General features: G+C 35.2%; 111 protein-coding genes, 3 tRNA genes, 2 other RNA genes and 11 pseudogenes (1 of these 127 cut by a window edge). 56 read left to right on the forward strand and 71 right to left on the reverse strand.

The window, feature by feature from the left end; translation table 11 throughout:
* Nucleotides 1-65 precede the first annotated feature (65 nt).
* The 5 genes from ACFELZ_RS01285 to ACFELZ_RS01305 all read left to right on the forward strand — a co-directional run bounded on the left by ACFELZ_RS01285 (nucleotide 66) and on the right by ACFELZ_RS01305 (nucleotide 1,754).
* A complete protein-coding gene (locus ACFELZ_RS01285; protein ID WP_375316329.1) occupies nucleotides 66-746 on the forward strand; it encodes a hypothetical protein in 681 nt (226 codons plus the stop codon).
* 106 nt (nucleotides 747-852) lie between these two features.
* Nucleotides 853-1,050: a transposase gene (locus ACFELZ_RS01290; protein ID WP_375315805.1), complete on the forward strand. Its 198-nt coding sequence runs from the start codon at nucleotides 853-855 to the stop codon at nucleotides 1,048-1,050.
* Between the two features lie 3 nt (nucleotides 1,051-1,053).
* The gene (locus ACFELZ_RS01295) at nucleotides 1,054-1,218 is read left to right on the forward strand and encodes a hypothetical protein (RefSeq protein ID WP_375315781.1); all 165 of its coding nucleotides are present in this window, start codon (nucleotides 1,054-1,056) and stop codon (nucleotides 1,216-1,218) included.
* A gap of 17 nt (nucleotides 1,219-1,235) precedes the next feature.
* Complete coding sequence (locus tag ACFELZ_RS01300; protein ID WP_375316619.1) at nucleotides 1,236-1,619, forward strand: transposase; 384 nt, start codon at nucleotides 1,236-1,238, stop codon at nucleotides 1,617-1,619.
* A gap of 33 nt (nucleotides 1,620-1,652) precedes the next feature.
* Complete coding sequence (locus ACFELZ_RS01305; protein WP_375316330.1) at nucleotides 1,653-1,754, forward strand: hypothetical protein; 102 nt, start codon at nucleotides 1,653-1,655, stop codon at nucleotides 1,752-1,754.
* Here the strand turns inward: ACFELZ_RS01305 and ACFELZ_RS01310 are convergent.
* From ACFELZ_RS01310 to lipB, 7 genes are all read right to left on the reverse strand, one after another.
* Nucleotides 1,708-2,277 (reverse strand): IS630 family transposase, encoded by a 570-nt coding sequence (locus ACFELZ_RS01310; RefSeq protein WP_375316737.1) that lies wholly within the window; start codon nucleotides 2,275-2,277, stop codon nucleotides 1,708-1,710. The two genes, ACFELZ_RS01305 and ACFELZ_RS01310, sit on opposite strands and share 47 nt — an antisense overlap.
* Nucleotides 2,237-2,551: an IS630 transposase-related protein gene (locus ACFELZ_RS01315; protein ID WP_375316331.1), complete on the reverse strand. Its 315-nt coding sequence runs from the start codon at nucleotides 2,549-2,551 to the stop codon at nucleotides 2,237-2,239. The genes ACFELZ_RS01310 and ACFELZ_RS01315 overlap by 41 nt, the downstream gene beginning before the upstream one ends.
* Nucleotides 2,552-2,587: 36 nt before the next feature.
* A complete protein-coding gene (locus ACFELZ_RS01320) occupies nucleotides 2,588-3,046 on the reverse strand; it encodes a transposase (protein ID WP_375316623.1) in 459 nt (152 codons plus the stop codon).
* The gene (locus tag ACFELZ_RS01325; protein WP_375315781.1) at nucleotides 2,989-3,153 is read right to left on the reverse strand and encodes a hypothetical protein; all 165 of its coding nucleotides are present in this window, start codon (nucleotides 3,151-3,153) and stop codon (nucleotides 2,989-2,991) included. The genes ACFELZ_RS01320 and ACFELZ_RS01325 overlap by 58 nt, the downstream gene beginning before the upstream one ends.
* 3 nt (nucleotides 3,154-3,156) lie before the next feature.
* Nucleotides 3,157-3,354, reverse strand: coding sequence for a transposase (locus tag ACFELZ_RS01330; protein WP_375315805.1), 198 nt, complete (start codon nucleotides 3,352-3,354; stop codon nucleotides 3,157-3,159).
* A gap of 379 nt (nucleotides 3,355-3,733) precedes the next feature.
* Complete coding sequence (locus ACFELZ_RS01335; RefSeq protein WP_375316332.1) at nucleotides 3,734-4,711, reverse strand: LD-carboxypeptidase; 978 nt, start codon at nucleotides 4,709-4,711, stop codon at nucleotides 3,734-3,736.
* Nucleotides 4,711-5,328, reverse strand: a complete 618-nt coding sequence (gene lipB / locus ACFELZ_RS01340) for a lipoyl(octanoyl) transferase LipB (RefSeq protein WP_375316738.1) — start codon at nucleotides 5,326-5,328, stop codon at nucleotides 4,711-4,713. Before lipB ends, ACFELZ_RS01335 begins: the two co-directional genes overlap by 1 nt.
* 158 nt (nucleotides 5,329-5,486) lie before the next feature.
* On the opposite strand from lipB, the pseudogene ACFELZ_RS01345 reads away from it, so the two are divergent.
* The 7 genes and pseudogenes from ACFELZ_RS01345 to ACFELZ_RS01375 form a co-directional block, all read left to right on the forward strand.
* Nucleotides 5,487-5,915: pseudogene (locus ACFELZ_RS01345) on the forward strand (phage portal protein); the annotation flags it as partial.
* Nucleotides 5,916-5,977: 62 nt separating this feature from the next.
* A complete protein-coding gene (locus tag ACFELZ_RS01350) occupies nucleotides 5,978-6,175 on the forward strand; it encodes a transposase (RefSeq protein WP_375315805.1) in 198 nt (65 codons plus the stop codon).
* Nucleotides 6,176-6,178: 3 nt separating this feature from the next.
* On the forward strand, nucleotides 6,179-6,343 hold the full coding sequence (locus ACFELZ_RS01355) for a hypothetical protein (RefSeq protein ID WP_375315781.1): 165 nt from the start codon (nucleotides 6,179-6,181) through the stop codon (nucleotides 6,341-6,343).
* 17 nt (nucleotides 6,344-6,360) lie between these two features.
* Entirely contained in the window at nucleotides 6,361-6,744 is a 384-nt protein-coding gene (locus ACFELZ_RS01360) for a transposase (RefSeq protein WP_375316621.1), read from the forward strand.
* A gap of 17 nt (nucleotides 6,745-6,761) precedes the next feature.
* Nucleotides 6,762-7,253: pseudogene (locus ACFELZ_RS01365) on the forward strand (phage portal protein); the annotation flags it as partial.
* An 83-nt stretch (nucleotides 7,254-7,336) separates the two neighbouring features.
* Nucleotides 7,337-8,197, forward strand: coding sequence for an IS982 family transposase (locus ACFELZ_RS01370; protein WP_375315786.1), 861 nt, complete (start codon nucleotides 7,337-7,339; stop codon nucleotides 8,195-8,197).
* Nucleotides 8,198-8,215: 18 nt separating this feature from the next.
* Nucleotides 8,216-8,482: pseudogene (locus ACFELZ_RS01375) on the forward strand (phage portal protein); the annotation flags it as partial.
* 310 nt (nucleotides 8,483-8,792) lie between these two features.
* On the opposite strand, the gene ACFELZ_RS01380 reads toward ACFELZ_RS01375, so the two are convergent.
* The 3 genes from ACFELZ_RS01380 to murJ form a co-directional block, all read right to left on the reverse strand.
* Nucleotides 8,793-9,269, reverse strand: a complete 477-nt coding sequence (locus ACFELZ_RS01380) for a hypothetical protein (RefSeq protein ID WP_375316333.1) — start codon at nucleotides 9,267-9,269, stop codon at nucleotides 8,793-8,795.
* 294 nt (nucleotides 9,270-9,563) lie between these two features.
* Entirely contained in the window at nucleotides 9,564-12,116 is a 2,553-nt protein-coding gene (locus tag ACFELZ_RS01385) for an AsmA-like C-terminal region-containing protein (protein WP_375316334.1), read from the reverse strand.
* 3 nt (nucleotides 12,117-12,119) lie between these two features.
* Nucleotides 12,120-13,616: a murein biosynthesis integral membrane protein MurJ gene (gene murJ / locus ACFELZ_RS01390; protein ID WP_375316335.1), complete on the reverse strand. Its 1,497-nt coding sequence runs from the start codon at nucleotides 13,614-13,616 to the stop codon at nucleotides 12,120-12,122.
* A gap of 150 nt (nucleotides 13,617-13,766) precedes the next feature.
* On the opposite strand from murJ, the gene ACFELZ_RS01395 reads away from it, so the two are divergent.
* Both ACFELZ_RS01395 and ACFELZ_RS01400 read left to right on the forward strand, forming a co-directional pair.
* A tRNA-His gene (locus ACFELZ_RS01395) sits at nucleotides 13,767-13,842 on the forward strand.
* A 188-nt stretch (nucleotides 13,843-14,030) separates the two neighbouring features.
* Nucleotides 14,031-14,417 (forward strand): hypothetical protein, encoded by a 387-nt coding sequence (locus tag ACFELZ_RS01400; protein ID WP_375316336.1) that lies wholly within the window; start codon nucleotides 14,031-14,033, stop codon nucleotides 14,415-14,417.
* A 679-nt stretch (nucleotides 14,418-15,096) separates the two neighbouring features.
* Here the strand turns inward: ACFELZ_RS01400 and ACFELZ_RS01405 are convergent.
* Nucleotides 15,097-16,425: an IS4 family transposase gene (locus ACFELZ_RS01405; protein WP_375315862.1), complete on the reverse strand. Its 1,329-nt coding sequence runs from the start codon at nucleotides 16,423-16,425 to the stop codon at nucleotides 15,097-15,099.
* A gap of 158 nt (nucleotides 16,426-16,583) precedes the next feature.
* Between ACFELZ_RS01405 and ACFELZ_RS01410 the strand changes: the two are divergent.
* Nucleotides 16,584-17,822, forward strand: a pseudogene (locus tag ACFELZ_RS01410) (IS256 family transposase).
* Here the strand turns inward: ACFELZ_RS01410 and ACFELZ_RS01415 are convergent.
* From ACFELZ_RS01415 to ACFELZ_RS01440, 6 genes are all read right to left on the reverse strand, one after another.
* On the reverse strand, nucleotides 17,763-17,975 hold the full coding sequence (locus ACFELZ_RS01415) for a hypothetical protein (protein WP_375316337.1): 213 nt from the start codon (nucleotides 17,973-17,975) through the stop codon (nucleotides 17,763-17,765). The pseudogene ACFELZ_RS01410 and the gene ACFELZ_RS01415 sit on opposite strands and share 60 nt — an antisense overlap.
* A 3-nt stretch (nucleotides 17,976-17,978) precedes the next feature.
* Nucleotides 17,979-18,176 carry a transposase gene (locus ACFELZ_RS01420; protein WP_375315805.1) on the reverse strand — a complete coding sequence of 66 codons (198 nt, stop codon included), beginning with the start codon at nucleotides 18,174-18,176 and terminating at the stop codon, nucleotides 17,979-17,981.
* Nucleotides 18,177-18,308: 132 nt separating this feature from the next.
* Complete coding sequence (locus ACFELZ_RS01425; protein WP_341812254.1) at nucleotides 18,309-18,482, reverse strand: hypothetical protein; 174 nt, start codon at nucleotides 18,480-18,482, stop codon at nucleotides 18,309-18,311.
* On the reverse strand, nucleotides 18,449-18,685 hold the full coding sequence (locus ACFELZ_RS01430) for a hypothetical protein (RefSeq protein WP_375316338.1): 237 nt from the start codon (nucleotides 18,683-18,685) through the stop codon (nucleotides 18,449-18,451). Before ACFELZ_RS01430 ends, ACFELZ_RS01425 begins: the two co-directional genes overlap by 34 nt.
* A 37-nt stretch (nucleotides 18,686-18,722) precedes the next feature.
* Nucleotides 18,723-18,860, reverse strand: coding sequence for a hypothetical protein (locus ACFELZ_RS01435; protein WP_375316339.1), 138 nt, complete (start codon nucleotides 18,858-18,860; stop codon nucleotides 18,723-18,725).
* Nucleotides 18,861-18,890: 30 nt separating this feature from the next.
* Nucleotides 18,891-19,016: a hypothetical protein gene (locus tag ACFELZ_RS01440; RefSeq protein WP_375316340.1), complete on the reverse strand. Its 126-nt coding sequence runs from the start codon at nucleotides 19,014-19,016 to the stop codon at nucleotides 18,891-18,893.
* A 675-nt stretch (nucleotides 19,017-19,691) separates the two neighbouring features.
* On the opposite strand from ACFELZ_RS01440, the gene ACFELZ_RS01445 reads away from it, so the two are divergent.
* Together ACFELZ_RS01445 and ACFELZ_RS01450 are read left to right on the forward strand one after the other, a co-directional pair.
* Entirely contained in the window at nucleotides 19,692-21,047 is a 1,356-nt protein-coding gene (locus ACFELZ_RS01445; protein WP_375316341.1) for an ankyrin repeat domain-containing protein, read from the forward strand.
* A 124-nt stretch (nucleotides 21,048-21,171) separates the two neighbouring features.
* The gene (locus ACFELZ_RS01450) at nucleotides 21,172-22,632 is read left to right on the forward strand and encodes a type II secretion system protein GspD (RefSeq protein WP_375316342.1); all 1,461 of its coding nucleotides are present in this window, start codon (nucleotides 21,172-21,174) and stop codon (nucleotides 22,630-22,632) included.
* Nucleotides 22,633-22,639: 7 nt separating this feature from the next.
* Here ACFELZ_RS01450 and ACFELZ_RS01455 read toward each other — a convergent pair whose 3' ends face one another.
* From ACFELZ_RS01455 to ffs, 7 genes are all read right to left on the reverse strand, one after another.
* The gene (locus ACFELZ_RS01455; protein ID WP_375316343.1) at nucleotides 22,640-23,581 is read right to left on the reverse strand and encodes an outer membrane protein; all 942 of its coding nucleotides are present in this window, start codon (nucleotides 23,579-23,581) and stop codon (nucleotides 22,640-22,642) included.
* A 66-nt stretch (nucleotides 23,582-23,647) separates the two neighbouring features.
* A complete protein-coding gene (gene mtaB, locus ACFELZ_RS01460) occupies nucleotides 23,648-24,883 on the reverse strand; it encodes a tRNA (N(6)-L-threonylcarbamoyladenosine(37)-C(2))-methylthiotransferase MtaB (protein WP_375316344.1) in 1,236 nt (411 codons plus the stop codon).
* A 209-nt stretch (nucleotides 24,884-25,092) separates the two neighbouring features.
* Nucleotides 25,093-25,320, reverse strand: a complete 228-nt coding sequence (locus tag ACFELZ_RS01465; RefSeq protein WP_375316345.1) for a transposase — start codon at nucleotides 25,318-25,320, stop codon at nucleotides 25,093-25,095.
* Nucleotides 25,321-25,460: 140 nt separating this feature from the next.
* Nucleotides 25,461-26,150: an acyloxyacyl hydrolase gene (locus ACFELZ_RS01470; RefSeq protein ID WP_375316346.1), complete on the reverse strand. Its 690-nt coding sequence runs from the start codon at nucleotides 26,148-26,150 to the stop codon at nucleotides 25,461-25,463.
* Between the two features lie 371 nt (nucleotides 26,151-26,521).
* The gene (locus tag ACFELZ_RS01475; protein ID WP_064125278.1) at nucleotides 26,522-26,836 is read right to left on the reverse strand and encodes a YbaB/EbfC family nucleoid-associated protein; all 315 of its coding nucleotides are present in this window, start codon (nucleotides 26,834-26,836) and stop codon (nucleotides 26,522-26,524) included.
* A 21-nt stretch (nucleotides 26,837-26,857) separates the two neighbouring features.
* Nucleotides 26,858-28,342 carry a DNA polymerase III subunit gamma/tau gene (gene dnaX / locus ACFELZ_RS01480; protein ID WP_375316347.1) on the reverse strand — a complete coding sequence of 495 codons (1,485 nt, stop codon included), beginning with the start codon at nucleotides 28,340-28,342 and terminating at the stop codon, nucleotides 26,858-26,860.
* A gap of 15 nt (nucleotides 28,343-28,357) precedes the next feature.
* Nucleotides 28,358-28,457: signal recognition particle sRNA small type (gene ffs, locus ACFELZ_RS01485), an RNA gene on the reverse strand.
* A 219-nt stretch (nucleotides 28,458-28,676) separates the two neighbouring features.
* Here ffs and ACFELZ_RS01490 point away from each other — a divergent pair.
* Nucleotides 28,677-29,330, forward strand: a complete 654-nt coding sequence (locus ACFELZ_RS01490; protein WP_064125276.1) for a glutathione S-transferase family protein — start codon at nucleotides 28,677-28,679, stop codon at nucleotides 29,328-29,330.
* Between the two features lies 1 nt (nucleotide 29,331).
* Here the strand turns inward: ACFELZ_RS01490 and ACFELZ_RS01495 are convergent, their stop codons facing one another.
* Entirely contained in the window at nucleotides 29,332-29,979 is a 648-nt protein-coding gene (locus ACFELZ_RS01495; RefSeq protein ID WP_375316348.1) for an O-methyltransferase, read from the reverse strand.
* Nucleotides 29,980-30,237: 258 nt separating this feature from the next.
* Here ACFELZ_RS01495 and ACFELZ_RS01500 point away from each other — a divergent pair, with 258 nt between their 5' ends.
* Nucleotides 30,238-30,516 carry a DUF2671 domain-containing protein gene (locus tag ACFELZ_RS01500; RefSeq protein WP_253309235.1) on the forward strand — a complete coding sequence of 93 codons (279 nt, stop codon included), beginning with the start codon at nucleotides 30,238-30,240 and terminating at the stop codon, nucleotides 30,514-30,516.
* 29 nt (nucleotides 30,517-30,545) lie between these two features.
* Here the strand turns inward: ACFELZ_RS01500 and ACFELZ_RS01505 are convergent, their stop codons facing one another.
* The 3 genes from ACFELZ_RS01505 to ssrS all read right to left on the reverse strand — a co-directional run bounded on the left by ACFELZ_RS01505 (nucleotide 30,546) and on the right by ssrS (nucleotide 31,937).
* Entirely contained in the window at nucleotides 30,546-31,241 is a 696-nt protein-coding gene (locus tag ACFELZ_RS01505) for a DsbA family protein (protein WP_375316349.1), read from the reverse strand.
* Between the two features lie 53 nt (nucleotides 31,242-31,294).
* Nucleotides 31,295-31,774: a type II toxin-antitoxin system RatA family toxin gene (locus tag ACFELZ_RS01510; RefSeq protein WP_341812245.1), complete on the reverse strand. Its 480-nt coding sequence runs from the start codon at nucleotides 31,772-31,774 to the stop codon at nucleotides 31,295-31,297.
* Between the two features lies 1 nt (nucleotide 31,775).
* Nucleotides 31,776-31,937, reverse strand: a non-coding RNA gene (gene ssrS / locus ACFELZ_RS01515) — 6S RNA.
* A gap of 116 nt (nucleotides 31,938-32,053) precedes the next feature.
* Between ssrS and ACFELZ_RS01520 the strand changes: the two genes are divergently transcribed.
* Both ACFELZ_RS01520 and ACFELZ_RS01525 read left to right on the forward strand, forming a co-directional pair.
* On the forward strand, nucleotides 32,054-32,644 hold the full coding sequence (locus ACFELZ_RS01520; RefSeq protein WP_265033057.1) for a phospholipid-binding protein MlaC: 591 nt from the start codon (nucleotides 32,054-32,056) through the stop codon (nucleotides 32,642-32,644).
* On the forward strand, nucleotides 32,641-33,984 hold the full coding sequence (locus tag ACFELZ_RS01525; protein ID WP_375316350.1) for a bifunctional folylpolyglutamate synthase/dihydrofolate synthase: 1,344 nt from the start codon (nucleotides 32,641-32,643) through the stop codon (nucleotides 33,982-33,984). The genes ACFELZ_RS01520 and ACFELZ_RS01525 overlap by 4 nt, the downstream gene beginning before the upstream one ends.
* Before the next feature lie 71 nt (nucleotides 33,985-34,055).
* Here ACFELZ_RS01525 and ACFELZ_RS01530 read toward each other — a convergent pair.
* From ACFELZ_RS01530 to ACFELZ_RS01545, 4 genes and pseudogenes are all read right to left on the reverse strand, one after another.
* Nucleotides 34,056-34,601: pseudogene (locus ACFELZ_RS01530) on the reverse strand (IS982 family transposase); the annotation flags it as partial.
* Nucleotides 34,602-34,624: 23 nt separating this feature from the next.
* Nucleotides 34,625-35,953, reverse strand: a complete 1,329-nt coding sequence (locus tag ACFELZ_RS01535) for an IS4 family transposase (protein WP_375315862.1) — start codon at nucleotides 35,951-35,953, stop codon at nucleotides 34,625-34,627.
* A gap of 136 nt (nucleotides 35,954-36,089) precedes the next feature.
* A complete protein-coding gene (gene dapF / locus ACFELZ_RS01540) occupies nucleotides 36,090-36,881 on the reverse strand; it encodes a diaminopimelate epimerase (RefSeq protein WP_375316351.1) in 792 nt (263 codons plus the stop codon).
* Nucleotides 36,859-37,446: a nitroreductase family protein gene (locus ACFELZ_RS01545; RefSeq protein WP_375316616.1), complete on the reverse strand. Its 588-nt coding sequence runs from the start codon at nucleotides 37,444-37,446 to the stop codon at nucleotides 36,859-36,861. The genes dapF and ACFELZ_RS01545 overlap by 23 nt, the downstream gene beginning before the upstream one ends.
* A gap of 85 nt (nucleotides 37,447-37,531) precedes the next feature.
* Between ACFELZ_RS01545 and ACFELZ_RS01550 the strand changes: the two genes are divergently transcribed.
* Together ACFELZ_RS01550 and ACFELZ_RS01555 are read left to right on the forward strand one after the other, a co-directional pair.
* Entirely contained in the window at nucleotides 37,532-38,059 is a 528-nt protein-coding gene (locus ACFELZ_RS01550; RefSeq protein ID WP_250296035.1) for a biotin transporter BioY, read from the forward strand.
* On the forward strand, nucleotides 38,056-38,466 hold the full coding sequence (locus ACFELZ_RS01555; RefSeq protein ID WP_375316352.1) for a DUF1284 domain-containing protein: 411 nt from the start codon (nucleotides 38,056-38,058) through the stop codon (nucleotides 38,464-38,466). Before ACFELZ_RS01550 ends, ACFELZ_RS01555 begins: the two co-directional genes overlap by 4 nt.
* A 351-nt stretch (nucleotides 38,467-38,817) precedes the next feature.
* On the opposite strand, the gene ACFELZ_RS01560 is transcribed toward ACFELZ_RS01555, so the two are convergent.
* Both ACFELZ_RS01560 and ACFELZ_RS01565 read right to left on the reverse strand, forming a co-directional pair.
* Nucleotides 38,818-38,994, reverse strand: coding sequence for a hypothetical protein (locus tag ACFELZ_RS01560; RefSeq protein ID WP_375316353.1), 177 nt, complete (start codon nucleotides 38,992-38,994; stop codon nucleotides 38,818-38,820).
* A gap of 432 nt (nucleotides 38,995-39,426) precedes the next feature.
* Nucleotides 39,427-40,225: pseudogene (locus ACFELZ_RS01565) on the reverse strand (IS982 family transposase).
* Nucleotides 40,226-40,692: 467 nt separating this feature from the next.
* Between ACFELZ_RS01565 and ACFELZ_RS01570 the strand changes: the two are divergent.
* The 3 genes and pseudogenes from ACFELZ_RS01570 to ACFELZ_RS01580 all read left to right on the forward strand — a co-directional run bounded on the left by ACFELZ_RS01570 (nucleotide 40,693) and on the right by ACFELZ_RS01580 (nucleotide 41,994).
* A pseudogene (locus ACFELZ_RS01570) lies at nucleotides 40,693-41,491 on the forward strand (IS982 family transposase).
* Between the two features lie 35 nt (nucleotides 41,492-41,526).
* Entirely contained in the window at nucleotides 41,527-41,721 is a 195-nt protein-coding gene (locus ACFELZ_RS01575) for a transposase (protein ID WP_375315798.1), read from the forward strand.
* Nucleotides 41,722-41,793: 72 nt separating this feature from the next.
* Complete coding sequence (locus ACFELZ_RS01580; protein ID WP_375316354.1) at nucleotides 41,794-41,994, forward strand: hypothetical protein; 201 nt, start codon at nucleotides 41,794-41,796, stop codon at nucleotides 41,992-41,994.
* A gap of 417 nt (nucleotides 41,995-42,411) precedes the next feature.
* On the opposite strand, the gene ACFELZ_RS01590 is transcribed toward ACFELZ_RS01580, so the two are convergent.
* From ACFELZ_RS01590 to ACFELZ_RS01600, 3 genes and pseudogenes are all read right to left on the reverse strand, one after another.
* On the reverse strand, nucleotides 42,412-42,981 hold the full coding sequence (locus ACFELZ_RS01590; protein ID WP_375316618.1) for an IS630 family transposase: 570 nt from the start codon (nucleotides 42,979-42,981) through the stop codon (nucleotides 42,412-42,414).
* Complete coding sequence (locus tag ACFELZ_RS01595; RefSeq protein ID WP_375315796.1) at nucleotides 42,941-43,303, reverse strand: helix-turn-helix domain-containing protein; 363 nt, start codon at nucleotides 43,301-43,303, stop codon at nucleotides 42,941-42,943. The genes ACFELZ_RS01590 and ACFELZ_RS01595 overlap by 41 nt, the downstream gene beginning before the upstream one ends.
* Nucleotides 43,304-43,372: 69 nt before the next feature.
* Nucleotides 43,373-44,572, reverse strand: a pseudogene (locus tag ACFELZ_RS01600) (IS4 family transposase); the annotation flags it as partial.
* Nucleotides 44,573-45,492: 920 nt separating this feature from the next.
* Here ACFELZ_RS01600 and ACFELZ_RS01605 point away from each other — a divergent pair.
* The 7 genes from ACFELZ_RS01605 to ACFELZ_RS01635 all read left to right on the forward strand — a co-directional run bounded on the left by ACFELZ_RS01605 (nucleotide 45,493) and on the right by ACFELZ_RS01635 (nucleotide 50,131).
* Nucleotides 45,493-46,602, forward strand: coding sequence for a PQQ-binding-like beta-propeller repeat protein (locus ACFELZ_RS01605; RefSeq protein ID WP_375316355.1), 1,110 nt, complete (start codon nucleotides 45,493-45,495; stop codon nucleotides 46,600-46,602).
* Nucleotides 46,595-47,983, forward strand: coding sequence for a dihydrolipoyl dehydrogenase (lpdA, locus tag ACFELZ_RS01610; RefSeq protein WP_264735912.1), 1,389 nt, complete (start codon nucleotides 46,595-46,597; stop codon nucleotides 47,981-47,983). The genes ACFELZ_RS01605 and lpdA (ACFELZ_RS01610) overlap by 8 nt, the downstream gene beginning before the upstream one ends.
* 2 nt (nucleotides 47,984-47,985) lie before the next feature.
* On the forward strand, nucleotides 47,986-48,918 hold the full coding sequence (locus tag ACFELZ_RS01615; RefSeq protein ID WP_375316356.1) for a tyrosine recombinase XerC: 933 nt from the start codon (nucleotides 47,986-47,988) through the stop codon (nucleotides 48,916-48,918).
* Between the two features lie 179 nt (nucleotides 48,919-49,097).
* Complete coding sequence (locus tag ACFELZ_RS01620) at nucleotides 49,098-49,304, forward strand: IS630 transposase-related protein (RefSeq protein WP_375316357.1); 207 nt, start codon at nucleotides 49,098-49,100, stop codon at nucleotides 49,302-49,304.
* Nucleotides 49,305-49,364: 60 nt separating this feature from the next.
* A complete protein-coding gene (locus ACFELZ_RS01625; protein WP_375315805.1) occupies nucleotides 49,365-49,562 on the forward strand; it encodes a transposase in 198 nt (65 codons plus the stop codon).
* Nucleotides 49,563-49,565: 3 nt separating this feature from the next.
* Nucleotides 49,566-49,730: a hypothetical protein gene (locus ACFELZ_RS01630; RefSeq protein ID WP_375315781.1), complete on the forward strand. Its 165-nt coding sequence runs from the start codon at nucleotides 49,566-49,568 to the stop codon at nucleotides 49,728-49,730.
* Nucleotides 49,731-49,747: 17 nt separating this feature from the next.
* Nucleotides 49,748-50,131 (forward strand): transposase, encoded by a 384-nt coding sequence (locus ACFELZ_RS01635; RefSeq protein WP_375316619.1) that lies wholly within the window; start codon nucleotides 49,748-49,750, stop codon nucleotides 50,129-50,131.
* 202 nt (nucleotides 50,132-50,333) lie between these two features.
* Here the strand turns inward: ACFELZ_RS01635 and trxB are convergent, their stop codons facing one another.
* From trxB to serS, 5 genes are all read right to left on the reverse strand, one after another.
* Nucleotides 50,334-51,272, reverse strand: a complete 939-nt coding sequence (trxB, locus tag ACFELZ_RS01640; RefSeq protein WP_375316358.1) for a thioredoxin-disulfide reductase — start codon at nucleotides 51,270-51,272, stop codon at nucleotides 50,334-50,336.
* Nucleotides 51,259-51,858, reverse strand: coding sequence for a peroxiredoxin (locus ACFELZ_RS01645; RefSeq protein ID WP_375316359.1), 600 nt, complete (start codon nucleotides 51,856-51,858; stop codon nucleotides 51,259-51,261). Before ACFELZ_RS01645 ends, trxB begins: the two co-directional genes overlap by 14 nt.
* A 344-nt stretch (nucleotides 51,859-52,202) precedes the next feature.
* Nucleotides 52,203-53,063 carry an IS982 family transposase gene (locus tag ACFELZ_RS01650; protein ID WP_375315786.1) on the reverse strand — a complete coding sequence of 287 codons (861 nt, stop codon included), beginning with the start codon at nucleotides 53,061-53,063 and terminating at the stop codon, nucleotides 52,203-52,205.
* A gap of 493 nt (nucleotides 53,064-53,556) precedes the next feature.
* Nucleotides 53,557-54,828: a phosphoribosylamine--glycine ligase gene (gene purD / locus ACFELZ_RS01655; RefSeq protein ID WP_375316360.1), complete on the reverse strand. Its 1,272-nt coding sequence runs from the start codon at nucleotides 54,826-54,828 to the stop codon at nucleotides 53,557-53,559.
* 34 nt (nucleotides 54,829-54,862) lie between these two features.
* The gene (serS, locus tag ACFELZ_RS01660; RefSeq protein ID WP_375316361.1) at nucleotides 54,863-56,140 is read right to left on the reverse strand and encodes a serine--tRNA ligase; all 1,278 of its coding nucleotides are present in this window, start codon (nucleotides 56,138-56,140) and stop codon (nucleotides 54,863-54,865) included.
* A 143-nt stretch (nucleotides 56,141-56,283) separates the two neighbouring features.
* Here serS and ACFELZ_RS01665 point away from each other — a divergent pair, with 143 nt between their 5' ends.
* Nucleotides 56,284-57,558, forward strand: a complete 1,275-nt coding sequence (locus tag ACFELZ_RS01665) for a hypothetical protein (RefSeq protein ID WP_375316362.1) — start codon at nucleotides 56,284-56,286, stop codon at nucleotides 57,556-57,558.
* Between the two features lie 28 nt (nucleotides 57,559-57,586).
* Complete coding sequence (dusB, locus tag ACFELZ_RS01670) at nucleotides 57,587-58,549, forward strand: tRNA dihydrouridine synthase DusB (RefSeq protein ID WP_375316363.1); 963 nt, start codon at nucleotides 57,587-57,589, stop codon at nucleotides 58,547-58,549.
* Nucleotides 58,550-58,555: 6 nt separating this feature from the next.
* Here the strand turns inward: dusB and ACFELZ_RS01675 are convergent, their stop codons facing one another.
* The 13 genes from ACFELZ_RS01675 to ACFELZ_RS01735 form a co-directional block, all read right to left on the reverse strand.
* Nucleotides 58,556-67,075, reverse strand: coding sequence for a DNA-directed RNA polymerase subunit beta/beta' (locus tag ACFELZ_RS01675; protein WP_375316364.1), 8,520 nt, complete (start codon nucleotides 67,073-67,075; stop codon nucleotides 58,556-58,558).
* A gap of 58 nt (nucleotides 67,076-67,133) precedes the next feature.
* Complete coding sequence (gene rplL / locus ACFELZ_RS01680) at nucleotides 67,134-67,535, reverse strand: 50S ribosomal protein L7/L12 (RefSeq protein WP_253307301.1); 402 nt, start codon at nucleotides 67,533-67,535, stop codon at nucleotides 67,134-67,136.
* 26 nt (nucleotides 67,536-67,561) lie between these two features.
* The gene (gene rplJ, locus ACFELZ_RS01685) at nucleotides 67,562-68,080 is read right to left on the reverse strand and encodes a 50S ribosomal protein L10 (RefSeq protein WP_253307300.1); all 519 of its coding nucleotides are present in this window, start codon (nucleotides 68,078-68,080) and stop codon (nucleotides 67,562-67,564) included.
* Between the two features lie 12 nt (nucleotides 68,081-68,092).
* Nucleotides 68,093-68,746 carry a 50S ribosomal protein L1 gene (gene rplA, locus ACFELZ_RS01690; RefSeq protein WP_375316365.1) on the reverse strand — a complete coding sequence of 218 codons (654 nt, stop codon included), beginning with the start codon at nucleotides 68,744-68,746 and terminating at the stop codon, nucleotides 68,093-68,095.
* A 4-nt stretch (nucleotides 68,747-68,750) separates the two neighbouring features.
* The gene (locus tag ACFELZ_RS01695; protein ID WP_375316366.1) at nucleotides 68,751-69,191 is read right to left on the reverse strand and encodes a 50S ribosomal protein L11; all 441 of its coding nucleotides are present in this window, start codon (nucleotides 69,189-69,191) and stop codon (nucleotides 68,751-68,753) included.
* Between the two features lie 2 nt (nucleotides 69,192-69,193).
* Nucleotides 69,194-70,030 (reverse strand): transcription termination/antitermination protein NusG, encoded by an 837-nt coding sequence (gene nusG / locus ACFELZ_RS01700; RefSeq protein ID WP_375316620.1) that lies wholly within the window; start codon nucleotides 70,028-70,030, stop codon nucleotides 69,194-69,196.
* A complete protein-coding gene (gene secE / locus ACFELZ_RS01705) occupies nucleotides 70,020-70,220 on the reverse strand; it encodes a preprotein translocase subunit SecE (protein WP_375316367.1) in 201 nt (66 codons plus the stop codon). Before secE ends, nusG begins: the two co-directional genes overlap by 11 nt.
* 19 nt (nucleotides 70,221-70,239) lie before the next feature.
* Nucleotides 70,240-70,312 (reverse strand) — tRNA-Trp (locus tag ACFELZ_RS01710).
* A gap of 13 nt (nucleotides 70,313-70,325) precedes the next feature.
* A complete protein-coding gene (gene tuf / locus ACFELZ_RS01715; RefSeq protein WP_264329094.1) occupies nucleotides 70,326-71,498 on the reverse strand; it encodes an elongation factor Tu in 1,173 nt (390 codons plus the stop codon).
* Between the two features lie 10 nt (nucleotides 71,499-71,508).
* Complete coding sequence (fusA, locus tag ACFELZ_RS01720) at nucleotides 71,509-73,575, reverse strand: elongation factor G (protein ID WP_375316368.1); 2,067 nt, start codon at nucleotides 73,573-73,575, stop codon at nucleotides 71,509-71,511.
* A 21-nt stretch (nucleotides 73,576-73,596) separates the two neighbouring features.
* Nucleotides 73,597-74,076, reverse strand: coding sequence for a 30S ribosomal protein S7 (gene rpsG / locus ACFELZ_RS01725; protein WP_375316369.1), 480 nt, complete (start codon nucleotides 74,074-74,076; stop codon nucleotides 73,597-73,599).
* A gap of 5 nt (nucleotides 74,077-74,081) precedes the next feature.
* Complete coding sequence (rpsL, locus tag ACFELZ_RS01730) at nucleotides 74,082-74,456, reverse strand: 30S ribosomal protein S12 (protein ID WP_006279787.1); 375 nt, start codon at nucleotides 74,454-74,456, stop codon at nucleotides 74,082-74,084.
* Nucleotides 74,457-74,986: 530 nt separating this feature from the next.
* Entirely contained in the window at nucleotides 74,987-75,847 is an 861-nt protein-coding gene (locus tag ACFELZ_RS01735) for an IS982 family transposase (RefSeq protein ID WP_375315786.1), read from the reverse strand.
* Between the two features lie 86 nt (nucleotides 75,848-75,933).
* Here ACFELZ_RS01735 and ACFELZ_RS01740 point away from each other — a divergent pair.
* The 5 genes and pseudogenes from ACFELZ_RS01740 to ACFELZ_RS01760 form a co-directional block, all read left to right on the forward strand.
* Nucleotides 75,934-76,092 (forward strand): annotated as a pseudogene (locus ACFELZ_RS01740) (IS4 family transposase); the annotation flags it as partial.
* A 308-nt stretch (nucleotides 76,093-76,400) separates the two neighbouring features.
* A complete protein-coding gene (locus ACFELZ_RS01745; protein WP_375315805.1) occupies nucleotides 76,401-76,598 on the forward strand; it encodes a transposase in 198 nt (65 codons plus the stop codon).
* 3 nt (nucleotides 76,599-76,601) lie between these two features.
* The gene (locus ACFELZ_RS01750; protein ID WP_375315781.1) at nucleotides 76,602-76,766 is read left to right on the forward strand and encodes a hypothetical protein; all 165 of its coding nucleotides are present in this window, start codon (nucleotides 76,602-76,604) and stop codon (nucleotides 76,764-76,766) included.
* Between the two features lie 17 nt (nucleotides 76,767-76,783).
* Nucleotides 76,784-77,167, forward strand: coding sequence for a transposase (locus ACFELZ_RS01755; protein ID WP_375316621.1), 384 nt, complete (start codon nucleotides 76,784-76,786; stop codon nucleotides 77,165-77,167).
* An 18-nt stretch (nucleotides 77,168-77,185) separates the two neighbouring features.
* Nucleotides 77,186-77,794 (forward strand): annotated as a pseudogene (locus ACFELZ_RS01760) (ABC transporter ATP-binding protein); the annotation flags it as partial.
* Nucleotides 77,795-77,806: 12 nt separating this feature from the next.
* Here the strand turns inward: ACFELZ_RS01760 and lon are convergent.
* From lon to ACFELZ_RS01785, 5 genes are all read right to left on the reverse strand, one after another.
* Nucleotides 77,807-80,260 carry an endopeptidase La gene (lon, locus tag ACFELZ_RS01765; protein WP_375316370.1) on the reverse strand — a complete coding sequence of 818 codons (2,454 nt, stop codon included), beginning with the start codon at nucleotides 80,258-80,260 and terminating at the stop codon, nucleotides 77,807-77,809.
* Between the two features lie 15 nt (nucleotides 80,261-80,275).
* Nucleotides 80,276-81,553 (reverse strand): ATP-dependent Clp protease ATP-binding subunit ClpX, encoded by a 1,278-nt coding sequence (clpX, locus tag ACFELZ_RS01770; protein WP_375316371.1) that lies wholly within the window; start codon nucleotides 81,551-81,553, stop codon nucleotides 80,276-80,278.
* Complete coding sequence (clpP, locus tag ACFELZ_RS01775; RefSeq protein WP_164225183.1) at nucleotides 81,553-82,179, reverse strand: ATP-dependent Clp endopeptidase proteolytic subunit ClpP; 627 nt, start codon at nucleotides 82,177-82,179, stop codon at nucleotides 81,553-81,555. The genes clpX and clpP overlap by 1 nt, the downstream gene beginning before the upstream one ends.
* A gap of 11 nt (nucleotides 82,180-82,190) precedes the next feature.
* Entirely contained in the window at nucleotides 82,191-83,525 is a 1,335-nt protein-coding gene (gene tig / locus ACFELZ_RS01780; protein WP_375316372.1) for a trigger factor, read from the reverse strand.
* A gap of 158 nt (nucleotides 83,526-83,683) precedes the next feature.
* Nucleotides 83,684-83,765, reverse strand: a tRNA-Leu gene (locus tag ACFELZ_RS01785).
* Nucleotides 83,766-83,905: 140 nt separating this feature from the next.
* On the opposite strand from ACFELZ_RS01785, the gene ACFELZ_RS01790 reads away from it, so the two are divergent.
* Both ACFELZ_RS01790 and gshB read left to right on the forward strand, forming a co-directional pair.
* Nucleotides 83,906-84,496: a BON domain-containing protein gene (locus tag ACFELZ_RS01790; RefSeq protein WP_375316373.1), complete on the forward strand. Its 591-nt coding sequence runs from the start codon at nucleotides 83,906-83,908 to the stop codon at nucleotides 84,494-84,496.
* A gap of 60 nt (nucleotides 84,497-84,556) precedes the next feature.
* Complete coding sequence (gshB, locus tag ACFELZ_RS01795) at nucleotides 84,557-85,486, forward strand: glutathione synthase (RefSeq protein WP_375316374.1); 930 nt, start codon at nucleotides 84,557-84,559, stop codon at nucleotides 85,484-85,486.
* Here the strand turns inward: gshB and murG are convergent.
* Nucleotides 85,471-86,502, reverse strand: coding sequence for an undecaprenyldiphospho-muramoylpentapeptide beta-N-acetylglucosaminyltransferase (gene murG / locus ACFELZ_RS01800; protein WP_375316375.1), 1,032 nt, complete (start codon nucleotides 86,500-86,502; stop codon nucleotides 85,471-85,473). The two genes, gshB and murG, sit on opposite strands and share 16 nt — an antisense overlap.
* Nucleotides 86,503-86,571: 69 nt before the next feature.
* Between murG and ACFELZ_RS01805 the strand changes: the two genes are divergently transcribed.
* Nucleotides 86,572-86,964, forward strand: coding sequence for a hypothetical protein (locus ACFELZ_RS01805; protein WP_265032844.1), 393 nt, complete (start codon nucleotides 86,572-86,574; stop codon nucleotides 86,962-86,964).
* A gap of 1 nt (nucleotide 86,965) precedes the next feature.
* On the opposite strand, the gene lpdA (ACFELZ_RS01810) is transcribed toward ACFELZ_RS01805, so the two are convergent.
* The 5 genes from lpdA (ACFELZ_RS01810) to ACFELZ_RS01830 all read right to left on the reverse strand — a co-directional run bounded on the left by lpdA (ACFELZ_RS01810) (nucleotide 86,966) and on the right by ACFELZ_RS01830 (nucleotide 93,648).
* Nucleotides 86,966-88,351 (reverse strand): dihydrolipoyl dehydrogenase, encoded by a 1,386-nt coding sequence (gene lpdA, locus ACFELZ_RS01810; RefSeq protein WP_375316376.1) that lies wholly within the window; start codon nucleotides 88,349-88,351, stop codon nucleotides 86,966-86,968.
* Between the two features lie 669 nt (nucleotides 88,352-89,020).
* The gene (gene gyrB / locus ACFELZ_RS01815; RefSeq protein ID WP_375316377.1) at nucleotides 89,021-91,408 is read right to left on the reverse strand and encodes a DNA topoisomerase (ATP-hydrolyzing) subunit B; all 2,388 of its coding nucleotides are present in this window, start codon (nucleotides 91,406-91,408) and stop codon (nucleotides 89,021-89,023) included.
* A gap of 216 nt (nucleotides 91,409-91,624) precedes the next feature.
* Nucleotides 91,625-92,233: an SCO family protein gene (locus ACFELZ_RS01820; protein WP_375316378.1), complete on the reverse strand. Its 609-nt coding sequence runs from the start codon at nucleotides 92,231-92,233 to the stop codon at nucleotides 91,625-91,627.
* A 44-nt stretch (nucleotides 92,234-92,277) separates the two neighbouring features.
* Nucleotides 92,278-92,973 (reverse strand): DNA polymerase III subunit epsilon, encoded by a 696-nt coding sequence (gene dnaQ / locus ACFELZ_RS01825; protein ID WP_375316379.1) that lies wholly within the window; start codon nucleotides 92,971-92,973, stop codon nucleotides 92,278-92,280.
* Nucleotides 92,974-92,997: 24 nt separating this feature from the next.
* Nucleotides 92,998-93,648 carry a Tim44/TimA family putative adaptor protein gene (locus tag ACFELZ_RS01830; protein WP_375316380.1) on the reverse strand — a complete coding sequence of 217 codons (651 nt, stop codon included), beginning with the start codon at nucleotides 93,646-93,648 and terminating at the stop codon, nucleotides 92,998-93,000.
* Nucleotides 93,649-93,811: 163 nt separating this feature from the next.
* Between ACFELZ_RS01830 and secB the strand changes: the two genes are divergently transcribed.
* The 3 genes from secB (at nucleotide 93,812) to putA (ending at nucleotide 100,187) form a co-directional block, all read left to right on the forward strand.
* Complete coding sequence (secB, locus tag ACFELZ_RS01835; protein ID WP_253309505.1) at nucleotides 93,812-94,315, forward strand: protein-export chaperone SecB; 504 nt, start codon at nucleotides 93,812-93,814, stop codon at nucleotides 94,313-94,315.
* Nucleotides 94,316-94,329: 14 nt separating this feature from the next.
* Nucleotides 94,330-96,921, forward strand: coding sequence for an aconitate hydratase AcnA (gene acnA, locus ACFELZ_RS01840; RefSeq protein ID WP_375316381.1), 2,592 nt, complete (start codon nucleotides 94,330-94,332; stop codon nucleotides 96,919-96,921).
* A gap of 125 nt (nucleotides 96,922-97,046) precedes the next feature.
* Complete coding sequence (gene putA / locus ACFELZ_RS01845; protein ID WP_375316382.1) at nucleotides 97,047-100,187, forward strand: bifunctional proline dehydrogenase/L-glutamate gamma-semialdehyde dehydrogenase PutA; 3,141 nt, start codon at nucleotides 97,047-97,049, stop codon at nucleotides 100,185-100,187.
* Nucleotides 100,188-100,224: 37 nt separating this feature from the next.
* On the opposite strand, the gene ACFELZ_RS01850 is transcribed toward putA, so the two are convergent.
* The 5 genes and pseudogenes from ACFELZ_RS01850 to ACFELZ_RS01870 form a co-directional block, all read right to left on the reverse strand.
* Nucleotides 100,225-101,229, reverse strand: coding sequence for an IS110 family transposase (locus ACFELZ_RS01850; RefSeq protein ID WP_375316622.1), 1,005 nt, complete (start codon nucleotides 101,227-101,229; stop codon nucleotides 100,225-100,227).
* Nucleotides 101,230-101,457: 228 nt separating this feature from the next.
* Nucleotides 101,458-101,916 (reverse strand): transposase, encoded by a 459-nt coding sequence (locus ACFELZ_RS01855; RefSeq protein ID WP_375316623.1) that lies wholly within the window; start codon nucleotides 101,914-101,916, stop codon nucleotides 101,458-101,460.
* Nucleotides 101,859-102,023 carry a hypothetical protein gene (locus ACFELZ_RS01860; RefSeq protein WP_375315781.1) on the reverse strand — a complete coding sequence of 55 codons (165 nt, stop codon included), beginning with the start codon at nucleotides 102,021-102,023 and terminating at the stop codon, nucleotides 101,859-101,861. Before ACFELZ_RS01860 ends, ACFELZ_RS01855 begins: the two co-directional genes overlap by 58 nt.
* Before the next feature lie 3 nt (nucleotides 102,024-102,026).
* Nucleotides 102,027-102,224: a transposase gene (locus tag ACFELZ_RS01865; protein WP_375315805.1), complete on the reverse strand. Its 198-nt coding sequence runs from the start codon at nucleotides 102,222-102,224 to the stop codon at nucleotides 102,027-102,029.
* Between the two features lie 82 nt (nucleotides 102,225-102,306).
* Nucleotides 102,307-103,065: pseudogene (locus ACFELZ_RS01870) on the reverse strand (IS5 family transposase).
* A gap of 639 nt (nucleotides 103,066-103,704) precedes the next feature.
* Between ACFELZ_RS01870 and ACFELZ_RS01875 the strand changes: the two are divergent.
* From ACFELZ_RS01875 to uvrC, 10 genes are all read left to right on the forward strand, one after another.
* Nucleotides 103,705-104,355, forward strand: coding sequence for a protocatechuate 3,4-dioxygenase (locus tag ACFELZ_RS01875; protein WP_375316383.1), 651 nt, complete (start codon nucleotides 103,705-103,707; stop codon nucleotides 104,353-104,355).
* Between the two features lie 124 nt (nucleotides 104,356-104,479).
* Nucleotides 104,480-105,943, forward strand: coding sequence for a leucyl aminopeptidase (locus ACFELZ_RS01880; RefSeq protein WP_375316624.1), 1,464 nt, complete (start codon nucleotides 104,480-104,482; stop codon nucleotides 105,941-105,943).
* 253 nt (nucleotides 105,944-106,196) lie between these two features.
* On the forward strand, nucleotides 106,197-106,409 hold the full coding sequence (locus ACFELZ_RS01885; protein WP_006279675.1) for a hypothetical protein: 213 nt from the start codon (nucleotides 106,197-106,199) through the stop codon (nucleotides 106,407-106,409).
* 5 nt (nucleotides 106,410-106,414) lie between these two features.
* Nucleotides 106,415-108,463, forward strand: coding sequence for an NADH-quinone oxidoreductase subunit NuoG (gene nuoG / locus ACFELZ_RS01890; RefSeq protein WP_375316384.1), 2,049 nt, complete (start codon nucleotides 106,415-106,417; stop codon nucleotides 108,461-108,463).
* Entirely contained in the window at nucleotides 108,447-109,472 is a 1,026-nt protein-coding gene (gene nuoH, locus ACFELZ_RS01895) for an NADH-quinone oxidoreductase subunit NuoH (RefSeq protein ID WP_375316385.1), read from the forward strand. Before nuoG ends, nuoH begins: the two co-directional genes overlap by 17 nt.
* Nucleotides 109,465-110,469: a porphobilinogen synthase gene (gene hemB / locus ACFELZ_RS01900; RefSeq protein WP_375316386.1), complete on the forward strand. Its 1,005-nt coding sequence runs from the start codon at nucleotides 109,465-109,467 to the stop codon at nucleotides 110,467-110,469. Before nuoH ends, hemB begins: the two co-directional genes overlap by 8 nt.
* 137 nt (nucleotides 110,470-110,606) lie before the next feature.
* Nucleotides 110,607-111,365, forward strand: coding sequence for a phosphatidylglycerophosphatase (locus ACFELZ_RS01905; RefSeq protein WP_375316387.1), 759 nt, complete (start codon nucleotides 110,607-110,609; stop codon nucleotides 111,363-111,365).
* A 44-nt stretch (nucleotides 111,366-111,409) separates the two neighbouring features.
* Complete coding sequence (locus ACFELZ_RS01910; protein WP_375316388.1) at nucleotides 111,410-112,249, forward strand: glycine--tRNA ligase subunit alpha; 840 nt, start codon at nucleotides 111,410-111,412, stop codon at nucleotides 112,247-112,249.
* Between the two features lie 3 nt (nucleotides 112,250-112,252).
* Nucleotides 112,253-114,361 (forward strand): glycine--tRNA ligase subunit beta, encoded by a 2,109-nt coding sequence (gene glyS / locus ACFELZ_RS01915; protein WP_375316389.1) that lies wholly within the window; start codon nucleotides 112,253-112,255, stop codon nucleotides 114,359-114,361.
* Nucleotides 114,346-115,343: the 5' portion of an excinuclease ABC subunit UvrC gene (gene uvrC, locus ACFELZ_RS01920; protein ID WP_375316390.1), read on the forward strand. It continues 838 nt past the right edge of the window; only the first 998 of its 1,836 coding nucleotides appear in the window; it begins with the start codon at nucleotides 114,346-114,348; its stop codon lies off the right edge, out of view. The genes glyS and uvrC overlap by 16 nt, the downstream gene beginning before the upstream one ends.

Raw genomic sequence — 115,343 nt, forward strand, 5'->3', positions numbered from 1 at the left:
TATATACCAGTTTAACAATAAATTAATCAATAAATGTTAGAATACTAACATTTAATTTATTGGTAATGCCTATGAGTGGAAAAAAGCATGTTTTTAAGATGGTGCCTGGGAAACCTGTTAGTGATACTAACGGTGTTCCTATTTTTGAAGGCACTCCAAGATTATTTCCCGGCGATAGAGGGTATAGAAAACATTCTGAATATAAGCTTACCAAAGTGAATTTTGAAGCACTGGATGATGAAAGTAAAATAGAACTAAGTTTACCTTTACAGCTGTGCCAAATTAAACAAGTTGTAGTGTATGGTAATAATAAGTTTACTAAAGAAATGTTGTGTCTGAAAGAAGATGGAGAAAAACTAAACCTCTGTACAATCAAGCGGGAAAAATATGCTAATACTAGTGATAAAGATTATGCTAAAGTGGAATTAGAGGAAGTACCATCTCTGATAAAAGGCAAAAGTTACTCATTAAGTATACTCGATAAAGAGTCAGGTGAATGTTGCATAAAATCTAAAATTAGAACTGACTCTAGCTTTGATTTTGAATCAGCAAAAAAAAGCCTTAACGATACAAACAACTTCTCTATTTTATCTGATCCTGCACGTGAAGAAATTCTTGCCGTTATACCAGAGTCCAAGGGAGGGATAATGTCTTATTATCCTTTCACTAGTGTATATGACCAAGCAAATAATAGAATTGCTTCAATACCAGGCCTTGTATCTTGTAAAAAGCATTTAATGTTTTAAGCTTAAGCATTAAATGGAGAAGGGGAGAACTCTGTTACTGGCCTTAGAGCCTGTCTTCAAACTAAGTAGAAAGGAGTTAAGAAGTGTGTTATAAGATATATTTTAAATGTACCCAAGCGATATAAGTGACAAAGAATGGAAGATAATAGAGCTATATTTTGAACCTAAAAAGACCGGTAGACCAAGAAAACATAGTATTAGAACAATTATTAACGCAATCCGCTATATGATGAGAACAGGATGTCAATGGAGACAACTGCCTAAAGATTTTCCACCATGGAAAACAGTGTATAGTTGTAATTAGCGATTGAAAAAAAGTGGAATATGGCAAGAGATTCATGATTTTCTAGTTAAAAAAGTAAGAGAGATAATTGGTAAGAATGAAACTCCATCAGTGGGAATAATAGATAGCCAATCAGTAAAAACTACTCAAAAAGGGGATCCAGAGGATATGATGCTGGCAAGAAAGTAAAGGGTAGAAAGCGCCACATCGTTGTAGATACTGTAGGTCTTGTAATTGCTGCTGAAGTACAAAGTGCAAGCATTCAGGATCGTGATGGTGCACTAAATCTTTTTGTTCAAGCCAAATGCAAAGCTCCAACATTACATAAGTTTTTTGCTGATCAAGGATACACAGGTAAATTGCAAAACCTCTGCTTATTGGAAACTGGATGTTTATTGACGATTACCAAGAAAATAGTTGATACAGGATTTCAGGTTATTCCCAAACGTTGGATTGTTGAGAGAACCTTTGCTTGGCTCTCCAATTTTAGACGTATGAGTAAGGATTATGAGCATTCTCCTCTCACTTCAAAAAACAACATCTTCTTTAATATGATCACTATTATGCTTCACAAATTAGCTCATTCTTGAGTTTGAAGACAGGCTCTTAGAGATGCCAGACAATTGGCAGCATATGCTGGAACTATACCACGAAATATAACGTCAGGTTCATCTATAGCTAATAGAAGTAAGATTTCCCCGAGAGCTGAAAGACAAAATCAATAGCCGAATTAATATTGGGCCAAAAGCTTGGCAGCACTTTTCTTATGGCATGCTTAATGGCAAACCAGAACTTCTCAATCGGATTTAAATCCGGTGAGTATGGCGGCAAGAACAAAATTTTACACCCAACATTTTCTATCAAATTTTTCGTTCTTGCAGATTTATGAAAGCTTGCATTATCGAGAACAATAGTCTGTCCAGGTTTTAATATAGGAACAAGTATATTTTCTACATAAGCATCAAAAATCTCGCTGTTGCAGTAGCCCTCAATTACCCAGGAAGCTTTAACTTTTCCCTCATTTAGTGCTCCTATTATGCTTACCTTCTTTCTTTTAAACCCTGGTTTATCGGCAAATAACCTCTTGCCTTTTTGAGACCACCCATATTCATAAAATCTGTTGTCTTCTACTCCAGAGTCATCTATGAATATCAAGTTTTCTTTTTCTATTCCTTCTATTTTTTTTATGAACTCCTTGCGTTTCTCTTCATTCCTTTCCTGATAAAGAAAAGTTTTTTTTATATGTATAGTTTACTTTTTTAAGATAATTGTAGACTGTGTCTTTGCACATGTTGCCAAATTTTTCAATTATTTTTTCAACCGTAATATCTCGGTTTTCATCCAGAAATTTGACAAAGCCATCTAAGTATTTAATTTTATGACTATGTCCCTTTTGGTAGCCTGAAGACGGTTTTATACTTCCTGTTTCTTCTCTTCTTTTCCTCCACCAGTATATAGTTTTTCTATCAATTTTGAACATCTTGCTTACTTCTTCCATAGTCATTTTTTTCTCGTCAACCACTTTTAAAACTCGTTCCCTCAGAGCCTGTCTTCAAACTCAAGAATGAGCTAATTTGTGAAGCATAATAGTGATCATATTAAAGAAGATGTTGTTTTTTGAAGTGAGAGGAGAATGCTCATAATCCTTACTCATACGTCTAAAATTGGAGAGCCAAGCAAAGGTTCTCTCAACAATCCAACGTTTGGGAATAACCTGAAATCCTGTATCAACTATTTTCTTGGTAATCGTCAATAAACATCCAGTTTCCAATAAGCAGAGGTTTTGCAATTTACCTGTGTATCCTTGATCAGCAAAAAACTTATGTAATGTTGGAGCTTTGCATTTGGCTTGAACAAAAAGATTTAGTGCACCATCACGATCCTGAATGCTTGCACTTTGTACTTCAGCAGCAATTACAAGACCTACAGTATCTACAACGATGTGGCGCTTTCTACCCTTTACTTTCTTGCCAGCATCATATCCTCTGGATCCCCTTTTTGAGTAGTTTTTACTGATTGGCTATCTATTATTCCCACTGATGGAGTTTCATTCTTACCAATTATCTCTCTTACTTTTTTAACTAGAAAATCATGAATCTCTTGCCATATTCCACTTTTTTTCAATCGCTAATTACAACTATACACTGTTTTCCATGGTGGAAAATCTTTAGGCAGTTGTCTCCATTGACATCCTGTTCTCATCATATAGCGGATTGCGTTAATAATTGTTCTAATACTATGTTTTCTTGGTCTACCGGTCTTTTTAGGTTCAAAATATAGCTCTATTATCTTCCATTCTTTGTCACTTATATCGCTTGGGTACATTTAAAATATATCTTATAACACACTTCTTAACTCCTTTCTACTTAGTTTGAAGACAGGCTCTCAGGTCCTCACTATATGGCTTGCCATCATTCTACCTTAATTAAAGCAGTATTATACCTTTTTACACTCCTTTGAGGAAACCTTATTTTGGTTAGCTATAGAACCAGGCCCTATAGCTTTGTGGAAGGGATGGAAACGTCTCTTTGATTTAGCAGAAGGATGGAGACTTGCTCATGCATTCTATACTTGTGGGTAATAGTAAGGTTAGCGGATGAGATACCGCGAATGAATCGCGGTATGACGGTTAAATATCCCGCTACGTGTTAGCGGCTAAGAGATACCGCGGCGGCATGACGTAGAGCTCGCATTAGCTATAAGATTAGCTAACATTCTGCACATCCATAAAAAACAAACCTTCTTTTTCGTCTTGAACGCTAATAATAGCGTGAGTGTTAAGAGGTAAAGGGTCATTTGTATGTCCATGGCCTACCCCTTTCATTGTAAATACAGGAAAGTTAACACTTTTTGCAAACCTTTCTTTTACAACTTCAACAAGATTATCATTATAACAGTTAACGAAATCCCCAAAGATTACTGCATGCACTCCATCAAAAATGTGAGCTTGTTTTAGGTGATCTAAACTGCGCTCTATTGCGTATGGGTAAACTCTTATGTCCTCTAAAAATAGAATTTTACCTTTCGCATTTATTTGCCAAGCGGTTCCTATGCTATTTTCAACTAAAGTCATATTACCACCGATGACTTTAGACTCTAATCTGCCATCTTTTAGTCTAATGCCATTGTTTATCATCTTTAGGTTATCAAATCTGATAGAACCCCGCTTGTTAAGAATTAACTCTTTCAATTTTTCAACAGAGCTTTCAGAAACGGAGCTATTTAATATCATTTCCAACATGGTGCCGTGAAGAGTTTGCCAATCATATTTAGCTTGTAGATAGATGTGCAAGGCAGTTATATCGCTATAGCCTATGAGGATTTTTTTGTTTTGAGCAATCCTTTCTTTTTTATCATTGGGTAACTTTTCTAGATAGGGAATTAACCGAGAAGCCCCTTCTCCTCCTCTGATACACCAAATTATTTTACTATCATTAGTTAGTGCACTAACCAAATCATTTGCTCTGAATTCGTCAGAGTTGGAATAAAATGGATTGTCATTACTATATATTTTTTCCGAAATATGGGGATTAAAATCCGAAGCTTCTACATATTCTTTTATAGTAGTCAGATCTGATTCTTTTCCCTTGGAAGAAGGAGCAATAATATCAACTCGGTCGATTGCATGAATACCTGTGTTAGCACATAAAGTGAAAATAAAATATAAAAGGTAAATGATCATTAAAATATCTTATAAAACTCTTTTTTTAGTATATCATCCAATTCAGAGAGTGGAACTTTCACTCCTAGTTCTTCCATTGATGTGACGCCATAACCTTGCAGTCCACAAGGAATAATACCCTTATAGTGAGAGAGATCTGGAAAGACGTTAAGCGCTATGCCATGATAAGTTACCCATTTTCTTAAGCGAATACCAAAAGCTGCAATTTTTCTTTCTACTCCATTGTTATTCACCCAAACACCTATTCTATCCTCTTTAAATTCTCCAAGTATATTAAATTGCTTTAAAACATTTATTATCCACTTACTTAGGTCTCTAATATATAGCTTTATGTCGCATTTATTTCTTTTTTTAAGGTTTAACATTAAATATATGATGCGCTGTCCTGGACCATGATATGTGTGTTTACCACCCCTTCCTGTTTTATATATAGGAAATAGTTTTTCAACAATATCATCATCTGTTGCACTGATTCCTGCAGTATAAAGTGGAGGGTGCTGGAGTAGCCATACCAATTCGTCTGCTGAATTATTGTAAATTTGTTGAATTTTTTCTTCCATAGATTTTACGGCACAGTTATAATCAATAAGCTGATTAGATATTAGCCATTCTGTCATGTTCAATTTCTTTTCTTTTAGTATAGCAGTGCATTCTTTTCCTGTCATCCAAGTGCCCTCTTCTTGTCATTCCAGTGCGTGACACTGGGATCTATGTCTTAGTTTAACTACAGAATCTAAAACACTTTTAACTTTTAAACATCTTTCATGAGGCACATATGAATTTCAACATTTTTCAAAGAAAGAAAAGCAGTGAATATTCTGCTTTGCAGCTAATGATGGAACCAAGTTGGAGTAAGCGTGATTATGTAAGTTTTGCTGAGGAAGGTTACATAAAAAATGTTATTGCCTTTCGAGCAATTAATATGATTGCAAGTGCTGCATCTTCGGTACCTTTTACTCTCTGCCAGCTTACTGAACAGGGAAAATCGCAACTAAAAGCCCATCCATTACTGAAATTACTTTATTCTCCTAATCCAATGACATCAAAATCGGAATTTATTGAGGGGATTGTAACTTATCGGTTAGTTAACGGCAATTCTTATATATTGATGGTTGAGTCGCAGAACAATAGAAAACCACCAACAGAGCTTTATCTTCTGCGCCCTGATAGGGTTGAAATTGTTCCAGGGAGAAATAACGTTCCTTAGAGCCTGTCTTCAAACTAAGTAGAAAGGAGTTAAGAAGTGTGTTATAAGATATATTTTAAATGTACCCAAGCGATATAAGTGACAAAGAATGGAAGATAATAGAGCTATATTTTGAACCTAAAAAGACCGGTAGACCAAGAAAACATAGTATTAGAACAATTATTAACGCAATCCGCTATATGATGAGAACAGGATGTCAATGGAGACAACTGCCTAAAGATTTTCCACCATGGAAAACAGTGTATAGTTGTAATTAGCGATTGAAAAAAAGTGGAATATGGCAAGAGATTCATGATTTTCTAGTTAAAAAAGTAAGAGAGATAATTGGTAAGAATGAAACTCCATCAGTGGGAATAATAGATAGCCAATCAGTAAAAACTACTCAAAAAGGGGATCCAGAGGATATGATGCTGGCAAGAAAGTAAAGGGTAGAAAGCGCCACATCGTTGTAGATACTGTAGGTCTTGTAATTGCTGCTGAAGTACAAAGTGCAAGCATTCAGGATCTTGATGGTGCACTAAATCTTTTTGTTCAAGCCAAATGCAAAGCTCCAACATTACATAAGTTTTTTGCTGATCAAGGATACACAGGTAAATTGCAAAACCTCTGCTTATTGGAAACTGGATGTTTATTGACGATTACCAAGAAAATAGTTGATACAGGATTTCAGGTTATTCCCAAACGTTGGATTGTTGAGAGAACCTTTGCTTGGCTCTCCAATTTTAGACGTATGAGTAAGGATTATGAGCATTCTCCTCTCACTTCAAAAAACAACATCTTCTTTAATATGATCACTATTATGCTTCACAAATTAGCTCATTCTTGAGTTTGAAGACAGGCTCTTATATCTATCGTTATACCATAAATAACAACGGTTATGACTTTAAAGTTGATAAACTAACCGGACGTTCAGCAGTGTTGCACCTAAAGACCTTTAACCCTTTGAATGATTGGTATGGATTATCACCAATTGAGGCAGCTGCATACAGTATAGATCAGCATAATCAGGCGGGTGCTTGGAATCAAGCGATGTTGCAAAATGGGGCAAGACCAAGTGGTGCAATAGTTGTGAAATCAGCGAAGGACGGGAGTGGTGGAAGTTTAAGTCAAGAGCAGTACCAACGCTTAAAAGAGCAAATAAATGATCATTATTCAGGTTCTGTCAATGCTGGAAGACCGATATTGCTTGAAGGAGGCTTGGAGTGGAAAGAAATGAGCTTATCACCAAGGGATATGGATTTTATTGAGTCCAAACACAGTTCAGCTCGTGATATTGCCCTGGCTTTTGGCGTCCCGCCGCAGTTGCTTGGCATACCAGGTGATAACACTTATAACGTGAATTCTGGATTAAAGGAGAATAGAAGAGGCAAGAAAACAGGGTAAACTCAGCAGTGATAAAAAAATAGATGAGGTTACCCATGGAAGATATAACAAAACTGTTTTGTTTGGTCGATGATTTTTGCAGAGATATAGAGAAAAATTTTGCAGATAAACTACTGCCAAATGGTAAAAACCCCACAAGAACAACGGAAATTGAGCACTCCGAAATCATGACAATAATCCTGCTATATCAACAATCTCCGTGTAAAACTTTCTATCTACATTACCTAACGTTGCTCTACAAATCAGAGTTTCCAAAGTTACCTTCATATACCAGGTTTGTTGCTCTAAAGCCTAGGGTTTTGTGGCATTTAGCAATGTTGTTGCATTGGCTTTGTGGACAGTCAGAAAACACTGGAATTTCATATATAGACACAACTCCCATTGCAGTTTGTCATGCAAAAAGAATATCCAAAAACAAAGTTTTTGCTGGAATTGCAAAATTAAGCAAGAGCACTTACGGCTGGTTTTTTGGTTTCAAATTACATATGGTAATCAATGAAAATGTTGAAATTCATGCACTTACGCTAACAAAAGGCAATGTTGATGATAGGATACCTGTGCCAAATCTGACGGAAAAATTAATCGGTCTTTTGTTTGGTGACAAAGGTTATATTGCAAAAGAGCTTTTTCAGAAGCTGTTTGACCGAGGTTTGAAACTTGTTACCAAGGTGAAAAAAGGTATGAAAAATACATTGATTTCGCTAAATGAGAAGATTTTACTGAGAAAAAGGTCTATCATTGAGACTGTTTTTGGTTACCTAAAAAATAGACTAGAAATTGAACACACTCGCCATAGATCCCCTGTTAATTTTTTGGTTCATATCTTTTCTACTCTCATTTCCTATTCCATCAAATCCACAAAGCCTTCTATTTCCTATACTTTCTTCCTTCCTTAATCCAGAATTCGCGTTTAGAGCAATTTAGTCGAAGCACGCTTATCCCTCTGGGAACAGACGGTTTTACCAACGCTAGAAAATATTATCTGTCACCTGAACTCTTGGCTAACACCAAAATTTGGCGAGGATCTGTGCTTGTCGTACGACAAAGATGCAATAGAAATTCTCATGGAAAAGAGGCAAAAGTTGTGGAAATACGTAGAAAACGCAAGCTTTATGACACTCAATGAAAAAAGGGAAGCATTTGGCTTGCCACCACTGCCAGGTGGTGATGAGTTAGGTTAAGTTTGATCCGTTCAGTTGTGCGGCTAAAAGACAACTTAAAAGAGTTTAAGTTTTTGCTTTGTACTTTGTAAAATATTAAAAAAATCAGCCAAATTACACCATATTTAGTCTATTTTATCCTATAGTTTTGGGTTTACCGAGGGTTCATCATTCTGCTACATGTTAGCGGAATCTATCCGCGGCGGTATGACGTAGGGTTGCACTAGCTATAGCAACTTTGTCTGCGCAACCATTTTCTACCGCACCATTGAACAGATATGCTTGAAGATATCCGTTCAGATGAGTTTATTGTCTCCTAAACCGTACACGCCTAACAAGCTACCGCTAGAGCTTGTGAAAAATTCTCTATTTTTATTCCCTTTAATTTACTGGATAAGTGGTCTACAAACAAATCTGATTTAGTGCAGATCTGCTCTATTTTTTCAGGAGATAAAGAGGAATCTAATTGATTCGCTATACCAGACACTCCATTTAAAACTACTCCAGCACCATATGGTACATATGACACAGTATATATAGCACCTGACGTAAGATCTAGCAAATTCTGAGAAGCAGTGATCATCTTGTATTCTACTGTATTTTTATCTTTTTCTTTAATCTCCTCAAGTATCTTTGATGCACTATAGGGAATATAAGACATACCAGCTATACCATATGAAGCCCCATTTAAGGCGTACGATACAACTACCGTTGTTGCTGATAGTGCTTTGGCTCCATATTTTGCAGTATAAAGCAATGGCTTAAGGGCATAAGAAATAGTTTTACCTTGTGATTCAGATTCAAGCAACGAATTTAGTTCTTCTTGTGTTGCTGTACATTCGAAAAATCCTTTCTCATCGATTTCTGCAAGATCAATCTCTTCAAAACCCTAATCAATATCTACAGGAGTCACTGTTTCTTTTATAGGGCTAACTTCTACATCACTTCCAATAATACTTGGATTATTAGAATTTCTGCCAAAAAGATTCAAAAACATGCTAAACATTTTTTTTACCTACAACTTAACGCTCATATCAATATATTAACCTAATATTAGCCAGGTGTCAAGCACATATGACTCTTATAAACAGATGTTAGTAAATTAACTATTCCTCTTGCCAACCAGAGCGATGAAGATTTGGTCTACATCAAAACTCATCTTAGGACGCCAAATAGGGCCATCCAAATGCATATCGATATAGATTGGATTACTATAGTTTGGTGGTATGAAAAAGAACCTGAATATAGAAGCTAAAGCGAAGTTAGATAAGGTTAAATTAGAAGAGATCGACCCTGATGCTTGATCAATCCCGAATTGTAAACTAGTTGAACATATACCACTCTTAATACTTGCTTTTCCGCTAATATTTTCAAAAAATGTACTGCCATTATATATATCAACATAAGCAAATGTGGAAATTTCAGATTTATTCTTACTGCTTAATAAATTAGTGATAAATGAATTAAAATCTACATTAGTAACTTCTATTCCCTGCGCTTGTAAATTTACATCTCCTGATAAGTTACTAGCCCAATCATGAAAACTTTTTCCTTGAGTTTTGATTTCACCATTTAAGCTTACCTGACCATTTACATTGTCAATTCCTATAACCTTACCAATCTTTTTAGTGTCCAAATTTACAATAGAAAATCTTGTATTCATTGAGTCTGATCTTAAATAACCCTGAAAAAACACTTGCCCGTGTTCTAATACGTAACTTGCCTGCCTGATAGTGATAACGTTGTTTCTCATTACCGCATCCAAATTAAAATCTTTCAAAACATTCTGCTCGGTTTTAAATTCTGCAGTATTGATTTGCACATTTGCATCAAAGCCTTCTTTGTCATCCAAAAAATCAAGCTGCTTTGTTGACCATTGAATTTGATCTATCTCATTTCTTGAATTTCTTTTTACCTCTACTAAATTCGGTAATTTAAAGATATTTCCATTAAATTTATTGCCCGTAAGGTTCACATCTAATAAAGGTTTGGCGTATTTTTGATCTACTAATATTTTTGCATTACCGGTAATATCGAAATCTTCTCCAGATAGTTTTATTTTATCTGCAACTAGCTTACCTTTTTCCATTTTCAGCAAAAAATCCAAATTTTTAATTTTCGTATCATTCAATGTAAGGTTATTAACACTGGCCTTTATATTTGCATCATACTGAAAATTTTTCAGCCGTTGCATTTTAGATAAACTGCTAAATAATGAATGATCATATTTATCTGCATCAAGATTATGCATGCTAAATTCACCATCAATCACACTGCGTTTTTTTGTGTGGCTTACTCTAATTGACCCTTGCAAGGATTCCTTATTATTTAGCAGTCTAATGTCTGAGATAGATAATATTCTTGGTGCAAGGTGCAGTTTAGAACTTAGTGTAAATTGATTTTTCTGGTTTTCTTTCATCTTTATAGAAGGAAAAAAACATGAAATGAATGACTCAAAATCATTTCCTTCTACTAACAAATCACCGTCGAATTCAGATAGGGCATTATTATTTGAGATCTCTCCTGATAAGTAGGATATATTATTGATTCCAGGGAATTTAAGAAGCGTATTAACTTTTACTTTGCCATCAGTGGATTTTAGTACAGCACGAAAATTGTCCAATATTTTGTTTTGATATTGAATGTTAGAAGCTTCCATATTAAAATTTAAGCTCAAGTTCTTTGGCACAACTGCTCTAAAGCATTCCAGAAGGTCTTTCATATTCGTTGTTCTTTGTGAATCATTTTGTATGGAATCTAAGTCAACTTTGCTGAAGCTAATATTGAGATTAGTGTGATCGCCTTTTCTATCATTTTGTATTGTACCACTGGCTTGCATGCTTTTGGAATCAATTTTCAAGTTAGTTACCGTAAACTCATTTTCATCGAGGTTGATATTAGATGATATCTCAATATTTTCGCTAGGAATAACACAAGAGAGAAAGCTAAGATTAATGATTTTTGCTAAATCACTCACAGAACCGGAACTATTATTAATCGTTAGTGTTAAATTACCCTGGAGTTCTTCTTGATTTCTATTACCTGTAAATAGCAAATTTACAAAATTTGATTCAACACTAATGTATGCATTCTTTTTTGTGATATTAACCTTTCCTGAAAAATCGTAATTATTATCACCTACCTTTACTTTACCAGAGAATTGCCTATTTTTTTTTACAGCAACTTCCTTTATATTAACAATGCTGCTATAATTAGCGAAATCATTCTTAAAACTTACTTGGCTGTCTTTTATTACTATATCGACTGTGTTACCACTGGCTTTTGTATTTATAATATTAATTAAATTTTCTTTATTGCTTTTCATGCCAAACAATGTGATTGACTTTGGTTGCAACGAGAATAAAAGCAACGATAGGAACGATGGCCTTATTTCAATTTTTCTTACACTAATTAAATCTGATAGCTTTTGCTCTTTATTTTCGTTGTATTGTATATATACATTATGAATAGTGAGCTTTGGAGTAATGAGTGAAACTTCAACTTTCTCTCCAATATGCACTTTAGCATCATACTTCTCCTCTAACTCTTTTATGATATATTCCCTGTAGTTACTCCAATCCTTAAAAGTTGCAGCAACGTGCATGAGAATTAATAGCAGCGAGATTGATAATATGGCATATATCGAGAGCTTCATAGTTTATACATGTTTTAAATTATCCAAACTTCCTCTAAAAGTTAGGTAAAGAATACCAAAATAAACAATAACACTCAAAGCTATTAAAGTCGTTAAATAAACAATACGAGCCAATATTTTATCAAAAAATAATCCTGCCAACAAAGAATTAAAAATATAAAGGGCTATTGACATGACTACCGTTGCTACAAAAATTTTCATGATATTTAACAATAACGCTTGGCTAACCTTATACATTTTATTTATTGTTAAATAACTAATTAATAGAATGGAATTTATCCAAGTGGAAATGGAAGTAGCGATAGCAATCCCCGTGTGCTGATACTCGTTCATTAACAAAAGGTTTAGCACTACATTAATTCCAAGGCACATTAGTGAGAACATAGTTGGTATTTTTAGATTGCCTTTAGCAAAAAACGTGGGTAGCAATACTTTATTTATAATAAATGCAGGTAAAGAAAGAGAAAATGCTATTAACGTGGGAGCAGTTTGCTGCACTGCATAATGATCAAACCGGCCGTAAGAAAAAAGCGTAAGTAAAATTATGTCGGGAATAATAATAAAGGCAGCAGTTGTTGGCATAATTAACATTAATCCTATGTTGAGAGTCTTGTTCTGTATTTTGACTATATTTTCAGTGTCATTCATTTGTTTTGAAATTAAAGGAAGAAGCACTGTACCGATTGCAGTACCGATTATTCCCTGCGGTAGTTGATTTAGTCTATCGGCATAATATATATAGGACACCGCATTTAGTATAAAACTCGCCATGATTGTGTCAATCCATACACTTATTTGAGTTACACAATTGTTGATAATTGCAGGTATCACACGCTTAAAAAACAACCTTACTTCATTGCTTAATTCAAGGCTAAAAGAAAAAGCTGCCTTTAACTTGTATGCACTAAATAGTATCAAAAGTAGCTGGAAAATTCCTCCTATAAGGACAGCTATAGAAAGGTTGTGCGCTGGAGTTTTTACGTAAGGTACAAACAAACTGATGATTAAACAGAGATTCAAAACGATTGGTGCAATAGCTATTGAAGCAAAATGCTGCTTTACTTGCAGCATTCCACCAATAAGTGATGCAATTGACACAAAGATTATGTAGGGCATCATAATTCTTGATAAAGTAACAGTAAGGGTAAACTTACTTTGGTCAAATCCAGGAGCAAAAATTTGAATCATATAAGGGGAGAAAGTTTGCATGATAAGGCAAAAAATTACTAAGATAATAAACGTAATGGATATTACACTACTTGCAAAATTAAATGCCTTTTTATTATCATATGGTTCTGCAGAGTATAACGGTATGAATGAGGTAGTGAACGCTCCTTCTGCAAAAAATGCTCGAAATAGATTGGCAAAGCGAAACGAAGAAAAAAATATGTCTGCAAGAGAGTTTGCACCAATAACCGTAGCAATCAATACATCTCTTATTAACCCTGAGATCCTTGAAATAGCCGTAAAAAAACTAAATGTGAAAATACTTTTAAACATACCACTACTTCATTAGTATCAATACAATTAACTATAATAGTAAAAGTATCAATGAAAATATTTATTGGCTAAACTTAAAACCCTCTGCAAAAGGAGAGTTAAATAATCAATTGACTATTTGCGCTCGTATGTTAGATATTTTATATCTTGGCGGGCGTAGCTCAGTTGGTAGAGCGTCAGTTTGTGGTACTGAATGTCGCCAGTTCAATCCTGGTCGCTCGCCCCACTAAAATTTTCTGCTTTACAGAAATATGAACAAATGGTAATGTTATTATTTATCAATTAATTAAGGGGGTTATATGGCTAAATGTGTAAAGAATTTTATATTTTTGGCAGGGTTAGGTGCTGTACTAGGAGGACTTGCAGGGTTAGGATTAAGTTTTACAACTTTATCACCTTTGGTAATGGGAGGAATTGTTGGTTCTATACTTTTCAGTATTGCCTGCAGTTTGTTTGATAGGAATGAGTGCATTTATGTCGTCTAAAAGTTTAAGTGATAATAGAGATAAAGAGGAAGAGGAAGTTACTTCGTGTGCAATGTACTTCGGAACACTAACAGCTCTAAGTGTTGGGATTGGAGTTGGCCTTGCTGCAGCTGCGACTGCTATTTTTCCTGGCGCAATGCTTGGGATGCTGCCAGCAGCTTTAACAGGTGCGGCAATAGGAGCCATAGTACCAATTGTAGCGAGTCTTACAATGAACTATATTATAGAACCAATAGCTAAAAAAGTGAATGAATATATCATCTCTCCTACAGTTGAGCACTTTTCTTCAAAAGGGAAGGGGTATGAGCCAGTTTAAGCTAATCAAGTAAGGTTTCTGCTTTCTGTTATTCTAGTGTGCAGCATATAGCTGTACGAACATTTCTTTGCAAAGGCAGTGTGTTAAGTGTTATAGCAGGTTTTGCCTCAAACACAAAGGCAGTGCCTGGACTTTTGCTTCAATGTTAAACAAAATACCATAGAGTTCAAAATGCAAAAAAAATGTTCAACATTGTATCAGGAGTCTAGAAATATATGTATCCGTTCAGAGGTGTAGCTTAAGAGACAATAGATAGAAGGTTTTGAAAGGGATTAAGATTCTTTTGTTTCCAAGTCAGGTATAACGAGATTATCGGGAGTGTTAAATAAACCATACGCGTCAAGTTAAGGGAAAGTAGCATAAGGAAAAAGAAAAGTGGTAAAGATTGTTTTAGATATTAAGTAATAAAGCTAGTAATTTATAGACTCTTCTAAAAGAATTATCTTATTTTAGATCAAAATTTCCCAAAAAATAAATGTAACAAACAAGATACCCACTTTAAATGGTGCTATATTGGGCATTAACTTGACGCGTATGGTTTATTTAACACTCCCACTATGGCTATACCTAATTGGGCTTTAACTATATCTCAACTTGATATTTTCTTTCCTGGTAGATTGAAAATTGAGTTGAGTTAAAAATGTGGTTTGACACACTTTTTTGAACCATACGCGTCAAATTAAGGAAAAATGAGCAAATTTAGTGCACTCAAAGTTGATATTCTTGTTTTTCTATATTTGTCTTTTAAGGAGAATTTTGACCAGGTTGAGATGAGTTTTTTGAGGAAAATTTGTACTTTACTGACTACACAATTTAATGTTAAGAATAGCTCTCTAACTCGCCTTTTAAGCTCAATAAATGCCTTTGTTAAACTAAGTTCTGTGCCCTTTTTTAGTTCTGTACAACCAACTATTCCATGAAATATAAGAATTGCACACAATTTAGCATATAATTCACATAATACCCTATATGGTTTTCCTTTTAGTTTATCAAGTCCTATATGGCTCTTATATAATTTAAATAATAATTCAATTTGCCATCTTACTCGGTAAATTGTTAATACTTGTTCAGCACTAATTTTACTTTTTGGAACATTAGTTATAAATATTGACCAATTCAATAACTTTTGATTCCTTTTGGAAGATGTATATCCATGTGATTTTGCTAATCTATTAGCCTTCCTTCTCCTGGCTATAGACTGTTCTTCAGTTAGCTTTTGACATATAATTCTTACTCTAATCTTTGCTTCTTTTCCCAATAATACCTCAGTTTCTAAAAATAGCTTACCCTCTAAACATTCCAGTAACTCCATTTTTTGATTTGTTTCTATATCATATATATTGGTATCAGATTTATAACGACTAATAAAATAAGCTCCTATTTCCTTAATCTGTTTAAAAGAACTTGGCACAAAATAACCAAGATCAGATATTAGCAAATCGTTACTTGATATATTACTCAAATGTTTCCTATACCCTTGATCTGACCTTATTCCCTCCGTTATATTTAATTGATCAAATGTCTGATTTAAGTAGTCGAAAACTAATTGCAACTTTATCCCGGACTTGGTATTACTTTCATAGCCGCTGTAGCTGGTACCATATCCTTTATACATATTCTCCATACTGTTAGGCAGGCTAATATAGCTACTATCCAATAACTTAACGCTTTTAAATTGCTGCAAGATTCTACAATCAATTTGCAGGGTATTTTTAAATAAAGCCATAGATTCATTATACATCCTTTTCATAAATTCCACTGCCTCTTCAGTAAACCTCAAATCTAGACTCTGTTTTGTTATTATTACAGATGCTTCGTTTAATAATTGGCACATTGTATCTATGCTGCAGTTTGCAACTCCTATATTACCCAAAATTATAGCTTTTATGAATGATGAACCACTCAATTTTCTCTTCCTTTTTATAAATCCTGTTTCAATTGATACTTCATTTGCTCTTTCATTGAAAAATTTGTTTAGGTAATTTGATAAGCAAGTTATTTTATTCATCATTAGTTCTCTCACTAAAATATATCCGAGAGAACTTATATCTTCTTATCCTATCTTCTTCATACCTTTATTTTCTTAACTTGACGCGTATGGTTCAAAAAAGTGTGTCAAACCGAAAAAAAAGTAATAAATTGATATAAAAAAATGGAGGTTTGACAATGAGTCAGAAAGTAGTAAACAGAACTAACGGATTGGTAGATTATAAAGAGTTGGAAACAAATATCCTGTCGTCTATACGAGAAGGAAGACCGTTGACAGGAAGGGAGGGAGCATTAACACCATTTATAAAAAAGCTGCTGGAGGCAAGTTTGGAAGGTGAAATAGAAAACCACTTATTAGCTGAAAGTGAAGAGAATAATCGAAGAAATGGGAGAAATGGAAAGACTTTACGGACAAGTGCCGGTTCATTTGAACTTTTGACGCCAAGGGATAGAGAAGGAAGTTTTGAGCCGCAAATAGTCAAAAAAAGGCAAACAAGCTTACATCCAGAGCTTGAAACGAAGATTTTGAGCACATTTGCCAGTGGTATGAGCTATAGAGATATAGCGTCACACGTTGAGGAAATTTATGATCACAAAATATCGGCGGCAGAGATATAAAGTATTACCGACAAATTACTGCCTATAATCAATGAATGGCGTAGTCGTCCACTGCAATCAGTATACCCGATAGTATTTATGGATGGGATGTTCTTTAAGGTCAAAGAGAATGGACATTGCGTAAGTAAATGTATGTACAATATATTGGGCATAGACCAAAATGGCAGAAAAGAAGTCCTGGGCTTTTATTTGGCTGAAAGTGAAGGAGCTAACTTTTGGTTGGGAGTGCTAAATGACCTCAAAGAAAGAGGAGTAGAAGATATTCTGATTGCATGTGTAGATGGGCTAAAAAGCTTTCCTGCAGCTATAAATAGTGCGTTTCCTAAAGCAGAAGTACAGCTATGTATAGTGCATCAGATAAGAAATTCACTAAAATATGTATCCAGCAAAGATGTGAAAGTTTTCATGAATGATTTGAAAAAAATATATCGTGCTACAAGTAAAGAAATTGCTGAAAATTACTTACTTGAGCTGGAAGAAAAATGGGGAGAAAAGTATCCTTTAGTTATAAAATCGTGGCAGAACAATTGGGAAAATTTATCTGGTTATTTCAAGTATTCTAGCCCAGTTAGAAGGCTAATTTACACCACAAATCCAATTGAGGGGCTGCACAGACAGATCAGAAAATTCACTAAAACCAAGGGCTCATTTACCAGCACAAATGCCTTGTATAAACAGGTATATTGTGCTATAAAGAAGGTAGAGCAAAAATGGACTATGGCTCTGCCTAATTGGGCTTTAACTATGTCTCAACTTGATATTTTCTTTCCAGATAGATTGAAAATTGAGTTGAACTAAAAATGCGGTTTGACACACTTTTTTGAACATTCCCGTTTTTACTGATTGGCTATCTATTATTCCCACTGATGGAGTTTCATTCTTACCAATTATCTCTCTTACTTTTTTAACTAGAAAATCATGAATCTCTTGCCATATTCCACTTTTTTTCAATCGCTAATTACAACTATACACTGTTTTCCATGGTGGAAAATCTTTAGGCAGTTGTCTCCATTGACATCCTGTTCTCATCATATAGCGGATTGCGTTAATAATTGTTCTAATACTATGTTTTCTTGGTCTACCGGTCTTTTTAGGTTCAAAATATAGCTCTATTATCTTCCATTCTTTGTCACTTATATCGCTTGGGTACATTTAAAATATATCTTATAACACACTTCTTAACTCCTTTCTACTTAGTTTGAAGACAGGCTCTAAGATCTTTTTCCGTAGTTTGTTTGCCTTTTCCACCTCTTCATTCCATCTTCGCTGTATGACTTTATTAGTCTAATTGCAGCATTTCTCTCTGCCATACTTTGGATGCTCTGCTGCATCGTTTTTTGGAGGAATTTTTGTCTTTATGCCGCATTCATCACACAATTTATAGAGTTTATGTCTGTCATATGCTCTGTCTGCATATAGTGCTTTTATGGCATGCTGAAAATTAACTTCTTTAAGCAAATCGCAAGCTCCATAGTGATCAGACCGTTACTGTATTTTGCAGCTATGGCTTTTTTGCTGTTTATATTCAACATTACGTGTAGTTTCTTTACTTGTTCATAGCTGCGATACTTTCTATTTTCGCTATTTTCCTTGCTGTGGCCAGAAGTGTTGTTATAAATGCTGATGCTTGTGCTATCTATGGCAATTTCGATATCTTCCATATTATTTTTATCAACTCTGCAATCATTGATCTTAATATCAAGTTTCTTTTGATGCTTGTGAATAGCTGATAACTGCCAAATCTCTTCCTATTTGTTGCAAATATCCTTTTATAAACCCGACTGTTTGTCTTAAGCCAATTCTAAAAAGATTAACGATTATATGCACCAAAATCACAACTTTATCACTATAAATATAGTTGCCGCCCTACATTTTTGGACTATTTTCATACCAATTTTCGATAGCTTCATCGATGTAACGAAAAATATTTCCCCCTTTTTCAAGGAATTTGTTATATTCGTTTTGGTTACTGACTTTCATTTTCTGTGGCATATTTTTTCTTCAAAGGTTAAATGGCTATTTTATAATGAATTTTGTCAGTAGCCACCAGATTTTTTCAGTCGCTATGCAACAAAGCCCACTGGGATCCAGAAAACTTAACTCTACACCAAGTAAATGTACAATAAGAACTAGATTCCAGACTGGAATGACATCATAGGGGCACTAGGATGACAAAAAAAGGAGCGCTGACCATTTTCGGTCTCTTAAATTGCTTTAGCTACAAACATTAAGAAATTTACCAAGCGGAAAAAAAGGCAAAAGAAGCCCCGTGGTGCGAGTTTTGACTCTATATTACTGTAAGTGGCGCTGTAATAATGTGCTAACGCTTAAAATAAGCGCGATTTGGCTGAATGTAGAAAAAATAAAAAAGACATGCAGCCGCTATAATTTTATGTAATCCGCCAAAAAATACCCTAAGTTTTTTACTGAATTTTGTCATTGAGCCTGCAGGTCAAAAACAAGTTTTGAGTCATAAACACCCTTACTGTCATAATAAGGGGGCTGGCGGAGTTTGTCAAGTGGTTTTTTTGTTTCATCCAACGCGCTGCCAAAAGTTTGTTATGCAAGAATGCATAGTATCCTAGCCATTTCTCACAGATTCATTTAAACTTAATCAAGTAGGAGTATTATTAACGCGAAAAGGGTTCAATTAGAGACTTAAGTGATATGGCGCGTGAGGAAGATATAAACCAATTAGTAGAAAATGGATTTGATATTAACTCAAAAGATGCAAGTGGAATCACTCTCTTGCATAAGTTCACAAAAGAAGGCGATTTAGTTGGAGTAAAGTCATTACTAGAGCACGAAGCTGATTTTAATGTCGTAGACAACGAAAATAGAAACCCTCTGCATTACGCCATTATGCATAGACACAAGAAAGTTGCTAAACTTTTTGTTAACCAGCTGACAATTAATTCCAAGGATAAAAATGGATTCACTCCACTGCACCTTGCTGCACTACAAGATGACACGGAATTAATAGATTTTTTGATAACAAAAGGCGCAAAAATTAATGAAAAAGACGCTAAAGAGGGCTATACTCCTCTTCATATAGCTTCACTATATGGTTCTAAAAAAAGCGTCCAGATTTTAATTGATAGCGGAGCAAATCTTGAATGTGAAGATAACAACTTTTGTACTCCTTTATTTTTGACCATTTATCAATGTACTACACATTATGAAAGTAGAGCAGAGATTATAGAATATCTGATAAAGAAAGGTGCAAACATAGAAGCAAAAGATGCAGAAAATAATACTACGCTTTTTCTAGCAGCATATAACAACAAAATGCAAATAGTAAAGCTTATTGCAAAAAAACAGCAAGCAAGTAACGATAAAATTAAACTTAAAGAGTTTATTTGCACAAAAAACAAACATGGCTTTGATGCACTGGATTGCGCTATTGAGCATAATAATAGGAAGATGGTAACATTTCTTGTTTCAAAGGGAATAGAAGCAGATGACCAAGATTGTAACGGTAACACCAGGTTACATAAAGCTAGCTATAATGGTAATACTAAAGCAGTTAAGTTCTTATTGGAGCTTAAGGTAAACGTTAATGCCGTCACTAGATGCAACAGAACTCCTCTGCTACTTGCAGCTAAAAAAGGCCATGTAGAAATTGTAAGAATGTTGTTAGCAGTAAAAGCCAATATGAATATTTGTGATCAACAAGGTTTTTCACCTCTGCATCTTACTATTCAAAAGGATTATTTTGATATAGCTCAGCTGTTAATAGAAAAAGGAGCAATTAATTGTAGTAATGATTATACTGCAATAGATATGTTTATTGACAAGGCTCATAGAAAAAAAAATATTGAAGAAAATTACAAAAAATTCTGTAGATTTTTGATGCTTTACTTGAAAGAGCTACATAGTAAACACAAAGCCTGTTGTATACTTTCAACCCTAGCTCTAAGCTTAACAATTATAGGTTTACCATTTATTTTCAAGCCTATTATGAAATATAGAGAAAGAAGTAAAATATATAAAAAAATTAGGGATATGCTGATCTACATTTAAATACAAGATAGAGCGTGCAAAAAAAACATATATAGCTATACCGTCGAGGTAAATGAAAATGAAATTAAATACATTTTTAACATTTTTATAGAAAACTATTAGTATAGACTTGTATGCTGCCCTCATGGTTATTTTTAGATGTTTAATACTCCTTTTTATTATTTCTTGTACACATCTACCTACCAAGCAATATCCTATTAACATAGACAATTATAAGCACAATTACTCGTTGCAACAATACAATGCCCCTTTGGAGAATAATGAACCAGCAATACCAGAAATGATACCTTTACCGGTAGAGTTTCCCGATCTTACAACCGGTAATCAGTTTCTTTCTATTAATGTTGATGAAAAAGTACCAGTAAAGGATTTACTGATTGAGATAGGAAAACTTTCTGACGTTAACTTAGACATAGATCCCCAAATATCAGGTAATATTATTTTAAAGCTAAAGGATAAGAATATAAATGAAGTAATTCAGAGTATAGCCAACAGCGCCAAATTGCGTTACTCAATGAATAATGGTGTAATTAGAATTGAACAGGATTTGCCATACGCACAAAATTATTACGTAGACTTCATCAATATTCAACACTCTGCTCAAAGCAATTTTGTCGTTAGTGGCAATGTTACAAGCAGCGATGCTGACAGGAATGTTAGAAAGTCTCAATATAGCAGTGACTTATGGAGTTCATTAGAAAAAGGCTTAAATGCAATAATGGATGTTAATGGAGTGGATGATGGTGAATTTCTTTCATCCAACAGAGAAGCTGGTGTCATTATTCTGAATGCCAGGAAGGATATTCATAAAGCTGTTGAAGAATATATTAATAAAGTTAAGAGACTGGCGTCTTCTCAAGTAATGATAGAGGCCAAAATAGTTGAAGTTGTATTAGACGATAAATACCTTTCTGGTATCAACTTAAATGATTTGCATAATGAAACAAAATCTATAACAAATCAAGATAATTCCATTACTAGCCTGGTAATGAATTCTGATTTAGGAAATTTAGTAAAAACTTTAGACAAGTTTGGCACTTCAAATGTAATTTCAAGCCCTAGAGTACATGCTATAAATAATCAGCAAGCAATGATTTCATTTACTAAAAACCATATCTATTTTACTTCCGATATACAGAAAGATACCGGAAACTCCTATCATGCCTTAATTACCAAGATGAATAGCACTCCAGTAGGTGTGGTGTTAATAATCCACCCAAGCATTAACATTGATACTAACGAAATATTTATGGATATACACCCAACCTTATCAAGAATTAACAATTACACTAAAGACCCAAATATAGAATATGTTGCACAGCAGAATAAAATGAAATTAAATAGTGACATTCCAATTGTTGAAATCAGAGAAATGCACTCTATGTTAAAAATTAAGAGCGGCGAAGTTATGGTAATTGGTGGGCTTATAGAGCACAGAAAAGATAACCAAAACTTATTGCGTCAAAAGTCAAAAAAACTGGCTAACAACTTCAAGACAGTAGAAACCGTCATCTTCTTGAAAGCAACAATCGTACCAACATTTGGTTTGTTAGATAGAAAAGATAAGAATTTATATATATATTAAATCACTACTAAAAATTAAATATCAAACCAACTTCAATATTATGAGTGGATATGTCGTCTGCAATAGGTGTTGGGACATTAAAGTAACGATAGCCGAGAAAGGTTTTAACTTCTGGAATTATTGAATAGTCAACACCAAGCTTTATTTGATAAGCAAACCAAGGAACATTCAGTGGCATTGAATTTTGGGGTGACCCATTAATCTTTTTTAATCTAAAAACTGTTGGTCCTATACCAAGACCAATGTACGGAGCAAATTGCGTATTTTGAATGTTGGGGTTATAATAAAGGTTTAATAAAAATGCAAACACGCTTGCTGATTTATCAAATATCGGAGGAGAATTACTATCTTCAATATTGGCTATAGAATACATGGCTTCAAAATCAACTCGGCCATTTTTCCCAGCATAGTAACCTAAAGACACACTTCCAAGCCACTGAAAATCAATTTCACCCTTAAACTTCAGTATATTCTCAATTTTATCTACTAATCCCGCTTTGACAAGTATTAATCCTAATTTGTATTCCCAAGAAAGATCAGGATCAACTGTATCAATTAAATCAATAAACCATTGCCCTATTTCTTTAATGCCCTTTACAAATGTTTTTGAATTATCATTATATATCTTACCGCCGTTAGCATTAAAATAGAAATCAAGTTTTTTTGATTTTTCTTTTGTAGGCTCAGCTTGATCTGGAATGCGTGGCCACATATTTTTCTGATCATCTGCTTGGAAAACAGAAGGTGGACTACTTTCAAGTTCTTGATATTTTATTGGTATTTCTTTTGCAGTAACCTCCTCAGAACGTATCACACTTTTATTATTGTCTGTTTCTAATTTTAAGGGTTGTACTTGCTCAATGTGTGTATCATTACTAATATAAGTAATAAAAAAATAGACACATGAAATGAAAATCAAAAATAAAGTAACAGATACTCTAGTTATCATAAATGAATTCACAATTATCATTTACAGTATAATTACTATATCGTATATTTCTTCAATGTACAAAAATTAAGAAAAAATATTTCCAATTAGATAATTATTTTCCACTCCTTTAACATTAACTTTCACAATACTCTTGGCTTGAGCTTTTGATTCAAGCTTTACTAATGCAAAATTTTCTGTTCTACCGACATTATTTTGCTCAACCAGAACACTTTGTTCAGTGCCTATCAAAGATTGATAAAAGCTACTCATCATTTCTCTATTCATTTCTCTTAAATTTTTTACTCGTTCTTTACGCACATTCTCTGGTACTTGCGGCATCCGTGCAGCAGGTGTATTTTTCCGCTCTGAATATGGAAAAGCATGTAGGTAAACTATATTTGTTTCCTTCAGAAGATCAACTGTATCCTGAAACATTTCGTCAGTTTCTGTTGGAAATCCAGCAATAATATCAGCACCAAATGCTATATTAGGCCTCAAGTTCTTCATTTTATGACAAAATTCTATCACTTGTTCTCTGTTGTGACGACGTTTCATTCTCTTTAGTATCAAATTATTGCCAGATTGTAGACTCAAGTGTAAATGAGGCATAAGTTTTGACTCATTAGCTATTAAATCCATTAATTCGTCGTCAACTTCAGCAACATCGATAGAGGAAAGTCTTAGCCTCTTCAACTCTGGTATATCTTTTAAAACTCTCCTAATCATTGAACCAAGTGATGGCTTAGCAAACAAATCTGTACCAAAGTCAGTAATATCAACACCTGTAAACACTACTTCTTGATATCCATTTTCTACAAAGATCCTAATTTGCTCTATAATACTGTTTATTGGCACAGATTGATTATTCCCTCTTGCCTCAGTGATTGAGCAAAATGTGCAGCTATGATTACAACCATTTTGAATTTCAATAAATGCCCTTGATTTATCTTCAAATCCATTAATTAGAACAGGTTCTGATTTGTTTACTTGGTTATCACTGACTAAGATTTTATCGTCATTTAGTAAGTAATTTTCAGCTTTTAGCTTATCTTGATTACCGAGCACTTTACTTACACCAGGAATGCTACTGTAAACTTCTGGATCCAACTGAACAGCACAACCAACTACGATAATTTCTTTACTTGGGTCGTTTTTATAGATCCTACGTATTTTTTGCTTTACCTGACGTTCTGCTTCGTTTGTCACTGCACAGCTATGTACCACAACAACATTTTTTCTTTCTGCTTTTTTTAATGCTTCTTTGATTAACTCACTCTCGTAAAAATTTAGACGACAACCAAATGTTATCACTTCATTCATGCTAGTATTTTTTAGACCTTACAATTTAAATTATATCACACATCCAAGCAAAGTCATTAAGCCTCTTGCATGACCATTGTTTGGTAGATAAATGCTATGCAAGCAGCAGACACTGGGATGGCTTTGTTGCATAGCAACGTAAGTTTTTTCCAGAGTAAATAATTTTATGCGACTATTTCAAATTTAGGCACACCAATGCGTTGCAAATATCATTTTATAAACCCGACTGTTTGTCTTAAGCCAATTCTAAAAAGATTAACGATTATATGCACCAAAATCACAACTTTATCACTATAAATATAGTTGCTACCCTGCATTTTTGGCCCAATTTCATACCAATTTTCTATGGCTTCGTTGATATAATGAAAAATATTTCCTCTTTTTTCTAGAAATTTGTTATACCCTCTATGGTTACTGACTCTCATTTTTTGTGGCATACTTATCCTTAAATCGTCACTTTATAATGAATTTAGTCAGTAATCACTAGTTTTTCTGCTGCTATGCAACAAAGCCACCCCAGTGTCATGCTACTTGAATGACAAGAAAAAACCCACTGGGATAACAAGACTGAGATAGACTAGAAATTAAACGCTACTCCAGCTTCTGCACCAACAGTGCTGTAAAGAACTGTATGTCCTCCTTTGTCTTTCTCACCAGTGCTTGTATCGAAATTAGCACCATAAGAACCAAAATAACGAGCTCCAGCATAAAGTTTGACTTCTGGAGTTACATCATAACTAACACCAGCTTTTACTTGACCAGCAAAACCAAATTTACTGTTTTGACCATTCACAGCGGTTTTCAAAGGAGTGCTAAGATACGCTGCACCAACACCAGCACCAATGTATGGAGTGATAGGCATATCTTCAGTTGCTATATCGTAATAAACATTAACTAGCCCTGAAATTGCTGTTAAACTGTCTGCAATAGTATCTGCTGGCGTAAATTGTGCACCTGTAACATCATTTTTGTTTAGGTATGAATAAACTCCTTCAACATCAACCCTGATGTCGTCCATTTTGTAACCAAATGCACCACCACCAGCTATAAAAGACGCTTTTAATGGAATGTAATCACTATTGTCTTTCTTATAGGTAATACCTCCAATGTCTGTGAAAAGAGGTAAAATTTCACCGTTGTATTGCAAACGAACGTAGTAGCTAGTTTCTTCATCACTTATTGGACCAACAGGATCTGAAAAAGCAGAGTTTGATAAACTTAGCAACGTTGCTAAAGCAGCTGCTGAAAAAAACTTTTTATAATGCATAATTGTCCTCGTAAAAAAATTAAAATTCCACCTTAGCAGTCTAAGTAACAACTAAAGTTAAGTCAAGTGCTAACTTAATAACACAAAATATTCTACATTTTAACTAATTTTTGGGAAAAGACAAAGATTTTATTAATGAATAAATAGAGTTACACGACTTTTTTACTCTTGATTTTTTGGTATAGCTAACACAGGTAAGATTTACTATCGAAAGATCTCGTCATTCCGCTACGTGTTAGCGGGATCTATCCGCGACGATATGACGTAGGGTTGTGCTAGCTATAGGTGCATTATATAAAGGAGTACTAGTATTAGAAATATTAGAAAAAAAATACTTAGCTATTACACTAAAAGAAACTTCAGTAGTAAATTCAAAAAGGAAGTTTGAACCCAGGTGGTAAACCCATCATACCTGCAAGATCAGAAGTTGCATTTGCCATATCTTCTTCTGCTTTTTTAACGGCATCATTAAACGCTGCTGTTACTAAATCCTCTACTATATCTTTTTCCTCATTTCTCATAAGTTCTAAGTCTATGTTCACCTTTTTAGCTTTATAGCTACCTATTTTTATGACTTCCACTAATACAGAAACTTTGCCACCACCAGAAATACCTTGAAACTCTTTCCCAACATATTTTTCTTGAGCTTCTGCAAGCTTTTTTTGCATCTCTTGCGCTTGTTTCATTATTTGACTAAAATCCACAACTTACTCCTTATTTTCTATATTAACTACTTTTGCACCTTTAAATGTATCAAGTATATCCTTAACTGCAGGTGCATAATTTAAATTACTCACTTCCCTATTTATATAACCCGTATCAACTGTAATAACCCACTCCTGCTGAGTCACCTGGTTTAAGTAATTTTTTAAATCATTGCAAAAATTACTATCCAACTTAGATACAGCTTTTAATTTTAAATATCCAGGTTTACAATCTATTAATTGTAGATTATTACACAGTTGTTTGTAAAGATAAATTTGGTTACTCCGCCTTAATAGTTGCAAAACTTTGTCAAAATCATAATTTTGTTGCTGTTCATTTCCTATACTATGCGTATTTCCCTGCTGTGCACTCTGCGAAAGAATTTTTTTGACCACTTGTTCCGGAGAAGGCAGATCAGAAAGATAACAGAGGCTAATTAACATCATTTCAGCAGCAACATCGTTGCATGTTGAAGTTTTTATATCTTGAATACCTTTAAGCAACACCTTCCACAATCTCGAAAAAAATATTAAAGACTTCTTTATACTTAAATCTTTTATCCTATTCTTTTCATACTCTGTAACTGCATTATCAATTTCTTTTGTAATCAAAAAACGGCATACTAACTGAATTGTTTGCAATAGACCTTCAAAAATACTAAGTGGGTTTGCTGTTTTTATCGCCTTGTCAAACACTGATAGAGCTTTCTGTAAATCATCTTCTAATATTGCTCCTAATAGATCGAATATAATATCTTTATCCACTAGGCCAAGTATGTCTATCACATTTTTAGTGGATATTGCACCATCTTTGCTATATAGCACTGCTTGATTCATCAAAAACAAGGCGTTACGCATTGAATTTCCAGAATGTCGTGCAATTAACTCTAATGCTCCCTTTTCAATGGAATAACTCTCTTTTTGTGCAACATCATTTAAACGTTCTACTATTTTAGCTACAGGAATGTTGTGTAAATCAAATCTTTGACAACGTGCAATAATAGTTATTGGTATCTTTTTTATTTCTGTAGTTGCTAAAATGAATTTTACACTAGATGGTGGCTCTTCTAGGGTTTTAAGTAATGCGTTAAATGCACTGCTGGATAACATGTGTACTTCATCTATAATGTAGACTTTGAATTTAGAGCTTATAGGTGAATAGCAAATATCTCCCAGGATTACTTTAACATCGTCAATGCTAGTGTGACTTGCTGCATCGATTTCAATTACATCTGGATGGCTTGAATTTTTTATTGCTAGACAATTTTCACATGATCCGCAAGGTTCAAAAATTGGCCCCAGGGAACAATTCAAACATAAAGCTATTATCCTTGCAGTGGTGGTTTTACCAACTCCACTACTACCAGAGAGCAGTATAGATTGTGGGATTTTGTTTAAAATAAAAGCATTTTCTAATACACGCACTAATATATCTTGACCTACTAGATCTTTGAAGCTACTAGGACGATGTTTTAATGCTATATTCATAGCCTCGGATAAAACAAATAATGAAATAGGTATGCAACCCAAAAAGGTTCTGATATGGCTGCTTCATTTCTGATCTGACCAAATTACAGAGTTTTTGCCTGCATACCTTACAAAATATTATACTTTTTTTTTTATTTAGCAAGGTATATCCTATATTAACCTTAATAATTTATATGTTAGATCTCTTGCAACATTACTTTGGAGTAAACAACTGTTACCTAAAATACTCTTCTCTTGTCATTACAACTTGGATCCAGAGAAAAAAGATGTGGATTTCAGTGTCACACACTGGAATAACAACCTATAGGTACTGGGATAACAAAAGAGGAATATTATGATTTTATATCATTTTCCTCTTTGTCCATTTTCACGAAAAGTTAGAACTTTTCTAAAAGAAAAAAAATTAGGCTGCGATCTAGTGTATGAAAATCCGTGGGAAAAACGGAATGAATTTATGGAGATCAATCCAACTGGGCAAGTACCAGTATTAATAGATAATAACTTTGTAATAGCGGATAGTAATGCCATTTGTGAATATATAGAAGAGACTTACAATAGCGACGTCAAATTACTTGGTTCATCCACTATTATTAAGTCTAAAATACGCGCTCTAATCAATTGGTTCGACAACAAATTTTACAATGAAGTTACTAAGTATATTATGAATGAAAAAGTAATTACCAACCGCAGCCCTGACTCTAGATTTCTTCATGCAGCTCAGCATAACCTGCCTTGCCATATGGAATACATCGAACACTTAATTAACAAGAACGTTTGGCTTGCAACTGATAAGTTTACTTTAGCTGATATTGCTTTAGCATCGCATATTTCCGTAATGGATTATGTAAGTAGTTTTCCATGGGAAAAAAGTAAAATTTTAAAAGAATGGTACTCCATTGTTAAATCAAAGCCTTGTTTTCGTGAGATATTATTAGAGAGAGTTTCCGGTTTAACCCCTCCTAAACATTACGCTGACCTTGATTTTTAACTTATGTTAGCTTTAAAGCTACAGTCATTCCTTCATCAGTTGGAATCAATATAGAAAAATATTTCTTTTCATCTGATAATCTATTATTAAACTCCCTCATAGCATGCCATGATTTTTCTGATACTTCTTTTGGAGGCGATTCTAAAAATACTGTATTAAACAATAGAGTGTTATCTGCAACGATTAGCCCATCTTGTTTAATGTATGACTCTGCCCAATCTAAATACTTAGGATAACTACTTTTGTCAGCATCGATGAATATCATGTCAAATGGTGCCTTTGCTGATAATTCATTAATTTTTTCCAGTGCATCGCCTTCTATTAGAGTAATTTTATCACTTAGATTAAAAGCACTAAAATTTTTTTTTGCTATTCTTGAGTGTTGAGGATTATTTTCTATTGTATATATATGACCGTCTTCTAGTAGAGCTTTTGCCATGCAAATCGACGAATAACCGTATAATGTGCCAACCTCAACAATACTTTTGATTTTATGGATTTTTATAAATAAACTTAATAGCTTTCCTTCTTCAGGGCCAATATGAATATGTTGCTTTTTTTCAAGAATACAATATTCTTCTATTTTTTTATATTCTTTTGCAAATAGATTTCTTATATATGACAATTTTATACTAGAATTATTACGCATTACGTTTTATATTATAAATTAGGGAGGCTTAATTCATACACAATTTATAAACATAATAATATAGTTTAAAATAATAAAAACATTTATTTTAAGTTATTATTTCATAGTATAAAATTTTAAGTGACAAAAATTATTATATATCGTACCATGGTTAACTAGCATAATAAGCAATCGATTATTATACTAGAATTAAAGGGATTGTTTATGCGCATTTCTCTTTTTAAAATATAATTTTTATAATCAATTAGAGGGGGTTATATGTCTTATACTATTGCTAGTGAAGTTGAAACGCTAAACAAAAAATCTAACAAGAATGAAGGGGTTATGTTACTACATAATCCAGCTTATCGTGAAAAGTATAAAGAACGTTTTAATGAAGCTCAGAGAAAAGTTATGGATATGGTTCAGTTTTATGATGGGACAATAGTATTAATAGAGAATAAAATCGCTATGTATTACTACACTTGGCACAGTAAAAAAAGAGAGTTTGAGCGTAAAAAACAACAAACAGTAGTGAAAAACAATGACTCAGCATAGAGTCTTTTATATGGTAAGCTACAGTGGTATTACTTCACTATAGCTTTTCCATATAATTTATCTATCACATCAGTGAGATATTTCAGCTCTTTATACCCTTCATGTTTAACTTTATTATGCTCTATATATGACTTACCATCGTTAAGCTTGATAAAAAATATTGGAGTGGCTGTGATACCAAGTTTATTGATTGCCAGTGATTTATCATTTACGATTTTATCCATAATTTTCTTATCATTAATGCATTGGTTAAATGCATCTTGCTTTAAGTTGCTTAGTGCAGCAATTCTTTGTAGTAAAGTCAAATCACTTAAATTGTAGTAATTCCACAAATCTATTGAGTTAAAAACAGCTTTGTTAAAATTAAAGTAGTCTTCTTGTTTTTCGTAGCAATGACTTAGCATTGCAGCCTTTAGCCCTCTGTAATCCAAAGGAAAATGACGAAATATATATAACATCTTACCTGTGTCTATATATTTCTCTTTAATTTTAGGAAAAACATTCTTATGAAAAAGAGAGCAGTGATAGCAAGTTAATGAAGCATATTCTATCATTAGAATTGGTGCTTTTGGATCTCCTAATAATTTATCATCAGGTAATAGTGATAGTAACTCCTTTGATGTTATTTCATTAGTTTCTTTTTGAATATGTTGGTTACTGGATTTAACAACTGCATAAGAATTAACACTCATAAGAATTAGTAAAAACAATAGTCTGAAAATCATTACAATACAAACACTTAACTTACTAAAAAAATTACATATTTATATTAATAATGTCAAGATAACTTTTGTTTAGCAAGGCTTTCAGCCCTATCTTTAAATGCAGCAATTATTTTACTCTGTGTATATTTATATACTGAGTTTAATAAAGTGGAAAATGAGTTGGACTTAAACTTAAACTCTATATAAAACTTTACCATAGTTTTATTTTCATCTATGGGAATGAATTGCCATTCATTGTATAGATGTTTAAATATTCCATTTGATGATACAGCTTTTATCCAACCTTCATTTGTTCCACTTGGAGAAAGAAAGGTTACTTCTGATGTGTACTTTCCTTTAATTCCATGAAAAGCTGCGAGAAGATCCACAACCATTTGGTTGTCAATTTTTTCTTTTATATAAACGGCTTTGCACCAAGGAACAAAATCAGGATACCTTTCAACATCAATTACAATTTGGAATACTTCATTAGGCGAACATAGGAAGGTACCTTGTTCTCTGCATTGATGAAGCATAAATGTTAAACCAATCAAAAAAGGATCCGTATCTACCGTCAGCCTTAGTAGATTCCTGAGACCTGAAGTTAAGGTGGGCATCGCATATTAGTTTCAACGAAACCAGCAGAGGCAATTCCCCTCTCTAGAAATTATCGCTCGGGAAATTTAACTTAACTCATAACGCATAGCACAGACCCCTACTTGAATTATAGATGATTTACACAGGGCATGTCTATAGGTATATTAAAGTCAGCGATTATTATTTAATCTTTATTAAATTTGCATTCTAAGTATCATAGTTAATAAATATATCTTATGAATATTACTAAAGTTTTAATCATTGTTGTTTTTATTGTAATTTCTTCAAGTGCTTATACTAATTGTACAGATCACAAAATTTTTGTGCATACTATGAAGCAACAAGTGGATGGTATATCTACAAAAGGAAATAGAAAAAACCTAGGGCATGTACACGAAAAGCTTCAGGAGGTCATTCAGAATAATGTTAACCTCAAAGGAATATCGCAATTCGTTATAGGAAAACATTGGGCTTTAGTTAAACAAAAAGAAAAAGAAGATTTTTTAAGAGAGTATGAAGTGTATCTTACGCGTTTGTGCGTTAAAATTTTATATAAATACATGCATGATAGTGAAATGATCATAATGAGTACAAAAGCAGTTGACGATGAAACTTGCTTAATTGGTACAAGATTTTCTTACGGTGATGAAGAATTTACAAATATTGATTTTAAAGTTACTAAAAATAACAGTTCTTTCTTGATAAGTGATGTTGTAATGAGTGGAATAAGTATTGCTATTAATCAACGTTCTCAATTTAGTGAAAAAATCGACACGCATGGCATAGCAAGCGTTATAGCTGAATTAAAATGCAATAACAATCCATGATATATATGCCTCATTGGCCTAAACCGCTTGGTAGTAGACCAAAGGATTTTTCTCTTGATCGCATAAAAAGCTTTCTAAATAAATTGGACAATCCTGAGAAAAAAATGCCTCCCGTAATTCATATAGCTGGTACTAACGGGAAAGGCTCAACACTAGCATTTATAAGATATATAATGCAAGCAGCAGGGTATAAGGTCCATACATACACTTCTCCACATTTGGTGAATTTTAATGAAAGAATAGTTATTGCAGGCAGTTATATCGACGATAATGAATTATATAGCTTATTAGAAGAATGCCGTGCCGTAATTGCAGAACAACCTATCACTCTGTTTGAAGCTGCAACTATTGCAGCTTTTTTAGCTTTTTCTCGTCATAAAGCCGATATAACTTTAGTTGAAGTAGGTATGGGTGGAAGACTTGATGCAACAAATGTTATAGATAGTCCGATTTTAACAATCATTACTTCCTTTGCCCTTGATCATACAGAATATCTTGGCCCTACTATAGAAATTATAGCAGGTGAAAAGGCTGGAATAATGAAACCTAATGTTCCTTGCGTAATAGCACCACAAGAAAAATCTATAATGAACACGCTAGAACACCACGCAATAAATAAGAAATCTCCTCTGTATAGAGGAGGCCTTGAATGGAATTGCAAAAAACGACTATCTGTCATCCAAACTGGGATCCAGAAACAAAAAAATGAGAGGTCACGTGCTGGAGCTCAAATGATTTTTCAATCAGCTATTCAATCAATAGAATTTTCTTTGCCATCTTTAAAGGGTGATCATCAGGTGATTAATGCAGGCAATGCTATTGCAGCATGTAGTATTTTAAGTGGAAAATATGGATTTGATATTGGAGAAGAGGATATCACTTCAGGTTTACAGCGTACCTACTGGCCTGCACGACTAGAGCTCATAAAAGAGGGTAATTTAATTTCCCTACTACCGAAAGATTGGCAATTATTTTTAGATGGTGCACACAATAATGACGGTGCTAGAGTGCTATCTCAGTGGGTAAAAGATAATTTTGCTGAAGGTATCTATATAATTTTTGGTGTTACTCGTAACAGAAATGTGGAAGAGTTCTTAGAGCACTTAAAGCCATATATCAAGCTACTATGTGCGGTTTGTGTTAAGTCTGAACCTAAAGCAACAAATACAAATTTGATTAGGGAAAAAGCCAATAACATAGGAATAAAAACAGTTGAATGTGAATCAATTGGCGATGCAATATCAAATCACATATTAAAAGCCTCTATCCAAAACATCAAAACCATACTAATCTGTGGCTCATTGTTCCTAGCTAGAGACTTCGCTATGGAGAATAGCTAACTTTGATGATATGTGAGCATTAACTGACCGATGGGGAAATAACTTTGATTATTTATAACGCGAATTCTGGATTAAGGAAGGAAGAAAGTATAGGAAATAGAAGGCTTTGTGGATTTGATGGAATAGGAAATGAGAGTAGAAAAGATATGAACCAAAAAATTAACAGGGGATCTATGGCGAGTGTGTTCAATTTCTAGTCTATTTTTTAGGTAACCAAAAACAGTCTCAATGATAGACCTTTTTCTCAGTAAAATCTTCTCATTTAGCGAAATCAATGTATTTTTCATACCTTTTTTCACCTTGGTAACAAGTTTCAAACCTCGGTCAAACAGCTTCTGAAAAAGCTCTTTTGCAATATAACCTTTGTCACCAAACAAAAGACCGATTAATTTTTCCGTCAGATTTGGCACAGGTATCCTATCATCAACATTGCCTTTTGTTAGCGTAAGTGCATGAATTTCAACATTTTCATTGATTACCATATGTAATTTGAAACCAAAAAACCAGCCGTAAGTGCTCTTGCTTAATTTTGCAATTCCAGCAAAAACTTTGTTTTTGGATATTCTTTTTGCATGACAAACTGCAATGGGAGTTGTGTCTATATATGAAATTCCAGTGTTTTCTGACCATACGCGTCAAGTTAAGGAAAAATGAGCAAATTTAGTGCACTCAAAGTTGATATTCTTGTTTTTCTATATTTGTCTTTTAAGGAGAATTTTGACCAGGTTGAGATGAGTTTTTTGAGGAAAATTTGTACTTTACTGACTACACAATTTAATGTTAAGAATAGCTCTCTAACTCGCCTTTTAAGCTCAATAAATGCCTTTGTTAAACTAAGTTCTGTGCCCTTTTTTAGTTCTGTACAACCAACTATTCCATGAAATATAAGAATTGCACACAATTTAGCATATAATTCACATAATACCCTATATGGTTTTCCTTTTAGTTTATCAAGTCCTATATGGCTCTTATATAATTTAAATAATAATTCAATTTGCCATCTTACTCGGTAAATTGTTAATACTTGTTCAGCACTAATTTTACTTTTTGGAACATTAGTTATAAATATTGACCAATTCAATAACTTTTGATTCCTTTTGGAAGATGTATATCCATGTGATTTTGCTAATCTATTAGCCTTCCTTCTCCTGGCTATAGACTGTTCTTCAGTTAGCTTTTGACATATAATTCTTACTCTAATCTTTGCTTCTTTTCCCAATAATACCTCAGTTTCTAAAAATAGCTTACCCTCTAAACATTCCAGTAACTCCATTTTTTGATTTGTTTCTATATCATATATATTGGTATCAGATTTATAACGACTAATAAAATAAGCTCCTATTTCCTTAATCTGTTTAAAAGAACTTGGCACAAAATAACCAAGATCAGATATTAGCAAATCGTTACTTGATATATTACTCAAATGTTTCCTATACCCTTGATCTGACCTTATTCCCTCCGTTATATTTAATTGATCAAATGTCTGATTTAAGTAGTCGAAAACTAATTGCAACTTTATCCCGGACTTGGTATTACTTTCATAGCCGCTGTAGCTGGTACCATATCCTTTATACATATTCTCCATACTGTTAGGCAGGCTAATATAGCTACTATCCAATAACTTAACGCTTTTAAATTGCTGCAAGATTCTACAATCAATTTGCAGGGTATTTTTAAATAAAGCCATAGATTCATTATACATCCTTTTCATAAATTCCACTGCCTCTTCAGTAAACCTCAAATCTAGACTCTGTTTTGTTATTATTACAGATGCTTCGTTTAATAATTGGCACATTGTATCTATGCTGCAGTTTGCAACTCCTATATTACCCAAAATTATAGCTTTTATGAATGATGAACCACTCAATTTTCTCTTCCTTTTTATAAATCCTGTTTCAATTGATACTTCATTTGCTCTTTCATTGAAAAATTTGTTTAGGTAATTTGATAAGCAAGTTATTTTATTCATCATTAGTTCTCTCACTAAAATATATCCGAGAGAACTTATATCTTCTTATCCTATCTTCTTCATACCTTTATTTTCTTAACTTGACGCGTATGGCTGGCAGAGGGTGTCAAGTAGTTTTGCATTGTGAAAACAATTATCACAAAAATCCTATATCACCGGTCATGAATACGTTATTTGCCCATTCGATTAATAACTTACCTCCTGGTAAATCTACTGAAGTCTGTTGGGCAGTCAGATATCCACGTAGTGTGGATGCAACAAGTGCTGCACAGGCTGCACTACCGCATGATGCAGTAATGCCTGTACCTCTTTCCCAAACTCTTAAAGCTATTTCTCCAGACTTTTCAACTTGTGCAATACTAATATTAATTTTCTGAGGAAATAGTACGTGATTTTCTAGCTTTGGTCCTAAATTTCGCAATGGTATTTCACTTATGTTATCAACAAAAAAAACTATATGAGGGTTACCAATATTTACTGCAACAGGATCTTTTAGCATTTCAAGCTCTATAGGTAAGTGAAGAGTGTCACAATCAGTAGACAAGGGAATTTCATGCCATTTTAGCAAAGGTTTACCCATGTTAACCTTTATGGATTTATCACCAACTTTAAAACACTCTAAAATGCGTTTGTTTACCAGCTCAATAGTGATATACTCAGTACCTTTTTCCGACATTATCAAATATCCAACACAGCGTGCTGCGTTTCCGCACATTTCAGCTCGACTACCATCAGCATTATAGATATGTATAAAGCAGTCTGCAGCATTAGACATTGTTATAATTATCACTTGATCACAACTGCTTTGATCAGCAATTTGTCTATAGTTCCAGTCTAAATTGTTTGTTGAACGTGAGTCTATGATAACAAAATTATTGCCAGTACCGTGCATCTTGATAAAATTTTTAGGACCTTGACCACTCGTCATAAAAAAATATTTCTTCTATTGGTCTTCTTTTTTTCTTACTTGTTTCAGCGCCCTCTTCTTCGTAACCAACCGCTATCACTGACATTACATTAAAATCATCGGATATGTTGAATCTTTCTACTATTTTATCTCTATCAAATCCACCCATTTGATGAGCCATTAAGTTCACAGATGCAGCCTGTAGCATAAGTGCATAATTTGCTGCACCAGTATCATGACTAGCCCAAAGATTTTCTCCTTTACCTCGTTTACGGAAGTTTTTAGCACTTAAAGATATGATTAACACTTGTGCATCTTTTGCCCATTTTTGATTAGATTCATCAAGACAATTTAGCAGCTTTTCCCATGCGCTTTGATTGTTCTGTTTGTTGCATATCACATATCTCCAAGGTTCATCACCAAAACATGAGGGAGTCAGCCTTACAGCTTCCATTAAAATATCCATGTCTTCCTGAGATATTGCTCTTGTAGTATCGTATGAACGTCCGCTGTGTCTTGCTTTCATCAACGATAATAGATCTTGTTTACTCATCATTTTTAATTTAATAGTGCATAAATAATTCATTGTAGCACAATATAAGCAAAATTTAAATTGCAAAACCTCTTATACACATATATTACATTTAATAAGTTATTTTTATTGGGAAGGTATGTTTATAACACAATCTAGCAGCAGATCAACACTGGCTGAAATATTGTCTTGCGTTTTACTTTTATTCTTGATGGCTCAAATAAGCGTACCATTGCAGCCTGTGCCTATCACATTGCAAACTTTAGGAGTAATGCTTATTGGGCTTAAATTTAACCGCAGAACAGCATTCTATTCTGTGCTTACATATCTATCACTTGGTGCAGCAGGATTTCCTGTTTTTGCGAATTTTTCTGGTGGTTATCACATTTTTCTCGGACCAACAGGTGGATATTTAATTGGCTGTTTAGCTGCTGTTATGGTAATGAGCAAAGTAAATGAATTACTGAACTCTAAATATAAGTCATTTGTGTGTAATTCTTTAAGTTGTCTGGCTGGTACAGTTGTAATCTTTATTTGTGGTGTTAGTTGGCTTGCTGTTTACTTGGGTCTGGGACAAGCAATAATGGTGGGTGTTTTACCATTTATCCTTCCTGGTTTGGTAAAAATTTTTCTACTTGTAGCAGCTTTGCAATATTTGAAAAAATGATAAAATTCCGCCCTCATCATTTCATGTGCACCCTCGCGTTTCGGGGATATGGGTATTCTCAGGGTTTTGTAGAAAATTATAAAAAGATAGCAAGCAAAGTAATGAGTGATCCTAACACTCAAATCGAAGTAGTCGGCAATCTTGATAGTATTTGTAGTGCTTGCCCAAACCAGATTAAACAAGGTAAATGCACCACACAAGCTAAAGTTTTAGAGCTAGATAGAAGGCATATGGGAATTTTAGGAATAAAAATTGGCGAGACTTTAATTTGGAATGAGGCGGTAAAAAAGATTAGAGAGAAAATGTCTTTAAAGAAATTTGATTACGCATGTGAGGGGTGCGACTGGCAGCCATATGGAATATGTAAAAATGCCCTTTTAAATTGTCATTCCTATAAAGGTAGTTGACAAAATGTTAAGATAAATTGAAGCATTTTTGTGGAAATAGACTTCTTGCACTACCTCCCAAGCCACAACTGTCATTCAGTAGAAACAAAAACTTGCTTGACAAACTCCGTCAGCCCCCTTATCATGACAGTGAAGCTATTGTATTTGCTTTCGCCAATCTGCAGATTAAAAGGTAAGGATTACTTAATGTATCGGCGTCTTATGTTCAATTTTTTGCAGTATATAGATACTGTATGTCTTTACAAAACTTCATCTACATCTAGATTTTTATCTAAGTAAGCTGAACGCGCTTACAAAGCGTTACAAGACATCAAAAAATGCCAATACTCGACAAAGATAGTAAAAGACTAGCTAACTCGGGGATTCTTTGTCTTTTTTTCTGCTTGGTAAATTTCTTAAACATTTGCAGCGTAGGTTAGTTGCAATTAAAAGCAGCTTAATCTCGCTTGTCAAGCGTTTAAAACATAAAAAACGCCAATATTTTAAAGCGGATAATAACCACGGTGCTTCTTTTGCCTTTTTTTCCACTTGGTAAATTTATTAATGTTTGTAGCTAAAGCAATTTAAGAGACCGAAAATGGCGTCATTCCAGCGCGTGACGCTGGAATCTAGTCTTTATTATGCAGCCACTTATTTAAAGTTAAGTTTTCTGGATCCAAGTAGTCAAGCTACTCGGATGACACCTTGACAATCGTCATCCCGCTACGTGTTAGCGCCGCGGCGGTATGACGTAGGGGTTGCCGAGAACTTGTCATTCCAGTCTGGAATCCAGTTTTCTTTACAAATTCACCAAAAGTGCTTCATTCTATAACGCAAAACCCATACTTACCAAACCCAATGCATTACTTGCAATTAAGTTTCCTGGATTCCAGACTAGAATGACACCGTCATAAAAGAACCAGTGTCAGCTACTTGCATGACACCTTCCTGATAGACAATGTTCGTAACGCGAATTCTGGATTAAGGAAGGAAGAAAGTATAGGAAATAGAAGGCTTTGTGGATTTGATGGAATAGGAAATGAGAGTAGAAAAGATATGAACCAAAAAATTAACAGGGGATCTATGGCGAGTGTGTTCAATTTCTAGTCTATTTTTTAGGTAACCAAAAACAGTCTCCTTTTTTCACGTTGGTAACAAGTTTCAAACCTCGGTCAAACAGCTTCTGAAAAAGCTCTTTTGCAATATAACCTTTGTCACCAAACAAAAGACCGATTAATTTTTCCGTCAGATTTGGCACAGGTATCCTATCATCAACATTGCCTTTTGTTAGCGTAAGTGCATGAATTTCAACATTTTCATTGATTACCATATGTAATTTGAAACCAAAAAACCAGCCGTAAGTGCTCTTGCTTAATTTTGCAATTCCAGCAAAAACTTTGTTTTTGGATATTCTTTTTGCATGACAAACTGCAATGGGAGTTGTGTCTATATATGAAATTCCAGTGTTTTCTGACTGTCCACAAAGCCAATGCAACAACATTGCTAAATGCCACAAAACCCTAGGCTTTAGAGCAACAAACCTGGTATATGAAGGTAACTTTGGAAACTCTGATTTGTAGAGCAACGTTAGGTAATGTAGATAGAAAGTTTTACACGGAGATTGTTGATATAGCAGGATTATTGTCATGATTTCGGAGTGCTCAATTTCCGTTGTTCTTGTGGGGTTTTTACCATTTGGCAGTAGTTTATCTGCAAAATTTTTCTCTATATCTCTGCAAAAATCATCGACCAAACAAAACAGTTTTGTTATATCTTCCATGGGTAACCTCATCTATTTTTTTATCACTGCTGAGTTTACCCTGTTTTCTTGCCTTTTCTATTCTCCTTTAATCCATAATTCACGTCAAAAGGAGGAGGTATGAATAGTTATTGCTTGGTTGGAAGCATGAGAAGATAATACCTTCTCAGAGTGGATAGGTGGCAGATTGAAAATTTTTGTGAGGCCCTTTCTGCTTTTTGCAGTATAGGAAAAAGACCTCGTAAAGGAGATTAATCGCCCCTGCCACCGAAAACCATCGTGCGGCCTATAAAATTTAGTGACCGCGTATAGGAGAATGGACCAACCGGTACTCTGATATGTTAGAGTATTCAATAAGAGGAAAATTTTATGCGTTATATAGGTGTTGATTTACATACTAATAACGTGAATTCTGGATTAAAGGAGAATAGAAGAGGCAAGAAAACAGGGTAAACTCAGCAGTGATAAAAAAATAGATGAGGTTACCCATGGAAGATATAACAAAACTGTTTTGTTTGGTCGATGATTTTTGCAGAGATATAGAGAAAAATTTTGCAGATAAACTACTGCCAAATGGTAAAAACCCCACAAGAACAACGGAAATTGAGCACTCCGAAATCATGACAATAATCCTGCTATATCAACAATCTCCGTGTAAAACTTTCTATCTACATTACCTAACGTTGCTCTACAAATCAGAGTTTCCAAAGTTACCTTCATATACCAGGTTTGTTGCTCTAAAGCCTAGGGTTTTGTGGCATTTAGCAATGTTGTTGCATTGGCTTTGTGGACAGTCAGAAAACACTGGAATTTCATATATAGACACAACTCCCATTGCAGTTTGTCATGCAAAAAGAATATCCAAAAACAAAGTTTTTGCTGGAATTGCAAAATTAAGCAAGAGCACTTACGGCTGGTTTTTTGGTTTCAAATTACATATGGTAATCAATGAAAATGTTGAAATTCATGCACTTACGCTAACAAAAGGCAATGTTGATGATAGGATACCTGTGCCAAATCTGACGGAAAAATTAATCGGCCTTTTGTTTGGTGACAAAGGTTATATTGCAAAAGAGCTTTTTCAGAAGCTGTTTGACCGAGGTTTGAAACTTGTTACCAACGTGAAAAAAGGAGACTGTTTTTGGTTACCTAAAAAATAGACTAGAAATTGAACACACTCGCCATAGATCCCCTGTTAATTTTTTGGTTCATATCTTTTCTACTCTCATTTCCTATTCCATCAAATCCACAAAGCCTTCTATTTCCTATACTTTCTTCCTTCCTTAATCCAGAATTCGCGTTTATTGGAAACTGGATGTTTATTGACGATTACCAAGAAAATAGTTGATACAGGATTTCAGGTTATTCCCAAACGTTGGATTGTTGAGAGAACCTTTGCTTGGCTCTCCAATTTTAGACGTATGAGTAAGGATTATGAGCATTCTCCTCTCACTTCAAAAAACAACATCTTCTTTAATATGATCACTATTATGCTTCACAAATTAGCTCATTCTTGAGTTTGAAGACAGGCTCTGAAGCGCTTTGTTAAGAAAATATTAGAAAAACTTTTAGGTGAGGATGAAAAGAGTGTGGAAAATGCTCGTGGCATAAAAGAAGATGCTCAAAGAGATACGTCAAATAACGAAGAGGAACAAAAGAGTAAGCACTTTGATAAAATTTTAAATCAGGACCAAAGTGTAAGCGAGGGTTTGAAGCAGGCAACAAAGCTTGAGAACCCGGCGATAACGCCTGTTAATACTCCTCAAGTAAATACAGGTCGTGAAAGGTGACCCGCTTTCAAGCTTCATTAGTTTAAAAAAGTATTTAATTATACAATAATCCTACAACTGTGTGAACATTGTGATTTGAATCCACAAGGGAGAATGTCATCCGAGTAGCTGACACTGGGATCCAGAAGACTTAATTCTAACCAAGTGGCTGCATAATAAAGACTGGATGCCAGTGTCAAGCACTGCCTTTGTGTTTGCATAACTGTACGAACATTGAGATATAAGAGTCAAAAAAAAAGATGTCATCCCAGTGCCCAAGCAACAAGGACAACATTGCAAATTTAGAGTTCAAAAGGGTTATTCCTCGAGAACTACTGCGTCAGAAAGCTGGCGTTGAATTTGTATATAATGTTGATCTTGGAGGTTTTTATGAATAATAGTGAGAGAAGAGAGAAATAGGAAACTCGTGTTCTATAGCTAACCGAAGTAAGATTTCCCCGAGAGCTGAAAGACAAAATCAATAGCCGAATTAATATTGGGCCAAAAGCTTGGCAGCACTTTTCTTATGGCATGCTTAATGGCAAACCAGAACTTCTCAATCGGATTTAAATCCGGTGAGTATGGCGGCAAGAACAAAATTTTACACCCAACATTTTCTATCAAATTTTTCGTTCTTGCAGATTTATGAAAGCTTGCATTATCGAGAACAATAGTCTGTCCAGGTTTTAATATAGGAACAAGTATATTTTCTACATAAGCATCAAAAATCTCGCTGTTGCAGTAGCCCTCAATTACCCAGGAAGCTTTAACTTTTCCCTCATTTAGTGCTCCTATTATGCTTACCCTCTTTCTTTTAAACCCTGGTTTATCGGCAAATAACCTCTTGCCTTTTTGAGACCACCCATATTCATAAAATCTGTTGTCTTCTACTCCAGAGTCATCTATGAATATCAAGTTTTCTTTTTCTATTCCTTCTATTTTTTTTATGAACTCCTTGCGTTTCTCTTCATTCCTTTCCTGATAAAGAAAAGTTTTTTTTATATGTATAGTTTACTTTTTTAAGATAATTGTAGACTGTGCCTTTGCACATGTTGCCAAATTTTTCAATTATTTTTTCAACCGTAATATCTCGGTTTTCATCCAGAAATTTGACAAAGCCATCTAAGTACTTAATTTTATGACTATGTCCCTTTTGGTAGCCTGAAGACGGTTTTATACTTCCTGTTTCTTCTCTTCTTTTCCTCCACCAGTATATAGTTTTTCTATCAATTTTGAACATCTTGCTTACTTCTTCCATAGTCATTTTTTTCTCGTCAACCACTTTTAAAACTCGTTCCCTCAGGTCCTCACTATATGGCTTTGCCATCATTCTACCTTAATTAAAGCAGTATTATACCTTTTTACACTCCTTTGAGGAAACCTTATTTCGGTTAGCTATAGCTACCAATGTGATAAAAAATATTCTCCATGCAATTATACTCATAATTGTAAGAAAGCGGATCAATCTATCTGCTGTTTGGAGCCTACATTCTTCAACTTTAAGACCGGATTTCAAAATTTTATGAAAAACCTCTATTCTCCATCTTAAGCAATACCATTGTATTTTTTCTACTGCTTCTTCAAAATTATTAATATTTATATTTGTTAACAAAATCCAGTTCATGGGCTCTTCGCCAAATGGGGGATATTTTTCTATAACATAGACAGCATTTAAATTTAAATTAGGAAGTTTTTGCGTTTTACGTCTAGCGTTGTTTTTTGATGCATTCATCACAAAGTTACTAAACTTTACTTCTAAAACTGTTGTTCTTTGAGGTTTGTTATCGCAAGCAGGAATACTCACTTGTATTTCTCCTTGGCAAGACATGCGATTCATCAAATCCCACAATCTTTCACCACCTTTTTCAGAATAAGTCGACTTCTTGTTTACTGTTCTGTTTTGATTTCCTCTTACTACAAAAAGAGATTGATTAGTGGAAGCAACTTCAAATAAATCATAAATATCTGCTTCTCTATCACAAACGGTAACTACCTTAACATCCTTTAATCCAGGATGTTTAGTAGAGTCTTTAAGTGATGCTATCCACCGTATGCTTTCTTTCTCTTCTATGGGAAGAGCAGTATTATGGCTTCTTCTTTTCAACTCCTTTAGGTCTTCAGCTAAGGGAGGTCTAGTACTAATTTTTTGATCCAATAATCCTATAGGTAGTCCTTCTGTTGTAACTGCAAACGTTGTATGCATCACTAATCCATGGGTTTTAAAATTAGTTGTTTTAGATGTTAATCTTGCTGCTATAATCCCTAATCCTTCGGTCTTTTTATGATTTTTATATGAAATATAACTCGTGTCCTGGATAGCTAAGATAGTTGAGTATTCTTTAGCTCTTTCAATATTTTTAATTATATGACTGTCTAATATCTTTCTTTCAGAAATGGCATCTTTTTGGAAAAATCTATAAGCTGCTTTACTTTGATGCCAATCTTCACAAGCTTGATTTATTGAACACTCAGGCGATTCAGCAAAACTATTAACTATTTTTAGAAGCCTTTTACTTAATCTTATATCACCAAAATTAACAATTCCAAATTCACTTTCTGCCCATTCGCCAGTTGAGGTATTTATAGTTCTTTTCATCATATATTCCATTTTTAGACCATAGATCTATTTATAATAGAAAGTTGAATTAGTAAGATAGCAGCTTTTTCTCCTTTTAGATTTATGGGTAATAGTAAGCTTATTATGACAGTAGGGGTATTTATGACTCAAAACTTGTTTTTGACCTGCAGGCTCAATGACAAAATTCAGTAAAAAACTCAGGGTATTTTTTGGCGGATTACATAAAATTATAGCGGCTGCATGTCTTTTTTATTTTTTCTACATTCAGCTAAATCGCGCTTATTTTAAGCGTTAGCACATTATTACAGCGCCACTTACAGTAATATAGAGTCAAAACTCGCACCACGGGGCTTCTTTTGCCTTTTTTTTCGTTTGGTAAATTTCTTAATGTTTGTAGCTAAAGCAATTTAAGAGACCGAAAATGGTGTCATTCCAGCGCGTGACGCTGGAATCTAGTCTTTATTATGCAGCCACTTATTTAAAGTTAAGTTTTCTGGATCCAAGTAGTCAAGCTACTCGGATGACACCTTGACAATCGTCATCCCGCTACTTGTTAGCGCTGCGGCGGTATGACGTGAGATTGCTGTCATCCCGCTATGTGTTAGCGGCTGAGATACCGCGAATGAATCACGGTATGACGCAGAGCTCGCGTTAGCTATACTTTTATACTCACCAACTCAGTATCCAATCTGGATCCAAGTAGTCAAGCTACTTGGATGACATCTTTCTTCTTGGTATAAATTACTTTTATATCTCAATGTTCATACAGCTATGCACGTTGCCGCATAGTGGATGAGGTGTATTACCTCTAAGAGTATGGTTTTTACATAATAATATAATATTCTGTTCATAAATCAATGTTTCAACGTACAACAAGAACATTTTCATTGTGATTAAGATTTCTAGTATGTATATTAATAAATCTTGTTCTCAACTAAGTAATGAAAGTAATAATTGTTATAATAATGTTATTGTGTAGCAGTTACACAATGGCAAGCGAGCGAATAAGTCTAGTGGATAAAAAACTATCTCAAGGATATGTAGCTCCAGTGCTTACAGAAGATAGCGTTATTTTATCAGACAAGCACGGCGCTTTATATTCCTTTGATATTGATAACTCAAAGGCTATGAATTGGAAATTACACCTCTCACATAGGAAAAAAATTGGTAACATGAGCCTATCGCATTATGAAAAAAATGTTTTCTTTATAGTGGATAACACTTTACACGCAATAGATGCAAAAACTGGCAAGATTGAGTGGGAAAAAGAATTGAGAGCTCCAGTAAGAGGGAAAGCAGCAGTAATAAATAATAAATTGGTAGTATTGACTATTGATAATTATCTGTACGTGTTTGATATAAAAGATGGCAGCTCCGTTTGGGCTTATCAAAACGGTATCAATGGGGTTCGAGGTTTGTATTCCATATCGCCAACAATTTCTAACGATAAAATAATAGCACCATTTTCAAATGGTGAGTTAATAGCTTTTAATGAAGACGGTAAAAAATTGTGGAGCCAAAAATTGGCTACAAACCTTTTGGATACACAGCTCACAGATGTAACTACTACACCGAGAGTGCTTGGCGATACTTTAATAGCTACAAACAATTCTTATATTTATGGTATTGACGTGAAATCAGGAAATATTTTGTGGTCAAAGTCACTGCAAGTAAAAAGTGTATCAGACATTGAGTCATATTATAGTCCTCTTATTCCTGCAGAGAAACAAAAAGAAGGCGGAAGAATTTTTATAGTAACTAAAGATAATAAAATAATCGGCCTGGATATAAAAAATGGAGAAACAGTCTGGGCATCTGATTTAATAGAAAATACGCAATTGTTTGCTCCAATTGTGCATGCCCATACACTGTGGGTGACAAGCAATAAAGGTTCAATGCTTGCTTTTCCTGGATCTGAAAGTGCAGGAAAGTTAGTCAAAGTACCTGGTAATGTGTTTCACACTCCAGTGTTTACTCACGATAAAATATATGTAACAACTGAGGGAAATGGTGTTTATTCTTTAGAAAATAGGTTTGTTCTTTATGATTGATTATGACCTGATTGTTATAGGTGGTGGTCCAGGCGGTTATAAGTGTGCTATCGCTGCTGCAAAACTTGGATTGAAAGTTGCCTGCATAGATAAAAATAGCATTTTTGGTGGTACATGCTTGCGAGTTGGGTGCATACCTTCCAAAGCACTACTTCATTCTTCCTATCAGTATGCTCACACGAAAAATGATCTGTCGAAGCTTGGCATAAAAATTAAGGATGCAAGTTTCGATTTAAAAGAAATGCTAGGCTATAAGGACGCCAGAGTTCAGGAACTTGGAAAAGGTATAGAATATCTGTTTAACCTTCACAAAATCACTAAAATCAATGGACTTGGGAAAATTACTTCTTTTGACCAAGGTAATCTTGAAGTTTCAGTTGAAGATAAGGTGCTGAAGACAAAAAATATAGTAATTGCAACCGGTTCTGACGTTATTTCTTTGCCAGGAATTAATATCGATGAGAAAAGTATTATTTCATCAACTGGTGCATTGTCTTTAACTGAAGTACCAAAAAAACTTGTCGTAATCGGAGCCGGGGCAATAGGGCTTGAAATGTCTTCTGTATGGAGGAGGCTAGGTTCTGAAGTCACTGTAGTAGAATTTTTTGACAGAATCGCTGCAGCAATGGATGGAGAATTAAGTAAGTCTCTACTTTCTAGTCTACAAAAACAAGGAATAAAATTTTTACTTAGCACTAAAGTTGAGGGAATAAAACAAAGTAGTAACTCTTTGAGTGTGAAAGTTTGCTCTGTAAAAGATAATCAAACAAACACTATAGAGGCGGATAAGGTATTGGTGGCAGCAGGACGCAAACCATGTACTGATGGTCTTGGTATTGATGAAAAAATAGAAAAAGATAATCGCGGTTTCGTTCAAGTTAACAACAGATATGAAACTAATGTGAAAGGAATATTTGCTATTGGTGATGTGATTGGTGGAGCAATGCTTGCTCATAAAGCAGAGGAAGAAGGAGTGGCAGTTGCAGAGATAATAGCAGGACAGTCACCTCACGTTGATTATGAAATTATACCATCTGTCATTTACACTCACCCTGCGGTTTCTTCGATCGGTAAAGCCGAAGAGGAGCTCAAAAATGCTGGCTATAAGTACAAAGTTGGTAAATGTCAATTTGCTGCAAACGGCAGAGCAAAAATCACTGATGATGCTGAAGGATTCGTGAAAGTGCTGACTTGTAGCAGAGCAGATACAATACTAGGTGTGCATATCATAGGAGCATACGCTGATACGCTAATCAACGAAGCAGCGGTTGCAATGGCATATGGCGCAGCAGCAGAGGATATATACAGAATTTGTCACTCTCATCCTGATATAAATGAAGCCTTTCGAGATGCGTGCATCGATGCTTTCTTTAAAAAATAATTATGGACCTCGGTTCAATCATTGAAAAATGGTATGAGTGGCTGAGGTGCAACAGATCTTATTCACCAAACACTTTAGAGTCATACATGAGGGACTTGAAGGATCTTATAAGTTTCCTAAATACTCACATTGGTGGAGAAGTAAATGTCGGCACTTTGGAAAAATTGAGCGTACCTGAGTTAAGAAGTTGGCTTACCTCTCGTTACGCAAGAGGTGTGAATGCAAGATCTAACGCTCGTGCATTGTCAGTAATCAGAAATTTTTTCAAGTACATAAAAAACAACTACAATATAGACAATGAAGCTGTATTTTCCTTATCAAGGCCAATTCAGAGAAGAACTCTGCCCAAAGCATTATCAATACCTGATATAAAAACTTTGGTGAAAGAAATGAAATTATCTGACTTGAGCGAACCTTGGGTGGTAAAAAGAGAAATTGCAATTATCGTCCTGCTATATGGTACAGGCTTAAGAATCAGTGAAGCGTTGAACCTTAGGGTTAGTGATATTAACAATGAAAGTTTAATAGTAACAGGTAAGGGAGATAAACAAAGGCAGGTATTCATTCTTCCGGTAGTAAAAAAATGTATACAGGAATATGTAAAAGCCTGTCCTTATCTTGGCATTAATAATGAAACACAATATCTTTTTTGGGGAGTAAGAGGAAAAAAATTGGGAAGAACTTATGTGGCTAATCGTTTGCAGAAAATAAGGAGAATGTTAAATTTACCAGAAATTTTATCTCCACATGCATTTCGTCATAGTTTTGCTACTCATTTGCTTCAGGAAGATATTGACATAAGATCAATACAACAACTGCTTGGCCACTCAAGCCTGGAAACTACTCAAGTTTACACTCACCTCAATTATCAAGATGTTTTTAACATGTACAAAAATTTTCAGCAGGGCCTGGAGAAGAAATCAAAACCCTTGTAACTTGAGGATTATCGGTGGTACCACCAGGTCCTATATTTCGTTCATCTGCTTTACATAAATAATATCCTACTAAAAAAAGAACCAGTGCAACTGCTGTAAGACAAGCACCTATAGCTAACCGAAATAAGGTTTCCTCAAAGGAGTGTAAAAAGGTATAATACTGCTTTAATTAAGGTAGAATGATGGCAAAGCCATATGGTGAGGACCTGAGGGAACGAGTTTTAAAAGTGGTTGACGAGAAAAAAATGACTATGGAAGAAGTAAGCAAGATGTTCAAAATTGATAGAAAAACTATATACTGGTGGAGGAAAAGAAGAGAAGAAACAGGAAGTATAAAACCGTCTTCAGGCTACCAAAAGGGACATAGTCATAAAATTAAATACTAAGAGCCTGTCTTCAAACTAAGTAGAAAGGAGTTAAGAAGTGTGTTATAAGATATATTTTAAATGTACCCAAGCGATATAAGTGACAAAGAATGGAAGATAATAGAGCTATATTTTGAACCTAAAAAGACCGGCAGACCAAGAAAACATAGTATTAGAACAATTATTAACGCAATCCGCTATATGATGAGAACAGGATGTCAATGGAGACAACTGCCTAAAGATTTTCCACCATGGAAAACAGTGTATAGTTGTAATTAGCGATTGAAAAAAAGTGGAATATGGCAAGAGATTCATGATTTTCTAGTTAAAAAAGTAAGAGAGATAATTGGTAAGAATGAAACTCCATCAGTGGGAATAATAGATAGCCAATCAGTAAAAACTACTCAAAAAGGGGATCCAGAGGATATGATGCTGGCAAGAAAGTAAAGGGTAGAAAGCGCCACATCGTTGTAGATACTGTAGGTCTTGTAATTGCTGCTGAAGTACAAAGTGCAAGCATTCAGGATCGTGATGGTGCACTAAATCTTTTTGTTCAAGCCAAATGCAAAGCTCCAACATTACATAAGTTTTTTGCTGATCAAGGATACACAGGTAAATTGCAAAACCTCTGCTTATTGGAAACTGGATGTTTATTGACGATTACCAAGAAAATAGTTGATACAGGATTTCAGGTTATTCCCAAACGTTGGATTGTTGAGAGAACCTTTGCTTGGCTCTCCAATTTTAGACGTATGAGTAAGGATTATGAGCATTCTCCTCTCACTTCAAAAAACAACATCTTCTTTAATATGATCACTATTATGCTTCACAAATTAGCTCATTCTTGAGTTTGAAGATAGGCTCTTAGCTGTCTTGAAGTTGTCGGATTTCGAGTTTGCGATGCCGTGTTATCACCACCTCCATAAGCTCCATAATATGCTACACCGTTTCCATAATGTATACTGAACCCTCTTTATTAATGATTTACTAACATAATTATGAAAAAGAAAAGGAAAATTGCAAGCGATTTATTCAAAATCCTAGAATTAACTACGACTCTAAAAACTTCTCTGCATCAAGTGCAGCCATGCACCCTGTTCCTGCTGCAACTACTGCCTGGCGATACACCTTATCTTGAACATCACCTGCAGCAAATACTCCTGCTTTACTAGTTAAAGTTGTTCCAGGTTTTGTAATTATGTAACCCTGTTCATCCATTTCAACAAAGCCTTTAAAAATACCTGTATTTGGTGCATGCCCAATTGCAATGAACACTCCATCGACTTCTAACTCTTGAGCTTCCGTTGATTTAACTATAATACCAGTAACTTTCTTCGGATTTTCTTCTCCAAGAATCTGCTCTACAGTATGGTTCCACATTATTTTTATCCTATCATTTTTAAAGAGTCTATCTTGCATTACTTTTTCCGCTCTCAATTTATCACGCCTGTGTATTAGTATAACTTCTTTGGCAAATCGAGTTAAAAATATCGCCTCTTCAACAGCAGTGTTTCCACCACCAACCACAGCTACAACTTTATTCCTAAAAAATGCACCATCACAAGTTGCACAAGCTGAAACTCCGTAACCTTGAAATTCCTTTTCACTCTCCAAACCAAGCCACTTCGCTTGCGCACCAGATGCAATTATAATTGCATCTGAATAGTAGTCATTAGTATTACCAGAAGATCTAAACCTATACTCATTAGAATCCTCAAGTTGTTCAACGCTTTTTATCTCATCATCTATTATTTTTGCTTCAACCTGTTCTGCATGCAACCTCATTTGCTCCATTAGTTCTGGACCCTGTATTGAAACAAAACCAGGATAGTTTTCAACATCTGTAGTAATTGTAAGCTGACCACCAGGCTGCATTCCCGTTACTACAATTGGCTCTAAGTTTGCACGTGCTGCATATATAGCAGCAGCATAACCCGCTGCTCCAGATCCAATAATAAGAACTTTTGTACTAAATCTATAATTCTTCACTGTATGAGTTTAGATAATCAACTACTCCTTCATCGCTTGCCTGCATTGCTGGCTTACCTTTTTTCCACCCTGCTGGACATACTTCACCATGCTCTTCATTATGTTTAATTGCATCAACGATTCTAATGAATTCATCGATATTACGCCCTAAAGGCAAATCATTTATCAATTGATGACGTACAATAAATTTATCATCAATAACGAAAGTTGCTCTCAGCGCAATTGAGTCATCATATAAGACCCCATAGTCTCTTGATATAGACTTTTTGATATCAGACACTAAAGTGTAGCTAACCTCTCCAATACCACCATCATTAACTGGAGTGTTTCGCCATTTATAATGTGAAAATTTTGAATCTACACTTATTCCTATCACTTCAATACCACGCTTTGCAAACTCATTTATTCTATTATTGAGCGATATCAATTCAGTTGGGCAAACAAAAGTAAAATCAAGTGGATAGAAGAAAAGGACAGCATACTTATTTTTTATGTGCTTACTCAGACAGAAATCATCAACAATTTCTCCGTCAGAGAGAACAGCTGAAGCAGTAAAATCGATAGCAGATTTTGTTACAAGATTCATAATTGACCTATTCTTTTAAAACAACTCTAATTTTACACTTGATGAACTTATATGCAAGTTTTCTTTAGTTTTAGCCCTATAAAAACTTCCTAAAATAGCTCTTCTTTTTTACCGATAAGATACAATCTAGTTTCACTTTATGACGGTGTCATCCCAGCGCCCCTATGATGTCATTCCAGTCTGGGATCCAGGAAAGTTTGCTTGCTCACAAGCAAACTAGCATAGAAAGTGGTTACAACATTTCCGATGGATTATATGGAAAACTGGATTCCAGACTGGAATGACACCCTACTTAACCGTCATACCGCGATTCATTCGCGGTATCTCTTAACGCGAATTCTGGATTAAGGAAGGAAGAAAGTATAGGAAATAGAAGGCTTTGTGGATTTGATGGAATAGGAAATGAGAGTAGAAAAGATATGAACCAAAAAATTAACAGGGGATCTATGGCGAGTGTGTTCAATTTCTAGTCTATTTTTTAGGTAACCAAAAACAGTCTCAATGATAGACCTTTTTCTCAGTAAAATCTTCTCATTTAGCGAAATCAATGTATTTTTCATACCTTTTTTCACCTTGGTAACAAGTTTCAAACCTCGGTCAAACAGCTTCTGAAAAAGCTCTTTTGCAATATAACCTTTGTCACCAAACAAAAGACCGATTAATTTTTCCGTCAGATTTGGCACAGGTATCCTATCATCAACATTGCCTTTTGTTAGCGTAAGTGCATGAATTTCAACATTTTCATTGATTACCATATGTAATTTGAAACCAAAAAACCAGCCGTAAGTGCTCTTGCTTAATTTTGCAATTCCAGCAAAAACTTTGTTTTTGGATATTCTTTTTGCATGACAAACTGCAATGGGAGTTGTGTCTATATATGAAATTCCAGTGTTTTCTGACTGTCCACAAAGCCAATGCAACAACATTGCTAAATGCCACAAAACCCTAGGCTTTAGAGCAACAAACCTGGTATATGAAGGTAACTTTGGAAACTCTGATTTGTAGAGCAACGTTAGGTAATGTAGATAGAAAGTTTTACACGGAGATTGTTGATATAGCAGGATTATTGTCATGATTTCGGAGTGCTCAATTTCCGTTGTTCTTGTGGGGTTTTTACCATTTGGCAGTAGTTTATCTGCAAAATTTTTCTCTATATCTCTGCAAAAATCATCGACCAAACAAAACAGTTTTGTTATATCTTCCATGGGTAACCTCATCTATTTTTTTATCACTGCTGAGTTTACCCTGTTTTCTTGCCTTTTCTATTCTCCTTTAATCCAGAATTCACGTTCTTAGCCGCTAACACGTAGCGGGATACTTGACCTTTACAGGGATGACGGTTGTCGTTTAGTTATAAATATTTAAGAAATTTACCAAATAAAAAAAAGGCAAAAGAAGCCCCGAGTAGCGAGTTTTGACTCTATATTACTGTAAGTGGCGCTGTAATAATGTGCTAACGCTTAAAATAAGCGCGATTTGGCTGAATGTAGAAAAAATAAAAAAGACATGCAGCCGCTATAATTTTATGTAATCCGCCAATAAATACCCTGAGTTTTTTACTGAATTTTGTCATTGAGCCTGCAGGTCAAAAACAAGTTTTGAGTCATAAACACCCTTATTGTCATAATAAGGGGCCTGGCGGAGTTTGTCAAGGAAGTTTTGCATTTCTGTGAGCTACCTGCTAACCGACAGCTAACATTAACTACCAATATCGTATCTGAAGAAGCCCCCTGGCCATTCTAAAAAATTTAATGCTGAGTACACCTTACTTTTGGCTTCCTCTATAGTGCTCCCTTCTGCTACTATATTTAGCACTCTTCCGCCATCTGAAACCCAATTATCACTCTCATCTAATTTAGTACCAGCGTGAAATACCAATATACCAGGAATGCTTTCAATTTTATCTAATCCCTTAATTACTTCTCCCTTTTGATAATCACCCGGATAGCCTTTACTTGCAACAACTACACAAACTGTAGATTTGTTATTAAGTTCCACCATTTTGACATTTAACTTTCCTTCTGCAACTGACAACATCAATTTTAACAAATCGCAATTTGAATCAAATCTAGGTAATATAGATTGCGTTTCTGGATCACCGAATCTAACGTTATACTCGAGAAGTTTTGGTCCATCTCTGCAAATCATTAAACCAGCAAAGAGTACTCCCTTATAAGGAGTACCCATGTTAACCAATGCTTGAGCTGTAGGGTATATTATTTTTTGGATGATTTTTTGCTCCATGTCCTTACTTATAATTGAAGGTGATGAGTACGATCCCATACCTCCAGTATTTTGGCCTTCATTATTTTCATTCACTCTCTTATAATCTTTTGCGCACCCAAGAGTTACTACTTTCAACCCATCAACAAGAGCAAAAAAGCTTACTTCTTCTCCAATTAAAAATTCTTCTATGATTATTTCTTCACCTGATTCACCAAATTCTTTCTCCACTAGCATTGAATCTATTGCTGAAAAAGCTTCGTTTTCTGCGCAACATATCATCACGCCTTTCCCTGCCGCAATTCCATTTGCTTTCACTACAAGTGGAAACTTTATTTTATTGCTACGTACAAAATCTTTAGCTAATCCTTCATCAACAAAACACTCGTACTTGGCAGTTGGTATGCCATATCGCTTGCATAGTCCTTTGGTGAAAGACTTTGATCCCTCAAGTTTTGCAGTTGCTTGACTCGGAGCAAAAACATTTATTCCCTCTGCAACTAAATCATCAGCAAGCCCATCAATTATTGGTTGTTCTGGACCAATAACAACCAACTCTATATTTTCTCTCTTGCAAAATTGTGTAACATCCACTGAATTTTGAATATTTACATCCACAAGAGTCCCAAGATCTTTCATAGCTTGGCGACCAGGAGTTACATATAACTCAGTCAAGATAGGAGATTTTTTTAGAGCCCAAAGTAGAGCGTGCTCACGTCCACCAGAACCTATAACCAGAACCTTCATCTTTATTTCCTCGCTTTTCTATATGTCAAAATTATTATTTGCTTATAACAGTATCATTACTCATGTATTTTTGCAACACGTTTGGTATTGCAATCGACCCGTCAGAATTTTGATAATTCTCCATTATGGCAATAATCGTTCTTCCTATAGCTAAAGCTGAGCCGTTTAAAGTGTGAACATATTTTTTTATCTTTTTATCAGTTTCTGAAGAGTATTTAGCGTTCATCCTTCTTGCTTGAAATGCACCACAATTTGAGCAGCTTGATATTTCTCTATATTTCTTTTGCTCAGGTAACCACACCTCTATGTCATAAGTCTTTTGCGCAGCAAAGCCCATATCACCACTACACAGTAGCATTACTCTATACGGTAATTCTAGTTTTTTTAATATCGCTTCAACAACACTCGTCATGCGTTCAAGTTCATCATTTGATTGGTCTTCAGTTGTAATACTCACCAATTCCACTTTACCAAATTGGTGTTGCCTTATCATGCCTCTCGTGTCTCGCCCTGCGCTGCCTGCTTCTTTACGAAAACACTCTGAATAAGCAGTAAAACGAATAGGCAGTTCTTTTTCCTCTACTATTTTATCAGCAACCAAATTTGTTAAAAACACTTCACTTGTGGGAATCAACCTCAATTCGTCGGTAGTTAAATACGAATCGTCAGAAAATTTCGGTAGCTGACCAACATTATACATAGCTTCGTTTTTCACCAAAGCTGGGTGGTACACCTCAGTATAGCCAAATTCATTAACATGCATTTCAAGCATAAAATTTATTAGCGCTCGTCCAAGCTTAGCTAACTGTCCTTTTAATATCGCAAATCTTGATCCGGAAATTTTCGCCGCTTGTTCGAAGTCCATTAAACCTAATTTTTCTCCGAGTTCATAATGAGATTCTGGTACAAAATCAAACTGTCTTTTTCCTCCATATCTTCTCACCTCTAAATTAGAGTTCTCATCTGCTCCTATTGGCACATCTTGCGCAGAAATATTCGGCAAGTTAGATAAAACATTCACTAACTTATCCTTTTCTGCTTGCTCTTTTAAGCTGATTGCCTCTATCTCATTCGTGATGTTTTTTGATGATTTTATTTGCTCTTCACAGGGGCTCTTGCTCATTTTAAGCTTCTTTATTTCCTCTGTGATTTCATTGCGCTGCTTATTTAAATCTTGCAATTTAGTGGTTAATGACCTTTTCTCGTGATCAATTTCTAATATCTCTTTTGCAGTAAACTCTCTTATCCCCCTGCTTTTCATTGCCTTTTCAAATCCTTCAGGGTTTTTGCGTATATATTCTATATCGTGCATATATTGTGCTACTACTAACATTGTTACTGTACTTTAAAAGCTCTTAATATTCAATATTTTCTCATACTACTAAAATTATTATGGTTGATTTTTTTGTTAGAATTTGTTAAAATTTAATTAACTTAGCATTCATAGGATGTAGTATGTTGGACATCACAAAAAAATATAATCAATTTAAAAAGAGCACTTACTTTGCTGGTGGGAAATTCGTTATCTACGCTACTTGTGTATGCCTAGCAGCCACATTTGCTGTTGGCTGTTTGGGGTTGATAATAGGATTTCCTCTATTGACCTTTCCACTTGCTATGCTCATCTCTAACCCCGTAGTTTGGGTTTTAATGGGAATAGTTGTTACAGCAGCATACAAAATGGTTGTTGAACCTTTATTTCACTTAGCAAAGAACTATATTAATGGAAAAAGAGCAGGTCAAGGTGAGCAAAAAACTCAAGATGGAGATAGTGGTATTGTACCAGGCAGTGAACCCGATTCAAGGAACAGTAGTCGTAGAAGCTCTTTGGATAGTGGTTTGGGTGGTAAAGAGTTTCATGAAAATTTGGACACTCTTGTGCATCAGACAAATAGAAAGAATTACGCTTACTGGTTGCAGCAACATGATATTGCTCATATTGCAAGAATTAAATATAAGTATTCAGAAGGTTTTACGGATGGTGTATTCTTCTGTATTCCTGGTAATCTTGAAACCTTGAGTGAAAGGTTGAGGGAATATAAAAATAAAGCAGAACGAGAGAGTTCGAAAAGGATATTTACTTCAGTTATTAATTTGGGTGGTAATCATTGGGTAACGCTAGTTGTTGCATACAGCTTAGATAATAAACAATTTAGAGCTTATTATTGTGATTCTTTTAGTGCTGATTTACCAAGTCCTGGTAGTCAACGTAAGAAAATAGAACTTGCAAATGAAATTAAAGAATTGGTTACACCTCTTACTGATCAAGCTAGTGAGTTGAATGCGCAAGGAAAAAAAGAAATGAGTAAAGATGTCAAAGAGACAGCACAAACGTGTCGGAACAAGAAAAATGAATTAATTAATGTCCCAATAAATACTGATAATATAGTGAGCGCACTGGAAGCAGTTTTGGAAATAGAGAACTGTAATATAAGAAGCTCCGGAGCCAAACAACAAAGCGATGGACATAATTGTGGAATATTTGCATTGGAAAACGCTCATAGGATTACGCAAATGCTCAACGAAGGTAAATCATTTGATGAAATTGACAAAGAGTTATCAGAATATAAATTTGATTTGAATGGGAAAAGAAGAGAGTTTACAAAAGCGCTTATGGAAGATGAAAAATGGAAGGAAGATCTAGAAAACGAGCTTTTATGCGATCTTCCACCAGGAACGGACACCTCTCTTACCTCAAGGGTGCAGAATACAGCTCAGGTTGCTATATAGTTTACAATGAAGGATTACCATTAACCTCATGCCCCTGCAAATAGGAAATTTGACGATTGATTCTCCGGTAATCTTAGCCCCGATGTCTGGTGTAACTGATTATCCATTTAGAAGTGTTGTTAAGAAGCTTGGTGCAAGTTTGTTAGTTTCAGAGATGATTGCAAGCAGAGCTATGATTATGCAAACTCGTCAGAGTCTGCAAAAAGCAAAAGTCGATGAATTGACTGCTGTGCAGCTTGCTGGATGCGAGCCGGATGTAATGGCAGAAGCTGCAAAACTAAATGAGGATATGGGTGCAAAAATTATAGACATAAACTTTGGTTGCCCTGTTAAAAAAGTTGTAAATGGTTATGCAGGATCAGCGCTAATGCGTGATGAAAAAAAGGCTGCTGAAATAATTGAAGCTGTGGTCAAAGCAGTGAATGTGCCAGTTACGGTGAAAATGCGCACTGGATGGAACGATGAAAATCGCAATGCCCCGAGGCTTGCGAAAATTGCCGAAGACTTAGGAGCAAAAATGATCACTGTGCATGGAAGAACGAGGGCACAGCTCTATAACGGCCAAGCAGATTGGAAATTCGTTAGAAATGTTAAAGAGCAAGTGAAAATTCCAGTTATAGTAAATGGCGATATTAAAAATTTAAATGATATTCAGAATGCTCTCAAAGAATCTGGAGCAGACGGAGTGATGATAGGTCGTGGTGCCTACGGTAAACCTTGGTTGATTAATCAAGCAATGAACTTTCTCAGTGGAAGTGAAACTTCTGAGCCAACAGCTTCAGAGAGATTAAGCATCATACTCGAGCATTACGACAATATTCTTGAGTACTATGGAAATGACACAGGAATAAAGATGGCCCGCAAACACATAGGTTGGTACAGTAGCGGGCTTCAAAGCTCATCTGAATTTCGCATGAGAGTAAATAACATGACAGATAGCACAGAAGTGAAAGAAAATATTATTGGCTTTTTTGGTCAAGAGACACACTAGCTGTACTCAATTCGACTGATCATAATGTGATGCTACCACGCTCTCTTCCTCACTAGAGTGTAAATGACAACCATTATCCATCAACCATTTTTCGTCATAAGTTTCAATATCAAAATATTTTTCATATTTATCTACATTATCACAAAGTGAAAGTGCTCTGATCTCATTCATAATCAAACCTGTACCAGCAGGAATTAATCTTCCTACTATAACATTTTCTTTTAATCCACTTAAAGGATCACTCTTCCCGCAGAATGCTGCTTCTGTAAGTACTTTTGTTGTCTCTTGGAAAGAGGCAGCAGAAATAAAGGAGCTAGTTTCAAGACTTGCCCTAGTAATCCCCTGCAGAATAGGAAGATAATGAGCAGGCCGTTTGCCAGAGTTACTCATAGCATCATTTTCCCTATCAATTTCCAGCTTGTCAATGCTTTCGCCAACCAAGTACATAGTATCACCAGGATCAGTAATTTCCACTTTTTGTAGCATTTGTTTTAAGATCACCTCTAAATGCTTGTTGTCTATACGAACACCCTGCAATCTATAAACTTGCTGTATTTCAGAAATCATATAGTGCGCTAAAGCTTCTAACCCAAGCACACGTAAAATATCATGGAGATCAGGGTCACCATCCATCAATAGATCACCTTTACGTACAAAATCACCTTCATTGACTATTACATGCTTACTTCTTGATACCAAATATTCAACTGGAGAAATTTGTTCATCTACAGGTTTAATTAATATACTGCGTTTTCCTCTACGGTCTTTTTCAGAAAACGCTACATAGCCATCTATCTCACTAACAATAGCATGCTCTTTAGGACGACGTGCTTCAAATAACTCTATAACCCTCGGTAAACCACCAGTAATATCACGAGTTTTAACTGACTCTCTTGGTGTTCTTGTAATAACATCACCTGCATGAACCTTCTGGCCATTTTGTACATTGAGCACTGCACCAATTGGTATAAAATAACATGCTTCAACGCCACTTGCGAGTGTCATTACTTCACCATTATCGTCAAGCAGCACAATACGAGGACGTAAACTAGCTCCACCAGAATGCAATTTCCAGTCTTTTACTACTTTGCTTGATATTCCTGTAGATTCATCCATCACTTCAGTGATCGAAATTCCATCTTTTAAGTCCTGATAAGACACTGTACCAGTCTTCTCCGTGATAATAGGCAATGTATAAGGATCCCATTCCGCAACTTTATCGCCAATTTTTACTGACCCACCCTCATCCACATAAAGTTTAGCACCGTAAGGTACACTATGCTTCAACTTCTCACTACCAAGGCTATCAACCAACACGACTTCACAGGAACGGCTTATCACAATTTTATTTCCGTTTCTATCTATAATTATATTACTATTGTTTAACTTTATTTTAGCACTAATAGAAGCTATAATATTTGAGGATTCAACGCCTCTAGTCATTACCCCACCTATATGGAAAGTACGCATCGTTAACTGAGTACCTGGCTCTCCAACAGATTGAGCAGCTATAACACCAACTGCTTCACCTATTGAAACAATTTTACCAGTTGCAAGGTCTCTTCCATAACACAAAGAACACACACCAGGACTTATTTCACAAGTTAAAGGCGATCTAATTTTTACAGCATCAAGACCTGCAATGCCGATTTGCTTTACTTTATCCTCATCAATTAATTCCCCTGCTTTTACTAATAATTCTTTTGTAACTGGGTTATATATACCATTTGCAGATGTTCTACCCAGTACAACACTCTCTAGAGATGCAACTATAGTACTTCCTTCAACTGTAGCTCTCACAACAAGGCCATTTTTTGTTTTACAGTCATGCTTTGTAACTATGCAATTTTGAGACACATCAACTAAACGACGAGTTAAGTATCCAGAGTTTGCAGTTTTAAGCGCAGTGTCAGCTAAACCTTTACGCGCACCGTGAGTAGAATTAAAGTATTCAAATACGTTCAATCCTTCACGGAAATTAGAAATTATAGGCGTTTCTATAATCTCACCAGAAGGTTTGGTCATGAGCCCTCGCATTCCTGCTAGCTGTTTCATCTGTGAAGTAGAACCCCTTGCACCAGAGTTAACCATCATATACACTGAGTTGTACTTACTATTTCCATCATATATAGATATTGCTTTTAACATATCATTAGCTATCATATCCGTACACTTAGACCATTCATCTATAACCTTGTTATACCTCTCACTTCTAGTTATTAGCCCATCTTGATATTGCATAGAGAATTTCTTAATTTCACCCCTCGCGTGATCAACATGTGTAGCTTTAGTTTCAGGTATAACCATATCACAACGACCAAAAGAAACACCAGAAAATGTAGCATACTCAAAGCCAAGTACCATTAATTTATCAGAAAATGCCACTGTAGCACTTTGACCACAGTTACGATATACTAAATCAACTATACCAGTTATTTCCTTGACTGTTAATATCTGATTTATTAGATCGAAGCCTAGATTCTCATGCTTAGGAAAAATTTGCCATAATATTAAACGGCCAGGAGTTGTACAAACAGTTTTATAGTGAGTTTCACCGCTGCTATTAATATATTCCATCCTATACTTTATACTAGAATGAATATGTAAAGTACCATCACTCAAAGAATGCTCAACTTCACGAAAAGCACCAAAAGATGGTAAATTATCTTCCTTAGGTTCTTGTAAAGTCAGGTAATATATACCAAGTACTATATCTTTACTAGGAACTATAATCGGTCTGCCATTAGAAGGACTTAAAACGTTATTAGTGGACATCATCAACACCCTAGCTTCAAGCTGAGCTTCCAATGAAATTGGCACATGCACTGCCATTTGGTCACCATCAAAATCAGCATTAAACGCCGTACAGACAAGCGGATGAAGCTGTATTGCTTTGCCTTCAATAAGGATTGGCTCAAAAGCCTGAATACCAAGTCTATGTAGCGTAGGCGCTCTATTCAACAAAACAGGATGCTCTTTTATTACCTCTTCAAGCATATCCCAAACTTCTGGTTTTTCTGCTCTTATCAACTTACTAGCAAACTTAATAGTTGGAGCCATACCATACATCTTAAGCTTTGAGTAAACAAAAGGTTTGAATAGTTCAAGAGCCATTCTTTTTGGTAATCCACACTGATTTAGTTTCAAAGTTGGACCAACAACTATTACAGAACGTCCAGAGTAGTCTACCCTTTTTCCTAAGAGGTTCTGGCGAAAACGACCCTGTTTTCCTTTTAACATATCACTAATGGACTTTTTATATCCAACAGCACCAGCTTTGTTTACCAAAGTATTACGACGACTATTATCAAAAAGAGAATCAACTGCTTCTTGTAACATCCTTTTTTCATTACGAATCATAATCTCAGGAGGATTTAAGCTCAACAATTTCCTCAACCTGTTATTTCTATTAATAATAGTCCTATAATGATGATTCAGATCAGAAACTGCAGGACGACCACTTTCAAGCGATACCAAAGGACGCAAATCAGGTGGTAAAATAGGTATAGTTGTAAGTATCATCCACTCAGGCCTATTTCCAGATTTAATGAAGTTTTCAATAATACGCAATCTCTTTATAATTTTCTTTCTTCTTATCTCAGAAGCAACAGACTCTAATTCTAGTCTTAAATCCTTCCTAATTTCATGTAAATCAAGGCGCGTTAGCAACTCTCTTATAGCTTCAACACCTTGCATAGCTACAAAACTATCGATCCCATAGCTATCTTTAGCTTCATTATAAGCTTTTTCACTAATAATCTCACCTTTTTCAAAAGGCGAAACAAGAGGATCTATCACGATATAATTATCGCTATATAAAATATTCTCAATATCTCTGAGAGACATATCCAATAATGCTCCAATTCTTGAAGGAAGCGATTTCAAAAACCATATATGAGCAACAGGAGATGCAAGCTCTATATGACCCATCCTTTCTCTTCTTACTTTAGAAGATGTAACTTCTACTCCGCATTTTTCACATATGCGACCTCTGTGTCTTCTTTTTTTGTATTTTCCACATAAACATTCATCGTCATTGACAGGGCCAAAAACCTTAGGGCAAAATAATCCACCTTTCTCAACTTTGAACGTACGATAATTTGCAGTTGAAACATCTTCTATCTCACCACAAGATATACGCTTAATACTTTCAGGGCTAGCAATCGATATGCTAACCTCATTAAAAGGTTGTGCAATGTTAGTGTGAGATATATCTTCAATCACTACATCATTTTGCTTTAAATCTACATTTAAACATAAAGAACGTAGTTCTTTTATCATCACATTAAAGGATTCAGGAATTCCACATTCAAAATTACTGTCACCTTTTATTATCGATTCGTAAATCTTAACTCTACCATTAATATCATCAGACTTCACAGTTAACATTTCCTGCAAAGTATAAGCAGCACCATAGGCTTGTAATGCCCAACATTCCATTTCACCAAAACGCTGACCACCAAAATGAGATTTTCCTCCTAGAGGTTGTTGAGTAACCAAACTATAAGGCCCTACTGAACGCGCATGAATTTTACCATCAACCAAGTGGTGCAACTTAAGCATGTACATGTAACCAACTGTAACCTTGCGGTCGAATTTTTCACCACTGCAACCGTCATATAATACAGCTTGTCCAGAGTTATCCAAACCAGCAAGTTCAAATAATTTTGCTATTTGTTCATCTTTTGGACCCTCAAATACAGGTGCAGCAACAGGAACGCCATCACGTAATTTACGTGCAAATTCAATGAGATTATTATCACTAATATTACGAATATCATTACAGATAGATACGTTACTACCATAGCTATAAACCTCAATCAGGAAATTACGTAAATTGCTGTATGAACTTTTACAAGAGTTCAAATAGTTCTCTACTAACGCATTCAACTCGTCATTTAGTGCATTCTTATTAGGTGTATTTAAAACAGAAGCCATTATTTCATCATCATCAATATTTTCAATTTTTTTATTGTCAAGGTATGCTACTGCAAATTGTGTAAAATTATCATCGTTAAGGGACCTAATTCCCTTGCAAAAAGCACTTTTGATTTTATTGATCTCATCGAGAATATTACTTACCCTTTCCCCTAATTTTCTACAAGCCCAACCTACATGCGTTTCCAGTATTTGCCCTACATTCATTCGTGAAGGAACACCAAGAGGGTTAAGAATAATATCAACAGGAGTACCATCTTCCAAATAAGGCATATCTTCCACTGGCACAACTCGAGAGATCACACCTTTATTTCCATGTCTACCAGCCATTTTATCCCCTGGTTGCAGACTATGTTTCACAGCAATGAAAACTTTTACTGACATCGACACACCTTGAGGCAGGTCATAACCTTCATGTAATTTTTCTACTTTTCGCTTAAACTGTGCTATTGCATGTGATACTTTTTCATCAAAATCTTTTTTTAAGCTCTTAACTTGCTCAGAAATGGATTGGTTTTTTAATCCTATACCCCACCATTGCTCACGTTCAATAGAGTCAAATTTTTCTCGATCTTGAGAACCAGAATTAATAAGAAGTTTCTTCAGTTCATCATAGAAATATTCACTAGTAACATTGATTATATAATCTCGCTCTTCCTCAAAGTCATTTACCTCTTTTTGTTTGATGAGTAATGCCCTTTCATTTTCTTCAACCCCCCTGCGTGTAAAGACTTGTACATCAATTACTGTCCCTTCAACATCTGGAGATGTATATAAGGAGGAATCCGCACAATCGAATGACTTTTCACCAAAAATTGTCATTAATAACTTCGTTTCAGGAGGCAATGAAAGAGAAGGTTTAGGTGTAACTTTACCTACCAGAATATAGCCTGGACCAACTCTCGTACCAATTTTCACTATACCACTATCATCCAAGTGATATAGATTTTCTTCATTAACACCAGGTATAGCACGAGTTATTTTTTCTGATCCTAAAGGGGTATCATGTACAACACAGTCAAATTCTTCTATATGAATAGAAGTAAAGAGATCTTTTTTAACAACTTCACTAGAAATAATAATAGAGTCTTCAAAATTATAACCTTGCCAAGACATAAAAGCGACTAGCAAATTTTTACCAAGCGCCAACTCACCACTGTTAATTGCAGGACCATCAGCTATTACATCACCCTTTTTAACATAATCACCTACGCACACTAGCGGTCTTTGATTAATACAAGTATTATGGTTAGAACGCTGAAATTTCCTTAGATGATAAATATCTACGTCCAAGTAGTTAACCCTTTCTTTATCAAAAGCACGTATAACTATAGAGTTACTATCAGAACTATCAACTATGCCATCGCGTTTTGCTAAAACTACAGCACCAGAGCCAGAAGCTACAAAAGACTCCATACCAGTAGCAACCAGAGGAGCAGTAGGCTTCAATAAAGGTACGGCCTGACGTTGCATATTTGAGCCCATTAATGCTCTATTAGCATCATCATTTTCTAAAAATGGAATCAAGGAAGCCGCAACTGATATTACCTGCTTAGGAGATAAGTCAATGTAACTCACCTGATCACTACTTACCATAATGAAACTACTAGCATATCTACAGTATAGCATATCATCAACAAAGCAATTATTTTCATCGAGCTTTGCGCTGGTATCAGCTATATAATATAAACCTTCATCTATGGCAGACAGATACTCAATTTGATCAGTAACAACCCTATTAACTACTTTTCTATAAGGACTTTCAATGAAACCATATTTATTAATACGCGCGTATATAGCTAAACTGTTGATTAACCCTATATTTTGCCCTTCAGGAGTCTCAATAGGGCAAATTCTCCCATAATGAGTTGGATGAACATCACGCACTTCAAATCCTGCCCGTTCTCTTGTTAAACCGCCAGGACCTAACGCGGACAACCTTCTTTTATGTGTTATTTCAGATAACGGATTAGTCTGATCCATAAATTGAGATAATTGAGAAGAATTGAAGAAATCTCTTAAGACATTAGTTAACACTTTTGGATTAATAAAATCAGATGGAGAAACTTTATCTAAACTAGAAGTGGACATAGAATCAACTATTGCGCGTTCCAATTTCAACAACCCAGTTCTAAATTGATTTTCTATAAACTCTCCAACTGATCTTACTCTTCTGTTTCCTAAATGATCAATATCATCTACAGATCCTTGACCGTCACGTAACAATACTATTTTTTTTACAATTTCAATAATATCTTCATACGTTAAAACAGTTAAATCCTCATCATAATTTAATCCAAGGTAAGAGTTAAGCTTCAACCTACCAATGTTAGACAAATCATAATATTCCGGACTGAAGAAAAGATTACGGAAAAACTCCTCTACTATCTCTAAAACAGGAACTTCACCAGGACGCAAAACTCTATATATTTCATATAGCGCATCCTGATAAGACATGTTTTCGTCTAAGAAAAGCGTATTTAATATATAAGGTCCAACAGATACATTATCTATGTTCAATACTGATATTTCATCCACAGACAATAACTCAAGCTTCTTTATGTCTTCCAGCTTTATAGATTCACCAGCAGATAAAATTTTCGTAGAGCTAGCACTATCCATTAAATCTTCTGCGAGGAATAAACCACATATAGAATTAAAAGGAACCAGATACTCTTTCAATTCATTATCATATAGCTTTTTAGCTAGTCTTGAGGTAATACGAACGTTAGCTTTAAGCAGCACATTACCTTCAATATCCATTAAGTCGAAAGGCAACCTCACTCCTTTAAATTTATCAGGAGCAAAAGGCACTTTCCAACCATCTTTATGTTTTACATACTTTATTTTCTCATAAAATCTATCGAGTATATCATTATTTGATAGACCTAACGCCTTTAACAAAACTGAGATTGGCAATTTTCTTTTTCTATCAACACGAAAATACAAATGGTCTTTAACATCAAATTCAATATCAAGCCAAGAACCCCTATAAGGAATAATTCTAGCAGAATAGATCAATTTACCAGAATTGTAAGTTTTTCCCTTATCGCTATCAAAAAATACACCAGGAGACCTATGCATTTGTGAGACAATAACTTTTTCTACACCATTAATGATGAAAGTGCCCTTATCAGTCATCATAGGCAACCCACAAAAGTGGACTTCCTGCTCTTCTATAGATTTTACAACGGTTGCAAGTTTAGAATGATTTCCACTCTCTTTAATCGATTTATATTCATCAAGAGAAATACCATCCTGCATAACAACAAGACGTATAGAAGCAATAACCTGAGCAGAAAAAGTTACACCACGCTTTATACACTCAGATTCATCATACTTAGGATCATCTACCCTACAACTTATAAACTCAATAGTAGCCCTACGCAAAGGATCATTTATTGGAAAGATTGTATGAAAGATAACCTCAAGCCTTTCATTACCCTTATTCTTAGGAGCAAATGAATCATACGATTCTTTTTGAACCTTAACCAAATCCAATAAAGAATCTTTTAAATCAATCGACCTAGAATAAGAAACTCTAGGAACAAAAGCACCAGAAGCGTACATATAAGAAGAATCAACCATTAAAATACCCCAAACTAATTAAAAGAGCTATATCAATATAAAATTAATACATTAAATATTATTCAAGCTCCACTTTAGTTGCTCCTGCTTCAATAAGTTTTTGCTTGATTTTTTCTGCTTCGTCTTTAGGAACATTAGCAGTTAAATCTTTAGGTAAAGATTCAACCAACTCTTTTGCTTCTTTTAAACCCAATGTAGAATTAACTTCTCTTACAGCTTTAATAACTCCTATTTTTTTACTCGCATCAATTTCTTTAATCACAACTTTATACTCAGCTTTTTCTTGAGCAGCAGGAGCAGCAGCATTATCACTAATAGGCGCCCCAGCACCAACAGCCCCACCAAGAAAAGAACCAGCAGGCAACCCTATTTTCTCTTCTAGAACTTTTACAAGTTCAGAAGCCTCTAATAGGTTTAAAGATAATATTTTATCAACCAAATCACTTGTTACATTACTCATAATTACCACCTTACTTAACAACAAATTTATTTTTTAGAACTATAATAATCCAAAACTCTCATAAGCCTCATCGAAGATGAATTAATAGACAACGCCAATCGAGCAGGAATATCATAAGATATTAAACGCATAATTTTAACACGCAATTCATCCAGAGAAGGCAACTTAGCCAGTTTATTAACATCTTCCACTGTTAACAATTCATTTATGTGAGCCGCGCAAATCACAGACATTTTTTCTTTGTTAGCATTAATAAAATCAACTATTAACTTTGCAGCTTCTACTATGCCACTAGAGTATATAATAGCAACAGAACCAGAAAATTTGCCTGATAAATAAGAAAATTTACCAGTCCTTTCCAAAGCCAAGCGCGCTAGAGTGTTTTTAACTACTAATACCCCACCTGCTATAGACTTCAGGCTATTCCTCAGAGTTAATGAATCATTAGCATTTATAGATTTAAAATTTACTAATATCAAGAAATCATTATTTACAAATACGTTTATTGTGCTCTGTATAAATTCATCCTTATTTTTACGCTTCACGGTATCACTCCCTTAAATTATATCTTCCACTTTGCTTATCTTATAAGCTTCACCCATAGTTGAATTTAAAAAAACACCCTTAAAGTAAATTCCTTTCGCAGAAATAGGTTTATTATCTTTAATTACTTTAAGAAAGGCTTTTAAATTTTCTAGCAAGTCATCAATATCAAATTTAATATTTCCTAATTTACCATGAATAACACCATTTTTATCTGTTCTAAATTTTATCTGACCAGACTTAATGGTTTTAATAGCTTCTGCAATGTTAGAAGTCACAGTACCAAATTTAGGGTTAGGCATCAGCCCTTTAGCACCCAATACTTTTGCAATAGGAGTGATTTTTGCCATAAAATCAGGAGTAGTAATGCACCAATCAACATCTAATTTTCTACATTTTTTTATTTCTTCAACTAAATCCTCTCCTCCTGCAATATCAGCACCAGCTTTTTCAGCTTCTAATAAATGTTTATCTTGAGCGAAAACAGCTACTTTAATATTCTTCCCGATACCTTTAGGCAAAACTACTGTACCACGCACCTGCTCTTCAGATTTACGTGAATCTACGCCTAAATTGACTGCAATATCAACTGATTCATTAAATTTTGCTGAAGCAGACTCAATAATCTTCTTCAAACACTGCTTAGGATTATCATTATATGTATTCATTTACCTAACCTTCCACAACTTCTATACCCATAGATTTTGCAGTGCCTACAACCATTTTCACTGCTGAATCTTCATTATCCACTTTCATATCAACCATCTTGCACTTTGCCACTTTAATTATAGCAGACATAGGTAATTTAGCCACTAATTCTTTACCAGGATTACCAGAACTTTTACTTAATTTAGCCTCCTGCTTAAGTAAATAAGCCACAGGTGGACCGCTGACAGTAAAATCATGAGAGCGATCATCCTTTATGAAAATTCGCACTGTTACTAAATCGCCTACTTTATAATTAGCGTTAGCAGCGCTAGTAACTTTATTAAAAGCTTCACAAAACTTAGGAACAGGTATACCACGTGGACCAAGTACTGAAGCAATTTTCGGTCCTGGAATTGCTTTCCCAGCTTCCATAAGTAAGTTAATCTTAGCAACTATAACACTCATAATTAATCCTCTATTTTCTCTACTTGAGCCAGATCAAACTCTATTATTGTCGGCTTACCTAAAATTGATACTTCCACATTAATAATTTTTTTCTCATCGTTTACCATATTTACCTTACCAGTAAAATTTTGAAAAAGACCATCATTAATTTTCACTTTTTCACCTTTTTCATAACCATAACCTAACTTCTTTGTCTCTTGAGCATTATAAAGTGCATTACACATTGAGTGAATCTCATCGTCCAAAATCACCTTTGGAATATTACCATTTTTCAAAAACCCATAAACCTTAAGAGATTTTGGTATATTATTGATAAAATTCAATACTTCATCGCATAAATTCACGTATAAAAAGACATAACCAGGAAAGCATTTCCTTCGTGTAGCAATTTTCTTAGATTTCAACTCTACTTCACTTAGCTCTTCATATGGAATAAAAACTTCCTTAAAGTAACCATTAACACTCAATCTCATAGAATTTTCCAATATATGTTGGCGCACTTTCTCTTCACAATTGGAAGCAACCCTCAAGATATACCATTTATATCTATTAAATTCTTTACACTTTAAACTTATCTCATCATCTGAAATCATCTCAAAATCACCAGATTCGCCACTGCAGAATCCAGGCGTTTGATTCAAAATATTTTTGCTTTCATCACATAGATGCATATATACATACACTTCACATAACTCTTTTATATCAGACTTTGAATTACATACCGTTTGATAAGGAATAAACACTTCCTTAAAATAAACAGCATTACTTACCAATTCGCGTATATTTTGCTCATATCCATAATCAACTCTAATGATATACCATTTATATTCACATTCCATAAATAATTCCAAATAAAGCCTTAATTACGTAAAGAGAAATAAAATCCACAAAACAGAAGAAAATCGAAAAGCATAATATAACAATCATCACAACAAATAGAGATGACAACACCTCCTGTTTCTTTACCCAAGCAATTCTTCGTATTTCTTGCTTTATATCATAGAAAAAAACACACAAACTTTTTAACATTTTCACCACAACATTAATGCAGGAGCGATAGGAATTGAACCTACAACCTCTGGTTTTGGAGACCAGCGCTCTACCAATTGAGCTACACTCCTATAACTCAAACTCTCACTCCAAAATTTCAGAAACAACACCAGAACCAACAGTTCTACCGCCTTCTCTTATCGCAAAACGCAATCCCTTATCCATTGCTATCGGTACTTGCAATTCTACTTCTACACTCACATTATCTCCTGGCATTACCATCTCCTTTCCATCTAGCAATTTTATGCTCCCAGTTACATCCGTTGTCCTTAAATAAAACTGTGGCTGGTAATTCGCAAAAAATGGTGTATGCCTTCCTCCTTCCTCTTTCTTTAATATATAAACCTCCGCCCTAAACTTTCTATGCGGCGTTATCGTCCCCGGTTTTGCTAATACTTGCCCTCTCTCCACTTCTTCTCTTTTTGTTCCTCTTAACAATATTCCTACATTGAGTCCTGCACTCCCCTTATCCAGCAACTTCTTAAACATTTCTACACCTGTGCATATCGTCTTTTGCGTCGCTTTCAGACCTATTATTTCTATCTCTTCTCCCGTCTTTATCTCTCCCTTCTCTATCCTTCCTGTTACCACCGTTCCTCGCCCCGATATCGAAAATACATCCTCGATTGGCAATAAAAACGGTAAATCCACAGGCCTTGGTGGAACCGCCACATACTCATCTAACTTTTCCATCAATTTATCTATTGATTTCTTTCCATATTCGCTACTGTCATCTTCCAGCGCTTTCAATGCAGACCCCACTACTACAGGCACTTCATCCCCTGGAAATCCGTATTTATTCAGCAATTCCCTCACTTCCATTTCTACCAAATCTATCATATCAGCATCAGCAACATCAGCTTTATTTATATACACCACGATATATCCAACACCTACCTGCTTCGCTAGCAATATATGCTCTCTCGTTTGTGGCATTGGCCCATCAACCCCCGACACTACCAATATCGCCGCATCCATCTGTGCTGCACCTACTATCATGTTCTTTACATAGTCAGCATGTCCAGGACAATCAACGTGTGCATAATGCCTTTTTTCCGTCTGATACTCAACATGCGCTGTTGCTATCGTTATCCCCCTTTTCCTTTCTTCTGGCGCCTTATCTATCTGATCGTACGCTACAAAATTTCCATAATGCTTTGTTATCGCCGCCGTTAACGTTGTCTTCCCATGATCCACATGTCCTATTGTTCCCACATTTACATGCGGCTTTCCAAATGCTTCCACTACTGCTGTCATAATTATTACCTTAATTATACTTTAACTCATCAACCACATATTGTGGTACTTGTTCATAATAAGAAAAATGCATACTATACTGAGCTCTTCCCTGAGATATAGAACGCAAAACATTTATATAACCAAACATATTCGCAAGAGGTACGAAAGCAAGAATTATAGTGCTACTATTATGCGTTTCCATACTTGAAACTTGCCCCCTTCTGCTATTTACATCGCCCATGATGTCGCCCATATACTCTTCAGGCGTAATGATTTCAACTTTCATTATAGGTTCTAACATTTTTGGACCAGCTTTATTTGCCATCTCTTTAAAAGCACCTTTAGCAGCAAGTTCAAAAGCTAAAGGACTAGAATCAACTTCATGGAAAGCACCATCAATAAGGGTAGCCTTAAAATCAATAACCGGAAAACCAGAGATCATGCCTCCTTCTTTTATCAACTCTAAACCATTTTGTACACCAGGAATATATTCTTTTGGAATTGCACCACCTACAATTTTACTTTCAAATTGAAACCCAGAACCAGGCTCAAGAGGTTCAAATATAATCTTTACTTTTGCAAATTGGCCAGCACCGCCGGACTGTTTTTTATGAGTATAATCAATTTCAACAGATTTAGTGATAGTTTCACGATATGCAACTTGAGGCGCACCGACGTTAGCTTCAACGTTAAACTCGCGCTTCATTCTATCAACAATAATCTCAAGATGCAGCTCACCCATGCCTTTCAATATAGTCTGTCCACTCTCCGCATTTACTGACATTCTTAAAGAAGGATCTTCTGCAACCAATCTATTTAAAGCAACACCTAATTTTTCCTGATCTGAAGTAGTTTTAGGTTCCACAGCAATTTCAATAACAGGCTCAGGAAATTCCATACGCTCTAATAATATAGGAAAATCAGGTGAACATAAAGTGTCACCAGTAATTGTTCTCTTTAATCCAACTAAGGCAACTATATCGCCAACTTTAGCTTCGTTTATATCTTCTCTGTTATTTGCATGCATAAGCAGCATTCTGCCAATTCCTTCAGTCTCATTTTTTCCCGCATTTAACACAGCGGATTTGGATTTTAACTTACCGGAATAAATACGAATAAACGTCAAGCTGCCTACAAACTTATCCGTCATCACTTTAAACGCAAGAGCAACGAATTTCTCTTTTTCTGAAGGCTTGATCTCAATTTTCTTTTCTGAATCTTTAGGATCAGTTCCAACAATTACATCAACATCAATAGGAGAAGGTAAAAAGTCAACCACACCATCTAAAAGTGGTTGTACGCCTTTATTTTTAAAAGCTGATCCACATAATACAGGAACAAATTTTCCTTTGATGGTTCCATTTCTCACGCATTTTTTCAGTAAATCTACTGGCAGATCATTAGACTCAAAGTAAGTATTCATCGCTTCATCATCCATCTCAGCTGCAGCATCTAATAAAAGATTTCGATATTCTTGAGCCTTGTCAAGCAAATCAGAAGGAATATCTTCATAAGAAAATTTAGCACCCAACGTTTCTTCTTGCCATATAATGGCTTTCATAGAAATAAGGTCAATTATACCTTTGAAATCTTTCTCACTTCCTATTGGCAACTGAATGACTAAAGGTGCTGCACCAAGCTTCGTCTTTATCATATCAACACATCGATAAAAATTTGCCCCTATTCTATCCATCTTATTAACAAAGCAGATACGAGGAACGCTATATTTATCAGCTTGACGCCAAACTGTTTCAGATTGAGGTTCAACTCCAGCAACTCCATCAAATACAGCAACTGCACCATCCAAAACCCTTAAAGATCTCTCAACTTCAATAGTGAAATCAACGTGACCTGGAGTGTCTATTATATTGACCCTATGATCATTCCAAAAACATGTTGTTGCAGCAGATGTGATTGTAATACCACGCTCTTTTTCCTGCTCCATCCAATCCATAGAAGCTGCCCCATCGTGCACTTCACCAATTCTATTTTGCTTACCAGTATAAAATAAAATACGCTCTGTTGTGGTAGTCTTACCAGCATCTATGTGAGCCATTATCCCTATATTTCTGTATCTAGATATCCCAATTTCCATATCACAATTAATTAGCTAACATTAAAAACGAAGATGAGAAAATGCCTTATTAGCCTCAGCCATTTTATATTTTTCTTCGCACATCTTAAACGCACCACCGCGTTTATTATAAGCATCCAGTATTTCAGATTGCAAACAATCAACAGTGGTTTTTCCACTCTTTTTTCGAGCAGCAGAAGTTGCTTTAGCAATCCACCTTAACGCTAAAGAAATCGCTCTATCTTGTCGAACTTCAACAGGTACTTGATAAGTTGCACCACCAATGCGTCGAGAACGCACTTCTATAGAAGGAGTAACATTTCCTACCGCTGTTTCAAAAATTGATAACCCACCTTCGCCTATCTTCTTTTCAGCTAAAGACAAAGCGTCATAGATAATCTTTTCTGCAGTAGATTTTTTACCACATTTCATGATTGTATTAATGAAACGCATCAGCAAAACACTGCCATAACACGAATCAGGACTTATTTCTCTTTTTTTTGCTTTGTTCCGACGAGCCATAAACTTTAACCAGATTTCTTTACACCATATTTTGAACGAGCTTTCTTTCGATTTTGCACACCACGCAGATCAAGGGCACCTCTTATTATGTGATAACGCACACCTGGCAAATCTTTAACCCGCCCACCACGTATCAAAACAACAGAATGCTCTTGTAAATTATGACCTTCACCAGGTATATAAGCTGTCACTTCACCATACCCACTAATTTTTACTCTGGCTACTTTACGGAGTGCTGAGTTAGGCTTCCTAGGAGTTGTAGTATACACCTTAGTGCAAACACCCCTCCTTTGAGGGTTGCTTTCTCCCAAAGCTGGTACCTTTTTCTTATGGGTCAATCCTAATCTACCTTTACGTATTAATTGATTTATCGTAGGCATATGTTATAAACTCAAGCTCATTAAAATAACTAAGTTTTTAGTTATAAAATAATAAACCTCAATAGTCAATATAAAAATAAACATTACTACTCTAATAATTAAGCTCAACTGCTTTGAAAGCCATCAGTAGACTTCTTGCACTACCTCCCAAGCCACAATTGTCATTCAGTAGAAACGAAAAAACTTGCTTGACAAACTCCGCCAGGCCCCTTATTATGACAATAAGGGTATTTATAACTCAAAACTTGTTTTTGACCTGCAGGCTCAATGACAAAATTCAGTAAAAAACTCAGGGTATTTATTGGCGGATTACATAAAATTATAGCGGCTGCATGTCTTTTTTATTTTTTCTACATTCAGCCAAATCGCGCTTATTTTAAGCGTTAGCACATTATTACAGCGCCACTTACAGTAATATAGAGTCAAAACTCGCTACTCGGGGCTTCTTTTGCCTTTTTTTTATTTGGTAAATTTCTTAAATATTTATAACTAAACGGCAACCGTCATCCCTGTAAAACGCGAATTCTGGATTAAGGAAGGAAGAAAGTATAGGAAATAGAAGGCTTTGTGGATTTGATGGAATAGGAAATGAGAGTAGAAAAGATATGAACCAAAAAATTAACAGGGGATCTATGGCGAGTGTGTTCAATTTCTAGTCTATTTTTTAGGTAACCAAAAACAGTCTCAATGATAGACCTTTTTCTCAGTAAAATCTTCTCATTTAACGAAATCAATGTATTTTTCATACCTTTTTTCACCTTGGTAACAAGTTTCAAACCTCGGTCAAACAGCTTCTGAAAAAGCTCTTTTGCAATATAACCTTTGTCACCAAACAAAAGACCGATTAATTTTTCCGTCAGATTTGGCACAGGTATCCTATCATCAACATTGCCTTTTGTTAGCGTAAGTGCATGAATTTCAACATTTTCATTGATTACCATATGTAATTTGAAACCAAAAAACCAGCCGTAAGTGCTCTTGCTTAATTTTGCAATTCCAGCAAAAACTTTGTTTTTGGATATTCTTTTTGCATGACAAACTGCAATGGGAGTTGTGTCTATATATGAAATTCCAGTGTTTTCTGACTGTCCACAAAGCCAATGCAACAACATTGCTAAATGCCACAAAACCCTAGGCTTTAGAGCAACAAACCTGGTATATGAAGGTAACTTTGGAAACTCTGATTTGTAGAGCAACGTTAGGTAATGTAGATAGAAAGTTTTACACGGAGATTGTTGATATAGCAGGATTATTGTCATGATTTCGGAGTGCTCAATTTCCGTTGTTCTTGTGGGGTTTTTACCATTTGGCAGTAGTTTATCTGCAAAATTTTTCTCTATATCTCTGCAAAAATCATCGACCAAACAAAACAGTTTTGTTATATCTTCCATGGGTAACCTCATCTATTTTTTTATCACTGCTGAGTTTACCCTGTTTTCTTGCCTTTTCTATTCTCCTTTAATCCAGAATTCACGTTATAAGAGAAATTGTGAGGTGGGTGGCCAAGTTAGGAGGGTTTTTAGCTCGCAAAAATGACTTAGAACCAGGCCCTATAGCTTTGTGGAAGGGATGGAAACGTCTCTTTGATTTAGCAGAAGGATGGAGACTTGCTCATTCATTCTATACTTGTGGGTAATAGTAAGCGCTAACACGTAGCGGGATGATGAGATGCCACCGCGAACCGTCATTCCGCCGCAGACCGTCATACCGCGATTCATTCGCGGTACCTCATCCGCTAACACGTAGCAGGATGACGATTGTCAAGGTGTCATCCGAGTAGCTTGACTACTTGGATCCAGAAAACTTAACTTTAAATAAGTGGCTGCATAATAAAGACTAGATTTCAGCTTCACGCGCTGGAATGAAACCATTTTCGGTCTCTTAGAGCCTGTCTTCAAACTAAGTAGAAAGGAGTTAAGAAGTGTGTTATAAGATATATTTTAAATGTACCCAAGCGATATAAGTGACAAAGAATGGAAGATAATAGAGCTATATTTTGAACCTAAAAAGACCGGCAGACCAAGAAAACATAGTATTAGAACAATTATTAACGCAATCCGCTATATGATGAGAACAGGATGTCAATGGAGACAACTGCCTAAAGATTTTCCACCATGGAAAACAGTGTATAGTTGTAATTAGCGATTGAAAAAAAGTGGAATATGGCAAGAGATTCATGATTTTCTAGTTAAAAAAGTAAGAGAGATAATTGGTAAGAATGAAACTCCATCAGTGGGAATAATAGATAGCCAATCAGTAAAAACTACTCAAAAAGGGGATCCAGAGGATATGATGCTGGCAAGAAAGTAAAGGGTAGAAAGCGCCACATCGTTGTAGATACTGTAGGTCTTGTAATTGCTGCTGAAGTACAAAGTGCAAGCATTCAGGATCTTGATGGTGCACTAAATCTTTTTGTTCAAGCCAAATGCAAAGCTCCAACATTACATAAGTTTTTTGCTGATCAAGGATACACAGGTAAATTGCAAAACCTCTGCTTATTGGAAACTGGATGTTTATTGACGATTACCAAGAAAATAGTTGATACAGGATTTCAGGTTATTCCCAAACGTTGGATTGTTGAGAGAACCTTTGCTTGGCTCTCCAATTTTAGACGTATGAGTAAGGATTATGAGCATTCTCCTCTCACTTCAAAAAACAACATCTTCTTTAATATGATCACTATTATGCTTCACAAATTAGCTCATTCTTGAGTTTGAAGACAGGCTCTTAGGCTTTATGACGTACAATCTGGAAAAATTTTAATTGACGGACAAGATATTCGCAATGTAATCCAGGATTCTTTACACAAAAATATTGGCATGATTCCACAGGATCCATCGCTTTTTCATAGGACTTTGATGGAGAATATTCGCTATGGAAAAACAGATGCTAGCGATGATGAAGTAATTGAAGCGGCAAAAAAAGCACATGCTCATGAATTTATTTCAAAATTACCCCAAGGTTATGAGTCTCTTGTTGGAGAAAGAGGCGTAAAACTTTCAGGAGGGCAAAGGCAGCGTATTGCAATTGCAAGAGCTATTTCAAAAAATGCTCCTATCTTAATTCTGGATGAAGCAACTTCACAACTTGATTCTGTGACTGAAAGTAATATTCAAGAATCTTTATGGGAATTGATGCAAGATAAAACTACAATAGTAATAGCCCACCGCCTATCTACGCTTTTGCATATGGATCGTATTTTGGTTCTTGATCAAGGCAAGATTGTAGAAGATGGCACACATCAGGAACTTCTTGATAAAAACGGAATGTATAAAATTCTGTGGGATGCACAAATTGGTGGATTTTTGCCGGACAAAAGAGAAATGGAGATTGTATAATATCTTCTTAATCTAATGCTTCAATGTTTCCGACATAGGAAAAGTATCATCTTTATTTTCTATAGAGGAAGGTATACTATTTTGATTATCATCACCATCAATTGGAGTAGTAGGGTGCATTAAAGCAACTTTCATAACTTCATCAATATTCTTAGCAAAAACTACGTTGATCCCCTCTTTGATGCTTGCAGGAATCTCTTGCATATCTTTCTCATTTTCACTTGGTATAATCACAGTTTTGATTGATCCTCTGAGCGCTGCAAGCAATTTTTCTCTCAAGCCCCCAATAGCTAAAACTCTACCACGCAATGTCACTTCGCCTGTCATAGCAACATTTTTGTTAACTGGTATATTTGTCATAAGAGAAACAATAGACGTACATACCGCGCTGCCAGCAGAAGGGCCATCTTTTGGTACAGCACCCTCAGGTACATGCAAATGTATATCATTATTTTGGAATTTTTCGGGCTTTATACCAAAAAACAAACAATTTGATCGAATATAACTATACGCAGCTTTTATAGATTCTTGCATAACCTCTCCAAGCTTTCCTGTGTATTTTATTTCTCCCTTGCCCGGAATTAGGACTGATTCTATCATCAAAATATCACCACCTGTTTCAGTATAGGCAAGCCCAGTTACTACTCCCACTAAACTCTCATTTTCTGCAATACCAAAGGTATATTTACGTACCCCTAAATAATCTTGTAAATTGTCAACCCCTACGGATATTTTCTTATTTTTATCAGTCAATATTTCTTTAACTGCCTTTCTCATGAGCTTTGCAAGCTCCCTTTCCATACTCCGCACACCACTTTCACGTGTATATAAACGTATCAACTTGTATAACGCCTCATTAGTTATGTCCCATTCCTTCTGATACAAACCATGCTCCTTCTTTAACTTCGGAATAAGGTGGTGTGTAGCAATACTGATTTTTTCATCTTCAGTATACCCGGACAATTGTATAATTTCCATCCTATCACGCAAAGGATGTGGCAAATTTAAGCTGTTTGCCGTAGCTACAAACATTACACTTGAAAGATCAAACTCAACTTCCAAGTAATGATCCGTAAAGTGTTTATTGTGCTCAGTATCTAAAACCTCAAGTAATGCAGATGCAGGATCGCCACGCGAATCAGAACCCATCTTATCTATTTCATCAAGCAGAAAAAGCGGGTTGCATGAATTAGCTTTTTTCATATGTTGAATAATTTTACCAGGCATTGAGCCAATATAAGTTTTCCTATGCCCTCGTATCTCGGACTCATCACGCACACCACCAAGAGCTATGCGAACAAAATCTCTTCCTACTGCTCCTGCCATAGACTTAGCTAAAGAAGTTTTACCAACACCTGGCGGTCCAACCAAGCAAAGTATAGGACCTTTTATCTCTTTTACTCTTTTTAATACTGCTAAAAATTCTATTATCCTATCTTTTACTTTCTCTATGCCATAATGATTTTCATCTAAGATTTTCTTAGCTGCATTTAAGTTAATTTTTGCATCTTTGTACTTTCCCCACGGCAAATCAAGTAACCAATGCAAGTAACTAGATATAACTGTAGCTTCAGGAGAAATGGGATTCATTTTCTTGTATCTCTTCAAATCAGTTATAGCTTTCTCTCTTGCTTCCTGAGAAAGCTTTGTTTCATTTATCTTTTTTTCAAATTCATTGAGTATATTCCCTCCATCACCATTCTCAAATTCGTCTAATTCTTTCTGTATAGCTTTCAATTGCTCGTTAAGGTAGTAAACTTTCTGAGTGCTTTCAACTTGCGATTTAATTGTCTTATATAAACGGTTTTGTGCGTTCAAAATACTTATTTCTCCCTCAATAAAAGCAAAAGCTCTTTTTAAACGCTCTTTTGGGTCATAAGCCTCAAGTATGCTTTGTTTATCCGATACTTTTATATTTAAATGTGAAGCTACCCTGTCTACAAGTTGATCAACTTCTTTGATTTGATCAATGGGGTTAATGGCAACTTCAGGCTGATTTTTCTTGTTTAGCTTACACCAGCTATCGAACGCATCTATAACAGATCGCCTTAAAGCTTCTAAATCAATATTGTCTTCATCTTCTTTATAATGATTGTCTAACTCTACCCTGGCTTGTAATAAAGTATGAGAGCTAATATATTCTACAACTCTTCCCCTTCTTATCCCCCGGATTATAACTTTTACTGCATTGTCAGGCAATTTTATTAATGGTTGTATAATGTTTGCTAACACACCTACTTCATAAAGATCTTCTGGCTCCGGATTATCAACAGAGCCATCTTTCTGTGCTACAAGAAAAATCTCATTTTGGTGACTACTACTACTTGTTGCATATTCTAGTGCATTAACAGATTTTTCTCTGCCTATGAATAAAGGCACCATTATATTTGGAAAAATTACTACATCTCTTAAAGGTAATACTGGCAATGCAGTAAAACTAGAGCTCACAGCACGTTCAATGTTCATAATATATGCCTCAAATTAATCATTAACCGTTATAACATTGCCATTATTATTATGATTAACCGTTGCTTTTCCTAATTCTACCATTTTCTTAGTGATTACTATAGTGCTACCTTCAAAATCTCCGTTTCCAGCTGTATACATAACGTCAAGCAAAAGTGACTCCAAGATAGCACGTAACATTCTTGCACCTGTTTTATAGCTTATAGCCTTTTTAGCAATAGCTGATATTGCTTCATCTGAAAACTCAAGGTTTACTTTGCTAAACGCAAGCAATGCTTTGTACTGTTTTATTAGTGCATTCCTTGGCTCTGTCAACACATGTATTAAATCTTCATGATCCAACTCATCTAAAACAGCAGTTATTGGAACCCGCCCTACAAATTCGGGTATTAAACCGAATTTGATTAAATCTTCAGGTTGAACATCATGTAAAGCATTCTTTTTCTTTTGCTCTTTAGACTGACTTATATCTGCTCCAAAGCCAACTGAAGTTCCCTTTTTTCTCGCTTCAATAATCTTATCGAGGCCTTCAAAAGCTCCTCCACAAATAAATAGTATGTTACTAGTATCCACTTGTATAAACTCTTGTTGTGGGTGTTTTCGCCCTCCTTGTGGCGGAACATAAGCAACTGTACCCTCCATAATCTTAAGCAGAGCTTGCTGGACCCCTTCACCTGAAACGTCACGGGTTATTGAAGTGCTTTCAGATTTTCTTGTAATCTTGTCTATTTCATCTATAAACACTATACCACGCTGTGCTTTTGCAACGTCATAATTTGCAGCTTGTAATAAACGCGACAACACGCTTTCTACATCATCACCCACATAACCTGCCTCAGTTAAAGTTGTCGCATCAGCCATAGCAAATGGCACATCTGAAACTTTAGCAAGTGTTTTGGCTAGCAAAGTCTTACCAGAACCAGTGGGACCAATAAGCATTATATTTGACTTCTCGATTTCAATATCACTTATAGCATGAAATTGTACCATGGATTGACAATGGTTATACATAGCTACAGACAAAACGTGTTGCGCGTGTTCTTGACCTACAACATGCTTGCTGAGAAAATTTTTTATATCCTCAGGTTTCTTTAGTAATAGCTTCATATCAGATATACGATCTGAATTAAAAGATCTATCTTTCTTTTGACTTATTGCTTTATGGGATAATTCTATGCACTCATTACAAATAAACACCTTTAAACCATCCAAGGAGTTAGTAATCAATTTATCTACTTCATCTTGCGCCTTGTTGCAAAAAGAACAGTAGTGTAAATCATTATTGTTATCCATTAACCCACCTTTTGTTTAACTTTAATATTTTCAATTTCAATATCTGTACGCTCAGCTATCACCCTGTCAATTAAGCCAATTTTCCTTGCTTCTTCAGGATCCATGAATTTATCTCTTTCCATCATTCCTTCAATTTTCTTCAGTGAATTTCCAGTATGTTTTTCATAAATTTGATTTAGTTTTTTCTTAACTCGCAAAATTTCATTAGCATGTATTTCTATATCAGTTGCTTGACCATGATAACCACCAGATGGCTGATGTATCATAATTCTTGAATGAGGTAGAGAGTAGCGCTTACCTTTTGTACCAGATGCAAGCAATAAGGAACCCATAGACGCAGCTTGACCTATACATAAAGTTGAAACGTCTGGGTTTATATACTGCATTGTATCGTAGATCGACAAACCAGCAGTTACAACACCACCTGGTGAGTTGATGTACATACAAATGTCTTTATCGGGATTTTCCGATTCTAAAAATAAAAGCTGTGCTACTATTACACTGGCCATGTTGTCCTCAATAGGACCTGTTACGAAAATTATTCTTTCTTTCACTAGTCTTGAATATATGTCATAAGCGCGCTCACCGCGACTAGTTTGTTCAACTACAATTGGTATAAGAGTCATACCTTTTCCTATTAAATATTACCAAACAATTCCTTTAATTCTTTCACAGAAATAATCTGCTCTTCTTTACTAACTTTTTCTATTATATAATCTGTCACTTTATACTCAAGCGCTTGCCCTCTAACTAATTCTTGAAATTGTTTATTTGATTCAAAATGCTTAAGTACTCTGTCAAACGGTACACCCTTACTGACATATTGATTTACAATAACATTCAAAACATCATTTTGAGTTAATGATATTTTATGTTCTGCACTAAATTTCATAAATAACATAGCAAGCTTTACACGTTTTTCAGCTTCTTTACAAGAATCATTTTGAGCACTCAGTTCTCCTTCCATTCTTTGTTGCTCCTGTTTTACTATGCCTGTGGGTAAATCAAAACTATAATTAGCATCCAAATAATCAAATAGCTCCTTTTTAATTAAGAGATTTCTCATTTCGGTGCACTGATCACCAATCATTTTTTTTGCATGACTTATTAGCAAAGAATAATCTTTAAAACCAATACTCCTAGCTATTTCATCATCATTTTCAAAATCTTTGGCAATTTGAATCTCATTAACTCGCACAGAAAAATCAGCTTCCTGTCCTGCAAGGGAAATGGCTTGGTAATTTTCAGGAAATTGCAACTTAAAGTCCTTTGTTTCTCCCTTTTTCATACCAGTTAATTGATCTTCAAAACCATTAATAAATGTGCCAGACCCTAAATTAACGGCAAAATTTTTGCTACTTCCACCCTGAAAGAGCTTATTCCTAATCCGCCCTTCAAAATCAATTATCAATTTATCCCCATCTTTCGCTTGATAAGAAGCATCATCAACAGAGGCAAAATTGGGGAACTTTGTTTTAATAGAATCAATAAATTCTTTTATATCTTCCTCTTCAATCTTTGCTTCAATTTTCTTTAAGTTTATTTTGTCAAGATCTATCATCGGTACTTCAGGCATCGACTCAAAAGATAGCTTGTATACAAAATTGCCCTCCTCATTTTCTTTGCCCAGATCTGGTAATGATATAACATCAACCTTAGGATAAATGTGAGACTTGACTTCAATTTTTTTCATCAAATCACTTGAGCAATAATCAATTGTATTATTTATCACATATTCCAAAGCTTCGTTTTTATAATTTGCAACAACAAGGTCATAGGGCATCTTTCCAGCCCTAAATCCAGGTGATTTTGCATTTTCTGCTATCTCTTGCAACCTGGAATTTACCTTTTGTTTTATATAATCACTACCAACTGTGATTTCATACTCATACTTTAGTTTATCTATACTAAGCTCTTTGTAGGTATATAAGCTACTTACTTCGACTGTATTTTGAGGTATATTATTAGACATCATAATTCATTTATTAACATTTTAATTCATATCTTAATAGAGTCATTTTACCAGAATTTAAGTTAAACACAATCCTTAAGAACAGGTTTTTATACAAACAAAAGTGTATTCAGTGATTATAAATTTTCCCTTAAAACCTAAGTTACATGACTTTAAAGTGCGGATAGAGGGACTTGAACCCCCACGAGCAAGCTCACCAGGACCTAAACCTGGCACGTCTACCAATTCCGCCATATCCGCAAGAAATTTTCAGTACCCTATTATAGGTATTCCATTAAAAATATTCAAGGTTTAAAGTCTTACTTAATTTATAGTATTTACACAATCAAAAAAGCTTATTAACATTTTTTAATGAAAGCTCTAAATCCTGAAAATCAATAATGAGATTAATAACAAGCTTCTTACTTGCAATTTTTTTGATTACACAAAGTGGTTGCACAACCCTTATAATAGGTGGTGTGGTGGCTACAGCGACAGCAATAACAATGCAGGACAAATCCTTGGGAAATATCATTGATGATACGACTATGGTCATCAGAATTAATAAGGGGCTCTTAAAACATGGGCTATTTTCATCCATAAAAGTTAAAGTAAGTGAAGGAAGAGTATTGCTCATTGGAAGTGTTGACACTCCTGAAAAACAACTTACAGCAGAAAAAATAGCTTGGCAGCAAAAAGAAATTAAAGAAGTGATAAATGAAATAAGAGTAATACCAATTCAAATGGCTTCCATGCTAGACACTACTGTAGATGGCATGATAACAGCGGAAATAAGAACAAGACTTCTGGGGAAAAGAAATATTAAATCAATTAATTATAGCGTTAATACGGTTGGTAGAGTTGTTTATTTGATGGGTATAGCCCAAAATAAAGCGGAATTAAAAGCTGTAATATCAATTGCAAGAAAAGTAAAGGGAGTAAAACAAGTTGTAAGTTATGTACGATATAAGTACAGTAAATTGCGCCATTAGGCAAAAATCGCCTTCAAATGATAACATTTGTACAATTGTGACAATAGGTAGAGAATATAAATGAAAGTTGCCTTTCAGATGGATGAAAATATAAATTTTGAAACTGACACTACATTCGTGCTAATAAAGGAAGCACAAAGGAGGAAGCACGAAGTTTTTGTCTATGCTCCTAACAATTTAGCACTAAAGCTAAACCATCCAATTGCTCTTGCTCAGAAAGTCAGCGTTGATGATTTTAGTTTTATCTCTAAAGAGGATGTAGCAATCAACTTGAATGAAATGGACATCATATTTATCAGACAGGATCCACCCTTTGATATGCGCTACATTACAACAACCTATATCTTAGAAAAAACCAGCGCATTGGTAATTAACAATCCAACAGAAATAAGAAATTGTCCTGAAAAATTGATAACTTCATTATTTCCAGAGCTAATTCCGCTGACTTTGATCACTGAAAATATATCGATGATTAGAGATTTCTACTACAACTATCAAGATATTATTCTGAAGCCATTGTATAGCTATGGCGGAAATGATGTAATAAGAATACGAGATGAGAATAGTATTCAAGTAGTAGTGGATCTCATGACAGCAAAATACAAATGCCCTGTGATTGCACAATCATTTTGTAAAAACATAGATAAAGATAAAAGAATATTGCTACTTTATGGTCAACCAATTGGAGTAATGAAACGAGTTCCAAAAATCAGTGGAGAGATCAGAACAAACATGCGACTTGGAGCAAGTTTTGAGCCCACTCAAATGAACGATAGAGACAATGAAATATGTAACAAAATTGGTCCTGAATTAAAGAAAAGGGGGCTAATATTTGTTGGTATTGATATTATAGATGACTTCCTGCTCGAAATTAACACAACTTCACCCACGGGAGTAGTTTATATCAATAAATTATATAATATATCGCTAGAAAAAGACCTTTGGGATGTGTTTGAAGAAAAAGCAAGCAGCCATCAACTAAACCTGTGAACAATTACCTTAACAAACTCAGTAGTTCTATTCTTTATCCCTGTTTTTTTTGTATTATTGGTCATATCACGCAATTTTTGAGAATTACTTAATAGATCAAATAGTAACCCTGTTAGATTTTTTTTTGCTTCACTATTCTGCTCAACTATTACAGCTGCTCCCGAATCTTCAATATATTTTGCGTTATAAAATTGGTGATTATCTTTTGAGTCAGGGTAAGGAATGTATATAGCAGCGCGCCTAGCAAGAGTGATTTCCGCTATTGAAGTTGCTCCTGCTCTGCTAATTACCAAGTGAGCATTGGCCAGTCTATTTTCCATATCATCAAAAAATTCACTCAATTCACAATTGACCTTTTCACTTTTGTATAGACTCTTGACCTTGTTTATATTTTTCTTCGTACATTGCTGCGTTACTCTAATTTTCTTTTTCATTTTAATAGGTAAATCACAAATTACGCTGCTTACTACATCATCAAAAAAATTTGCACCTTGGCTACCTGCTATGACTAATATGTTTAAGACTTTCTCAGCGCTAGAATGGCTCTGTGCTTTTATATCAATAAAATTTCCTGTAAAAATACATTTATTACCTTCTGCATATTTAGTCTCCGGAAAGCTGGTTGCAATTAATTTTGCACTCTTGAAAAAGAATCTATTTACTCTCCCTAAAACTGTGTTTTGTTCATGTAAAATTATAGGTATAGAAAGAACCCTTGCTGCAAGAAGAGTTGGAAAAGAAGCATAGCTACCAAAACCAATTACTAATCTTGGCTTCAATTTTCTGATTTTATATATTGCTAGCACACAACTATACATTAATAAAAGAAAAAATTTAAATTTGTTGCCGCTTGGTCTACGTAATGGTAAAATATAGCTTTCTATGTCGATATTTTTATTTGTTTTTTTATCAGTGAATAATATGCAATTGTATCCTTGTGTCTTTAGTGCTTTTGCTAAGGCTATGGCCGGAAAGATATGCCCACCTGTGCCACCTGTTGCTAAAATAATATCCATCTGTAAATAATGAATCCTAGATTGTTAACTGTTATTTAATAATTTGCACGTAGAATTTTATTAAGCTTTATGATAGTTGAGTTAAAAATGCCTGAAACTAATAGCAAAAAAGAACCTAATGAGAAAAATAAATCTCAAGAACAAAGAGAAGGCAGAAGCGGAGGTTTTTTAGAACTGCTAAAAAATATAATAAAAATTCTTTTCAATTCGGTTGTTGACCTACCTGAGCACGAGCAGCATAATAAAATGAAAAGCACTAATCTACAACAAGGTTTGGATACTAAAGGAAAAGGCCCAGAAGATCTTCATCCAAAGGCAAAGCTTGAAGTCAAAGAAGCAGCTAAGGGATTGAAAGAAGAGTTACAGAATTCTGATGCTGGTGGTAATCAATCTATTAAAATTAAAGTGCCTAATCAAACTACTACCCAAGACATTGACAACTCTAAAACGATGGAACGTTAGTTCAACTATTTAACGACTCATCATCTGCAGCAAGCACTGATTCGTGTATCATCTCTGAAATGGTTGGATGAGGAAAAATCGTAGATTTTATGTCGAAGTCTGTTCCTTCTAGTTGCTTTGCAAGAGCAAAATTGCTAATTAACTCCGTTACTTCTGCACCTATCATGTGGCTACCCAGAAGTTCGCCTGTCTTTTTGTCTATAATTGTTTTCACTAACCCTTCAGTTTCACTGAGTGCAATAGACTTACCATTAAAGTTAGAGTGAAATTTTCCTATTTTTACATCATACCCACCTTTTATTGCCTGTTCCTCAGTAAGGCCGATGCTCGCTATTTGTGGATGAGAATAAGTGCAATTTGGTATGCATTCTTTTTTTAACGCATGAGCACTTTTACCAGCAATCTTTTCAACGCAGATCACAGCTTCATGGCTCGCTTTATGTGCTAAACATGGTGGGCCAGCTACATCACCTATTGCATACACATTTGATTCACTAGTTTCATACCATTCATTCATTTCAATAAAACCAGAAGGGCTTAATTTAATTTTTGTATTTTCTAAACCTATATTTTCAATATTTGCTTGAATTCCAACCGCAACAATTACCCTATCAAATTCTTTGCTCTCGCCACTACTTAGTAGCACTTGAGCAGAGTCTTTACTTTTAGTAAGAGCTTTTACGCTACTGTTTGTATATATTTTTATCCCCTGTTTTGTGAATATTTCTTCTGCTAGACCTGAAATGTCTTTATCCTCCAGCGGCAAAATAGTGCTCTTTATCTCTATGATTGTTACATCAACCCCCAAAGTACTATAAAAACTTGCAAATTCTATTCCAATTGCACCAGACCCTATAATTAGTAGTGATTTTGGTAATTTGCCCGGCATCATAGCATGCTGCGCATTCCATATTAAATCTCCATCTGCCTCTATTTCAGGCAGATTCCGTGCCCTCACTCCTGTTGCTAAAATGATATGCTTGGAAACAATTTCTTGTTCTTCCTTATCGCCAGCAACTTTTATAGTACTATTGCCTGCAAGTTTACCAAAGCCTTGATGAACTTTGATGTTATTTTTTTTCATCAAATATGCAACACCGCTTGACAATTTATCAACAACTTTTCTTGAGTATTTCACTATTGATTGTATATCAAAACTCGCTCCCTTTACTTCTATACCAAACTCTTTTGATCTTTTTATTAGCCTATAAATCTCAGATGCTCTAAGTAGTGATTTTGTTGGTATACATCCCCAATTTAAGCATATACCGCCTAAATTTTTTTCTTTTTCTACAATTGCAGTTTTAAACCCAAGCTGTGCCGCCCTAATTGCTGCTATATAACCACCAGGACCGCTACCTATAACCGTAATATCATACTCATTCATCAGTTTTCTTCGTATTCAAAAAGATTATATATAACAGATGGAAACCGTATGATCAATATTCAGGTAGCTGACAACATAGAAACGAAAAAACTTGCTTGACAAACTCCGCCAGCCCCCTTATCACGACGATGAGGGTATTTATGACTCAAAACTTGTTTTTGACCTGCAGGCTCAATGACAAAATTCAGTAAAAAACTTAGGGTGTTTTTTGGCGGATTATATAAAATTATAGCGGCTGCATGTCTTTTTTATTTTTTCTACATTCAGCCAAATCGCGCTTATTTTAAGCGTTAGCACATTATTACAGCGCCACTTACAGTAATATAGAGTCAAAACTCGCACCACGGGGCTTCTTTTGCCTTTTTTTTCGTTTGGTAAATTTCTTAATGTTTGTAGCTAAAGCAATTTAAGAGACCGAAAATGGTTTCATTCCAGCGCGTGACGCTGGAATCTAGTCTTTATTATGCAGCCACTTATTTAAAGTTAAGTTTTCTGGATCCAAGTAGTCAAGCTACTCGGATGACACCTTGACAATCGTCATCCCGCTACGTGTTAGCGCTGCGGCGGTATGACGGTTTGCGGTGGCATGACGATAAGGTTCCAGTATCAGCTACTTGAATGACACAGTTTTTGCTTAAACCCGTAACGTTCGTACATTTTGCTAAAAGTTCAAATATCAACATCATGCACGTTGAGTGCATTGCTATTAATAAAATCACGGCGTGGTTCAACTATATCACCCATTAATATTGAAAATATGGAATCAGCTTCTTCACAATCTTTTATTTCAACCTTCAATAAAGTTCTAGCCTCAGGATTTAACGTAGTATTCCATAGCTGATCAGCATTCATTTCACCAAGACCTTTAAATCTCTGCAGAGTTAAACCCTTTTTACCATAGTCCATTATTATTTTTGCAAGTGCACTTGGAGAAGTGATTTTTATTTCAGTTTCTTGTGACTTTAAAAATGAATCACCATTAAATAAATTACTTATACCATCAAGCAAACTTAATATGTTTTGCATATCTTTACCTTCAAGCATACTAAGTGCAAATATATATTTGTCTGCCAATCCTTGAAATAATTTAGAGATGTGAATTTCTTTTTCTTCATCTTTTATTTCTACTTCCCAAGTATATTCACTGTACATTAATTTTAAATACTTTAATATCTCATCAGCCGATAATAGAGCATTCTTTTTGCTTAAAATTAGCAATGACTCCAAGAGATTTTGTGGTATTTCTCTATCATAATTTTTGCTAATATTAGAAATGCTAACGCATTTATTCAAAATAAGGCGCAAGTCATTAAATTCTGTAGCTGTACCACTTAGTGTTAATCTTTTAACTGCTGAGTTTATTATATACTCTTCAAAAGTTTCGTCATCTTTAATATAAGTGTCTTTAGCATTCTTTGTAACTTTATAGAGGGGTGGCTGTGCTATGTATAAGTAGCCTTTTTCAATAACTTCACGCATGTGTCTAAAAAAGAAAGTTAGAATCAAAGTTCTTATATGTGAACCATCAACATCTGCATCTGTCATGATGATAATTTTATGATATCTAGCTTTTTCAATATCGAAGTGTTCACTCCCTATTCCAGCACCAATTGCAGTAATTAAAGAGCCTATTTCTGCAGATGAAAAAATACGATCTAAACTTACACGTTCTACGTTTAGAATTTTTCCTCTTAAGGCAAGCACTGCTTGTGTTTTACGATTACGCCCCTGCTTTGCAGTACCACCTGCTGAATTACCCTCTACTATAAATAATTCCGATAACTCAGGGGCTTTTTCCTGGCAATCAGCAAGCTTTCCTGGCAGAGTTGCAATATCAATATTGTTTTTGCTTTTAACTAACTCTCGTGCTTTTCTTGCGGCTTCTCTTCCTTTTGCTGATCTGATTGCTCTTTCTACTATACTTGCTGCCAATTTGGGATCAGTTTCAAGGATTGTGCTCAATTTATCAGAAACTATGCTCTCCACAACTGTACGCGCTTCAGAACTAACTAGTTTATCTTTTGTTTGTGAAGAAAACTTAGGATCAGGCATCTTGAGAGATAAAACACAAGTTAAACCTTCTCTAACATCCTCTCCAGTTAAATTTACTTTTGCTTTCTTTAAAAACCCTTCATTAGTTGCATAGTTATTGATACATCTGGTTAAAGCGGATCTAAATCCTGCCAAATGCGTACCACCATCTCGTTGCCTTATATTATTCGTGAAGCATAACATATGTTCATAGTAGGAATCATTCCATTCCATCGATATTTCCAAGCTGATGCCAAGATCTTCTGCATCTCCTTTCATACTGGCAATTTTAGTTACATGTGTCTTATTCTTATCTAAGTACCGCACAAAATTCGCTGTACCAAAATTGTCTTTAGATTGATTGCTCTGATTGAAATGAGATTCTGTATATGGTTCATTGCGCAGATCACGTAAAGTAATGTTGATATTTGAATTTAAAAATGCTAATTCTCTTATACGACTTTCAAGCGTTGAGTAACTGAAATTAATGCCATTAAAAGTCTCTGTTGATGGCATGAACGTGACTTTAGTTCCTCTTTTGTTTGTATTTTCGTTGACTACCTTTAAAGGTTCAATAGACTCACCATCTTCAAAGCGCATAAAGTGTTCTTTCTTATTGCGCCAAATAGTTAATTCCAACCAGCTTGATAATGCATTCACAACTGAGATTCCAACACCATGTAATCCCCCAGAAACTTTATAGGTATTACTGTCAAATTTACCACCAGCATGGAGTTGAGTCATTATTACCTCTGCTGCTGATATTCCTTCTTCTTCATGAAGGTCAGTTGGAATGCCACGACCATTATCAGTTACAGATACTGAACCATCTTTATTTATGCTAACTTCAATTTTATCACAATATCCAGCTAAAGATTCATCTATTGCGTTGTCAACAACCTCATATACCATGTGGTGCAAGCCAGATCCATCGTCAGTGTCACCAATGTACATACCTGGACGTTTCCTTACAGCATCAAGACCCCTTAAGATTTTTATTGCATCGGCATTATAACTATTTTCCATTAGATTGCTTCATTTATACACGTTAATTGATGTTACATTCAGATATACTAGTTAGCAACATTTTTAAACTGATAACCCATGTTAAAAGCACAACTTTACGAATGCTTATTTTTGAAGACAGCAAATAGTGTCATTCCAATGCGTCTTCCCGGTGGAGATTAAATTATAATGCTCATGCAGTTGCATGCTCGACTAATTAACAGAAAAATCTATAATTTAGTTTACGTATTTTCTTACCTCAGCCAAAATCTTATCAGATTGACTTTCGTCTGAATTTAAATCAGCTGCAAAGTGTGTAACATATTTTCCTCCAGGGCCAATAAGATATATTATCGAAGAATGGTTGATTTCTTCTTCTCCGTCTACTTTGCTTGCATATACTTTATATTTCGCAACTACTTCGTCTATTTTTTCTCTTTCACCAGTTAACATTTGTATTCTATGGTCAAATTGTTGCTGAAATTCTTTAAGTCTTTCCGTGCTATCGCGCTCAGGATCAACTGTGATGAAGAATGTTTGTAGCTTGTTGTTAGTTTTCTCATCTAACTTTGCAAGTGTTTCTGAAATTATCCCAAGGTTCATAGGACAAATTCTTTTACATGAGGAAAATCCAAAGAAAATCATCATGTATTTATCTTTAAAATCACTACTGCGCAGAATCTGTCCGTCCTGATTAATTAAAGAAAAATCTCCGCCTATCTTAACTTCCGCGTTGTGAATCTCTGCTGGGGCAAATATGCCTTTTTTAGTGAAATAACAATAACCTAAAAAAACAACTGCTAATGCTGCTAGCACATTAGATAACAATCTTATAAACCTTACCATTAGAATGCTCTCAGTAAAATCAAATTGTATCTTTATTGGTTAACCTATTCAATATATTTATTCCAAAGTGTATTGTTAATTTTGTCTAACAGTTTCTTATGTTCATCAATTTCTTCACTATTTGGTGAATGTTCTCTGGGAGTTAGATTACGCACTTTATGCTGAACGAATGTAGAGTTACTGTCCTGATTGCATTCATTATCAAACAGAAAGGTTTGTAACCCTCCTGTAAGTTCAACATATACCTTTGCAAGCAATTGAGCATCAACTAGTGCTCCGTGCAATTCTCTATTCTCTAGCGATATATCAAAACGCTTACATAATGCATTCAAAGAAGCAGGTGATCCTACGAATTTTTTCCTCGCAAGAGGTAATGTATCTAGCACTCTATCTGAGGAAATTAACCCAGCATTCAGCTTGCTTAACTCCATGTTAAGGAACTTAACATCGAATTCAGCGTTGTGAATTACCAAAATATCATTAGATATAAAGTCAAGAAATTCAAGTGCAACATCTGAGAATAATGGTTTATCTTCTAAAAATTCTTCACTAATACCGTGAATCTTAAACGAGTGATAAGGTATATCTCTTTCTGGGTTAAGGTACCGATGGAATACTTTACCTGTTGGAATACGATTAATTAATTCCACACACCCTATTTCAATAATTCGATGACCAGATCCAGTGTCAAGACCTGTCGTTTCAGTGTCAAGTGCTATTTCGCGTAGCTTGCTTTCCATGGTTAACTCTAAATAAAACTAATCTTACTTGTCATTTGTCTTATCGTTATTTGTCTTTTTATAGTTAATAGAAACAAGCAACCAGCTTGGGTCTGATGAATTAACATTTTTTTTGAATTGCCATACATCCTCAACTTTATTAATGGTGGATGTGCTACCTGATATGATATCTCCTTCATTGTTCTTAACGAAGTTAATTTGCTCTGAAAGGAAATATACTGCAATAAACACTGTGTTTTTTACTAGCTTTATTTCTAAAATCTTTTGTGAAACGATAGAAACAATTATAGACTCGTGCACCTCTTTACGATGTTTAATCTTCTCTGCAAAATTATCATATAAGTCTTTATCGAGAAGTGGTTTTAACTGAGACAAATTTCCTTGATTGAAATACTTTATTATTAATTCAAAAGCTATGCTTGAACCTTCTATAAAGTGGGAAATAGAAAAATCTTTGTTTTTTTTTAATATTTGTTCATAAGTAACTTTTATTGAATTTTCATCATTGCTATCAATATAACTCTCAATGTTTTCTACTACATCTTCTTTACTTCGACTTACATCCAATACATTAGTTAGCTTTTTTAGGTTGAGATTGGCTGACCTTCCTAAAGAATTATACAAACGTGAAAAAATGAACGCCGCTAATAAAGCATATATTACAAGCTCTATCATAGTAACTCAACTCCTTGGCTATAAAGTATCCGAACATTATTAATTATTAATGAAAATATGTTTTTCATATCAACTTATAATCAGGTTTGCTATTCGTTTGTAAATGAATATATTATATAAGAAAGTATTAAATATCTCAACTTAATTAAAGGAGACGTAAGAAATGCCACAACAAAAAATGAGAATTCACGGTCAATATGTTAAAGATCTATCGTTTGAGAATCCAAATTCGCCATTCCTTTCTTCAAATAAAGCTCCCGATATTAATGTAATGGTTAATATCAATTCAGCGAAATTAGAAGGAATGGAAAACAAAGAAGGAGTAAATGAAGAAAAATCTTTCCATGAAATTACTTTACATATAGAAGTCAGAGCAACGATAAAAGATGAAGGTATAAAAGATGGCGTAGCTTTCATTTGTGAGACAAAATATTGTGGCATTTTTTCAATAGAAAATTTTAAAGAGTTGAGTGAGGAAGAGGTAAGACAAGCTTTGTTTATTGGCGGACCTACTTTTCTTTTCCCTTTTGCAAGAGAAATAATTGCAAGAGTTACAAGCAGTGGTGGATTTCCCCCACTAATGCTAGATCCTATAGATTTTGAAACTATGTACGAGCAGCAAAGTCAACAACAAAGAAGTAACGGTAGTAATTCCAATTTTAACTAATATGATGTAACCTGATGAATAATTCTTTAAACGCAAAAACGACTTTAAACATTGACGGGAAGTCATACAACTATTTTAGCCTAAGTAGTGCTAGTGAATTTTTAGGAATAGATGTAACTAAATTGCCCTGCTCACTTAAGGTTCTACTTGAAAATTTATTGCGCAATGAAGATGGAGTAAACATAAAGCTGGATGATATAAAAATACTAGCAAGTTGCGTTAATAAACACGCTAATCATGAAATTAGCTACAAGCCAGCAAGGGTGTTGATGCAAGATTTTACAGGGGTTCCTGCTGTCGTCGATTTAGCTTCTATGCGGAGTTATGTCAAGAAAAATGGAGGCGATCCAAGCAGCATAAATCCGTCTGTGCCCGTTGATCTTGTGATCGACCATTCTGTTCAAGTAGATAGTTATGGAAGTGTTTCTGCATTCAGTAAGAATGTTGAGCTAGAAGTAAAAAGAAATTTGGAGAGATATCAATTCTTAAAGTGGGGAGAATTATCCTTCACAAATTTTAGAGTAGTACCGCCAGGTACTGGAATTTGCCACCAAGTGAATCTTGAGTATTTAGCGCAAGTTGTATGTAATAAGGATGGGGTTTTGTATCCTGATACTTTGGTTGGTACGGATAGCCATACTACGATGGTTAACGGGTTATCAGTCCTTGGTTGGGGTGTTGGAGGCATAGAAGCTGAGTCTGTGATGCTTGGTCAACCAATTAGTATGGTGATTCCAGAAGTAGTTGGATTTAAATTAATTGGCAGACTGCCGGAAGGAGTAACTGCGACTGATTTAGTGCTGACGGTTACCAATATCCTAAGAACAAAGGGTGTTGTTGGTAAGTTTGTAGAATTTTATGGTGATGGTTTAGATTATTTATCTTTGGCAGATAGGGCAACTATAGCAAACATGGCCCCAGAGTATGGCGCAACTTGTGGATTTTTTCCAATTGATCAGAAAACGCTAGATTATTTAAGCTTAACCGGAAGGCCAGAAAAGCTAGTTGAGGCTTATGCGAAAGAGCAAGGATTGTGGCGTGGCAATAATGAGTTAGCATTTTTTGACACACTAGAGCTTGATTTATCAAGCGTGAAGCCAGTAATGGCTGGTCCCAAAAGACCACAAGATAAGGTTTTTCTTTCACAAGTGGCAGAGTCTTTTTCTAAATCATTTTCAGTTAACGAATCAAAGGAAAGTGATAATCTTCAAGATGGAAGTGTAGTTATTGCAGCAATAACAAGCTGCACTAACACCTCAAATCCAAGTGTAATGATTGCTGCAGGTCTTGTAGCTCGTAATGCAATTAAACTTGGATTAAAATCAAAGCCTTGGGTTAAAACTTCTCTTGCTCCAGGGTCACAAGTTGTAACAGAATATTTAGAAAAGTCTGGATTGCAGGTAGATCTAAATGCTTTGGGTTTTAATCTAGTTGGATATGGTTGCACAACTTGCATTGGGAATTCTGGTCCACTTAATAAAGATATAGAAGATGGCATTAAAAACAAAAATTTAACTGTTGCTGCAGTTTTATCTGGTAATCGTAACTTTGAAGGAAGAATTCATCCGTTAGTCAAAGCTAATTACTTGGCATCTCCGCCACTTGTTGTTGCATATGCACTTGCTGGTACTGTGCAAACTGATTTGACAAAAGATTCAATATGCAAAGATAAGAATGGAAATGATGTCTATCTCAAAGATATATGGCCAACAAACAATGAAATCGAAGATTGTGTTAAAAATGTGGTAACACGTGAGATGTTTATACAAAAGTATAAGGATGTTTTTTCTGGTGATGAACATTGGCGAAAGATAAAGTGTGAAAAAAGTGAAATCTATAATTGGGATGCAAACAGCACTTACATACAAGATCCGCCCTATTTTGATAATTTATCACCTAAAAATAATAAAGATAAAACAATCGATATAAAGGGTGCACAAATATTGGCAATGTTTGGCGATAGCGTAACCACTGATCACATTTCCCCTGCTGGAAATATTGCCTCAAGTAGTCCTGCGGGTATATATTTAAAAAATCTTGGAATTGAGCCACAGGACTTTAATTCGTATGGGTCTCGTCGTGGTAACCACAATGTAATGATGCGTGGAACTTTTGCTAACATTAGAATAAAAAATGAAATGGTAAGCATCGAAGGCAGCTATACAAAATATATTCCTTCTCAAGAAACTATGTCGATTTTTGATGCAGCAATGCGCTACAAAGAAAGTAATGTTCCTCTCATCATTGTGGCAGGAAAGGAGTATGGCACAGGTTCAAGTAGGGATTGGGCAGCAAAAGGTACTTTATTGTTGGGGATTAAAGTTGTAATTGCAGAAAGCTTTGAGCGTATACATAGGTCCAACTTGGTCGGCATGGGTGTTCTTCCACTTATATTCCAAAATGGAATAACCAGAAAGATATTTGATGGTAGTGAGATAATAAGCATAAAAGGTGAAATAGTGCCAAGTGGAAATTTAGAATGTATCATCAAAAGAAAGGATAGTTCTGAACAATCAATTCAACTCAAATGCTGTGTACAAACTGCAACTGAGGTTAAATACTTGATGGATGGTGGAGTATTGAGCTACATACTTCTCTTGACTTAGTAAAGTTAAGTAAGTACTAGACTTCTTTTAGCCAGCCCTGGCTCTTTTATAAATAATAATTTATTCTACGCGAAGTTATGATATAATTTTACCTTACATATAGTAAAGGTGTTTTATAGATAATTATGATTACCTCTATACAAGAACCTAACGAATTGAGAAAACGTTTACAAGGATTTTATCGTACTGATGAAAAGAGTTATATACGTTATCTTGTAGAAAAAGCAGAGCTTTCAGCTGATTCAAAAAGTAGAATTTATAATATTGCAAAACAAGTTATTGAAAAAATCAAACACAATAAATTAAGTATTGTAGATTCCTTTATGCAGCAATACTCGCTTTCCAATGATGAAGGAATAGCATTGATGTGCCTTGCTGAATCGCTACTTAGAATACCAGATGATTATACAATAGACGAAATAATCAAAGATAAAATTGCCAATCAGGAATGGAATAAATATTTAGGGCACTCTTCTTCGTTGTTTGTCAATGCTTCCACATGGAGCTTGATGATAGGTAGCAGTATATTGAGAGATAATGAAGGTGATTCGAAGTTCTATTACGCAATTTCTAAGTTACTTAAGAATTTAGGAGAACCGATCATTCGCAAAGCAGTAAAACAAGCAATGTCTATGCTTGGTAATCATTTTGTTGTTGGAGAAACCATAGAAGAAGCTTTAAGGTATGCAAAACTAGATGACAATAGTAAGTTTTTATACTCTTTTAATATGCTTGGCGAAGCTGCTCACACAGCTGAAGATTCAGAAGAGTATTTTAATTCATACATGCACTCAATAAAAGCTATAGGTGAATCCACTGAAATAAATGATTGTTTTAAATCGCATGGAATTTCAATCAAATTGTCTGCGTTACATCCACGTTATGAATTTGGTCAATTCGATAGTATAGCTGAAGAGTTGAGAGCTAAACTGCTAGAGCTTTGTCATGAAGCAAAAAAATACAACATTTCATTATGCATAGATGCAGAAGAAACAGAAAGGCTTGAAATGTCCTTAATCTTGTTTGAACAATTACGGCTTGATGAATCACTTTCTGAGTGGGAAGGGCTTGGCTTGGCTGTACAAGCATATCAAAAACGTGCTTTGTCTGTTCTTGACTTTGTAGAGGATGTTGCTATTCGATCAAATCATAAAATTATGGTCAGACTTGTAAAAGGTGCATATTGGGATTCAGAAATCAAGCGTACGCAAGAATTGGGATTAAATGATTACTCAGTATTTACAAGAAAAAGCTATACTGACGTATCTTACCTCGCGTGCGCACAGAAACTTTTGAGTAAACCAAACAGCTTTTACCCATGCTTTGGAACTCATAACGCCTATACTTTTGCTTCTATCATGGAACTTGCTGATAAAAACCACCCTGGATTTGAATTTCAACGCTTACATGGAATGGCAAAAGACTTATATGATTATGCAATGTCAGAGCTTGCAACAAATGTTAGCTGTCGTGTCTACGTACCCGTTGGGGAACATAGTGACTTGTTGCCTTATCTTATAAGATGCCTTCTTGAAAATGGAGCTAATAGTTCATTTGTTAATCAAATAAATGATTCTAACGTTAAAATTGATGAGTTAATTTCAGATCCACTGGAAAAAGCTATAAATTTTAATTATGAACCTCATCCAGGCATTCCGTTACCACAAGATATTTTGGGACCAGAAAGAAAAAATTCTTTGGGAATGGATATTAGTGACTCGGTGATAGTCTCACAATTTGCAGATGATATAAAGAGCTTTAGTGAAAAAAAATGGCAAGTTGGGCCGATAATTGACGGACAGTCACTTTTTGATGATGCCAAATTTACTGAAGTGGTGAATCCTGCACATTTAGAAAATGTAATTGGAGAAGTGTCAAATACAACAAGTGCTCAAGTTTTAAACGCTCTTGAAATAGCACATAATGCTTTTACTGAATGGCAGAATGTTTCAGCAGAAAAGCGCGCTAAATGCCTTGAAAAAGCTGCAGATTTGCTTGAAGAAAGGATGAAAGAGTTGATTTACATTCTGATCGTAGAAGCAGGAAAAATTTTATCTGATGCAATAGCGGAAGTAAGAGAGGCAGTGGATTTCTTACGTTACTACGCAACGATAGCAAAAAATGAACTGAGCGACTGGAAAAAATTGCCAGGTCCAACGGGTGAAGATAACTTCATCTTTTTTGAAGGCAGAGGAGTTTTCCTGTGTATATCACCATGGAATTTTCCACTTGCTATCTTCATTGGGCAGGTTTCAGCTGCACTTGCAGCAGGTAATGCGGTGCTGGCAAAACCGGCAGAGCAAACGCCGATTATTGCCTACGAAGCTGTTAAGATACTACATGAAGCTGGAATACCAAAAAATGTGTTACACCTCATTCCTGGGGATGGTGGATATTTAGGCAAAATATTAGTTCCAGACAATAGAATTGCTGGAGTAGCTTTTACTGGCTCAACACAAACTGCTCAAATAATTAATAAAATGCTTGCGGATAGGGATGGTCCTATTGTACCGCTTATTGCTGAAACAGGAGGGCTCAATGCTATGATTGTTGATAGCTCCGCTCTCTTAGAGCAAGTGACTACAGATGTTGTACTTTCTGCGTTTCGCAATGCCGGCCAACGCTGTTCTGCACTTAGAGTGCTGTTTATTCAAGAGGACATAGCAGAGAAGCAGATAAAAATGATATGTGGTGCAGCGCAAGAACTCAAGATTGGTGACCCAATACAACTTAGTACTGATATTGGTCCAATAATTGACAAAGCATCTATCGATATGCTAACTCAACATACGCAAAAAATGTCAGAGGACGAAGATTCAAATCTGTTATTTAAAGTACCCATGGATACAAATTCTCATAATGGTTATTTCTTTCCTCCATATATTTATGAGATACAAAAAATTTCGCAATTAAAGCAAGAAGTATTTGGTCCTATTTTGCATATCATACGTTTTAACAAGTCACAATTAAATGAAGTTATAAGTGATATAAACAATACAGGATATGGGCTTACATTTTCTTTGCAGAGCCGTATACAAAATCAGATCGATTTAATAAGCAAAAAAATATCAGTTGGAAATGTCTACATCAACCGTAACCAGATAGGTGCAGCAGTTGGGATACAACCATTTGGTGGTAGAGGACTATCTGGCACTGGGCCAAAAGCTGGTGGTCCTCATTATTTACAGCGTTTTTCTACAGAAAAAGTTGTAAGTGTTAACACTACAGCATTCGGTGGTAACACTACACTTATGTGTTTGGATTAATTTGCGGGCCCTAATTTTTCTCCTCCTATGATTGTTGTCAATAAGAAATTTCATATTTTGTAAAATCTTTAAAAACCCAGTTGTTTTTAAGAGTATAGAAAATAGTTGTGAGAAACTTCCTGGCAGCTGCAATAATAGCCTTAGCAGAACCACGCTTCTTCTTCACATGTTCGTAAAAACTTTTCAGGTAAGGACTATAACGTATAGCAATCCAAGTACACTGCACCAAAGAAGTACGTCCTATTTTTGATCCACGTTTGGTGATTCTTCCTATTGTGCATTGTTGATTAGATTGAGAAACTCGCGGTACAACTCCAAAATAAGCTGTCAGTTTTTCGGGATTACTAAAATCATTAATATCACCAATTGTTGCAACGAAGACAGCTGCAGAAATTGCACCAATGCCTTTAATGCTGATGAGATTATTAAATCCAGGAAGCTGTTTAGCAAAAGCTATAATTTCCTTTTCAAGTTTTTTGAGACTTTCTCGAATGACTTCCAGATTACTGCTAATCACTTCAATCTCAACCTTTTCCAAGTAACTCCAATCATGTTTACCAAGAGAGCGTTCAAGTCCCGCTTTGGTTGTCAGTACTTCCTTTTTAATCTTTATTCCGTGGTAATTAAAAAGGCCATGCGTTTTATTGATTAAAGATACCCTTGACTTTACTAACTGATCTCTTGTTTTTAGAAGAGAAGCTAATTGTTGGCATTTTCTGCTTTTAAGTTTTGCTTCAGGCAACATATCTTTACTAAGAAAAAAAGCAATAGCTCTTGCATCATGCTTATCTGTTTTGTTTACAGAACGACGAATACCTTCAAACTGCAAGGGAGCAACTATTACAACGCGCTTAACGTAAGGTGACACTTCATCATAGAAGAAACAGCTATTACCTGTTGCCTCAAAAGCTACTTCATCTGTTTCTCGAAGATCTTTAATAAAATTATCTAAATCCTGTAAGCGAAGTTTTTTAATATACTCTGGTTTTTCCTGTTCTAAATAACAAACAGTAAAACTATTAGTATGTAAATCAACACCTATATAACGCGTAAAATTTTCCTCTTATTGAATACTCTAACATATCAGAGTACCGGTTGGTCCATTCTCCTATACGCGGTCACTAAATTTTATAGGCCGCACGATGGTTTTCGGTGGCAGGGGCGATTAATCTCCTTTACGAGGTCTTTTTCCTATACTGCAAAAAGCAGAAAGGGCCTCACAAAAATTTTCAATCTGCCACCTATCCACTCTGAGAGCCTGTCTTCAAACTCAAGAATGAGCTAATTTGTGAAGCATAATAGTGATCATATTAAAGAAGATGTTGTTTTTTGAAGTGAGAGGAGAATGCTCATAATCCTTACTCATACGTCTAAAATTGGAGAGCCAAGCAAAGGTTCTCTCAACAATCCAACGTTTGGGAATAACCTGAAATCCTGTATCAACTATTTTCTTGGTAATCGTCAATAAACATCCAGTTTCCAATAAGCAGAGGTTTTGCAATTTACCTGTGTATCCTTGATCAGCAAAAAACTTATGTAATGTTGGAGCTTTGCATTTGGCTTGAACAAAAAGATTTAGTGCACCATCACGATCCTGAATGCTTGCACTTTGTACTTCAGCAGCAATTACAAGACCTACAGTATCTACAACGATGTGGCGCTTTCTACCCTTTACTTTCTTGCCAGCATCATATCCTCTGGATCCCCTTTTTGAGTAGTTTTTACTGATTGGCTATCTATTATTCCCACTGATGGAGTTTCATTCTTACCAATTATCTCTCTTACTTTTTTAACTAGAAAATCATGAATCTCTTGCCATATTCCACTTTTTTTCAATCGCTAATTACAACTATACACTGTTTTCCATGGTGGAAAATCTTTAGGCAGTTGTCTCCATTGACATCCTGTTCTCATCATATAGCGGATTGCGTTAATAATTGTTCTAATACTATGTTTTCTTGGTCTGCCGGTCTTTTTAGGTTCAAAATATAGCTCTATTATCTTCCATTCTTTGTCACTTATATCGCTTGGGTACATTTAAAATATATCTTATAACACACTTCTTAACTCCTTTCTACTTAGTTTGAAGACAGGCTCTAAGAGCATGTCTTGAAAAGATTTAAACGGGTAATTTAGCAAGCATAATAGTAATCATATCAAAGAAGATATTAGTTTTTGAAGTAAGTGGCGAGTGTTCATAGTCCTTACTCATGCGCCTAAAATTCGAAAGCCAAGCGTTCAACAATCCATCGTTTAGGAATGACCTGAAACCCTACAGAATCACTAGCTTTTTTGGCAATTGTGAGTAGACATCCTGTCTTCAGAAAACAGCGATTTTGAAGCTCACCTGTATATCCTTGATCAGCAAAAAACTTCTGTAATGTTGGAGTTTTCTGTTTAGCTTGAGAAAAAAGATTCAGAGCGCCGTCACGATCTTGAATGCTTGCACTATGAACGTCAGCTACATTGATTAGGCCTAATGTATCTACAATAATATGGCGTTTACGGCCTTTTATTTTCTTGCCAGCATCGTAACCTCTGGATCCCCTTTTTGAGTCGTTTTTACTGACTGGCTGTCTATTATCCCAACCGATGGTGTATCATTTTTACCAACCATTTCTCTTCCCTTTTTCACCAAAGTGTCATGTATTTCCTGCAATTTTCCGTTATTACGCCATCTAAAATAATGATCATACACAGTCTTCCACGGCGGAAAGTCTTTTGGCAGCATTCGCCATTGGCAGCCACCTCTCATTATATACCTTATTGCATTAATAATTGCTCTGATGTTGTGCTTCCTTGGCCTCCCTATTGCTCCTTGTGCAACATTTGGCTCCAAAATTTCCCATTCCTTATCACTTATATCGCTTGGATACAATTCTTACCTCCTATTTTTAACTTACCTCATCATACCCTTTTTTTCTTTTCAAGACAGGTTCTTAGCATAGATCCCACTAACATGTAGCGGGATGACGATTGTCGTTTAGCTATAAACATTAAGAAATTTACCAAATAAAAAAAAGGTAAAAGAAGCCCCGTGGTTGGCTAATTACTTACATTATACTTTCAAGTATGGCGTTTTTTTATTCTAAACGCTTAATAACCGCGATTTAGCTGCTTTTTAATGCAACTAACCTTTAGTCATAAATGTTTAAGAAATTTACTAAACAGAAAAAAAGGCAAAAGAAACCCTAGGGTAGCTAATTATTCACTATCCATTTTTTTAAGTTGGCGTTTTTTAATGTTTAAAATGCTTTATAAGCGTATTTCAGCTTGTATAGGTAAAAACCTAGAATTGATAAAGACATAAGGTGCACATAGTGCAAAAAATTAAACATGAGGCGCCAAATACGTTGAGTTTTTTTGTCATTTAATCTGTTAATCTGTACAGAGAAGATAAATAAATAGCTTCATCTTTATGATAAGGGGGCTGGCGGAGTTTGTCAAGCAAGTTTTTCGTTTCTATTTCCAATAAAAGTTTGTTATATGGTTATGCAAGAAGTCTATTATAAATGAAATGAATGTGAAAAATATCTTATTAGCGCTTTTAGTACAAACGGTATTCAGTTTGCCGCTATTTGCAGCTGATCCTGTTTTGCTCAACTGCATTGAAACTCCAGAAATATATGACCTTGATGCAAGGCCAAAAAATTTTAGCTCTTCAAACAATTTAAGAAGGAAACCTGGTTCTCCAAATAGTGCAACAGGAGAATTAATACACATAGTGGGTAGAATTACTGATATAAACTGTTTACCAATACAAAATGCTGTAGTTTCTATATGGCACGCGAATTCACGCGGCGTGAACCATTACGATAAGAATATAGAGGATAATCAACTCGATCCGAATTTTGCTGGATCAGGAAGGTTTGTAGTGAATAATCTTGGCTATTATAATTTTATTACGATAGCACCTGGTAAAATTGGTGATAGAGCTCCACATATTAACTTTCTAGTTCAACATCCAGATTTTCCAGAATTCACAACGCAAATGTTTTTTGCTGACCATAATTGCGATAATTGTGCTGATCCTGTTCTTGAAGATTTTGTTAGTAACGGGCTTGCAAGCCTTCTCATAACACCATTTACTTACAGTGATCAGGTCATAAAAACCTATACGTTTAACATTACCTTAAGCGGATATAATAAGTTCTCTAATAAAAGATAAAAACCCTTGCATGTAAGGGAGTCCATAGTAAACTTGAGTGTTATTGTACTTAGGATGTATATGAAAAATATCTTACTGATGTTTTATGTACAGTTTACAATTATTTGCAACGGAGATGCCAGCAATGAAAATAACAATTTCTAAAATTTCGCCCGATTTTAAAACAATAGTAATGGGTTTATTTGAGGACAACGAAACCGTAAATGATGGCGGAGTTTTGCAAGGGAAACAGATCATAGATAATATAAAGCAATTTAGCGATTTTAATGGAAGCTTTGGTGAATTTTCTTCTACCATTTTACCAGAAGAAAAAAATGTCATAGTTGTTGGACTTGGTAAGAAGGATGAATGGAATGAAAATAAGGAATTAAATATTGGCGGTAAAATATATTGTGAGCTAAGCAGATTAAAAATTAAGAAAGCAGCGGTTTTAATCGAAGGTAGTGCAGCAAATGTTGCATATGGTGCGTTTCTGCGTAGTTTTAAGTTTGATAAGTATAAAACTAAAAAGGATGAGAAAATTACAGAGGTAGAGGAAATTACCGTATTAGTAAAAGATGAGCAATTAAGTAATGCTGAAAGATCATTTGAGCACTCAAGGCAAGAAGGTGAGAGTATATTCCTTGCGCGCTCTTTTATAACAGAGCCTCCTAACATTCTATATCCAGAATCCTATGCTGATCATATAAAAAAAGAGCTTACTAAGCTTGGCCTTGAAATCGAAGTGCTTGATAAAAAGCAGATGGAAGAGAAAAAAATGGGAGCCTTGCTTGGAGTCGCACAAGGAAGTAGTAAAGAACCAAAATTAGTAGTGATAAAATGGAATGGGGCTTCTAAAGAACAAAAGCCAATAGCTTTTGTTGGTAAAGGTATAACGTTTGACACTGGTGGAGTATCACTCAAACCTTCACGTGGTATGGAGTCGATGAAATATGACATGGCAGGCTCTGCTGCTGTAGTTGGGGTGATGCATGCTTTAGCAGGACGAAAAGCAAAAGTAAATGCAATCGGCGTGGTTGCACTTGCAGAGAATGCAGTGGGTGGTAATGCTCAAAGGCCGAGTGATGTAGTAACTTCAATGTCTGGACAGACGATAGAAGTGTTGAACACCGATGCAGAAGGAAGGCTCATACTTGCAGATGCTTTATGGTATACGCAAGACAGATTCTCACCAAAATTTATGATTGATCTTGCAACTTTAACTGGTGCTATAGTGGTTGCACTTGGAAATAACGAATATGCTGGTCTTTTTTCAAATAATGATGAATTAGCAAACCGTCTGATTGATGCAGGAAATGAAGTAAGTGAGAAGTTATGGCGTTTTCCTATGAATGAAACTTATGACAAAATTATTGATTCATCGATTGCTGATGTTCAAAACATCGCTCCTGCAGGCTCTGGTGGAGATAGCATAATGGCTGCACAGTTTTTACAGCGTTTTGTGAATGAAACTTGCTGGGCACATTTAGATATCGCAGGCACTGCTTGGCACGAAAAAGGTACTGACATTTGTCCAAAAGGAGCAGTAGGTTTTGGTGTAAGGTTACTTAATAAGTTGGTTGAAAAGTACTACGAAGCCAATGATTAAAGGTCTTTATACTGGATTTATGGCTTGACTCACAGCTACATGAACGTTTATTTTCGAGGCGCAGCAAGTAGTGTCATGAAAGTAGCTGATGCATATTTCTTTTTTTCTGGTCAAGCACTGGAATGATATCAAGGAGTAACTTTTTATTTAAACAATGATTATAATAAGAGATCTATTGAAATTTTAAAGTTATTAAATATTGACGCTATATACTTAAGTGTTAAAATAGAATGAAAAGTTTTTAGGAGTTTATATGGCAGCAGGTGGGAAAGCAAAGACAGCTAGTAAAAATAACCCTACTCAGCGTAAGAAGGCCGAGCAAAAAATGTATAAAGATAAACCGGTAAAACCTGTTAGATATATAGATCGTGACTCGCGCATGAATTATATGTCTGCTCAATATGACAACGGCAATCTGGTTGAAGATGAGGTAAGCGGCAATCCTATAAAGTGGGAAGCTGTATAATAGTTGTGGTTAAGGTTACTATTAATTCTAAGGAATGTGAAGTAGAGCATGGGCTCACTATAATTCAAGCTTGTGAAGTCGTGGGCGTTGAAATTCCACGTTTTTGTTATCATGAGCGTTTAGCAATTGCTGGTAACTGCAGAATGTGTTTGGTTGAAGTTGAGGGTGGGCCTCCAAAACCAGTAGCCTCTTGTGCAATGCCAGTTGCAGAAGGGATGGTTATTCACACTGATACCCCTAAGGTTAAAAAAGCACGTGAAGGTGTGCTTGAGTTTTTGCTAATTAACCACCCGCTTGATTGCCCAATTTGCGATCAAGGTGGTGAATGCGATTTGCAAGATATCACGATGGCTTATGGGAAAGGAACCAGCAGATTTGATGAGCATAAGAGGGCTGTGCCAAAAAAACACTTCGGACCACTGATTGAGACTGCGATGAATCGATGCATTCATTGCACTCGGTGTGTTAGATTTTTGTCTGATGTTGCAGGTACAAATGAACTTGGAGGAATCGGAAGGGGAGAAAATGTAGAGATTAGCACTTACATAAAAAGGCGTATTAGTTCTGAATTATCTGGAAATATCATAGATCTCTGCCCGGTAGGGGCTTTAACTTCAAAGCCTTACTCCTTTACAGCGCGTCCATGGGAGCTATCACATTGTGAGACTATAGATGTGCTAGATGCTGTGGGAAGTAGCATTAGAGTTGATTATCGTGGCCTGGAAGTTATGCGAATATTACCAAGACTGAGCGAAGAGGTAAATGAAGAATGGATATCAGATAAAACCCGCTTTGCCTATGATGGACTAAAAGTTCAGCGTCTTGATCGACCTTATGTAAAAAAAGATGGTAAATTAGTCCCAGTTGATTGGAATGAAGCATTAACTATTGCTGCAAAGAAATTAAAGAATACAAAATCAAATAAAATAGCTGCAATTGCAGGTGATTTAGCAGATTGTGAGTCTATGCTTCTACTCAAAGAAGTGATGCAGAAGCTCGGCTCGGGGAATATAGACTGCAGGCAAGATGGTGCAAAGCTTATACCAAGTAATCGCGGATCTTATGTGTTCAATACCACTAACCAGGGTATAGAGAATGCAGATTTGTGTCTGCTTATAAATACAAATCCAAGGATAGAAGCACCGATCATTAATGTAAGATTGAGAAAGAGATATTTACAGGGCAACTTTCCTATTGCAAGTGTTGGTCCTAACATTGAATATTTGTATCATGTTGAGAAATTGGGCGATAATCCTGATGTTTTGAGTAGAATAGCAAATGGAAATCATAAGTTCTGTGAGCTGCTGGTAGCCGCCCAAAACCCTATGCTGATCATTGGTCAAGATGCATTAATAAGGGATGATTCTGAATCAATTCTAATTCTAGCTGGCAAAATTGCAGAAAAATTTAACATGGTCAGAGACGACTGGAATGGCTTTAATATGCTGCATAAAGCTGCAGCAAGAGTTGGTGGTCTGGACGTTGGGTTTGTTCCTGAAAAAGGTGGAAAAGACACTAATCAAATACTGGAGCATACAGAAGGTGGCGAGATAGAAGTCATTTATCTTCTTGGTGCAGATGAAATTGATACATCAAAATTAGAAAATACATTTGTAATTTATCAAGGTCATCACGGTGATAAGGGTGCACATGTGGCAGATGTTATCTTGCCTGGTGCTGCATATACAGAAAAATATGCAACTTATGTAAATACTGAAGGTCGAGTGCAAAGAACAAATTTAGCTGTATTTCCTCCAGGTGAAGCAAAGGAGGATTGGTTAATTATTAAAAATCTTTCACAATATTTAGACCTTTCTTTACCGTATGATAGTTTATTTGATGTGAGAAAAAAATTAGATACTATCGGTCCACAGTTTAGAAATGCCGATCAAGTGGTAAAAAACACATGGGTGCCAATTAGCAATGATGGGATAAGCTTAAGTAATACACCTTTCACTTTAAAGGAGTGTAATTTTTATATGACGGATTCAATAAGTCGCGCTTCGAAAATAATGGCAGATTGTACTAAAGCTTTTTATGAACACGCTAGTTAATATTTTATTTATTTTAGTACCGCTACTACTTTCAGTTGCGTACTTGGTATACTTTGAGCGTAAGGTTATTGGTGCAATTCAACTGAGACACGGCCCAAGTGTAGTTGGACCTTTTGGGCTATTGCAGCCATTTGCAGATGCTATTAAGCTACTGATTAAAGAGCCGATAATACCATTTAGAGCGAGCACCATACTGTTCATTATGGCTCCAATGCTTACCTTTATCTTGGCATTAATTGCCTGGGCAGTTATACCGTTTGGTGCTGAAGTAATTGTAGAAAATGGCCAGCAAGTAGTGATTCCTAAGGTTATAGCAAATATTAATGTTGGAGTGCTTTATGTGCTAGCTATATCGTCACTGGGAGTATACGGCGTAATTATTGCAGGCTGGTCAAGCAATTCTAATTATGCATTTCTTGGCGCTATACGGTCGGCTGCTCAGATGATTTCATATGAAGTTTCAATAGGCTTAATAGTTGCTACAGTTGTTGTTACAACTGGTACGTTGAACCTTGGAGAGATGGTGGTAGCGAAACACAATATGCCATTTTGGGTTGATTTGCTACTAATGCCTATAGGAATAATATTTTTTATTTCTTTACTTGCAGAAACTAATCGTCACCCATTTGATTTACCAGAAGCTGAAGCAGAGCTTGTCTCTGGATATAACGTTGAATATTCATCCATGCCTTTTGCCCTCTTTTTTCTTGGAGAATATGCAAATATGATTCTAGCAAGTGCTATGATGGCGATATTCTTTCTAGGAGGATGGTATCCGCCGCTGGAGTTCAGTTTACTTTACAAAATTCCAGGTTTGATTTGGTTCGTTTTGAAGATAGTTATACTTTTGTTCGTATTTATTTGGATTAGAGCAACAATACCTCGTTATCGATATGATCAGCTAATGCGCCTTGGTTGGAAAGTGTTTCTGCCAATATCGGTGCTTTGGGTGGTACTCATTTCAGGAGTGTTGCTCTTTACTGGGAATTTACCTGGGTCCAATGTTTAATTTTCCAAATACAAGATTAAGGCGCAGGCGCTCGAGCAAATGGGTTCGCAATTTAACAAGTGAAAATAGTTTATCAGTAAATGATCTGGTTCTTCCTCTGTTTGTTCACGACATAGAAGAAACAACTGAACCAATTTCTGGCTTACCAGGCGTAAAGTGTTATTCAATAGATGGATTAGTGTCTATAGTTAAGGAAGCTAAAGATTTAGGAATTAATGCTGTTGCAATTTTTCCTGTAGTTGATAGTAAACTAAAATCTGAAAACGCTGAGGGAGCATATAATTCTGACAACTTAATCTGCAAAGCAATCCGTGCTGTAAAATTAAAGGTACCTGAAATTGGTATTATTGCAGACGTTGCACTGGATCCATACACTATTCATGGCCATGACGGCATTTTAAAAGATAATCAGATGGATGTAGAAAACGATGAAACTATATCAGTACTGTGTAAGCAAGCACTTGCTTTAGCGAAGGCAGGATGTGATATAGTTGCTCCTTCTGATATGATGGATGGTAGAATAGGAAGAATCAGAAAATCATTAGATGATAATAACTTTCAAGACGTATTAATATTATCTTATGCGGTGAAATATTGCTCTAGCTTCTATGCTCCATTCAGGCAAGTCGTTGGTTCATGTGGGCTATCACATTCTATAGACAAAAGTGGTTATCAAATGGATTATAAAAATGCGCATGAAGCAATGTGCGAAATTGAAATGGATATAAATGAAGGTGCAGATTTTATTATGATTAAACCAGGTATGCCATATTTGGATATTATCAAAACAGCAAGTGATAAGTTTAATTTTCCGATTTTTGCTTACCAAGTAAGCGGTGAGTACGCAACGATAAAAGCTGCTGCAAATAATGGCTGGCTAGATTATGACAAGGTGATTTATGAATCTTTGATTGGTTTCAAACGTGCGGGTGCAAGTGCAATATTCACTTACGCTGCACTTGACATTGCAAAAAATTTAAGTGCACAAGCCCTATAAAATTACTAAATTTTTGGCGCATGTTCTTCTACTGTTGCTGCATATTACCTAAAATTTTCCAATACATGTTTTAAGTTATTGATAAGTCCGTTACAATACAGTATTATAAATAATATAAACCAAGTGTTACTTAGAGCATGGGGATTTTTTTTGAATTTTTGGGAAAGATGCTAGGTAAGGTTTTTCCTGCCAAAACAGTAAGCTCTTTTTTGGGAATAGGATATTTACCAGGTTGGCAGAGCTATTGGTCTTCTTTTTTAATATTATTTATTGTCGATGTTATATTGATTTTTACATATGGAGACGAATATTTACTATATAAAATGCCAAATTCAGGAATAGTTGTAGCTGCTGTTTTTACAAAATTGGCAATAGTTATGTTAGTAATACAATTAATTGGAATATTTATTTTTCATGCTCAGGACCCTTCAGCAAACAGTGGTGAAAACATAGTAATACAAATAGCGTCAGGGCAAGTATTGACTGTAGCACTTTCAATGCCAGCAATAATGTCAATTTATTATACTGTAAGTAAACTCTATGGGAGTATATGTAAGCAGATATTTCAATGCCCATTTTGGTTTAATGATTTTATGCATTTTTTCTTTTTTCTTATGATACCTTACGTATTTTTTAATGTCGTAGAAGTGATAAAACCATGGCCAATAAGTTCAATACAACTCAGCTATAATAATGCAATGTCAATTACATTTGAGGGGATTTTTCACACATTTTATGCGGTGATTTTACTGTATTTAACAGCATTTATATTCTGCGATTTAACTATGCATGATGCAATTGTCCTAAATAAAAGCATAATTCAGTATGTGAGGGAAAGTTCAGCAGTTTTAGGTGATTATTTACATAGTGCTGCAAAAAAAATAAATATTGAATAGTACTTATTTATTTATATATTCAGTATAAAAAGTGTGCAATTTGTGTGAATTTACAAAGTATAATAAAAGAGTTGCAAGATTTTTGGGCTGGTGAAGGGTGCGTTATACTTCACCCATACACATCTGAAGTTGGTGCTGGTACATTACATCCTGCAACAATTATGTCTGCAATTGATACAAAAACGACAAAAATTGCATATCTACAACCAGTAATTAGGCCAGCAGATGGACGCTATAGTGATAATCCTAATCGCTTGTATCAACATCACCAATATCAAGTTATAATAAAGCCATCTGGTAATAATTTACAAAACGTCTATTTAGATAGCTTAAAAGCTCTTGGCATATCTACAGAAAAATATGATATTAAGTTTGTTGAAGATGATTGGGAAAACCCAAGTGTTGGTGCATCAGGACTTGGATGGGAAGTTGCATGCAATGGAATGGAAGTAACACAGCTTACTTATATACAGCAAGTTGGAGGGATTGACTGCAAGATGATTCCTGGTGAGGTGGCATATGGGTTGGAACGTTTAGCAATGTGCATACAAGGTGTAGATAATGTTTACGATATAACTTGGAACGATAACGATGTAACTTACGGAGATATTTTTAAACAAAGAGAATATGAATTTTCTTATCTAGCGTTAGATTATTATGATACTAAAGTGGTACAGCAGCAATTTGAAGATACGGAAAAATTATGTAAGTTCCTTATTGAAAAGGAGCTACCAATGGCAGCTTATGACCAATGTATTAAAACTAGTCACCTACTTAATCTGCTTGATGCAAGAGGTGTGCTTGGTGTCAATGAACGTACAGCGCATATTGGTAGAGTTAGAGAGCTGACAAAAAAATGTTGCGAATTGTACATGAGTAAATAGCGTATGTCGTTGCAGTTGTTATTTGAGTGCCTTTCAGAAGAAATACCACCGAGAATGCAGAATGTAGCTGCAACTCAAGTTAAGAGCTGTATTGCCAATGTTTTTAACAAAAATAATGTAAAATTTACATCAATGGAGGTTTTTGTAACGGCACGTCGCATTACCCTATTTGTTGACAACATAAATGCTTTGGAGCTAAAGGATTCCAATAACGAAGTTAAGGGACCAAACATTAACGCACCAAAAAGTGCTATCGAAGGTTTTTTAAGAAAATATCAGAAAAATGAAGAAGATTTGCTCGTTCGAAAAGTAAATAATGAGGATTTTTACTTCATTAAAAGAGAAAGCTGCTCATTTAACATCAGAGAATTCCTCAAAAATCAACTGGAGGAAATGCTAAAAAACTTTTCTTGGTTGAAGAGCATGAGATGGGGCGAAGGAAAAGAAAGGTGGGTTAGGCCAATTAAAAACATTTTATGCATTTTAAATGACGAAATAATACCTGTGTCTTTTGCAGGGATCACAGCATCTAACACAACATATGGCCATCGATTTCTCTCAAGTGATGCGACGTTAACTATTAAAGCACCTAAAGACTATTTTGAATTGCTAGAAAAAAACAGCGTAATTCTCCAGCTGGACAAAAGAAAGCAATTTATACTAGATCAGATTAATAAATTCACAAAAGAGCAGAATTTACAACTTGAGAAAAATGATTATTTACTAAATGAATTGACAGGGCTTATAGAGTGGCCAATCGTACTGTTTGGTGAAGTGAATCAAGAAAAGTCATTTGGATTACCGAAGGAAGTAATTCTTAGTATAATTAATACGCAGCAAAAATACCTTGCTTTAAGTAATGGAAAGAGAATTTCACACTTTGTCACTGTTGTCAACGTCAACAATGGTGAAGTTGTTAAAGGACACGAAAGAATATTAGAAGCACGTCTTGCTGATGCACAATTTTTGATATCTCAGGACAAAAAGGAAGATCTGGGTCATTATGTCAAAAAATTGGGTTCGATATTATTTCATGCTTTTCTTGGCAGCGTGGGGGAAAAGGTGAAGCGTATTACGGCTCTGTCAAAGTATATAGCTATATTTATTCCACATGCTTCGCTGATAAAAGTTGAACGTGCTGCATATTTGGCAAAAGCTGATTTGGCAACATCGATAGTAAGAGAGTTTCCAGAATTACAAGGAGTAATGGGTGGATATTATGCTTCTTATTTTCAAGAAGATAGAGAAATAGTGGAAGCTATAACTGAACACTATAAGCCAATCGGGCCAGAGCAGGAGTGTCCTAAATTCCCTTCAGCAATTGCTGTGTCAATTGCAGACAAAGTGGATAGCTTAGTTGGTTTAATTGCAGCAGGTGAGAAAATCTCTGGTTCGTATGATCAGTTTGGTTTGCGGAGAATGACAATTGGTATAATTAGAACAATACTTGAAAATAATTTGCATATTCCAATTAGGCTATTGATAGATAAGTCAGTATCTTTATATTCAAGGCTTCTATTTAATGAAAATACAACGTCAGTTGATAAGCCAAATAGAAAACAAATTTCAGAACTAGTATTTAGATTCTGCTTAGAAAGATTCAAGGTTATTTTAAAAAATAGAGATATAAGGCAAGATGTCGTAGATTCAATACTATATAAAATCGATATTAATGATCTGCTGACAGCAGAAAAGCAAACTGTTATATTGGATCGTTATCTTAGTACGCCAGAAGGTGAACAGATTCTAAGCACTTACAAAAGAGTCAGTAACATGATGAGCAAAGTAAGAAAAAGTGATAGCACTACTTATAGTACGTCTTACAGTAAGAGGTTTTTGATTGAAGATGAAGAAATTGCACTATCAAATTGCGCTATAACTGCTTGTAAAAACATAAAACAAGCGATAAAAAATAACCACTTTAATGTAGCACTTGATGAACTTGCTGGTTTTGCTCCGTTTATCAATCAGTTTATGGACAGTGTAAAGATTAACTGCGATTCTAATGAGCTAAGAAGAAACAGATTATCTTTGCTTGCGAGTGTAGTTTCCACATTTCATTTAGTAGCAGATTTTAGCCTTATACAAGTCAAGCAATGGGCTATCTCATAAATGTTCAAGCAATAAAAGAACAAATAAAATTGTCTCCACAGTCTTGTGGTGTGTATAAGATGATTGGAGATAAGAATAAAGTTTTATATGTTGGAAAAGCAAAAAACTTAAAGTCAAGGTTATCCGACTACCTTCAATTCGAAAATCTTTCTGAACGAATTAGAGTTATGCTCTCACAAGTTATTAAGGTTGAAATATTCATCACTGAGAATGAAATCGAAGCACTGCTTCTTGAAGCACAGCTAATAAAATCGTTGAAACCACCTTATAATATTGTGCTTAAGGATGGAAAATCTTATCCTTATATAACAATTTCCAAGCACGATTATCCAAGAATAGCAAAATATAGAGGCAAATTTAAGAAGAATGAGTTTCATTATTATGGTCCCTTTACATCTGCCGCTGCTGTTAAGCAAACTATATTGTCATTGCAAAAAGCTTTTCTCCTAAGAGTATGTTCAGATCAATACTTTTCCTCAACAAAAAGACCATGTATTGAATATCAAATTAAGCGCTGCTCAGCACCATGCATAAACAAAATCACAAAAGACGACTACTGCCAATCAGTAAAACAGGCACGAAATACATTGCTTGGAAGAAATAAGGAAGTGAAAGAACAGTTACTTTTCACAATGAGAAAGTGCAGCAGTGAAGAAAACTATGAGCTTGCTGCTATATATAGAGATCGGGTAAAGTTTCTTGAGCAAATCCAAATACAGCACACGGATTTTTCTTTTGAAAAAGATGCAGATTTCTTCAGTATTGTACGTGAAGAGGATCTAGCATGTATTAGTGTGTTATCGTTTAGAAATAAAGACAACTACGGCAGCACTCCTTACTTTGCTGAGAACTGTGGTGATTACTCAAATGATGAAATTTTATCCACCTTTTTGGTCAATTTTTATAATTCAGCTAACATACCTCCAATACAAATTTACGTTCCAGATTCTATTGTGGATAAGGAAATTACAGAACAAGCACT

The sequence above is a fragment of the Wolbachia endosymbiont (group A) of Colletes cunicularius genome (assembly GCF_964264715.1).
In the GTDB taxonomy this organism is placed as follows: Bacteria; Pseudomonadota; Alphaproteobacteria; order Rickettsiales; family Anaplasmataceae; genus Wolbachia.

Excerpts from the sequence above, each read along its gene's own strand:
- ACFELZ_RS01285 (WP_375316329.1), top strand. The coding sequence starts at position 66 with ATGCCTATGAGTGGAAAAAAGCATGTTTTTAAGATGGTGCCTGGGAAA.
- ACFELZ_RS01290 (WP_375315805.1), top strand. The coding sequence starts at position 853 with ATGTACCCAAGCGATATAAGTGACAAAGAATGGAAGATAATAGAGCTA.
- ACFELZ_RS01330 (WP_375315805.1), bottom strand. The coding sequence starts at position 3,354 with ATGTACCCAAGCGATATAAGTGACAAAGAATGGAAGATAATAGAGCTA.
- ACFELZ_RS01335 (WP_375316332.1), bottom strand. The coding sequence starts at position 4,711 with ATGATCATTTACCTTTTATATTTTATTTTCACTTTATGTGCTAACACA.
- lipB (WP_375316738.1), bottom strand. The coding sequence starts at position 5,328 with ATGACAGAATGGCTAATATCTAATCAGCTTATTGATTATAACTGTGCC.
- ACFELZ_RS01350 (WP_375315805.1), top strand. The coding sequence starts at position 5,978 with ATGTACCCAAGCGATATAAGTGACAAAGAATGGAAGATAATAGAGCTA.
- ACFELZ_RS01370 (WP_375315786.1), top strand. The coding sequence starts at position 7,337 with ATGGAAGATATAACAAAACTGTTTTGTTTGGTCGATGATTTTTGCAGA.
- ACFELZ_RS01385 (WP_375316334.1), bottom strand. The coding sequence starts at position 12,116 with ATGAAGCTCTCGATATATGCCATATTATCAATCTCGCTGCTATTAATT.
- murJ (WP_375316335.1), bottom strand. The coding sequence starts at position 13,616 with ATGTTTAAAAGTATTTTCACATTTAGTTTTTTTACGGCTATTTCAAGG.
- ACFELZ_RS01405 (WP_375315862.1), bottom strand. The coding sequence starts at position 16,425 with ATGAATAAAATAACTTGCTTATCAAATTACCTAAACAAATTTTTCAAT.
- ACFELZ_RS01420 (WP_375315805.1), bottom strand. The coding sequence starts at position 18,176 with ATGTACCCAAGCGATATAAGTGACAAAGAATGGAAGATAATAGAGCTA.
- ACFELZ_RS01430 (WP_375316338.1), bottom strand. The coding sequence starts at position 18,685 with ATGGAAGATATCGAAATTGCCATAGATAGCACAAGCATCAGCATTTAT.
- ACFELZ_RS01440 (WP_375316340.1), bottom strand. The coding sequence starts at position 19,016 with ATGCCACAGAAAATGAAAGTCAGTAACCAAAACGAATATAACAAATTC.
- ACFELZ_RS01445 (WP_375316341.1), top strand. The coding sequence starts at position 19,692 with ATGGCGCGTGAGGAAGATATAAACCAATTAGTAGAAAATGGATTTGAT.
- ACFELZ_RS01450 (WP_375316342.1), top strand. The coding sequence starts at position 21,172 with ATGGTTATTTTTAGATGTTTAATACTCCTTTTTATTATTTCTTGTACA.
- ACFELZ_RS01455 (WP_375316343.1), bottom strand. The coding sequence starts at position 23,581 with ATGATAACTAGAGTATCTGTTACTTTATTTTTGATTTTCATTTCATGT.
- mtaB (WP_375316344.1), bottom strand. The coding sequence starts at position 24,883 with ATGAATGAAGTGATAACATTTGGTTGTCGTCTAAATTTTTACGAGAGT.
- ACFELZ_RS01465 (WP_375316345.1), bottom strand. The coding sequence starts at position 25,320 with ATGCCACAAAAAATGAGAGTCAGTAACCATAGAGGGTATAACAAATTT.
- ACFELZ_RS01470 (WP_375316346.1), bottom strand. The coding sequence starts at position 26,150 with ATGCATTATAAAAAGTTTTTTTCAGCAGCTGCTTTAGCAACGTTGCTA.
- ACFELZ_RS01475 (WP_064125278.1), bottom strand. The coding sequence starts at position 26,836 with ATGAAACAAGCGCAAGAGATGCAAAAAAAGCTTGCAGAAGCTCAAGAA.
- dnaX (WP_375316347.1), bottom strand. The coding sequence starts at position 28,342 with ATGAATATAGCATTAAAACATCGTCCTAGTAGCTTCAAAGATCTAGTA.
- ACFELZ_RS01490 (WP_064125276.1), top strand. The coding sequence starts at position 28,677 with ATGATTTTATATCATTTTCCTCTTTGTCCATTTTCACGAAAAGTTAGA.
- ACFELZ_RS01495 (WP_375316348.1), bottom strand. The coding sequence starts at position 29,979 with ATGCGTAATAATTCTAGTATAAAATTGTCATATATAAGAAATCTATTT.
- ACFELZ_RS01500 (WP_253309235.1), top strand. The coding sequence starts at position 30,238 with ATGTCTTATACTATTGCTAGTGAAGTTGAAACGCTAAACAAAAAATCT.
- ACFELZ_RS01505 (WP_375316349.1), bottom strand. The coding sequence starts at position 31,241 with ATGATTTTCAGACTATTGTTTTTACTAATTCTTATGAGTGTTAATTCT.
- ACFELZ_RS01520 (WP_265033057.1), top strand. The coding sequence starts at position 32,054 with ATGAATATTACTAAAGTTTTAATCATTGTTGTTTTTATTGTAATTTCT.
- ACFELZ_RS01525 (WP_375316350.1), top strand. The coding sequence starts at position 32,641 with ATGATATATATGCCTCATTGGCCTAAACCGCTTGGTAGTAGACCAAAG.
- ACFELZ_RS01535 (WP_375315862.1), bottom strand. The coding sequence starts at position 35,953 with ATGAATAAAATAACTTGCTTATCAAATTACCTAAACAAATTTTTCAAT.
- dapF (WP_375316351.1), bottom strand. The coding sequence starts at position 36,881 with ATGACGAGTGGTCAAGGTCCTAAAAATTTTATCAAGATGCACGGTACT.
- ACFELZ_RS01545 (WP_375316616.1), bottom strand. The coding sequence starts at position 37,446 with ATGAATTATTTATGCACTATTAAATTAAAAATGATGAGTAAACAAGAT.
- ACFELZ_RS01550 (WP_250296035.1), top strand. The coding sequence starts at position 37,532 with ATGTTTATAACACAATCTAGCAGCAGATCAACACTGGCTGAAATATTG.
- ACFELZ_RS01555 (WP_375316352.1), top strand. The coding sequence starts at position 38,056 with ATGATAAAATTCCGCCCTCATCATTTCATGTGCACCCTCGCGTTTCGG.
- ACFELZ_RS01595 (WP_375315796.1), bottom strand. The coding sequence starts at position 43,303 with ATGATGGCAAAGCCATATAGTGAGGACCTGAGGGAACGAGTTTTAAAA.
- ACFELZ_RS01605 (WP_375316355.1), top strand. The coding sequence starts at position 45,493 with ATGAAAGTAATAATTGTTATAATAATGTTATTGTGTAGCAGTTACACA.
- lpdA (WP_264735912.1), top strand. The coding sequence starts at position 46,595 with ATGATTGATTATGACCTGATTGTTATAGGTGGTGGTCCAGGCGGTTAT.
- ACFELZ_RS01615 (WP_375316356.1), top strand. The coding sequence starts at position 47,986 with ATGGACCTCGGTTCAATCATTGAAAAATGGTATGAGTGGCTGAGGTGC.
- ACFELZ_RS01620 (WP_375316357.1), top strand. The coding sequence starts at position 49,098 with ATGATGGCAAAGCCATATGGTGAGGACCTGAGGGAACGAGTTTTAAAA.
- ACFELZ_RS01625 (WP_375315805.1), top strand. The coding sequence starts at position 49,365 with ATGTACCCAAGCGATATAAGTGACAAAGAATGGAAGATAATAGAGCTA.
- ACFELZ_RS01645 (WP_375316359.1), bottom strand. The coding sequence starts at position 51,858 with ATGAATCTTGTAACAAAATCTGCTATCGATTTTACTGCTTCAGCTGTT.
- ACFELZ_RS01650 (WP_375315786.1), bottom strand. The coding sequence starts at position 53,063 with ATGGAAGATATAACAAAACTGTTTTGTTTGGTCGATGATTTTTGCAGA.
- purD (WP_375316360.1), bottom strand. The coding sequence starts at position 54,828 with ATGAAGGTTCTGGTTATAGGTTCTGGTGGACGTGAGCACGCTCTACTT.
- serS (WP_375316361.1), bottom strand. The coding sequence starts at position 56,140 with ATGCACGATATAGAATATATACGCAAAAACCCTGAAGGATTTGAAAAG.
- ACFELZ_RS01665 (WP_375316362.1), top strand. The coding sequence starts at position 56,284 with ATGTTGGACATCACAAAAAAATATAATCAATTTAAAAAGAGCACTTAC.
- dusB (WP_375316363.1), top strand. The coding sequence starts at position 57,587 with ATGCCCCTGCAAATAGGAAATTTGACGATTGATTCTCCGGTAATCTTA.
- ACFELZ_RS01675 (WP_375316364.1), bottom strand. The coding sequence starts at position 67,075 with ATGGTTGATTCTTCTTATATGTACGCTTCTGGTGCTTTTGTTCCTAGA.
- rplL (WP_253307301.1), bottom strand. The coding sequence starts at position 67,535 with ATGAGTAATGTAACAAGTGATTTGGTTGATAAAATATTATCTTTAAAC.
- rplA (WP_375316365.1), bottom strand. The coding sequence starts at position 68,746 with ATGAATACATATAATGATAATCCTAAGCAGTGTTTGAAGAAGATTATT.
- ACFELZ_RS01695 (WP_375316366.1), bottom strand. The coding sequence starts at position 69,191 with ATGAGTGTTATAGTTGCTAAGATTAACTTACTTATGGAAGCTGGGAAA.
- nusG (WP_375316620.1), bottom strand. The coding sequence starts at position 70,030 with ATGGAATGTGAATATAAATGGTATATCATTAGAGTTGATTATGGATAT.
- secE (WP_375316367.1), bottom strand. The coding sequence starts at position 70,220 with ATGTTAAAAAGTTTGTGTGTTTTTTTCTATGATATAAAGCAAGAAATA.
- tuf (WP_264329094.1), bottom strand. The coding sequence starts at position 71,498 with ATGACAGCAGTAGTGGAAGCATTTGGAAAGCCGCATGTAAATGTGGGA.
- fusA (WP_375316368.1), bottom strand. The coding sequence starts at position 73,575 with ATGGAAATTGGGATATCTAGATACAGAAATATAGGGATAATGGCTCAC.
- rpsG (WP_375316369.1), bottom strand. The coding sequence starts at position 74,076 with ATGGCTCGTCGGAACAAAGCAAAAAAAAGAGAAATAAGTCCTGATTCG.
- rpsL (WP_006279787.1), bottom strand. The coding sequence starts at position 74,456 with ATGCCTACGATAAATCAATTAATACGTAAAGGTAGATTAGGATTGACC.
- ACFELZ_RS01735 (WP_375315786.1), bottom strand. The coding sequence starts at position 75,847 with ATGGAAGATATAACAAAACTGTTTTGTTTGGTCGATGATTTTTGCAGA.
- ACFELZ_RS01745 (WP_375315805.1), top strand. The coding sequence starts at position 76,401 with ATGTACCCAAGCGATATAAGTGACAAAGAATGGAAGATAATAGAGCTA.
- lon (WP_375316370.1), bottom strand. The coding sequence starts at position 80,260 with ATGAACATTGAACGTGCTGTGAGCTCTAGTTTTACTGCATTGCCAGTA.
- clpX (WP_375316371.1), bottom strand. The coding sequence starts at position 81,553 with ATGGATAACAATAATGATTTACACTACTGTTCTTTTTGCAACAAGGCG.
- clpP (WP_164225183.1), bottom strand. The coding sequence starts at position 82,179 with ATGACTCTTATACCAATTGTAGTTGAACAAACTAGTCGCGGTGAGCGC.
- tig (WP_375316372.1), bottom strand. The coding sequence starts at position 83,525 with ATGTCTAATAATATACCTCAAAATACAGTCGAAGTAAGTAGCTTATAT.
- ACFELZ_RS01790 (WP_375316373.1), top strand. The coding sequence starts at position 83,906 with ATGAGATTAATAACAAGCTTCTTACTTGCAATTTTTTTGATTACACAA.
- gshB (WP_375316374.1), top strand. The coding sequence starts at position 84,557 with ATGAAAGTTGCCTTTCAGATGGATGAAAATATAAATTTTGAAACTGAC.
- murG (WP_375316375.1), bottom strand. The coding sequence starts at position 86,502 with ATGGATATTATTTTAGCAACAGGTGGCACAGGTGGGCATATCTTTCCG.
- ACFELZ_RS01805 (WP_265032844.1), top strand. The coding sequence starts at position 86,572 with ATGATAGTTGAGTTAAAAATGCCTGAAACTAATAGCAAAAAAGAACCT.
- lpdA (WP_375316376.1), bottom strand. The coding sequence starts at position 88,351 with ATGAATGAGTATGATATTACGGTTATAGGTAGCGGTCCTGGTGGTTAT.
- gyrB (WP_375316377.1), bottom strand. The coding sequence starts at position 91,408 with ATGGAAAATAGTTATAATGCCGATGCAATAAAAATCTTAAGGGGTCTT.
- ACFELZ_RS01820 (WP_375316378.1), bottom strand. The coding sequence starts at position 92,233 with ATGGTAAGGTTTATAAGATTGTTATCTAATGTGCTAGCAGCATTAGCA.
- dnaQ (WP_375316379.1), bottom strand. The coding sequence starts at position 92,973 with ATGGAAAGCAAGCTACGCGAAATAGCACTTGACACTGAAACGACAGGT.
- ACFELZ_RS01830 (WP_375316380.1), bottom strand. The coding sequence starts at position 93,648 with ATGATAGAGCTTGTAATATATGCTTTATTAGCGGCGTTCATTTTTTCA.
- secB (WP_253309505.1), top strand. The coding sequence starts at position 93,812 with ATGCCACAACAAAAAATGAGAATTCACGGTCAATATGTTAAAGATCTA.
- acnA (WP_375316381.1), top strand. The coding sequence starts at position 94,330 with ATGAATAATTCTTTAAACGCAAAAACGACTTTAAACATTGACGGGAAG.
- putA (WP_375316382.1), top strand. The coding sequence starts at position 97,047 with ATGATTACCTCTATACAAGAACCTAACGAATTGAGAAAACGTTTACAA.
- ACFELZ_RS01865 (WP_375315805.1), bottom strand. The coding sequence starts at position 102,224 with ATGTACCCAAGCGATATAAGTGACAAAGAATGGAAGATAATAGAGCTA.
- ACFELZ_RS01875 (WP_375316383.1), top strand. The coding sequence starts at position 103,705 with ATGAATGTGAAAAATATCTTATTAGCGCTTTTAGTACAAACGGTATTC.
- ACFELZ_RS01880 (WP_375316624.1), top strand. The coding sequence starts at position 104,480 with ATGAAAATAACAATTTCTAAAATTTCGCCCGATTTTAAAACAATAGTA.
- ACFELZ_RS01885 (WP_006279675.1), top strand. The coding sequence starts at position 106,197 with ATGGCAGCAGGTGGGAAAGCAAAGACAGCTAGTAAAAATAACCCTACT.
- nuoH (WP_375316385.1), top strand. The coding sequence starts at position 108,447 with ATGAACACGCTAGTTAATATTTTATTTATTTTAGTACCGCTACTACTT.
- hemB (WP_375316386.1), top strand. The coding sequence starts at position 109,465 with ATGTTTAATTTTCCAAATACAAGATTAAGGCGCAGGCGCTCGAGCAAA.
- ACFELZ_RS01905 (WP_375316387.1), top strand. The coding sequence starts at position 110,607 with ATGGGGATTTTTTTTGAATTTTTGGGAAAGATGCTAGGTAAGGTTTTT.
- glyS (WP_375316389.1), top strand. The coding sequence starts at position 112,253 with ATGTCGTTGCAGTTGTTATTTGAGTGCCTTTCAGAAGAAATACCACCG.